Source organism: Novosphingobium sp., assembly GCF_965214355.1.
Lineage (GTDB): Bacteria > Pseudomonadota > Alphaproteobacteria > Sphingomonadales > Sphingomonadaceae > Novosphingobium.
On record NZ_CBDCBI010000002.1, the window covers coordinates 849,476 to 960,248 of the forward strand.

The 110,773-nt window shown below is 64.7% G+C and carries 117 protein-coding genes, 1 tRNA gene and 1 other RNA gene (2 of these 119 cut by a window edge); 63 read left to right on the forward strand and 56 right to left on the reverse strand.

Annotation, left to right across the window (positions count from 1 at the left end; translation table 11 throughout):
* Positions 1-488, forward strand: partial view of an integrase gene (locus ACOOE2_RS04550; protein ID WP_420381836.1) — the final stretch only. Its footprint begins 718 nt before the window's first position; 488 of the gene's 1,206 nt are visible here — the last part of the coding sequence; the start codon falls outside the window, past its left edge; the stop codon is at positions 486-488.
* 23 nt (positions 489-511) lie between these two features.
* On the opposite strand, the gene ACOOE2_RS04555 is transcribed toward ACOOE2_RS04550, so the two are convergent.
* Positions 512-586: transfer RNA gene (locus ACOOE2_RS04555), tRNA-Val, on the reverse strand.
* 106 nt (positions 587-692) lie between these two features.
* Between ACOOE2_RS04555 and ACOOE2_RS04560 the strand changes: the two genes are divergently transcribed.
* Positions 693-1,016, forward strand: a complete 324-nt coding sequence (locus ACOOE2_RS04560) for a DUF3297 family protein (RefSeq protein ID WP_420381837.1) — start codon at positions 693-695, stop codon at positions 1,014-1,016.
* Here ACOOE2_RS04560 and ACOOE2_RS04565 read toward each other — a convergent pair.
* Positions 1,013-1,927, reverse strand: coding sequence for a LysR family transcriptional regulator (locus ACOOE2_RS04565; protein ID WP_420381838.1), 915 nt, complete (start codon positions 1,925-1,927; stop codon positions 1,013-1,015). The two genes, ACOOE2_RS04560 and ACOOE2_RS04565, sit on opposite strands and share 4 nt — an antisense overlap.
* A gap of 75 nt (positions 1,928-2,002) precedes the next feature.
* Between ACOOE2_RS04565 and ACOOE2_RS04570 the strand changes: the two genes are divergently transcribed.
* From ACOOE2_RS04570 to ACOOE2_RS04600, 7 genes are all read left to right on the forward strand, one after another.
* Positions 2,003-3,502 carry a CoA-acylating methylmalonate-semialdehyde dehydrogenase gene (locus ACOOE2_RS04570; protein ID WP_420381839.1) on the forward strand — a complete coding sequence of 500 codons (1,500 nt, stop codon included), beginning with the start codon at positions 2,003-2,005 and terminating at the stop codon, positions 3,500-3,502.
* A 186-nt stretch (positions 3,503-3,688) separates the two neighbouring features.
* Positions 3,689-4,828 (forward strand): acyl-CoA dehydrogenase family protein, encoded by a 1,140-nt coding sequence (locus ACOOE2_RS04575; RefSeq protein WP_420381840.1) that lies wholly within the window; start codon positions 3,689-3,691, stop codon positions 4,826-4,828.
* On the forward strand, positions 4,825-5,883 hold the full coding sequence (locus ACOOE2_RS04580; protein ID WP_420381841.1) for an enoyl-CoA hydratase/isomerase family protein: 1,059 nt from the start codon (positions 4,825-4,827) through the stop codon (positions 5,881-5,883). The genes ACOOE2_RS04575 and ACOOE2_RS04580 overlap by 4 nt, the downstream gene beginning before the upstream one ends.
* Positions 5,880-6,662, forward strand: a complete 783-nt coding sequence (locus ACOOE2_RS04585) for an enoyl-CoA hydratase-related protein (protein ID WP_420381842.1) — start codon at positions 5,880-5,882, stop codon at positions 6,660-6,662. Before ACOOE2_RS04580 ends, ACOOE2_RS04585 begins: the two co-directional genes overlap by 4 nt.
* 59 nt (positions 6,663-6,721) lie before the next feature.
* Positions 6,722-7,603, forward strand: coding sequence for a 3-hydroxyisobutyrate dehydrogenase (mmsB, locus tag ACOOE2_RS04590; RefSeq protein WP_420381843.1), 882 nt, complete (start codon positions 6,722-6,724; stop codon positions 7,601-7,603).
* Positions 7,604-7,793: 190 nt separating this feature from the next.
* Positions 7,794-9,032: an MFS transporter gene (locus ACOOE2_RS04595; RefSeq protein ID WP_420381844.1), complete on the forward strand. Its 1,239-nt coding sequence runs from the start codon at positions 7,794-7,796 to the stop codon at positions 9,030-9,032.
* Positions 9,020-9,595, forward strand: coding sequence for a pseudouridine synthase (locus tag ACOOE2_RS04600; protein WP_420381845.1), 576 nt, complete (start codon positions 9,020-9,022; stop codon positions 9,593-9,595). Before ACOOE2_RS04595 ends, ACOOE2_RS04600 begins: the two co-directional genes overlap by 13 nt.
* On the opposite strand, the gene ACOOE2_RS04605 is transcribed toward ACOOE2_RS04600, so the two are convergent.
* Positions 9,596-10,519 carry a CHAP domain-containing protein gene (locus ACOOE2_RS04605; protein ID WP_420381846.1) on the reverse strand — a complete coding sequence of 308 codons (924 nt, stop codon included), beginning with the start codon at positions 10,517-10,519 and terminating at the stop codon, positions 9,596-9,598.
* Positions 10,520-10,750: 231 nt separating this feature from the next.
* On the opposite strand from ACOOE2_RS04605, the gene der reads away from it, so the two are divergent.
* Both der and ACOOE2_RS04615 read left to right on the forward strand, forming a co-directional pair.
* Positions 10,751-12,124: a ribosome biogenesis GTPase Der gene (gene der, locus ACOOE2_RS04610; RefSeq protein WP_420384556.1), complete on the forward strand. Its 1,374-nt coding sequence runs from the start codon at positions 10,751-10,753 to the stop codon at positions 12,122-12,124.
* Between the two features lie 8 nt (positions 12,125-12,132).
* The gene (locus tag ACOOE2_RS04615) at positions 12,133-12,546 is read left to right on the forward strand and encodes a DUF983 domain-containing protein (protein WP_420381847.1); all 414 of its coding nucleotides are present in this window, start codon (positions 12,133-12,135) and stop codon (positions 12,544-12,546) included.
* A gap of 303 nt (positions 12,547-12,849) precedes the next feature.
* Here the strand turns inward: ACOOE2_RS04615 and ACOOE2_RS04620 are convergent, their stop codons facing one another.
* The 5 genes from ACOOE2_RS04620 to ACOOE2_RS04640 are packed head-to-tail and all read right to left on the reverse strand — an operon-like array spanning position 12,850 to position 18,973.
* Positions 12,850-14,025 carry an acetyl-CoA C-acyltransferase gene (locus tag ACOOE2_RS04620; RefSeq protein WP_420381848.1) on the reverse strand — a complete coding sequence of 392 codons (1,176 nt, stop codon included), beginning with the start codon at positions 14,023-14,025 and terminating at the stop codon, positions 12,850-12,852.
* The gene (locus ACOOE2_RS04625; RefSeq protein WP_420381849.1) at positions 14,018-15,622 is read right to left on the reverse strand and encodes a class I adenylate-forming enzyme family protein; all 1,605 of its coding nucleotides are present in this window, start codon (positions 15,620-15,622) and stop codon (positions 14,018-14,020) included. The genes ACOOE2_RS04620 and ACOOE2_RS04625 overlap by 8 nt, the downstream gene beginning before the upstream one ends.
* On the reverse strand, positions 15,619-16,875 hold the full coding sequence (locus tag ACOOE2_RS04630) for a 3-hydroxyacyl-CoA dehydrogenase NAD-binding domain-containing protein (protein ID WP_420381850.1): 1,257 nt from the start codon (positions 16,873-16,875) through the stop codon (positions 15,619-15,621). The genes ACOOE2_RS04625 and ACOOE2_RS04630 overlap by 4 nt, the downstream gene beginning before the upstream one ends.
* A gap of 20 nt (positions 16,876-16,895) precedes the next feature.
* Positions 16,896-18,140, reverse strand: a complete 1,245-nt coding sequence (locus tag ACOOE2_RS04635) for a serine hydrolase domain-containing protein (protein WP_420384557.1) — start codon at positions 18,138-18,140, stop codon at positions 16,896-16,898.
* A gap of 2 nt (positions 18,141-18,142) precedes the next feature.
* Positions 18,143-18,973, reverse strand: coding sequence for a thioesterase family protein (locus ACOOE2_RS04640; RefSeq protein WP_420381851.1), 831 nt, complete (start codon positions 18,971-18,973; stop codon positions 18,143-18,145).
* Between the two features lie 187 nt (positions 18,974-19,160).
* Here ACOOE2_RS04640 and ACOOE2_RS04645 point away from each other — a divergent pair, with 187 nt between their 5' ends.
* Entirely contained in the window at positions 19,161-19,652 is a 492-nt protein-coding gene (locus tag ACOOE2_RS04645; protein WP_420381852.1) for a DUF4232 domain-containing protein, read from the forward strand.
* Between the two features lie 72 nt (positions 19,653-19,724).
* Here ACOOE2_RS04645 and ACOOE2_RS04650 read toward each other — a convergent pair whose 3' ends face one another.
* Positions 19,725-20,306 (reverse strand): TlpA family protein disulfide reductase, encoded by a 582-nt coding sequence (locus ACOOE2_RS04650; RefSeq protein ID WP_420381853.1) that lies wholly within the window; start codon positions 20,304-20,306, stop codon positions 19,725-19,727.
* 16 nt (positions 20,307-20,322) lie between these two features.
* Between ACOOE2_RS04650 and argH the strand changes: the two genes are divergently transcribed.
* The 4 genes from argH to ACOOE2_RS04670 are packed head-to-tail and all read left to right on the forward strand — an operon-like array spanning position 20,323 to position 24,037.
* Positions 20,323-21,699 (forward strand): argininosuccinate lyase, encoded by a 1,377-nt coding sequence (gene argH, locus ACOOE2_RS04655; RefSeq protein ID WP_420384558.1) that lies wholly within the window; start codon positions 20,323-20,325, stop codon positions 21,697-21,699.
* A gap of 2 nt (positions 21,700-21,701) precedes the next feature.
* Entirely contained in the window at positions 21,702-21,959 is a 258-nt protein-coding gene (locus ACOOE2_RS04660; protein WP_420381854.1) for a hypothetical protein, read from the forward strand.
* 18 nt (positions 21,960-21,977) lie between these two features.
* On the forward strand, positions 21,978-23,237 hold the full coding sequence (gene lysA / locus ACOOE2_RS04665; protein ID WP_420381855.1) for a diaminopimelate decarboxylase: 1,260 nt from the start codon (positions 21,978-21,980) through the stop codon (positions 23,235-23,237).
* Positions 23,238-23,266: 29 nt separating this feature from the next.
* Positions 23,267-24,037 (forward strand): siroheme synthase, encoded by a 771-nt coding sequence (locus ACOOE2_RS04670; protein WP_420381856.1) that lies wholly within the window; start codon positions 23,267-23,269, stop codon positions 24,035-24,037.
* 61 nt (positions 24,038-24,098) lie between these two features.
* On the opposite strand, the gene ACOOE2_RS04675 is transcribed toward ACOOE2_RS04670, so the two are convergent.
* The 9 genes from ACOOE2_RS04675 to pyrE are packed head-to-tail and all read right to left on the reverse strand — an operon-like array spanning position 24,099 to position 30,339.
* A complete protein-coding gene (locus ACOOE2_RS04675) occupies positions 24,099-24,500 on the reverse strand; it encodes a PaaI family thioesterase (RefSeq protein WP_420381857.1) in 402 nt (133 codons plus the stop codon).
* Complete coding sequence (locus ACOOE2_RS04680) at positions 24,497-24,988, reverse strand: PaaI family thioesterase (RefSeq protein WP_420381858.1); 492 nt, start codon at positions 24,986-24,988, stop codon at positions 24,497-24,499. The genes ACOOE2_RS04675 and ACOOE2_RS04680 overlap by 4 nt, the downstream gene beginning before the upstream one ends.
* A 39-nt stretch (positions 24,989-25,027) precedes the next feature.
* On the reverse strand, positions 25,028-25,495 hold the full coding sequence (gene ruvX, locus ACOOE2_RS04685) for a Holliday junction resolvase RuvX (protein WP_420384559.1): 468 nt from the start codon (positions 25,493-25,495) through the stop codon (positions 25,028-25,030).
* Positions 25,492-26,610: a DUF3089 domain-containing protein gene (locus tag ACOOE2_RS04690; RefSeq protein ID WP_420381859.1), complete on the reverse strand. Its 1,119-nt coding sequence runs from the start codon at positions 26,608-26,610 to the stop codon at positions 25,492-25,494. Before ACOOE2_RS04690 ends, ruvX begins: the two co-directional genes overlap by 4 nt.
* Entirely contained in the window at positions 26,607-27,731 is a 1,125-nt protein-coding gene (locus ACOOE2_RS04695; RefSeq protein ID WP_420381860.1) for an AI-2E family transporter, read from the reverse strand. Before ACOOE2_RS04695 ends, ACOOE2_RS04690 begins: the two co-directional genes overlap by 4 nt.
* Positions 27,728-28,618 (reverse strand): signal peptidase I, encoded by an 891-nt coding sequence (gene lepB, locus ACOOE2_RS04700; RefSeq protein ID WP_420381861.1) that lies wholly within the window; start codon positions 28,616-28,618, stop codon positions 27,728-27,730. The genes ACOOE2_RS04695 and lepB overlap by 4 nt, the downstream gene beginning before the upstream one ends.
* Entirely contained in the window at positions 28,611-29,024 is a 414-nt protein-coding gene (gene acpS / locus ACOOE2_RS04705) for a holo-ACP synthase (RefSeq protein WP_420381862.1), read from the reverse strand. Before acpS ends, lepB begins: the two co-directional genes overlap by 8 nt.
* A complete protein-coding gene (locus ACOOE2_RS04710) occupies positions 29,021-29,761 on the reverse strand; it encodes a pyridoxine 5'-phosphate synthase (RefSeq protein WP_420381863.1) in 741 nt (246 codons plus the stop codon). The genes acpS and ACOOE2_RS04710 overlap by 4 nt, the downstream gene beginning before the upstream one ends.
* Complete coding sequence (pyrE, locus tag ACOOE2_RS04715; RefSeq protein WP_420381864.1) at positions 29,758-30,339, reverse strand: orotate phosphoribosyltransferase; 582 nt, start codon at positions 30,337-30,339, stop codon at positions 29,758-29,760. The genes ACOOE2_RS04710 and pyrE overlap by 4 nt, the downstream gene beginning before the upstream one ends.
* 272 nt (positions 30,340-30,611) lie before the next feature.
* Between pyrE and coxB the strand changes: the two genes are divergently transcribed.
* The 3 genes from coxB to ACOOE2_RS04730 all read left to right on the forward strand — a co-directional run bounded on the left by coxB (position 30,612) and on the right by ACOOE2_RS04730 (position 34,459).
* Positions 30,612-31,613 (forward strand): cytochrome c oxidase subunit II, encoded by a 1,002-nt coding sequence (gene coxB / locus ACOOE2_RS04720; RefSeq protein ID WP_420381865.1) that lies wholly within the window; start codon positions 30,612-30,614, stop codon positions 31,611-31,613.
* 47 nt (positions 31,614-31,660) lie between these two features.
* Positions 31,661-33,343, forward strand: coding sequence for a cytochrome c oxidase subunit I (ctaD, locus tag ACOOE2_RS04725; protein ID WP_420381866.1), 1,683 nt, complete (start codon positions 31,661-31,663; stop codon positions 33,341-33,343).
* A gap of 120 nt (positions 33,344-33,463) precedes the next feature.
* Positions 33,464-34,459: an alpha/beta fold hydrolase gene (locus ACOOE2_RS04730; protein ID WP_420381867.1), complete on the forward strand. Its 996-nt coding sequence runs from the start codon at positions 33,464-33,466 to the stop codon at positions 34,457-34,459.
* A 111-nt stretch (positions 34,460-34,570) separates the two neighbouring features.
* On the opposite strand, the gene ACOOE2_RS04735 is transcribed toward ACOOE2_RS04730, so the two are convergent.
* Positions 34,571-35,080, reverse strand: coding sequence for a thioredoxin family protein (locus tag ACOOE2_RS04735; protein WP_420384560.1), 510 nt, complete (start codon positions 35,078-35,080; stop codon positions 34,571-34,573).
* 164 nt (positions 35,081-35,244) lie between these two features.
* Between ACOOE2_RS04735 and ACOOE2_RS04740 the strand changes: the two genes are divergently transcribed.
* The 13 genes from ACOOE2_RS04740 (at position 35,245) to ACOOE2_RS04800 (ending at position 44,577) form a co-directional block, all read left to right on the forward strand.
* Positions 35,245-36,213: a heme o synthase gene (locus ACOOE2_RS04740; protein ID WP_420381868.1), complete on the forward strand. Its 969-nt coding sequence runs from the start codon at positions 35,245-35,247 to the stop codon at positions 36,211-36,213.
* A complete protein-coding gene (locus ACOOE2_RS04745; RefSeq protein ID WP_420381869.1) occupies positions 36,189-36,422 on the forward strand; it encodes a hypothetical protein in 234 nt (77 codons plus the stop codon). Before ACOOE2_RS04740 ends, ACOOE2_RS04745 begins: the two co-directional genes overlap by 25 nt.
* Positions 36,422-36,982, forward strand: coding sequence for a cytochrome c oxidase assembly protein (locus ACOOE2_RS04750; RefSeq protein WP_420381870.1), 561 nt, complete (start codon positions 36,422-36,424; stop codon positions 36,980-36,982). Before ACOOE2_RS04745 ends, ACOOE2_RS04750 begins: the two co-directional genes overlap by 1 nt.
* 157 nt (positions 36,983-37,139) lie before the next feature.
* Positions 37,140-37,964 (forward strand): cytochrome c oxidase subunit 3, encoded by an 825-nt coding sequence (locus ACOOE2_RS04755; protein ID WP_420381871.1) that lies wholly within the window; start codon positions 37,140-37,142, stop codon positions 37,962-37,964.
* Between the two features lie 122 nt (positions 37,965-38,086).
* Complete coding sequence (locus ACOOE2_RS04760; protein ID WP_420381872.1) at positions 38,087-38,503, forward strand: DUF983 domain-containing protein; 417 nt, start codon at positions 38,087-38,089, stop codon at positions 38,501-38,503.
* A gap of 4 nt (positions 38,504-38,507) precedes the next feature.
* Entirely contained in the window at positions 38,508-39,113 is a 606-nt protein-coding gene (locus ACOOE2_RS04765; protein WP_420381873.1) for an SURF1 family protein, read from the forward strand.
* 57 nt (positions 39,114-39,170) lie between these two features.
* The gene (thrC, locus tag ACOOE2_RS04770) at positions 39,171-40,583 is read left to right on the forward strand and encodes a threonine synthase (protein WP_420381874.1); all 1,413 of its coding nucleotides are present in this window, start codon (positions 39,171-39,173) and stop codon (positions 40,581-40,583) included.
* Entirely contained in the window at positions 40,583-41,467 is an 885-nt protein-coding gene (locus ACOOE2_RS04775) for a class I SAM-dependent methyltransferase (protein ID WP_420381875.1), read from the forward strand. Before thrC ends, ACOOE2_RS04775 begins: the two co-directional genes overlap by 1 nt.
* 239 nt (positions 41,468-41,706) lie before the next feature.
* Entirely contained in the window at positions 41,707-42,093 is a 387-nt protein-coding gene (locus tag ACOOE2_RS04780; RefSeq protein ID WP_420381876.1) for a dihydroneopterin aldolase, read from the forward strand.
* Positions 42,090-42,857: an SDR family oxidoreductase gene (locus tag ACOOE2_RS04785; RefSeq protein ID WP_420381877.1), complete on the forward strand. Its 768-nt coding sequence runs from the start codon at positions 42,090-42,092 to the stop codon at positions 42,855-42,857. Before ACOOE2_RS04780 ends, ACOOE2_RS04785 begins: the two co-directional genes overlap by 4 nt.
* A gap of 13 nt (positions 42,858-42,870) precedes the next feature.
* Positions 42,871-43,893: a GTP 3',8-cyclase MoaA gene (gene moaA, locus ACOOE2_RS04790; protein ID WP_420381878.1), complete on the forward strand. Its 1,023-nt coding sequence runs from the start codon at positions 42,871-42,873 to the stop codon at positions 43,891-43,893.
* A complete protein-coding gene (locus tag ACOOE2_RS04795; RefSeq protein ID WP_420381879.1) occupies positions 43,893-44,129 on the forward strand; it encodes a MoaD/ThiS family protein in 237 nt (78 codons plus the stop codon). Before moaA ends, ACOOE2_RS04795 begins: the two co-directional genes overlap by 1 nt.
* Entirely contained in the window at positions 44,122-44,577 is a 456-nt protein-coding gene (locus tag ACOOE2_RS04800) for a molybdenum cofactor biosynthesis protein MoaE (RefSeq protein WP_420381880.1), read from the forward strand. The genes ACOOE2_RS04795 and ACOOE2_RS04800 overlap by 8 nt, the downstream gene beginning before the upstream one ends.
* A gap of 39 nt (positions 44,578-44,616) precedes the next feature.
* Here ACOOE2_RS04800 and ACOOE2_RS04805 read toward each other — a convergent pair whose 3' ends face one another.
* Entirely contained in the window at positions 44,617-45,153 is a 537-nt protein-coding gene (locus tag ACOOE2_RS04805; RefSeq protein WP_420381881.1) for a hypothetical protein, read from the reverse strand.
* 52 nt (positions 45,154-45,205) lie between these two features.
* On the opposite strand from ACOOE2_RS04805, the gene rplU reads away from it, so the two are divergent.
* The 4 genes from rplU (at position 45,206) to ACOOE2_RS04825 (ending at position 47,456) form a co-directional block, all read left to right on the forward strand.
* Positions 45,206-45,694 carry a 50S ribosomal protein L21 gene (rplU, locus tag ACOOE2_RS04810; RefSeq protein WP_420381882.1) on the forward strand — a complete coding sequence of 163 codons (489 nt, stop codon included), beginning with the start codon at positions 45,206-45,208 and terminating at the stop codon, positions 45,692-45,694.
* Between the two features lie 28 nt (positions 45,695-45,722).
* Positions 45,723-45,992 (forward strand): 50S ribosomal protein L27, encoded by a 270-nt coding sequence (gene rpmA, locus ACOOE2_RS04815; RefSeq protein ID WP_420381883.1) that lies wholly within the window; start codon positions 45,723-45,725, stop codon positions 45,990-45,992.
* A 364-nt stretch (positions 45,993-46,356) separates the two neighbouring features.
* Positions 46,357-46,839, forward strand: a complete 483-nt coding sequence (locus ACOOE2_RS04820) for a GNAT family N-acetyltransferase (RefSeq protein WP_420381884.1) — start codon at positions 46,357-46,359, stop codon at positions 46,837-46,839.
* 50 nt (positions 46,840-46,889) lie between these two features.
* Complete coding sequence (locus ACOOE2_RS04825) at positions 46,890-47,456, forward strand: TetR family transcriptional regulator (protein WP_420381885.1); 567 nt, start codon at positions 46,890-46,892, stop codon at positions 47,454-47,456.
* A 6-nt stretch (positions 47,457-47,462) separates the two neighbouring features.
* Here the strand turns inward: ACOOE2_RS04825 and ACOOE2_RS04830 are convergent, their stop codons facing one another.
* Positions 47,463-48,188: a YgfZ/GcvT domain-containing protein gene (locus ACOOE2_RS04830; RefSeq protein ID WP_420381886.1), complete on the reverse strand. Its 726-nt coding sequence runs from the start codon at positions 48,186-48,188 to the stop codon at positions 47,463-47,465.
* A 69-nt stretch (positions 48,189-48,257) separates the two neighbouring features.
* On the opposite strand from ACOOE2_RS04830, the gene pyrC reads away from it, so the two are divergent.
* The 3 genes from pyrC to ACOOE2_RS04845 all read left to right on the forward strand — a co-directional run bounded on the left by pyrC (position 48,258) and on the right by ACOOE2_RS04845 (position 50,062).
* Positions 48,258-49,295: a dihydroorotase gene (pyrC, locus tag ACOOE2_RS04835; protein ID WP_420381887.1), complete on the forward strand. Its 1,038-nt coding sequence runs from the start codon at positions 48,258-48,260 to the stop codon at positions 49,293-49,295.
* A gap of 144 nt (positions 49,296-49,439) precedes the next feature.
* Positions 49,440-49,772: a hypothetical protein gene (locus ACOOE2_RS04840; RefSeq protein WP_420381888.1), complete on the forward strand. Its 333-nt coding sequence runs from the start codon at positions 49,440-49,442 to the stop codon at positions 49,770-49,772.
* 89 nt (positions 49,773-49,861) lie between these two features.
* Positions 49,862-50,062, forward strand: coding sequence for a hypothetical protein (locus ACOOE2_RS04845; protein ID WP_420381889.1), 201 nt, complete (start codon positions 49,862-49,864; stop codon positions 50,060-50,062).
* A gap of 20 nt (positions 50,063-50,082) precedes the next feature.
* On the opposite strand, the gene ACOOE2_RS04850 is transcribed toward ACOOE2_RS04845, so the two are convergent.
* The gene (locus tag ACOOE2_RS04850) at positions 50,083-51,495 is read right to left on the reverse strand and encodes a succinylglutamate-semialdehyde dehydrogenase (protein WP_420381890.1); all 1,413 of its coding nucleotides are present in this window, start codon (positions 51,493-51,495) and stop codon (positions 50,083-50,085) included.
* Between the two features lie 75 nt (positions 51,496-51,570).
* On the reverse strand, positions 51,571-52,968 hold the full coding sequence (locus tag ACOOE2_RS04855; protein WP_420381891.1) for a protein adenylyltransferase SelO family protein: 1,398 nt from the start codon (positions 52,966-52,968) through the stop codon (positions 51,571-51,573).
* 84 nt (positions 52,969-53,052) lie between these two features.
* On the opposite strand from ACOOE2_RS04855, the gene ACOOE2_RS04860 reads away from it, so the two are divergent.
* The 4 genes from ACOOE2_RS04860 (at position 53,053) to ACOOE2_RS04875 (ending at position 57,314) form a co-directional block, all read left to right on the forward strand.
* Entirely contained in the window at positions 53,053-53,928 is an 876-nt protein-coding gene (locus ACOOE2_RS04860; protein ID WP_420381892.1) for an alpha/beta fold hydrolase, read from the forward strand.
* Positions 53,925-55,061, forward strand: coding sequence for a glycosyltransferase family 4 protein (locus ACOOE2_RS04865; protein ID WP_420381893.1), 1,137 nt, complete (start codon positions 53,925-53,927; stop codon positions 55,059-55,061). The genes ACOOE2_RS04860 and ACOOE2_RS04865 overlap by 4 nt, the downstream gene beginning before the upstream one ends.
* 108 nt (positions 55,062-55,169) lie before the next feature.
* Complete coding sequence (locus ACOOE2_RS04870; protein ID WP_420381894.1) at positions 55,170-55,925, forward strand: tetratricopeptide repeat protein; 756 nt, start codon at positions 55,170-55,172, stop codon at positions 55,923-55,925.
* Positions 55,926-55,946: 21 nt separating this feature from the next.
* On the forward strand, positions 55,947-57,314 hold the full coding sequence (locus tag ACOOE2_RS04875) for a PQQ-binding-like beta-propeller repeat protein (RefSeq protein WP_420381895.1): 1,368 nt from the start codon (positions 55,947-55,949) through the stop codon (positions 57,312-57,314).
* Here ACOOE2_RS04875 and ACOOE2_RS04880 read toward each other — a convergent pair.
* Complete coding sequence (locus ACOOE2_RS04880; protein ID WP_420381896.1) at positions 57,305-58,288, reverse strand: c-type cytochrome; 984 nt, start codon at positions 58,286-58,288, stop codon at positions 57,305-57,307. The genes ACOOE2_RS04875 and ACOOE2_RS04880 overlap by 10 nt on opposite strands.
* A gap of 144 nt (positions 58,289-58,432) precedes the next feature.
* Between ACOOE2_RS04880 and ACOOE2_RS04885 the strand changes: the two genes are divergently transcribed.
* Positions 58,433-59,770, forward strand: a complete 1,338-nt coding sequence (locus ACOOE2_RS04885; protein WP_420381897.1) for a methyltransferase family protein — start codon at positions 58,433-58,435, stop codon at positions 59,768-59,770.
* 142 nt (positions 59,771-59,912) lie between these two features.
* On the opposite strand, the gene ACOOE2_RS04890 is transcribed toward ACOOE2_RS04885, so the two are convergent.
* From ACOOE2_RS04890 to ACOOE2_RS04900, 3 genes are read right to left on the reverse strand one after another with little or no spacing between them, the layout of a single operon-like run.
* Entirely contained in the window at positions 59,913-60,212 is a 300-nt protein-coding gene (locus ACOOE2_RS04890; protein WP_420381898.1) for a putative quinol monooxygenase, read from the reverse strand.
* Positions 60,212-61,585, reverse strand: a complete 1,374-nt coding sequence (locus tag ACOOE2_RS04895; protein ID WP_420381899.1) for a glutamate--cysteine ligase — start codon at positions 61,583-61,585, stop codon at positions 60,212-60,214. The genes ACOOE2_RS04890 and ACOOE2_RS04895 overlap by 1 nt, the downstream gene beginning before the upstream one ends.
* 41 nt (positions 61,586-61,626) lie before the next feature.
* Positions 61,627-62,382 (reverse strand): 16S rRNA (uracil(1498)-N(3))-methyltransferase, encoded by a 756-nt coding sequence (locus ACOOE2_RS04900; RefSeq protein WP_420384561.1) that lies wholly within the window; start codon positions 62,380-62,382, stop codon positions 61,627-61,629.
* A 225-nt stretch (positions 62,383-62,607) separates the two neighbouring features.
* Between ACOOE2_RS04900 and ubiA the strand changes: the two genes are divergently transcribed.
* Positions 62,608-63,537: a 4-hydroxybenzoate octaprenyltransferase gene (gene ubiA / locus ACOOE2_RS04905; protein ID WP_420381900.1), complete on the forward strand. Its 930-nt coding sequence runs from the start codon at positions 62,608-62,610 to the stop codon at positions 63,535-63,537.
* On the opposite strand, the gene ACOOE2_RS04910 is transcribed toward ubiA, so the two are convergent.
* From ACOOE2_RS04910 to ACOOE2_RS04925, 4 genes are read right to left on the reverse strand one after another with little or no spacing between them, the layout of a single operon-like run.
* The gene (locus ACOOE2_RS04910; protein ID WP_420381901.1) at positions 63,538-66,960 is read right to left on the reverse strand and encodes a chromosome segregation SMC family protein; all 3,423 of its coding nucleotides are present in this window, start codon (positions 66,958-66,960) and stop codon (positions 63,538-63,540) included.
* Between the two features lie 24 nt (positions 66,961-66,984).
* On the reverse strand, positions 66,985-67,746 hold the full coding sequence (locus ACOOE2_RS04915; RefSeq protein WP_420381902.1) for a DsbA family protein: 762 nt from the start codon (positions 67,744-67,746) through the stop codon (positions 66,985-66,987).
* 30 nt (positions 67,747-67,776) lie between these two features.
* Positions 67,777-68,499 (reverse strand): thioredoxin domain-containing protein, encoded by a 723-nt coding sequence (locus tag ACOOE2_RS04920; protein WP_420381903.1) that lies wholly within the window; start codon positions 68,497-68,499, stop codon positions 67,777-67,779.
* An 8-nt stretch (positions 68,500-68,507) separates the two neighbouring features.
* Positions 68,508-69,071, reverse strand: coding sequence for a DUF721 domain-containing protein (locus tag ACOOE2_RS04925; protein ID WP_420381904.1), 564 nt, complete (start codon positions 69,069-69,071; stop codon positions 68,508-68,510).
* A 29-nt stretch (positions 69,072-69,100) separates the two neighbouring features.
* On the opposite strand from ACOOE2_RS04925, the gene ACOOE2_RS04930 reads away from it, so the two are divergent.
* The 3 genes from ACOOE2_RS04930 to nudC are packed head-to-tail and all read left to right on the forward strand — an operon-like array spanning position 69,101 to position 72,364.
* Positions 69,101-70,159 carry an A/G-specific adenine glycosylase gene (locus ACOOE2_RS04930; protein WP_420381905.1) on the forward strand — a complete coding sequence of 353 codons (1,059 nt, stop codon included), beginning with the start codon at positions 69,101-69,103 and terminating at the stop codon, positions 70,157-70,159.
* Positions 70,160-70,175: 16 nt separating this feature from the next.
* Positions 70,176-71,477: a serine hydrolase domain-containing protein gene (locus ACOOE2_RS04935; protein WP_420381906.1), complete on the forward strand. Its 1,302-nt coding sequence runs from the start codon at positions 70,176-70,178 to the stop codon at positions 71,475-71,477.
* The gene (gene nudC, locus ACOOE2_RS04940; protein WP_420381907.1) at positions 71,474-72,364 is read left to right on the forward strand and encodes an NAD(+) diphosphatase; all 891 of its coding nucleotides are present in this window, start codon (positions 71,474-71,476) and stop codon (positions 72,362-72,364) included. The genes ACOOE2_RS04935 and nudC overlap by 4 nt, the downstream gene beginning before the upstream one ends.
* Before the next feature lie 27 nt (positions 72,365-72,391).
* Here the strand turns inward: nudC and ACOOE2_RS04945 are convergent, their stop codons facing one another.
* Positions 72,392-72,784 carry a DUF1489 family protein gene (locus ACOOE2_RS04945; RefSeq protein ID WP_420381908.1) on the reverse strand — a complete coding sequence of 131 codons (393 nt, stop codon included), beginning with the start codon at positions 72,782-72,784 and terminating at the stop codon, positions 72,392-72,394.
* 101 nt (positions 72,785-72,885) lie between these two features.
* Here ACOOE2_RS04945 and ACOOE2_RS04950 point away from each other — a divergent pair, with 101 nt between their 5' ends.
* The 4 genes from ACOOE2_RS04950 (at position 72,886) to ACOOE2_RS04965 (ending at position 74,960) form a co-directional block, all read left to right on the forward strand.
* Positions 72,886-73,341 (forward strand): peptidylprolyl isomerase, encoded by a 456-nt coding sequence (locus ACOOE2_RS04950; protein ID WP_420381909.1) that lies wholly within the window; start codon positions 72,886-72,888, stop codon positions 73,339-73,341.
* A gap of 37 nt (positions 73,342-73,378) precedes the next feature.
* Positions 73,379-73,864, forward strand: coding sequence for a DUF1348 family protein (locus tag ACOOE2_RS04955; RefSeq protein ID WP_420381910.1), 486 nt, complete (start codon positions 73,379-73,381; stop codon positions 73,862-73,864).
* A gap of 2 nt (positions 73,865-73,866) precedes the next feature.
* The gene (locus tag ACOOE2_RS04960; RefSeq protein WP_420381911.1) at positions 73,867-74,526 is read left to right on the forward strand and encodes a pyridoxamine 5'-phosphate oxidase family protein; all 660 of its coding nucleotides are present in this window, start codon (positions 73,867-73,869) and stop codon (positions 74,524-74,526) included.
* A 65-nt stretch (positions 74,527-74,591) separates the two neighbouring features.
* Positions 74,592-74,960 carry a hypothetical protein gene (locus ACOOE2_RS04965; protein ID WP_420381912.1) on the forward strand — a complete coding sequence of 123 codons (369 nt, stop codon included), beginning with the start codon at positions 74,592-74,594 and terminating at the stop codon, positions 74,958-74,960.
* A gap of 3 nt (positions 74,961-74,963) precedes the next feature.
* Here ACOOE2_RS04965 and ACOOE2_RS04970 read toward each other — a convergent pair whose 3' ends face one another.
* From ACOOE2_RS04970 to ACOOE2_RS05020, 11 genes are all read right to left on the reverse strand, one after another.
* Complete coding sequence (locus tag ACOOE2_RS04970; RefSeq protein ID WP_420381913.1) at positions 74,964-75,845, reverse strand: LysR substrate-binding domain-containing protein; 882 nt, start codon at positions 75,843-75,845, stop codon at positions 74,964-74,966.
* 3 nt (positions 75,846-75,848) lie between these two features.
* A complete protein-coding gene (locus tag ACOOE2_RS04975; RefSeq protein WP_420381914.1) occupies positions 75,849-76,787 on the reverse strand; it encodes a hemolysin family protein in 939 nt (312 codons plus the stop codon).
* A 27-nt stretch (positions 76,788-76,814) separates the two neighbouring features.
* Positions 76,815-77,309, reverse strand: a complete 495-nt coding sequence (gene ybeY, locus ACOOE2_RS04980) for an rRNA maturation RNase YbeY (protein WP_420381915.1) — start codon at positions 77,307-77,309, stop codon at positions 76,815-76,817.
* Positions 77,306-78,406 carry a PhoH family protein gene (locus ACOOE2_RS04985; protein ID WP_420381916.1) on the reverse strand — a complete coding sequence of 367 codons (1,101 nt, stop codon included), beginning with the start codon at positions 78,404-78,406 and terminating at the stop codon, positions 77,306-77,308. Before ACOOE2_RS04985 ends, ybeY begins: the two co-directional genes overlap by 4 nt.
* A gap of 492 nt (positions 78,407-78,898) precedes the next feature.
* Entirely contained in the window at positions 78,899-80,233 is a 1,335-nt protein-coding gene (miaB, locus tag ACOOE2_RS04990) for a tRNA (N6-isopentenyl adenosine(37)-C2)-methylthiotransferase MiaB (protein ID WP_420381917.1), read from the reverse strand.
* 646 nt (positions 80,234-80,879) lie between these two features.
* Positions 80,880-81,758: a lysophospholipid acyltransferase family protein gene (locus ACOOE2_RS04995; protein ID WP_420381918.1), complete on the reverse strand. Its 879-nt coding sequence runs from the start codon at positions 81,756-81,758 to the stop codon at positions 80,880-80,882.
* Positions 81,730-82,152, reverse strand: coding sequence for a Fur family transcriptional regulator (locus ACOOE2_RS05000; protein WP_420381919.1), 423 nt, complete (start codon positions 82,150-82,152; stop codon positions 81,730-81,732). Before ACOOE2_RS05000 ends, ACOOE2_RS04995 begins: the two co-directional genes overlap by 29 nt.
* Positions 82,153-82,418: 266 nt before the next feature.
* The gene (locus ACOOE2_RS05005) at positions 82,419-82,862 is read right to left on the reverse strand and encodes a MucR family transcriptional regulator (RefSeq protein ID WP_420381920.1); all 444 of its coding nucleotides are present in this window, start codon (positions 82,860-82,862) and stop codon (positions 82,419-82,421) included.
* Between the two features lie 212 nt (positions 82,863-83,074).
* Positions 83,075-83,512 (reverse strand): GNAT family N-acetyltransferase, encoded by a 438-nt coding sequence (locus tag ACOOE2_RS05010; RefSeq protein ID WP_420384562.1) that lies wholly within the window; start codon positions 83,510-83,512, stop codon positions 83,075-83,077.
* Positions 83,513-83,584: 72 nt separating this feature from the next.
* A complete protein-coding gene (gene tsaB, locus ACOOE2_RS05015; protein ID WP_420381921.1) occupies positions 83,585-84,247 on the reverse strand; it encodes a tRNA (adenosine(37)-N6)-threonylcarbamoyltransferase complex dimerization subunit type 1 TsaB in 663 nt (220 codons plus the stop codon).
* Positions 84,248-84,251: 4 nt separating this feature from the next.
* Positions 84,252-84,827 carry a NifU family protein gene (locus ACOOE2_RS05020; protein WP_420381922.1) on the reverse strand — a complete coding sequence of 192 codons (576 nt, stop codon included), beginning with the start codon at positions 84,825-84,827 and terminating at the stop codon, positions 84,252-84,254.
* A gap of 155 nt (positions 84,828-84,982) precedes the next feature.
* Here ACOOE2_RS05020 and ACOOE2_RS05025 point away from each other — a divergent pair, with 155 nt between their 5' ends.
* The 4 genes from ACOOE2_RS05025 to ACOOE2_RS05040 all read left to right on the forward strand — a co-directional run bounded on the left by ACOOE2_RS05025 (position 84,983) and on the right by ACOOE2_RS05040 (position 90,975).
* A complete protein-coding gene (locus ACOOE2_RS05025; protein WP_420381923.1) occupies positions 84,983-85,570 on the forward strand; it encodes an FKBP-type peptidyl-prolyl cis-trans isomerase in 588 nt (195 codons plus the stop codon).
* Between the two features lie 89 nt (positions 85,571-85,659).
* The gene (locus tag ACOOE2_RS05030; RefSeq protein WP_420381924.1) at positions 85,660-88,557 is read left to right on the forward strand and encodes a M16 family metallopeptidase; all 2,898 of its coding nucleotides are present in this window, start codon (positions 85,660-85,662) and stop codon (positions 88,555-88,557) included.
* Positions 88,558-88,667: 110 nt separating this feature from the next.
* On the forward strand, positions 88,668-90,041 hold the full coding sequence (locus ACOOE2_RS05035; RefSeq protein WP_420381925.1) for a class II 3-deoxy-7-phosphoheptulonate synthase: 1,374 nt from the start codon (positions 88,668-88,670) through the stop codon (positions 90,039-90,041).
* A gap of 232 nt (positions 90,042-90,273) precedes the next feature.
* Positions 90,274-90,975: a PEPxxWA-CTERM sorting domain-containing protein gene (locus ACOOE2_RS05040; RefSeq protein WP_420381926.1), complete on the forward strand. Its 702-nt coding sequence runs from the start codon at positions 90,274-90,276 to the stop codon at positions 90,973-90,975.
* A gap of 263 nt (positions 90,976-91,238) precedes the next feature.
* On the opposite strand, the gene ACOOE2_RS05045 is transcribed toward ACOOE2_RS05040, so the two are convergent.
* Positions 91,239-92,390, reverse strand: a complete 1,152-nt coding sequence (locus ACOOE2_RS05045; protein ID WP_420381927.1) for an acyltransferase family protein — start codon at positions 92,388-92,390, stop codon at positions 91,239-91,241.
* A gap of 277 nt (positions 92,391-92,667) precedes the next feature.
* Between ACOOE2_RS05045 and ACOOE2_RS05050 the strand changes: the two genes are divergently transcribed.
* From ACOOE2_RS05050 to ACOOE2_RS05060, 3 genes are all read left to right on the forward strand, one after another.
* A complete protein-coding gene (locus ACOOE2_RS05050; RefSeq protein WP_420381928.1) occupies positions 92,668-94,668 on the forward strand; it encodes an alpha/beta hydrolase family protein in 2,001 nt (666 codons plus the stop codon).
* A 141-nt stretch (positions 94,669-94,809) separates the two neighbouring features.
* Positions 94,810-95,664, forward strand: a complete 855-nt coding sequence (locus ACOOE2_RS05055) for a hypothetical protein (RefSeq protein WP_420381929.1) — start codon at positions 94,810-94,812, stop codon at positions 95,662-95,664.
* Positions 95,652-96,923 carry an amidohydrolase family protein gene (locus tag ACOOE2_RS05060; protein ID WP_420381930.1) on the forward strand — a complete coding sequence of 424 codons (1,272 nt, stop codon included), beginning with the start codon at positions 95,652-95,654 and terminating at the stop codon, positions 96,921-96,923. Before ACOOE2_RS05055 ends, ACOOE2_RS05060 begins: the two co-directional genes overlap by 13 nt.
* A gap of 127 nt (positions 96,924-97,050) precedes the next feature.
* Here ACOOE2_RS05060 and ACOOE2_RS05065 read toward each other — a convergent pair whose 3' ends face one another.
* Positions 97,051-97,962 (reverse strand): dienelactone hydrolase family protein, encoded by a 912-nt coding sequence (locus tag ACOOE2_RS05065; RefSeq protein ID WP_420381931.1) that lies wholly within the window; start codon positions 97,960-97,962, stop codon positions 97,051-97,053.
* Between the two features lie 92 nt (positions 97,963-98,054).
* Positions 98,055-98,456: a VOC family protein gene (locus ACOOE2_RS05070; RefSeq protein ID WP_420381932.1), complete on the reverse strand. Its 402-nt coding sequence runs from the start codon at positions 98,454-98,456 to the stop codon at positions 98,055-98,057.
* Positions 98,457-98,605: 149 nt separating this feature from the next.
* On the opposite strand from ACOOE2_RS05070, the gene ACOOE2_RS05075 reads away from it, so the two are divergent.
* Positions 98,606-99,718, forward strand: a complete 1,113-nt coding sequence (locus ACOOE2_RS05075) for an S-(hydroxymethyl)glutathione dehydrogenase/class III alcohol dehydrogenase (RefSeq protein WP_420381933.1) — start codon at positions 98,606-98,608, stop codon at positions 99,716-99,718.
* Here ACOOE2_RS05075 and ACOOE2_RS05080 read toward each other — a convergent pair.
* The 6 genes from ACOOE2_RS05080 to ACOOE2_RS05105 all read right to left on the reverse strand — a co-directional run bounded on the left by ACOOE2_RS05080 (position 99,712) and on the right by ACOOE2_RS05105 (position 105,136).
* Positions 99,712-101,556, reverse strand: a complete 1,845-nt coding sequence (locus ACOOE2_RS05080) for a retroviral-like aspartic protease family protein (protein WP_420381934.1) — start codon at positions 101,554-101,556, stop codon at positions 99,712-99,714. The genes ACOOE2_RS05075 and ACOOE2_RS05080 overlap by 7 nt on opposite strands.
* Before the next feature lie 87 nt (positions 101,557-101,643).
* Complete coding sequence (locus ACOOE2_RS05085; RefSeq protein WP_420381935.1) at positions 101,644-102,426, reverse strand: SDR family oxidoreductase; 783 nt, start codon at positions 102,424-102,426, stop codon at positions 101,644-101,646.
* A gap of 31 nt (positions 102,427-102,457) precedes the next feature.
* Positions 102,458-103,000, reverse strand: a complete 543-nt coding sequence (locus tag ACOOE2_RS05090; RefSeq protein WP_420381936.1) for an NUDIX hydrolase — start codon at positions 102,998-103,000, stop codon at positions 102,458-102,460.
* Positions 102,997-103,695: a TPM domain-containing protein gene (locus tag ACOOE2_RS05095; RefSeq protein WP_420381937.1), complete on the reverse strand. Its 699-nt coding sequence runs from the start codon at positions 103,693-103,695 to the stop codon at positions 102,997-102,999. Before ACOOE2_RS05095 ends, ACOOE2_RS05090 begins: the two co-directional genes overlap by 4 nt.
* Before the next feature lie 5 nt (positions 103,696-103,700).
* The gene (locus ACOOE2_RS05100; protein WP_420381938.1) at positions 103,701-104,486 is read right to left on the reverse strand and encodes a TPM domain-containing protein; all 786 of its coding nucleotides are present in this window, start codon (positions 104,484-104,486) and stop codon (positions 103,701-103,703) included.
* Positions 104,487-104,512: 26 nt separating this feature from the next.
* On the reverse strand, positions 104,513-105,136 hold the full coding sequence (locus ACOOE2_RS05105) for a LemA family protein (protein WP_420381939.1): 624 nt from the start codon (positions 105,134-105,136) through the stop codon (positions 104,513-104,515).
* Positions 105,137-105,335: 199 nt separating this feature from the next.
* Here ACOOE2_RS05105 and mscL point away from each other — a divergent pair, with 199 nt between their 5' ends.
* From mscL to ACOOE2_RS05120, 3 genes are all read left to right on the forward strand, one after another.
* Positions 105,336-105,776, forward strand: coding sequence for a large conductance mechanosensitive channel protein MscL (gene mscL / locus ACOOE2_RS05110; protein ID WP_420381940.1), 441 nt, complete (start codon positions 105,336-105,338; stop codon positions 105,774-105,776).
* Positions 105,777-105,831: 55 nt separating this feature from the next.
* Positions 105,832-106,233: a transfer-messenger RNA gene (ssrA, locus tag ACOOE2_RS05115) on the forward strand.
* Positions 106,234-106,384: 151 nt separating this feature from the next.
* Positions 106,385-107,131, forward strand: a complete 747-nt coding sequence (locus ACOOE2_RS05120; protein WP_420381941.1) for a glycosyltransferase — start codon at positions 106,385-106,387, stop codon at positions 107,129-107,131.
* 18 nt (positions 107,132-107,149) lie between these two features.
* Here ACOOE2_RS05120 and ACOOE2_RS05125 read toward each other — a convergent pair whose 3' ends face one another.
* The 4 genes from ACOOE2_RS05125 to ACOOE2_RS05140 form a co-directional block, all read right to left on the reverse strand.
* On the reverse strand, positions 107,150-107,431 hold the full coding sequence (locus tag ACOOE2_RS05125) for a hypothetical protein (RefSeq protein ID WP_420381942.1): 282 nt from the start codon (positions 107,429-107,431) through the stop codon (positions 107,150-107,152).
* A 153-nt stretch (positions 107,432-107,584) separates the two neighbouring features.
* Positions 107,585-108,820: an N-succinylarginine dihydrolase gene (locus ACOOE2_RS05130; protein ID WP_420381943.1), complete on the reverse strand. Its 1,236-nt coding sequence runs from the start codon at positions 108,818-108,820 to the stop codon at positions 107,585-107,587.
* Position 108,821: 1 nt separating this feature from the next.
* On the reverse strand, positions 108,822-109,853 hold the full coding sequence (locus ACOOE2_RS05135) for an arginine N-succinyltransferase (RefSeq protein ID WP_420381944.1): 1,032 nt from the start codon (positions 109,851-109,853) through the stop codon (positions 108,822-108,824).
* Positions 109,853-110,773: the 3' portion of a hydrolase gene (locus ACOOE2_RS05140; protein WP_420381945.1), read on the reverse strand. It continues 285 nt past the right edge of the window; 921 of the gene's 1,206 nt are visible here — the last part of the coding sequence; the start codon falls outside the window, past its right edge; the stop codon is at positions 109,853-109,855. Before ACOOE2_RS05140 ends, ACOOE2_RS05135 begins: the two co-directional genes overlap by 1 nt.

A 110,773-nucleotide genomic window follows, 5' to 3' on the forward strand; every position in this document is an offset into this window, starting at 1 on the left:
ACCCGGCAATCCAATATGATCCGAAGACCGGGTTGATCGATCTGCACCCTCACGCATCTCCAGTGACCAAGAAGCGGAACGCCATCGTGCCTGCGATCCGACCCCTTCGGCCAGTGCTCCTTGCCTGGGCGAGGGAAGGAGCCACGCCCGTTTGCTCGCACAAAACGGCGTGGAGGGTCATGCGCCGCACGCTTGGTCTATCGTCTGACGTTCATCCCAAGACAATCCGGCACACTATCGCGACACTTCTATATTCCGACGAAACGGTGCTGGAGCGCGAGGTAAGTGAATTGCTGGGGCACGTTGGCAAGCTGGCGCCCTCGACGAAGGCGTACGCGAAGTACAGTCCTACCCGGTTGCGGGGCGCAGTGCGGTCGCTGACAGCTCTTTGGAAAGTGGTCAGCAAGGAGGCACGAGCCTACGGCGCTGACCATTCACTGACCACCGGGCAGCGAGGGGACGCTTTTCATGTGGTTAAGAGGCCATAAGCTTCTGATTTTGCACAGAATTATGGTGGGCGCGGCAGGGATTGAACCTGCGACCCCACCCGTGTGAAGGGTGTGCTCTACCACTGAGCTACGCGCCCGTTCCGGCTCGACAGGTCGCGTGGACGTGTCGTCTGGACAGGCGCAGGCCCCTATCGTTTTGGTCTGTGATTGACAAGTGGGGGCGGAAAGATAATTGGCCTTGGCATGACCGAGTCCGACATCACCCCCGCCGAAATCGAAACCCCCGCTGCGCCGCCTGCGGCCGCAGACGTGCCGCCCGATCGCCTGGCGATCCAGCCGCGCAGCCCGTATTTCGACGGCGACAAGCTGTCGCGCGGCATCGGCATCCGCTTCAAGGGCGTGGTGCGGCACAATGTCGAGGAATTCTGCGTTTCCGAAGGCTGGGTGCGGGTGCAGGCCGGGCGTTCGCTCGACCGCAAGGGCAACCCGCTGACGATCAAGCTGAGCGGCCCGGTCGAAGCCTGGTACGAAGACCTGGGCGAAGACGCACCGGTTCGTAAGCTCTAAAGCGGCAACAGCCTGGGATGCTCGCGCGCGATCAGCGCGGTCAGCCAGTCCTTGAATGCACGCACGCGGGCCAGGCTGTGCGTGTCCTTGTGCGTAACCAGCCAGAAGCTGCGCACGATACGCCGGTCCGGCAGCACCGGCACCAGCAGGCGGTCGGCATCGCCGATAAAGCAAGGCAGCACGCCGACGCCGACACCGGCCGCGATCATCCGCGCCTGCGCGGTGATCGAGGGCGAGCGGGCGTTGGCGCTGAGCCCCGGTTCGAAATCGGTCAGGTAGCGCAGTTCGGGATCGTGGAGCAGGTCGGGCACATAGCCGACCAGGCGATGGCCGCGCGACAGGTCGGCGGGCACGGTGGGCGTGCCGTTCAGCGCCAGATAGCCGCGCGTGGCATACAACCGCAGCGTATAGTCCGACAGCTTGCCCGCGATCACCGGCCCGGCGCGCGGGCGCGACAGCGTGACCGCCAGATCGGCCTCGCGCTTTGACGGGCTGAGCAGGCCCGATGATGCGATCAGGTCGACGGTCAGGCGCGGATGCGCCTCGATGAAGCTCTTGAGCGCCGGCGTGACGATGGCGCTGGCCAGGCCCTCGGTCAGGCTGATCCGCAGCAGCCCTTGCGCGCCTTCGCCACCCGCCTGTTCGGCAATGCGGCTGGCCGATTGCGCCATCGCGTCGACTTCGGCCAGCAGCGCCTCGCCCGCTTCGGTCAGCACCTGGCCTTCGCGCGTCTGTTCGAACAGCGTGGCGCCCAGCCGCGTTTCCAGCCGGCGCAGGCGCCGGCCGATCGTGGTCGCATCGACACCCATCGCCGCAGCGGCGCGCGCCAGTTGCCCGCCGCGCGCCACGGCGAGAAAGGCCTGGTAATCATTCCAGTCGGGTGCCTGCATAATTGCAGGTATGGATCGCATTTTCGTGTGTTGCGTGCAACAGTTCACGGGTGCAGGGCGCGTATGACGAATTTCGCCCATAAGGACGCCAACTCCATGCGCATCATCGACCATTTCATCGCCGGCGGCACTGCCGGGCTCGGCCAGACCCGCCGCAGCCCGGTCTATGACCCCAACACCGGTGCGGTGCAGGCCGAAGTGGTGCTGGGCGGGGCCGTGACGCTGGAACGCGCGATTGGCGCAGCGCAGGCTGCACAGCCCGCCTGGGCCGCGACCAATCCGCAGCGCCGCGCGCGCGTGCTGTTCCGGTTCAAGGAACTGGTCGAGACCCATATGGCCGAGCTCGCGCATCTGCTGTCGAGCGAGCACGGCAAAGTGATCGCGGATTCGCGCGGCGATATTCAACGCGGGCTCGAAGTCGTGGAATTCGCATGTGGCGCGCCGCATGTGCTTAAAGGCGAATACACCGAAGGCGCCGGGCCCGGCATCGATGTCTATTCGATGCGTCAGCCGATCGGCATCGGCGCCGGCATCACCCCGTTCAATTTTCCCGCGATGATCCCGCTGTGGATGGGCGCGGTCGCGGTATCGGTGGGCAATGCGTTCATCTGCAAGCCGTCCGAGCGCGATCCCTCGGTGCCGGTGCGGCTCGCTGAACTGTTCCTCGAGGCTGGCCTTCCCGCCGGGATTTTCCAGGTGGTGCACGGCGACAAGGAAATGGTCGATGCGATCCTCGATCATCCCGCGATCGCCGCGGTCAGCTTTGTCGGATCGTCCGACATCGCCAACTATGTCTACGAACGCGGCGCCGCCAACGGCAAGCGCGTGCAGGCGATGGGCGGGGCCAAGAACCACGGCGTCGTGATGCCCGACGCCGATCTCGACCAGGTGGTGAACGATCTGCTGGGCGCCGCGTTCGGCTCTGCAGGCGAGCGTTGCATGGCATTGCCGGTGGTGGTGCCTGTGGGGCATGACACGGCCGAGCGGCTGCGTGCCAAGCTGGTGGCCGCAATTCAGGCGTTGCGTATCGGCGTATCGACCGATACCGATGCGCATTATGGCCCGGTGGTGACGGCTGCGGCCAAGGCGAAGATCGAATCGTGGATCGGTCGCGCCGCCGACGAAGGCGCCGAGATCGTGATCGACGGACGCGGCTTTGCGTTGCAGGGCCACGAGGACGGGTTTTTCGTCGGGCCGACGCTGATCGACCATGTGACCGACACGATGGACAGCTATCACAACGAGATATTCGGCCCGGTGCTGCAGATCGTGCGCGCCAAGGACTTCGACGAAGCGGTCGCGCTGCCCAGCAAGCACCAGTACGGCAACGGCGTCGCGCTGTTTACACGCAATGGCCATGCCGCGCGCGAATTTGCCAAGCGGGTGCAGGTCGGCATGGTCGGCATCAACGTGCCGATCCCGGTGCCGGTCGCCTATCACAGCTTTGGCGGGTGGAAGCGGTCGGGGTTTGGCGATACCAACCAGCACGGCATGGAAGGCGTCAAGTTCTGGACCAAGGTCAAGACGATCACCCAGCGCTGGCCCGATGGATCGGCCGAAATGGGCAATTCGTTTGTTATTCCCACGATGGGGTAACGCTTCCCCTCCCCTTCAGGGGGAGGGGCGGGGGGGTAACGCTTCCCCCCTCCCCTTCAGGGGAGGGGCTGGGGGTGGGGCCTCTCCCCATTCCCCGCCGCTCATGGACCAATCCGAGCGTGGAATGTAGCCGAAAGGCCCCACCCCGCCCCCTCCACGGAAGGGGAGGGGCTTATGGAGAGCGCAATGACGCAGTTCAGCCTGACCGAGGACCAGTTGGCCATCCAGGAGATGGCACGCAGGTTTGCGGCCGATGCCATCGTGCCGCATGCGGCGGGCTGGGACGCCGCCCACGAATTCCCGCGCGAAACCATCCGCGCGGCGGCCGAACTGGGCTTCGCGTCGATCTATGTCAGCGAGCAATCGGGCGGGATCGGCCTGGGCCGGCTGGAGGCGGCGCTGATTTTCGAAGCACTGTCGTATGGTTGCCCCACGACATCGGCGTTTCTTTCCATCCACAACATGGCCTCGTGGATGATCGACAAGTTCGGCAGCGACGATGTGAAGGCGCGCTACCTGCCGCGCCTGGTCACGATGGAGCTGATGGCCAGCTATTGCCTGACCGAGCCGGGTTCCGGATCCGATGCAGCGGCATTGCGCACGACCGCGCGGCGGGAGGGCGATGCGTATATCGTGTCGGGGACGAAGCAGTTCATTTCGGGCGCGGGCGTCAACGACATCTATGTGACCATGGTCCGCACCGGCGAGCCGGGGCCAAAGGGTATTTCGTGCCTGGTGATCGAGCGCGACATGCCGGGCGTCGTGTTCGGCGCGCCCGAGCGCAAGCTGGGCTGGAACGCATCGCCCACCGCGCAAGTCATGTTCGACAACGTGCGTGTGCCGGTGGCGAACCGCGTGGGTGACGAGGGCGATGGCTTTCGCTTTGCGATGGCCGGGCTCGACGGCGGGCGGCTGAATATCGGCGCGTGTTCGCTGGGCGGGGCGCAGCGGTGCCTCGACGAAGCGATCGGCTATGTCAAAACGCGTGAGCAGTTCGGGCGCAAGATCGCCGACTTCCAGAACACGCAGTTTCAGCTCGCCGATATGGCCACCGATCTCGAGGCGGCGCGCGCGCTGCTGTATCTGGCCGCCGCCAAAGTCAGCGCCGATGCGCCCGACAAGACCCGGTTTTCGGCGATGGCCAAAAAGCTGGCGACCGACAGCGGCTCGGCGATCGTCGACCAGGCGTTGCAGATGTTCGGCGGCTATGGCTATTTGCAGGACTATCCGATCGAGCGGTTCTGGCGCGATTTGCGCGTGCATCGCATTCTGGAAGGCACCAACGAAGTCATGCGGATGATTGTCGGGCGAGACCTGCTGAAATGAGTTCGCCAACCGATGCGCCGGTGCTGGCGACGATTACGGGCAAAGCCGGGCATCTGTCGCTCAACCGGCCGCGTGCGCTGCATGCGCTGACGCTGCCGATGGTGCAGGCGATGATTGCCGCGCTGCTGGCGTGGCGTGATGATCCGGCGGTGGAGGCCGTCATCATCGACCATGCCGAAGGGCGCGGATTTTGCGCCGGCGGCGACATCGCGTTTTTGCGGGCGTCGGCGCTGGAGGACCAGGGCACGGCCGGGCGGCAGTTTTTCTATCAGGAATATCAGCTCAACCACCTGATCCTGACGTATCCCAAGCCGGTTATCGCGGTGATGGACGGGATCACGATGGGCGGCGGGGTTGGCCTGGCCGGCCCGGCGTCGGTCCGCATCGCGACCGAGGCGACGCGCCTCGCCATGCCCGAAACCGGGATTGGGCTGTTTCCCGATGTCGGCGGCGGCTGGTATCTGTCGCGACTGCCCGGGCGACTGGGGCAGTACCTGGCGCTGACTGGCGCGCGGCTCGATGGCGCAGAGTGCCTGTGGGCCGGGCTGGCGACGCATTACCTGCCTGCGGCCGCGCTGGCCGAGGTCAAGGCGGCGCTGATGGCCGATCCGGGCGATGTGGCGGCGATCCTGCACCGTGCGGCGGTTGCCCCGCCACCGGCCAGGATCGCCGGGACCAGCGCCGACATCGACCGGCTGTTTGCCTCCGACCGCTACGAGGATATTCTGGCCGCGCTGGCTGCCGATGGCGGCGAATGGGCTGATGCGACACTCGCTACGCTGCGCACCAAAAGCCCGCAGGCGTGCAAGGTCGCGCTGCGCCAATTGCGCGACAGCCTCGATTGCACCGACTTTGCCGTAAACATGGCGATGGAATACCGCATCGGCAGCCGCGTGCTGGTCCGCCCCGATTTTGCCGAAGGCGTGCGCGCGGTGATCGTCGACAAGGATCACGCGCCCAAATGGAAGCCGCCCACGGCCGAGGCTGTGACCGACGACCTGATCGATGCGATTTTTGCGCCGCTGGGCGCCGATGAAGAATGGAAACCGCTGTGAGTTACGAAACCGTTCTGGTGGAGGCGCGGGGCGCCGTCACGCTGATCACGATCAACCGGCCGCAAGCGCTCAATGCGCTGAGCAGCCAGGTCGCCGAAGACCTGATCGCCGCGTTTGCCGCGTTTGAGGCCGACCCGGCGCAGCGGTGCGCGGTGTTGACCGGATCAGGTGAGAAAGCCTTTGCCGCCGGCGCCGATATCAAGGAAATGGCCGAAAAGGCGACGGCCGATTTCTATGCGCAGGATTTCTTTGCGCGCTGGACCAGTCACCTGGTCAAGACCACGCGCAAGCCGTGGATTGCGGCGGTCAACGGCTTTGCGCTGGGCGGCGGGTGCGAACTGGCGATGATGGCCGATTTCATCATTGCAGCCGAAAACGCCAAATTCGGCCAGCCCGAAATCAAGCTGGGCGTGGCGCCGGGCATGGGTGGGTCGCAGCGCCTGACCCGCGCGATCGGCAAGGCCAAAGCGATGGAAATGTGCCTGACCGGGCGGATGATGGATGCGGCCGAGGCCGAACGCGCAGGGCTCGTCGCGCACGTCGTGCCGCTGGCCGGGCTGATCGACGATGCGCTGAAGACGGCAACGGCGATCGCCGCAATGCCGCCGCTGGCCGCAATGGCCAACAAGGAGATGGTCAATGCAGCATTCGAAACCACGCTCGACCAAGGCCTGGTGTTCGAGCGCCGGCTGTTTCAGGTCTTGACCGCGACCGCAGATAAGGCAGAGGGCATGGCCGCATTCGTCGAAAAGCGCCCCGGCGTATTCACCGGCCGCTAATCCGGCAGGGCCACATGATAACCGGACCCGTGACCACGGGCCGCACACAGGAGTTGATTATGGCCAAGCGCATCGCCTTTATCGGGCTGGGCAATATGGGCAGCGGAATGGCGGCCAACCTCGTCGCGCATGGTCATAAGGTCGAAGCGTTCGATCTCGATACCGCAGCGCTCGGCCGGGCAAAGCTGGCGGGATGCGGCGTGCACACCAGCATCAATGCCGCGCTCGACAGCGCCGATGTGGTGGTGACGATGCTGCCCGACGGCAAGATCGTGCGCAGCGTCTATCAGAACGACGTGCTGAAATGGGCGCCCAGGGATGCGCTGTTCATCGATTGCTCGACGATCGACGTGGCCAGCGCGCACGCCGTGATCGCCATGGCCGGCACGCATGGCCACCCGATGGTCGATGCGCCGGTTTCGGGCGGGATCACGGCCGCGAAAAACGGCACGCTGACGTTCATGGTCGGCGGCAGCGATGCGGCGTTTGCGGCGGCGCAGCCGATCCTGAGCGCGATGGGCGCCGCGGTCGTGCATGCCGGCGGCGATGGCGCGGGGCAGGCGGCGAAAATCTGCAACAACATGCTGCTCGGCGCAACGATGGTCGCCACCAGCGAGGCGTTTGCAATGGCCGAAAAACTGGGCCTCGACTTGCAGGCGTTTTACGACATCTCGTCGAAATCGTCGGGTCAGAGCTGGTCGATGACCAGCTATTGCCCGGTTCCGGGCGTCGGTCCCGTAACCCCTGCGGACAATGATTACGAGGGCGGGTTCACTTCGGCGCTGATGCTGAAGGACTTGCGCCTGGCGATGGCCGCTGCGGCGGAATCCGGCGCCAATGTGCCGATGGGCCACCGCGCGGCGGAATTGTACGAAGCGTTCGTTTCAGCAGGCAATGCCGGCAAGGATTTCTCGGCAATCATCAAGACCCTGCGCAAGTAACACACCAGGGAGGGGCGTCTCGGCTACAATCCCACCTGCGATGATCCCATCAGCGTTGGCGAGTGGGGCGAGGCCCCACCCCCAGCCCCTCCCCTGAAGGGGAGGGGAGCAGGTTGCGTCACTCTTTTCTCCTTGCCCCTTGACCGCAACCCTGTTCGCCGTGATCGTCGAGCGCAGACGGGGGCGCGGCATGGCAACGATCGAACCACACAAACCCGGCGTATCGACCTGGCTGGTGGTACTGCTCGCGCTGGCGATGTTCATCAATTATGCCGATCGCGGCAGCTTGGCGGTAGCAGCGCCCGTGCTCAGCCGCGAACTGGCGATAGGCCCCCGCAATCTGGGGATCCTGTTGTCGGCGTTTTTCTGGACATATGCGCTGATCCAGCCTCTGGCAGGCGCGGTGGTCCAACGCCTGCCGCTGCGCTGGGTCCTGCCGGCGGGGTTGCTGGTGTGGTCGGCGACGACGATCGGCTGCGGCCTGGTGACCGGTTTCGCCGGCCTGCTGGTATTGCGCATGGTGATGGGCCTGGGCGAAAGCGTGATCTTTCCCGCCAATGCGCGGATCCTGTGCGAAAATGCCGCCGATCATCAGCGCGGGCGCGCCAATGCGGCAATTTCGCTGGGGCTGGCGCTGGGCCCGGTGGCGGGCACGCTGATCGGCGGGCTGGTGCTGGCGCGCTATGGCTGGCGGCCGGTGTTCTGGGTGATCGGGTCGGCCTCGGTGCTGTGGCTGCCGCTGTGGTTTGCCACGCGCCTGCCAACCGAACGGCACGTTGGCGATGGGTCTGCCGTCGCCCGCCCGCCGACGCCGGGCTGGGGCGAAATCCTGTCGCAGCGCGGCCTGTGGGGCATGGGCCTGGGGCAGTTCTGTTATGCCTATCCCACGTATCTGTTGCTGACCTGGCTGCCGACGTTCCTGGTTTCGTCCGAGCACTATGCGTTGCCGCGCATGGCAGTGGTCGGCGCGGCGATCCCGCTGGGTCAGGGGCTTGGCGGGATGGTCAGCGGAACGTTGTCCGACCGGGCGATTGCCGCCGGCCACGATATCAGCGTGGTCACCAAGCGCTGGCTGCTGGGCGGGGTGTCGGGTGTCGGGTTGGCGTTCGTTGGCGCGACGCTTGCGTCGCATGACACCGTCGTATGGTGGCTGGCGGCGGCGGTCGTTGGCTGCGGGGTGATCAGCCCGATCAACTATGGCGCGGGGCAGACGTTGGCCGGGCCAGGTGCGGCCGGGCGGTGGATGGGCGTGCAGAACCTGCTCGGCAATCTGTCGGGCGTGACAGCGCCGCTGGTGACGGGGCTGGTCGTCGAAGCGACCGGATCGTACCAGCTTGCCTTCCTGATCCCGGCCGTGCTCGGCTTTGTCGCGCTGATCGCTTATGGCCCGCTGGTCGGCCCGATCCGGCAGATCCCATGGCGCGGCTGATCCTGCTCAACAAACCCTTTGGGGTGCTGTCGCAATTCACCGATGGCGGCGATCGTCCGACATTGGCGGGTTTCGTGCCGGTGCCCGGCGTTTATCCCGCTGGGCGCCTCGATCGCGACAGCGAAGGGCTGCTGCTGCTGACCGACGATGGCCGGTTGCAGGCGCGGATTGCCGAGCCCCGGTTCAAATTGCCCAAGACGTATTGGGTGCAGGTCGAAGGCGAGGCGAACGACGCGCAACTGGCCGCGTTGCGCAACGGTGTGACGCTGAAAGACGGGATGACGTTGCCCGCGCAATGCGAACGCATGGATGCGCCGGCGTTATGGCCACGCGATCCGCCGGTGCGCTTTCGCAAATCGGTGCCCGATGGCTGGATCCGCCTGACAATCTGCGAAGGCCGCAACCGCCAGGTACGGCGCATGACCGCTGCCGTGGGCTTGCCGACGCTGCGACTGGTCCGCTGGCGGATCGGGCAGTGGACGCTGGATGGCCTGGCCGTGGGGCAATGGCGCGAGATTCGCGTGCCTGATCAGATCCGGGATTCAGAGGAGATGATGCGGTAACTACCGCGCGCTGCGGGTCATCCGTGCTGCGATGATCCGGCCGATCGGATCGTCGCGCAGCGCAGGCGCGGCCGAGACGGGAACCGCATCCTCGTCGTCCGAATTCCGGGCCAGTACCACCGGCGTCGGCGCCGTGCGGGCCATCAGATACGTGCGCGCGGGTGCGACAGCGGCCATGCGGACCGGGGCGTGGGCCACAGCCTTGACAATGCGCGGGGCGATGGCGCCGGTTTCGGGCTGGATGCCATCGAGGAAATCGTTGTCGATCAGGCTGGTCGGGCGCGCGGCGGCAGCGGCGGGGCGCATCGCCACCAGCCGCGTCACGCGCGGGGCATCGGCCTGCGCCAGTGTCGTGCGGGCCGACAGCAACGGCGGGCGCGCCCCGTGCTTGTAGATGAACCCGTTGACCGGCCAGCGCGTCGTGCCCAGATCCCCGATCGGGGCGTACCACACGCGCACTTCGCTCCAGTCGTTGGCATCCGACACATCGACCGCGCGCACGTCAAGTTCGGCCTGGCCGCGCCGGCCGCCGATCGGCGACCAGTTGCTGTGGCGCAGCAGGACTGTACGGGTGTCGATCACGCGGCTGACCATGGCGACATGGCCCAGCCGCATCGCGCCGTGGGGGCGAAAGCTCATCACTGCGCCGGGGCTGGGCACATGGCCGCGGGTGTATTGCCCGTCGGCCTGGTCCCACCAGGTGTGCGCATCGCCGAACAGTTGAATTCCCGACGCCTGGCGGGCAAACGGCACGCATTCCACATAAGGCAGGGCATCGCCGTCATCACTGCCGGCTTCGGCGCTCGGCGCGAACGCAGCCGGTTTTGCCATGGCACCGTGCGGCGCGAATTGCACGACCAGCGCGAGCGCTGCGGCAAGCCGCCAACCGGCCCGTTTGTCGATTCGTGATGCGCTGTTCCTCATGGTCTTGATTTTGGGTCAGCCGCGTTAAAGCCGCCCATTCTGATAAGGTTAACCGCACATAAGCAATTTATCGGGGCTTAAAATGTTGGTTCTACGAGAAATTATTTTTATGGCGGAAATGCGTGTCCAAGCCGGCAAGCGAAGGCAAAGGTTTGCCGTCGCGCACGCCAAACGCTGCAATTGCTTGCCTTTTACCCGCCAAGCGATCACGGCATGACCATGTCCGCCCCCATTCTGCCCCATGTCGTGATCATCGGCCGACCCAATGTCGGCAAGTCCACTCTGTTCAACCGTTTGGTGGGCAAGAAACTCGCGCTCGTCGATGACCAGCCCGGCGTCACGCGCGACCGCCGCCTGGGCGATGCCGACCTGCTGGGCCTGGCCTTCACGATCGTGGACACTGCCGGGTGGGAAGACGACGACGCTGCCAGCCTGCCCGGACGGATGCGCGCGCAGACCGAGGCCGCGTTGACGGGTGCCAAAGTCGCGCTGTTCGTGATCGACGCGCGATCGGGGCTGACCCCGCTCGACGAGGAAATCGGCCGGCACCTGCACCAGTGCAATGTCCCGGTGATCCTGCTGGCAAACAAGGCCGAAGGCCGCGCGGGCGATCATGGATTGTTCGAATCCTATGCGCTCGGCTTTGGCGATCCGGTCGCGTTTTCCGCCGAACACGGACAGGGGCTGGGCGATCTGTTCGAAGCGCTGTTGCCCGTGCTTGGCGAAACCGAGGCGGTGCCGGACGAAGAAGAACACGAAGACTACACCTACGACCCCAAAAGCGTGCTGAAATTCGCAGTCGTCGGCCGCCCGAATGCCGGCAAATCCACGCTGATCAACCGCATCCTGGGCGAAGACCGCCTGCTGGTCGGGCCCGAAGCCGGAATCACGCGCGATTCGATTGCGGTCGATTTTACCTGGCACGACGATGCGGGCGAGGAGCGCGCGGTGCGCCTGATCGACACCGCCGGCATGCGCAAAAAAGCCAATGTCGTCGAGAAACTCGAAAAAATGTCGGTCGCCGATGCGCGCCACGCGATCGACTTTGCCGAAGTGGTCGTGTTGCTGCTCGATGCCACGCGCGGTCTCGAACATCAGGATCTGAAAATTGCCTCGATGGTGCTCGAGGAAGGTCGCGCGCTGATGATCGCGATCAACAAGTGGGACATTGCCGAAGACCCCAGTGCGCTGTTCAACGGTATCCGCGCCGCGCTCGAAGACGGGTTGGCGCAAGTGCGGGGCGTGCCGCTGATCGCGGTGTCGGCGATGACCGGCAAGGGCCTCGACCAGATGATCGCGACCGCGTTCACGTTGCGCGATGCGTGGAGCCAGCGCGTGCCGACCTCCGCGCTCAACCGCTGGTTCGACACCGCGCTGGAGGCCAATCCGCCGCCGGCGCCAGGTGGCCGCCGGATCAAGCTGCGCTATATCACGCAGGCCAAGACCCGGCCGCCGAGCTTTGTCATGTTCGGCACGCGGCTCGACCAGCTGCCCGAAAGCTATCGCCGCTACCTGGTCAATGGCATCCGCCGCGAGCTGGGTTTTGACGCGGTGCCCATCCGCCTGACCTTGCGCAGCGCCAAGAACCCGTTCGCGCCCAAATGACCGCATTCGTGCCCGATCTGCCCAAAACGCTGTCGGTGGCGATGAAGCGCGGGTTTTTGGGCAAATGCCCGCGTTGCGGCGGCACGCATCTGTTTGCCCGGTTTCTCAAACCCGTCGATCGCTGCGGCTTGTGCGGACAGGACTGGACGCTGCACGCGGCGGACGATTTCCCGCCCTATGTCGCGATCATCGTCACCGGGCACGTGATGGCGCCGTTCCTGATCATCCTGGGCGCGATGACCGCGATCTCGATGTGGCTCGAAATCGGCGGGGCCACGGTCATGGCGGTCGCGATGCTGATGGGTCTGCTGCAACCGGCCAAAGGCGCGATCATCGCGCTGCAATGGTGGATGGGTATGGCGGGCTTTGCCGGCCGATCGGGCAAAGTCGAAGTCGAGGCGGCGATCACGGCGGGCGGTTAAGGGCCGGGGCCATAGGCGCTAGCTTGGATTAAAAATAACAAATTCCGCTCATCCTGAGCCTGTCGAAGGATGCGCGCTGAGGTCTGCCCAACCCGCAAGGTATTTAAGCCAAGATCGAACGTCGCGCGCATCCTTCGACAGGCTCAGGATGAGCGGGGGTCTTTTTACAACACACCCAGCTTATCTCAGCGCGTATGGTTGCCAACCATTGCCCGCCGGAGGCTTTTCAGAACCAAACCAACGGAAAACGGCACCCCGGATCAGATCCGAGGTGCCGCAGCTGATGGAGCTCTCCAGGGGCCTTCAAAAAATCTCGAACAACCCCGCAGCGCCCATGCCGCCGCCGACGCACATCGTCACGACGGCGTATTTCGCAGCGCGCCGCTTGCCTTCCAGCAGTGCGTGGATCGCGCAGCGGGCGCCGGTCATGCCATACGGATGGCCGATCGAAATCGAGCCGCCGCTGACATTGAGCAGGTCGTCGGGAATGCCCAGCTTGTCGCGGCAATACAGCACCTGCACGGCAAACGCTTCGTTCAGTTCCCACAGGCCGATGTCATCGATGGTCAGGCCGAACCGCTTGAGCAGCTTGGGAATCGCAAACACCGGGCCAATTCCCATTTCATCGGGTTCGGTGCCGGCCACTGCCATGCCGACGATGCGGCCAAGCGGCGTCAGGCCCTTCTGGGCAGCAAGTGCGCCCTCCATCACGATCACCGCGGCCGAACCGTCCGACAATTGGCTGGCATTGCCTGCGGTAACGATGCCGCCAGGCAGCACGGGTTTCAACGAGGACAGCCCTTCGAGCGTGGTTTCGGGGCGGTTGCCTTCGTCCTTGTTCAGCGTCACGTCGCGCATGGTCACTTCACCGGTGACTTTGTCGGCGACGGCCATGACCGTGCTGGCGGTGATCACTTCATCGGCGAATACGCCGGCGGCCTGTGCCGCAGCGGTGCGCTGCTGCGATTGCAGGGCATAGGCATCGCAGGCTTCGCGGCCGATGCCATAGCGCGTGCCGACCACTTCGGCGGTCTGCAGCATCGGCATGTAGATCGCGTTGTGCATGGCATACAGCTCGGGATCGGGCTGGACGCGCATGTCCTTGGTCTGCACCAGGCTGATCGATTCCTGGCCGCCGGCGGCGACGACATCCATGCGGTCGATCACGACCTGTTTGGACGCGGTGGCGATCGCCATCAGGCCTGATGAGCACTGGCGATCGAGCGACTGGCCCGACACGGAAACCGGCAGCCCGGCGCGCAGCAGCACCTGGCGCGCGATATTGCCCGCCTGCGCACCCTGTTGCAGAGCGGCGCCCCACACCACGTCATCCACTTCGCCGCCTTCGATCCCCGCGCGCTCGACCGCCGCGCGCAGTGACAGCGCGCCCAGCGTGGCGCCGCCGGTGGCATTGAAGGCGCCCTTGTAGGCCCGCCCGATCGGCGTCCGCGCGCCGGCTACGATGACTGCATCACGCATTGTTGTGTTCCTCTGGTTGAAAGGCGTGGGTTATCGGGTTGCCGCCAAATCGATCGCGCAATTCGCGTTTCAGGACTTTGCCGATCGGGCTGCGTGGCAATTGATCGATCACCGCGATGCCGCTGATTCGCTGGGTCTTGCCCAATTGCGCGTTGGCGTGTTCCAGGATCCCTTGTGACGCACCCGCCGGATCAGCCAGCACCACCACCGCAAACGGCGTCTCGCCCCATTTTTCCGACGGAATGCCGATCACCGCGACTTCGCGCACGGCGGGGTTTTGGGCCAGCACCGCTTCGAGATCGGTGGGAAAGATATTGAACCCGCCCGAAATGATCAGGTCCTTCGACCGGTCCATCAGGATCAGAAAGCCGTCTTCGTCAAACCGGCCGATATCGCCGTGGCGGATAAAGCGGCGGCCATCGGCGTCATGCCATTCGGCCTCGCGCGTCTTGTCGTCCTGCCCGTGATAGCCGGTCATCATCGTCGGCGAACGGCCAACGATTTCGCCGGTCGCACCGCGCGGCAGTTCCTGCCCGTTCTCGTCGATGATCTTCATCTCATGCCCGGGCGCCACGCGGCCGACCGTGTGCAATTTGTCGGGAAACTCGTGCGCCAGCAGCAGCGCCGATGCGCCGCCTTCGGTCATACCATACGCTTCGAGCAGGCCACCGGGCCAGCGCGCGAGCACATCGGCCTTCAGCGCAGCGGGAAACGGCGCGGATGTCGAGGATTTGAGCCGGTATGACGACAGGTCATAGCTGCCGAAATCGGGCAGCTCCATGATCCGGCGGTATTGCACGGGCACGAGCATCGCGTGGGTCACGCGCTCGGCCTGCGACAACGCCAGGAATTGCTGTGCATCGAATCTGGCCATCAGCACGACTTTGCCGCCGCCGGCCAGCGCCGGAAAAAAGCTGACCAGCGTGGTGTTCGAATAGAGCGGGGTCGATACGATCACCGTCGTATCGTCGTTGTATCCGCCGCCGACCGTGCGCCTGGCATATTCATGGCGCATCTTGTGGCTTTGCACGATGCCCTTGGGCGTGCCGGTGGTGCCCGATGAATAAATGATGTTGAACGGATCGCCAGGCGCGATGGCGACCGGCGCCGCGATCGTTCCGACCGGCGGCAACCATTGCGACAGCGCAAGGCCCGCATGGCTGTCATCGATGGCAATCCGCGTAACGCCCAGCGGAAACGGCAGATGCGCCAGCGCGTCTGCCATCGCCGCATCGAGCAACAGCACCCGCGCGCCGCTGTCGCCAAGCATCGCCATGACCGTTTCGCCCGATGCCGACGATGTCAGCAGCGCTGCCGGCGAACCGGCGCGCAGGATCCCCAGGAACGCCAGCGCGGCCATCACCGAATTGGTCGCGGCCAGCGCGACCGGTTCGTGCAGGCCAACGCCCGCCGCCTGCAACCCGGCGGCGATCCGTTCGGCCATTGCGCCAAGCTCGGCCCAGCTGACCTGGCGCTGTTCGTCGGCCAACGCGATCGCGGGCCCACGCCGCGCGGCATGCGACGCCAGGATCGTGGGCAGCGGAATGAAGTCCGCCGCCACGATATCGGCCACGCTCAGATAGGCGGTCTCCATCATCCGAATGTCTCGCCTGCCTGGGCCTTGGCCGCCAGCAAGGGCGCGACCGGCTGGCCATGGCGGGTCAGGCCATCGACCACGGTCTGCAAGCCGATCGCATCGGCCCAGAACATCGGCCCGCCGGTCCACGCCGGCCAGCCATAGCCGTTGAGCCACACGGTATCGATATCGCCGGGGCTTTGCGAAATGCCTTCGTCCAGGATCAGCGCGCCTTCGCTGATCATCGGGTACAGCAGGCGCTCGCGGATCTCGTCCTTGCCGATGTCGCGCTGCAGCTTGCCTTCCTTTGCGGCGAATTCGGCGATGATCGCCTTCACTTCGTCAGACGGCGTGCGCTGGCGATTGTCGTCATAGTCGTAGAAGCCTTTTTTGGTCTTCTGTCCCCAGCGGCCGACCGCGCACAGCGCGTCCCGGATCGATTCGATGCGCGACGGATCGCGGTGCCAGCCGATATCGATGCCGGCGAGATCGGCCATCTGCCACGGGCCCATTGGAAAGCCGAATTCGAGCAGCGCCTCATCGACCTCCCAATATTTCGCACCTTCCATGATAAGCGCATGCGCCGCGGCCTGGCGCGGCGACAGCATGCGATTGCCGATAAAGCCGTGGCATACGCCCGACACCACGGGGATCTTGCCGATCTTGACCGACAGCGCCATCACCGTCGCCAGTTCCGACGCGCCGGTTTCGCGCCCGCGCACGACTTCGAGCAGTTTCATGACATTGGCGGGCGAGAAAAAATGCGTGCCGAGCACCGACGCGGGCCGGGAAGTCATCGCGGCGATCGCGTCGATATCGAGATAGCTCGTGTTGCTGGCGAGAATCGCGCCCGGCTTGACCGTTTTGTCCAGTCGGCCGAACACCTCTTTCTTGACGTCCATGCTTTCATAGACCGCCTCGATCACCAGGTCGCATGGCGCCAGTGCGCCGAAATCAAGCGTCGGCGTCAGCAGTGCGATCGCGGCCTCGGCCTGCGCTGCGTCCAGCTTGCCCTTCTTGACCGTCGTTTCGTAATTGCGACGGATCGTGGCGACGCCGCGGTCGAGCGCGTCCTGCGTCATTTCGACGATCGTCACCGGGATGCCGGCGGTCAGGAAATTCATCGTGATCCCGCCGCCCATCGTGCCAGCCCCGATCACGCCGACCTGCGTGATCGGGATCAGCGGCGTGTCGGCAGGGATATCGGCGATCGTGGCAGCGGCCTTGCGCGCGGCGTCGATGTGTTCGCGGGCGCCGGTGATGGGGTCGGACATGGCTTTTTCCTTCTCGTGGTTCAGGCGCGGCTGTCGGTCAGCGCGGCGTAGATCAGGGTCTTGAGCTGTTGCGAAATCGGAAACACGATCGACGGCATGACCTGTGTCAGGAATACCATCGACACGCCCTCGGCGGGATCGACAAAGAACTTGGTCGAATAGATCCCGCTCCAATGGAATTCGCCCGCGCTGCCCGGGGTCAGGTTGCGCACCGGGTCGGTCACGACGGCAAAGCCCAGGCCAAAGCCGATGCCGGCCTGTTCGGGATCGCTGAACAGCGCGCGGGCGACCTGCGGCAGATCGGCGGGTGCGCCATCGCGATCACGCAAATGGTTGGCGGTCATCAGCCGCAAGGTGGCCGGGCTGATCAGGCGCACGCCATCCGTGGCACCGCCGCCTGCGAGCATGCGGCAGAACCGGTGATAATCGGCCATTGTCGACAACAGGCCGCCGCCGCCGCTTTCGAATTTGGGCTCGCGCAGCGTAAACGATGTCGCGGCCTGGTCAAACGGTCTGGGTCTGCCGCCGGGGACATGCATCCACGCATCGGTCAGCCGGTCGATCTTGCCTGCGGGGCAGAAAAACGCGGTATCGATCATGCCCAGCGGTGCAAGGATTTCGTCGTGCAGGAATGCGCCGAGGCTTTTGCCGCTCAGCCGGCTGACGATCACGCCCAGCACATCGGTCGCGACCGAATACTGCCACGCCTCGCCGGGCTGGAATTCCAACGGTATCCGCGCAAGGCCCGCAATGAACGCATCGTTGCCATCCAGCGCAGGATGCCCGTCCAGCCGCCCCTTGCGATAGGCGGCGTCGATGGTGTTGCGGTTCTGGATGCCATAAGTCAGCCCCGACCGGTGCGTCAGCAGATCGACCATGCGCATCGGTGTGGCCAGCGGCCCGGGCAAAAACGGCGCCTCACCGCCGCCGCCCGCATAGATCCGCAGATCGGCAAATTCGGGCACGACTTTCGTCACCGGATCATCGAGCGCGACCAGCCCGCGTTCGACCAGCATCATGAACGCGATCGACACGATCGGCTTGGTCATCGACGCCATGCGGCAGATCGCATCGTCGCGCCACGCCGTGCCATCCGCGCGCATCGCGCCCAGCGTCGCACGCCACACCGGCACACCATCGCGCGCAACCATGATGTCCGCGCCGGGAAAACGCCCCGGGCCGACGTAATCGCGTTCCAGAAAAGCGCCGATCCGATCGAGCCGCGCTGCGTCGAACCCGTGGTCGGCGGGGTTTGCCAGGTCCATCGTCATGCTCGTGCGCGCCCGTCTTTTGAGCCGAAGATCGCAACGGATTGCAGTCCGCGCATCACTTCGACACCATCGGTGTTCCACATCCGCAAGGTCTCGCTGGAAAACCCGTCGGCCAGATGGTTGGATTCGGTTTCCAGCAGCCACCACCCATCGCGCGTGGCCATATCCTCGCCCAGTACGGTCAGTGACCAGTTGATCGAGCTGAGCGGGCCGGGCCGCTCGATCGCGCGAATCGATCCTGGCGGCAGCGTATCGCCGATCGCGATCATTTCGGCATAGGGATCGAGCCCCTCGCGGTCTTTCAACCGCACCCAGCGGCGTATCGCCATCCGGCCATCCCCCCCGCGCGGGCCCGCCTGGCGCAAATCCATCCGTTCGATGAAGGCCGGTGTCATCGGTGAATGGGCGACCGGCTCGCTCGTTTCGGGCGCGGCCATTCCGTCCAGGCGCGCTGCCGGATTATGGCCATTGCCCGGTCGCGCGCGCCCGAACAGCCAGGTCGCGCGAAACGCCAGTGCGCCTTCGCACCACAGCGCGGTTTCGACATGGCTGACGCTTTTTCCCGTGCGCAACATCGTCACGCGCGCCTCGATATCTTCGCCCACCGGGCCGATGAAGCCGATCTGCGCAGCGCGCAACGGCGGCAGATCAGGAAAAGCGCGCTGTGCCGCGACATAGGCGATAAACGACGACGCACCGCCATACATCGTGCGCCCCTGCATCCAACCCGCCGCGCCATGCAGCGTGAAACGGTCGCCATCACGGACCAGCGCCTGCGCCAGATGCGACAGCGGGACGGCGGTGTCCCCAAACTGGCCCTGATCCATCGCGACCCTCTTTTTCCGACTCTGCCTGCCGGCAAATTTAAGCGCTTGATTAGGGTAACTTTGGACCTGCGAAAAGGGGCTTTGGCGCAGGCTATCGGTTCCGCTACGGCGCGCTGCTTTCCCCGTGGGCGCTCATTGCCGGTTCAGGTCTGCTGGTCGATCACCCCCACCTTGATGGAGACCTGTTATGCCCGTTCTTGCCATGCTGTTGCTTGCGGCGCCCGCTGGCGCGCTGGCGCCGTGCCGCGCTGAACAGCTTGCTGTGTCGCTCGACGGGCGCGACGGCGAATTCAACGGCATGTCGCATTCGGGAACGGAGCTGTCGATCCGAAACACGGGCCCCGATTGCACGCTGGTCGCTCTGCCTGTGGTGCAGTTGCGCGATGCACGCAATCGCGTGCTGCCGGCGATCCGCCAGGCGCCGCGCGGCATGCATCCCGGCCCGGTCATGGTGCCCGTGCGGCTCGCCGCCGGTCACCGCGCGGCGACCGAAATCCGGTGGGTCGCTGGCCCCGTCTTTCCGCACAGCCGGCGCGTGCGCGCGACCAGGATCACCGTGAAGATCGGGAACGGCATGCTCGGCGCCCCGCTGACGGCCACGCTTTACGGAAATGCCGGACAACCCGTCACGTTCGAACAAACCCCGATGCATGCGATGGAGGGCATGGCTGCGGATTGACCGTGATTGCGGTCGCGGTCAAATAGCACTTGCCTATCGCCGGCGTGGATACGAGACCGCCAGTCCGGGTTTCTATTTCGACGCCGGCGCAATCAGAGCGTCGCTGTCCTTGCCCGCCCAGTCGTGCGCGCCGACCATGCGCCACACTTCGCGGCCTTGCGCATCGTAGAGGACACTCGTCGGAAGTTCGCCGCTGTTGTAGTAGAACCCGAGCGTGTTGTCGGGATCGAGCCACGCCGGCAGGTGGGCATAATGCAGTGCGGCCTTGACCTTTTCGGGCTGGGCCATGTCCTGCGCGATTGTCACCACCGCCAGATGGCCGGCCTGTCGTGCGGCCAGCGCGTCGAGCGTCGGCAGTTCCTTGACGCAAGGGGCACACCAGGTGGCCCACAGGTTGATCAGCACCGGCTTGCCGCGCAGGCTCTGAATATCGAGTTTGGCGCCGCTGCCATCGTGGACGGTTGCCTGCGGCAGCGCCGCGCCCTTGTGGCTGCGGTCGATTTTTCCGGCGAACGCTTCACCGGAGGCGCTGCCGGCGTCGGACGCGGTCGCGCTCTCTGGTTGCGCCGGGGCGCGCTGCTCTCTATCGCACGCGCACAGGCTTAAACCGGCCAGCGCGATGGCAAGGGGCAGACGTAGCGAGATGAGTGGCAATTCCGGTTCCAATCAGATGTGGGGCGGGCGTTTCGCCGCCGGGCCGTCGGCGATCATGCGCGAGATAAATGCCTCGATCCCGTTCGACAAGGCGCTGTGGGGGCAGGACATCGCCGCGTCAAAGGCGCATGTCGCGATGCTGAGCGCGCAAGGCATCGTCACAGCCGCCGATGCCGCTGCGATCACCGCCGGGCTCGACCAGATTGCAGCCGAATATGCGGCCAATGGCGTGCCCGAGGACTGGGATCTCGAAGACATCCACATGACGACGGAGAGCCGGCTGGCCGATCTGATCGGCCCGGTCGCCGGGCGGCTGCACACTGCGCGCAGCCGCAATGACCAGGTTGCGACCGATTTCCGGCTGTGGGTGCGCGATGCCTGCGACGAGCTCGAAACCGGGCTGATCGCCTTGCAGGTCGCGCTGGTGACACGCGCGCGCGAACATGCCGGCTCGATCATGCCGGGCTTTACCCATCTGCAGACCGCGCAGCCGGTCACCTTGGGGCACCACCTGCTCGCCTATTACGAAATGATCCGGCGCGACCGGTCGCGGCTGGCCGATGCGCGCGCGCGGATGAACGAATGCCCGCTGGGCGCAGCGGCGCTGGCCGGCACCGGCTTTCCGATCGATCGCGCAGCCACCGCCGCGGCGCTCGGCTTCGACCGGCCGACTGCCAACAGCCTCGATTCGGTGTCCGACCGCGATTTCGCGCTCGATTTCCTGATGACCGCGGCGCAGATCTCGCTGCATCTGTCGCGCCTGGCCGAAGAATTCATCATCTGGGCAAGCCAGCCGTTCGGCTTCGTCGCGCTGCCCGACAGCCTGTCGACCGGCAGCTCGATCATGCCGCAGAAGAAAAACCCCGACGCGGCAGAGCTCGTGCGCGGCCATTCCGGGCGCATCGTCGGCAGTCTGACCGCGCTGATGATCACGATGAAAGGCCTGCCATTGGCCTATTCGAAGGACATGCAGGACGACAAACCCCCGGTGTTCGAGGCGGCATCGCTGTTGACGCTGTCAGTCGCGGCGATGACCGGCATGGTCGCCGAGGCACGCTTTCGCACCGATCGCATGCGCGCGGCGGCGGAACTGGGTTATGCGACCGCAACCGACCTGGCCGACTGGCTGGTGCGCCAGGCGGACATTCCGTTTCGCGAGGCGCATCACATCACCGGCACGGCCGTGCGCCTGGCCGAAAGCCGGGGGATCGCGCTCGATCAGTTGTCGATCGACGATCTGCGCGGGATTGATGCGCGGATCGACGAAACGGTCTATGCTGCGCTCAGTGTCGAGGCATCGGTGGCCGCGCGCGCCAGCCATGGCGGCACTGCGCCGGCCCAAGTCAATCTGCGTGTGGCCGAGGCGGCCCTGTCGCTCGGTCTGGAGTTGTGATCATGCGTGCTTCGAGAACCGCCGTGCTGCTGTTCGCCGGGCTCAGCCTGCTGGCCTTGCCGGGCTGCGGCAATCGCCGCGTGCTCAAGCCGCTGGCGGGGCACACTTTGCCGCGCGAACCTTATGGCAGCAGCTATCGCCCCAATGCCGATCAATTGCTGAAACAACCGGTCGAGGCCAAACCCGAACGCACTGTCGACGCGCGCGTCCGGTCCGAAGAACGCGCGGACGATCCGTTCGACCTGCCGCCCGAACATTGAGCTGAGGCCGAGTTTTCCATGGACCATTTCGAGTACCAGAGCGGCGTGCTGCATGCCGAAGCCGTCAGCCTGCCTGCGATTGCCGATGCGGTCGGCACGCCGGTCTATGTCTATTCGCGCGCCACGCTGACGCGCCATGCGCGCGTGTTTCGCGATGCGCTGGCGATTTTGCCCTCGGTGCGGATCGCGTTCGCGGTCAAATCGAACCCCAATCTGGCGGTGCTCAAAGTCCTGGCGGCAGAAGGCTATGGCGCCGATGTCGTCTCGGGCGGAGAGATGGAGCGCGCACTTGCCGCCGGGATGGCGCCCGGCAGCGTGGTGTTTTCGGGCGTGGGCAAGACCACAGCCGAAATGGCGCGCGCGTTGCAGGCCGGCATCGGCCAGTTCAATCTGGAAAGCCTGGAAGAGGGCCTCGAACTGGCGGAGATCGCGCGCGGGCAGGGCGTGGTCGCGCCATGTGTGCTGCGCGTCAATCCCGATGTCGATGCCGGCACGCATGGCAAGATTTCGACAGGCAAGGCGGAAAACAAATTCGGCGTGCCGTTCGACCGAGCGGCGGCGATCTACGCGCGGCTGGCCGCAGAGCCGGGGCTGGCGATGCGCGGGCTGGCGCTGCATATCGGCAGCCAGCTGTCGCGGCTCGATCCGCTGGAGGCGGCGTTCACCAAAATCGGCGGCCTGATGCGCGCGGTCCGCGATGCCGGGCACACGATCACGCACATGGATCTGGGCGGCGGAATCGGTGTGCCGTACAAGGCGGGCGAGCTGTTTCCGAGCCCCGAGGATTACGCCGCGATGGTTGCGCGGGTCACGGACGGCTGGGGTGTGACGCTGATGTTCGAGCCGGGCCGCGTGATCACCGGCAACACCGGTGTGCTGTTGACGCGGGTAATCCGGGTCAAGGAAGGGGCTGGCCATCCGTGGGTGGTGGTCGATGCGGCGATGAACGACCTGGCGCGCCCGGCAATGTATGATGCCTGGCACGATTTCGGATCCGTCACGCCCGATGGCGCGCGGATGACTGCAAACATCGTCGGGCCGATCTGCGAATCGAGCGATACGTTTGCCATGGCGCGCGAGATCGATGTCGTGGCGCGCGGCGACCTGACCGTGTTCCGTACCGCCGGCGCCTATGGCGCATCGATGGCGAGCACGTACAATTCTCGCGACATGGTGCCCGAAGTCATGGTCGATGGCGATCGCTGGGCCGTCGTGGCCGATCGCATCGTGCCCGCCACGATCCTGGCGGCAGAGCGCGTGCCGGATTTCCTGCGCTGATGTTGCCTGCGCCAATGTTGCCAGCCCCGATGTTGCCTGCACTCCCGTTGTTCCATCGCGTGGCGGGTCAGCCGGTGATCGTGCTGGGCCATGGCGATGCCGCGGCGGCCAAGCGGCGGCTGGTCGAGCGCGCGGGCGGGGTGGTGGTCGACGACCTGGCGCAGGGCATCGACACCGGCGCGCGGCTGGCATTCATCGCGCATGACGATCAGACGGCGGTGGAGGCGGACACCGTGCGCGCGCGCTGCGCTGGTCTGCTGGTCAATGCCGTCGATCGGCCCGAGCTGTGCGATTTCACCACGCCGTCGCTGGTCGATCGCGCCCCGCTGCTGATCGCGGTCGGCACCGGCGGGGCCAGCGCCGGACTGGCCAAGGCCGTCCGGCTGCGGATCGACGCGATGCTGCCGCAAGGCCTCGGCGCACTGGCCGATGCGTTGAAGGCCGCGCGCGGTGCGTTGCGCGCGCGCTGGCCCGACGCTGCGACGCGCCGCCGCGCGCTCGATCGCGCGCTGGGTGAAGGCGGTGCGCTCGATCCGCTGCGCGATCATGGTGCAGACGCGGTTGCGCTATGGATCGGCGATGCGGTTCCGGCGCAAACCGGGCGCTACGTGGTGGAATTGACGAGCGGCGATCCCGATGACCTGACCTTGCGCCAGGCGCGATTGCTAGGGCAGGCAGACGCACTGGTGGTGGGGACAGGCGTTCCCGCCGCAATCACATCTCGCGCCCGCGCCGACGCGTTGCGGCTGGCGCCGGGCGACGCCGAGCCCGAGGGGTTGGTGATAGAACTACGGATATGACCCGATAGTCAGACCAAACCCGGCGCCCAGAACCCCATATGACGCGATATGGGGAAAGGCCCTAATCCATCACCGGCAAGAGCTGGATATTCATCCAGCAGCTTGCAACCGGGCGCGTGCGATCACCCTGCCACGCCTCGACCTGCACATTGGCCACGCGGCGCCCGGCACGCAGCACGTTGCCCACCGCAAAAATCGGTTCGGGCAGGCCCGAGCGCAGGTATTCGATGTTGATATTGATCGGCTTGATGTGCGCCTCGACCCCGCGGCGCGCCAGATCGGCCGCGAGGGCGGCAAAGCCTGCTGTTTCAAGCAGGCTCCCGATCGCGCCGCCGTGCAGAAACCCCGGCCGGCCCAGCACGCGCTCGGCGAAATCCATCGCGATTACCGGGATGTCATCGACAATTCCGGCAAATGTCATGCCCATGGTCAAGGCATAAGGTGGCAATTGATCGCGTTTCATGGCGTTTCCTCGCCCCATTGCCCGTCGATCAGCATGAAAATACCCACGACACTCGCCACCGGGTCGGCCGGATCGCCATCATGCGCAACCCCGCGCACAAACGCCATCGCACGCCGCACCCGATAGCATTCGGCGCGCGCGATGATCGTTTTTCCCGGGACGGCGTCGCGAATGGTATCGATTCGCAGGTCGAGCGTGACTTGCGGGCGGAACTGCCGGGTGCGGGTCCACACCGCAAGCGACGTCGTGTTGTCCAGCAGGCTGATGATCGCACCCGACGCGATCACACAGGTATCGGAATCGCCGACCAGATCGGCGCGCCAGTCCAGCGCCAGCTCGATCCAGGTATCGCCGTGATCGCGATAGCGCATGCCGAGGAAATTGCCGTGCCCGCCCATGTTCATGCGCTGGGCGAACAGTGCGGGATCAAACGGACCGATGCTGTTGAAGCGCCGCAGCGCGGCCTCGTCGGCGTTGTCTTCACTCATGGCGCCGTCCTGCATGGACAGATTGCGGTTGGCAACCGATTAGAACAGCGCCCCCGACAGCGCGTCGATCGCACCCTGCAGGATCAGCGCAGCCGCATGGGCATCGATGCGTTCGGCGCGGCGCGCGCGGCTCATGTCGAGATCGATCATCGCGCGTTCGGCGGCCTTGGTCGACCAGCGTTCGTCCCACATCAGCACCGGCAGTCCGAAATCGGCCAGGTTGCGCGCCATCGCGCGCGCGGACTGCGCGCGCGGGCTGTCGCTGCCATCCATGTTCAGCGGCAATCCGATGACCATGCCGACAACCTGGCGCGCGGCGATCACAGTGGCGATGTGCGCCTTGTCATCGCGGAACTTGCGTCGCACGATCGTCTTGTCGGGCGTGGCAAAGCGCCAGCCCGCGTCGCACAGCGCCAGGCCGATGGTCTTGGTGCCCGGGTCGAGCCCGATCAGCACGCCGCCTGCGGGCAGGGCATCGCGGAATTCCGGCGCGCGCGTGGTTATCACGCCTGACGGTGCGCGCGCGTCCACGTCGCCTCCCGCCGGGCGAGATCGCCGCGCAGATTGAGCCAGAACAGCGGAAAATCGTAAAACGAGAAATTGTTTCCGGGCATCACGTCGTCGCCCAGATGCGGCGGTTTGCTGACGATCAGCAGACCGTTGCGTGGGTCGCAGCGCGCCCCGACCGACTTTCGAACCAGCGCCGCGCCATGGCGTTCGTCGGCCATCACCAGGCTGCCCAGGTTGGCCGATGCGGGCGCATCAGGCGCCGCGCCTCCGTTCAGTGGATTGGTGCACACCGGCGGATTATTGCGCCGGCTACCGTCGAGCGCGGGGTAATTGGCGGCCATGGCGAAGGCCTCGCGCGGATCGGCGGGGCTGGCAAATGTCGTCCACGTCATGATGCAGCCGGCCTGATCGGCGTGGGTGCAGGCGGGCACGCCCAGCACCGGCAGGTCATGACGCGCAGAAACCGGCCAGTCGGTCAGATAGATCGCGATCACGCGCGCCGACAGCGGCGTGCCCGTGACCATGTCGCGGATCAGCCGCATCAGGATCAGCGCGCCCTGGCCACGTCCGGCAAAGACGATCGGCGCATCGGGGGGGACAGAGTTCAGGAATGCAGTCAGCGCCAGCCGCGCGTCGCTTTGCGCCAGAGCCAGCGCGCGCAGTTGTTCGGGGCGGTTCGCCAGAAACGTGCCCAATGCGGCCTGGCGATAACGCGGGGCGTAAACCCCGGCCTCATCGTTGAATGCGCTGGCCGTGGAGCGAACCACCGCGTCTGCGCGCCGGCGCGAACTGGCGTGATCGAGCGGCGCATTCCACGATCTGCGCCCTTCATACGTCGTCGCATGGAGGAAAAACACATAAGCGGCACCTTTGCGATCGTGCCGGACGCCGGGTGGCAGGAACTGGGCAGGGTCTGGTGTCAGGCCGGGCCGCGCGACCCACATCGCCGGCGCGGCATAGGCATTGCGCGGCAGCGCGGGCTGCTGGTGGAACGGTACGCGCGGGACCAGGCGCCACGCTTCGATACGGGGCCAGCCCCAGTTCAGGCCGAAGATCGCAAGCCCGGTCAGACCCGCCATCAGCAGGGCGAACCGGACCAGCATCGATGTCATGCAACACCGCCCCTTTTGGCTTCGGGCGTGCCCGCGCTGTCGGCATTGCTTTGCGCCTGCCGTTTGAGCGCGATTTTCAGCATGGCGACCATCGGATCGGCCAGCACCAGCCCGAGCAGGCCGAACAGCACGCCAAAGATCAGCTGCGCGCCCAGCACCAGCGCGGGCGCGAGGTCGGCGGTCTTTTTGGCGACCATCGGCACGACGATATTGCCATCGATGATCTGCACGATCGCATAGACCACGATGCAATAGATGCCGGTGTTGAACCCGGCGGAAAAGCCCACCAGGATCGTCAGGCCTCCCGAAATCGGCGCGCCGATATTGGGCAGGAATGCCAGCAACCCGGTCAGCAGCCCCAGCAGCGCGGCCATCGGCACGCCCCACACGGACAGCAGGATCCACATCGCAAAGCCTTCGGAAGCCATGCCGATCAACCGGCCGAACAACAGCCGGCGCAAGGTGTGGCCCATCTGCTGCGCGGTCTCGCGCCAGGAGTCGCGGTTGGCCGATGGCATCAGCCACGCAACGCCGCCTTGGTACAGATCGGGTTCGAGCACGAAATAGATGCCCAGGATCACGATCAGGAACGCGGTCGTCAGTCCGCCGAGCAATCCGCCCAGCGCATGGGTGACCGGGCCGACGCCGCCGGCAAGCTGCTCGGCGATCTTGCCGGACAAGGCGGGAATGTCGACGGTCTGCGAGATCAGGCCATGCGCGCGCGCCAGATCGCTCAGCCGCTGCGCCTCGGTCATGACCAGTTTGGGCAGCGCGGCGGCCTGGTCGGCGATCTGCGAGCCGGCGAACAGCACCAGCCACACCATGAACAGCACCGCCGCCAGCATCACGATCGCGATGCGGATGCTGCGCGACACGGGCAGCACACGGGCCAGCAGCCGCTGCCCGCCGTCGATCATCGCGGCAAACACGATTCCGGCAAAAATCACGATCAACGGCTGCGCCAGATAGACCGCCATCACGATCGCGCCGGCTATGCCCAGCCAGACGAATGCGCGCTTGGCCTCCTGACGCACGAGCCAGTCGCGGACGTCGGCGGGGCCGGCGGCATTTTCGTCGATTTCGGTCTTGCCGGACTCCCCTGCATCCGCATGATCTGTCATTGTTTTTCCCGGGTTGTTGTAATCATCGGTCGCAGCTTGGTCCATGAACGCCCTGGCCGCAAGGCATTCCACCAGCTCTGGGGCGACCAGCCCTGGCTGCCATCGAGCGAAAAGGTGATGAATTCGGCGCGGCCCCCCACGCTCGACAGTGGTACCGGCCCGCCCAGGCCATTGCCTTCGACAGGCGCGCGACTGTCGGCGGAATTGTCGCGGTTGTCGCCCATCACGAACACATGGCCAGGCGGCACGATCGTCTCGGGATAATGGTCGAGCGGCTGATCGGTGTGGTCGATGATGCGATAGCTTGCCCCATTGGGCAATGTTTCGCGGAATATCGGCAATTCGCAAAAACTGCGGCCATTGGCGCCGCGAAAGCGCAAGCCGGGAAAATCGGTCATGTCGCACGGCTGGTTGGGATCGACCGGCAGGATCAGCGGCGGCTCGGCAACCTGGGGCACGGGCCTGCCATTCAGAATGATCTGGCCGCCGACAACCGCGATCCGGTCGTTCGGCAACGCGACGACGCGCTTGATATAGTCTTCATCGCGATTGGGCGGCACGACGATGACGATATCGCCGTATTCGGGTGTGTGCGGAAACAGGCGCAGGGTCGATCGTGGCAGCACGTGAAACGAGGCCGAAACCCATGACCAGCCATAGGGGTATTTCGACACCACCAGCCGATCGCCGATCAGCAGGTTGGGCATCATCGATCCCGACGGGATGTAGAACGGTTTGGCGACAAGACTGTGAAACAGCACCACCGCGCCGAGCATCATCACCAGCCCGCGCAGTTCGATCAGCCAGACGGGCAGCGCGGACGATGCAGGTTCGGTGGCTTGGGTCGTGGGGGGAACGGATTCAGGCGGACGCTCGTCATCAACCATGCGCGATGACCGGCCGCGCCTCGATCACCACGAATGCCTGCGCCCACGGATGGTCATCGGTCATGGTCAGGTGAACCACCGCCTCGTGCCCCGGCGGGGTGATCGCGCGCAGCCGCGCTGCCGCGCCGCCGGTCAGCGCCAGCGTCGGCGCGCCCGATGGGGCATTCACCACACCGATGTCCTTCATGAACACGCCTGCGCGAAATCCGGTGCCGACGGCTTTGGCATAAGCCTCTTTTGCGGCGAACCGCTTGGCCAGCGTGCCCGCCTTGGTATACGGGCGCCGCGCGGCCTTGGCTTGCTCGACAGCGGTAAACACGCGCGTTTCAAAACGCGTGCCGAACCGGTCGAGCGACGCCTGGATCCGCTCGATGTTGCACAGATCGGAGCCGAGCCCGATGATCATCGGGCTTCATCCATCAGCGTGCGCATGCGCCGAACCGCGTCGGCAAGTCCGGTAAAGATCGCCTCGCCGATCAGGTAATGCCCGATGTTGAGCTCGGCCAGTTGAGGGATCGCGGCAATCGGCTGGACGTTGTCATACGTCAGGCCGTGCCCGGCATGCGGCTCGATGCCATTGACGGCGGCCAGCGCGGCCATGTCGGCGATCCGCTGCAATTCATAAGCGCGCGTGTCGTCGCCGGCATGCGCGTATTCGCCGGTGTGCAACTCCACGATTGGCGCGCGCAGGCGGATCGCCGCCTCGATCTGGCGCGGCTCGGGCGCGATGAACAGGCTGACCCTGATGCCCGCATCGGTCAGCCGCGCGATCACCGGGGCCAGCCGGTTGTGCTGGCCCGCCGCATCGAGCCCGCCCTCGGTCGTGCGCTCCTCGCGCCGTTCGGGCACGATGCAGGCCGCATGGGGGCGATGGCGCAGCGCGATCGCGACCATTTCGTCGGTCGCGGCCATTTCGAAATTCAGCGGCAGGCTGGTCGCCGCCTGGATCCGCGCGATGTCCTCGTCGCGGATATGGCGCCGGTCTTCGCGCAGATGCGCGGTGATGCCGTCGCCGCCGACTTGCGCCACGATCTGCGCCGCACGCACCGGATCGGGATGATCGCCGCCGCGCGCGTTGCGCACGGTGGCGACATGATCGATGTTCACGCCCAATCTGAGGCGAGGGGCATGCAGATCCGTCATGCCGCGCGGCTGCCCGGCTTGATCGCAGGCGTTTTTGCCAGGTCTGCCGGCACTTCGCCTGGCGCATACGTCGGGAAACTCAGCGAGATCAACGCATGGAACGGAACGCCAAGGTCCGCGCTGCCGCCAGAGCGATCGACCAGCGCGGCTGCGGCAATCACGACGCCGCCGGCGTCCTCGATCGCCTTAATCGCTTCGCGGCTCGACAAACCGGTGGTCACCACGTCCTCGACCATCAGCACCTGGTCACCCGGATTCAGCGAAAAGCCCCTGCGCAATTCGAACGTACCGGTCGGCCGCTCGACGAACATCGCCTCCACGCCCAGCGCGCGGCCCATTTCATGCCCGATGATCACGCCGCCCATCGCGGGCGAAATCACCTTGTTGATCTGTTGCCGCACATCGCGCGGCAAAGTCGCGGCCAGCGCCGAGGCCAGCTGGGTGGCGCGCATCGGATCCATCAGCACGCGCGCGCACTGAAGGTAATGCGCGCTGTGGCGGCCCGACGAAAGCAGGAAATGCCCTTCGAGCAAGGCACCGCAGGCGCGGAATTCGGAAAGGATTTCGCTGTCTTGCATGAATGGGTCCGCAATACCGTGTCAAAGGATGTGGATGGCAGATGGCGTGCCCGGGCGCCACGGGCAAGCCTTTTTGCGCCGGCAGGATCAATCTGATCCCTGCTGGCAAGGGCTGTTGCGGCAGCCGTGCCCATAAGGGTGAAAAAATGGCGCCACAGGTGCTTGAGCGCCCTACCATTCGCACGTATAGGACCCGGGATTTCATATTGATGGATGGATTGCGCGACACTGGCAAAGGCCTCCGCGCAAAAGAGGAAACGGACAGTTCGACGATGACCATTGCCGAAAAAGCCCAGGGCGTGACAAAGATAGTGAAGGGCCTGGCGCTTGCCGCCGCAATCGCGCTGTCCCCGGCGACCGTGATGGCACAAGCCAACGCGCCGGCGCAGGCCCCGGCCGCGTCGGTCGCAGTTCCGGCCGCACCTGTCGCGCCTGCGCCGGTTGCGGCGGCCCCTGCTGCGGCCGCGCCCGTGGTATCCGATGGCGTCGTCTACGTTCCCGCGCACCCCGTGGCGGGCAAGGGTCAGCCGATCGCCGGCGCATACGGGTTTCAGAACCAGTATTCGGCCACAGGCAAGGAAGCGCTGTGGATGCACGATGCGCTGCTGATGCCGATCATCACTGCAGTGATGCTGGTCGTGCTGGTGCTGCTGCTGATCGTTATCGCCAAATTCAACCGCCGCTCGCACCCGGTGGCGTCGCGCACCAGCCACAATACGCTGATCGAAGTCATCTGGACCCTGGTCCCGGTGCTGATCCTGGTGTTCATGGCGGTGCCTTCGATCCGCCTGATCGCGCACCAGTATCGCGCGCCGGCCAAGGACGCGGTCACGGTGAAAGTGACCGGCTATCAGTGGTACTGGGGCTACGGCTATCCCGACAACGGCGGGTTCGAAGTCATTTCGAACATCCTGACGCCCGACCAGGCGATCCAGCGCGGCGAACAACCGCAGCTTGGCGCGGACAAGCGCATGGTGGTGCCGGCCGGTGAAGACATCCGCATCCAGACGACCGGATCCGACGTGATCCATTCGTTCTCGGTGCCGTCGCTGTGGTTCAAGCTCGACGCGGTTCCGGGCCGGGTCAATGAACGCGTGATGCACATCGATGAACCGGGCGTCTATTACGGCCAGTGTTCGGAACTGTGCGGCGTGCGCCACGGCTATATGCCGATCGTCGTCGAAGCGGTAACGCGCCCGGTGTTCAACGCCTGGATCAGATCACAGGGCGGCACGGTCGCACCCGCCGCCAAAACCGCCGCCACCCCGTCGTAATTCAACAGGGGCGGTTTCAGGCCGTTCAATCCAAGGGTCCAATTTCAATGGCCAGCATACCAGCAGATCACGACCATCATGGCGCGCACCATGATCACGCGCATGAACACAAGCCGAGCTTTTTTGCGCGGTGGTTCATGTCCACCAACCACAAGGACATCGGCACGCTCTACCTGATCTTCGCGATTTTCGCGGGTGTCATCGGTGGTGCGGTGTCGGGAATCATGCGCGCCGAACTGATGCATCCCGGCATCCAGTACCTCGGGCATGTCGCGTCGTTCCTCGGCGAGAAAAATCCCACGTTCGACCAGCAACTCCATCTGTGGAACGTGCTGATCACCGCGCACGGCCTGATCATGGTGTTCTTCATGGTCATGCCCGCGCTGATCGGCGGGTTCGGCAACTGGTTCGTACCGATCATGATCGGTGCGCCGGACATGGCGTTTCCGCGCATGAACAACATCTCGTTCTGGCTGACGGCGGCGGGCTTCTGTTCGCTGATGATGTCGGCCTTCGTGCCCGGCGGCGTCGGTAACGGCGCGGGCACCGGCTGGACGGTCTATGCTCCGCTGTCGACATCGGGTTCGCAAGGTCCCGCGGTCGATTTCGCGATCTTCTCGCTGCATCTGGCCGGCGCCGGCTCGATTCTGGGCGCGGTCAACTTCATCACCACGATCTTCAACATGCGCGCACCGGGCATGACGCTGCACCGCATGCCGCTGTTCGTGTGGTCGGTGCTGGTCACCGCGTTCCTGCTGCTGCTCGCACTTCCGGTGCTCGCGGCCGCCATCACGATGCTGATCACCGATCGCAACTTCGGCACGACGTTCTTTGACGCGTCGGGCGGCGGCGATCCGATCCTGTACCAGCATCTGTTTTGGTTCTTCGGCCATCCCGAAGTCTACATCATGATTTTGCCCGGTTTCGGCATCGTCAGCCAGATCATCTCGACCTTTTCGAAAAAGCCCGTCTTCGGCTATCTCGGCATGGCCTATGCGATGGTTGCGATCGGCGTGGTCGGGTTCATCGTGTGGGCGCACCACATGTATACGACCGGCCTCGACGTCGACACCAAGATGTATTTCACCGCCGCAACGATGGTGATCGCGGTGCCGACCGGCATCAAGATCTTTTCGTGGATCGCCACGATGTGGGGCGGTTCGATCGAATTCAAATCGCCGATGGTCTGGGCGATCGGGTTCATCTTCCTGTTTTCGCTTGGCGGCGTGACCGGGGTCGTGCTGTCCAACGGCGGCATCGATGACAACCTGCAGGACACGTATTACGTCGTCGCGCATTTCCACTATGTGCTGTCGCTGGGTGCGGTCACGTCGCTGTTCGCCGGGTTCTTCTACTGGTTCCCCAAGATGAGCGGCCGCTGGCACAGCGAATTCCTGTCGCATGTCCAGTTCTGGATCTTCTTCGTCGGCGTGAACCTGATCTTCTTCCCGATGCACTTCCTCGGGATGCAGGGCATGCCGCGCCGTTATCCCGACTACGCCCCGGCGTTCGAGCATTGGAACACGATCGCCACGATCGGCTACATGGTCATGGCCGTCAGCATGGTCGTATTCTTCGTGAACATCGGCTACGCGCTGCTGTTCGGCCGCAAGGCGGAAGGCAACTATTGGGGTGAAGGCGCCACGACGCTGGAATGGACCCTGTCCTCGCCACCGCCGTTCCACCAGTTCGAAACGCTGCCGGTAATCGACGCCGCCGTCGGTCACTGATCGTTTCGAGATAGAGCGAATACAAGCACCCCGGACCGATGGTCCGGGGTGTTTTGGTTTGTGCGCTGCGCGAATTGTGCTTAAGCAAGCGATTAAATTGCGACGATTGGGAGAACCACAATGCCCGAAATGCGGCACATCTATTGCGGCGAAGTCACCTTGCGGGTGGCGCTGGAAGGCACCGGCCCCCTGGTCATCATGGTCCACGGCTTCCCCGAAAGCTGGTATTCCTGGCGCCACCAGATCGCCCCGATCGCCGCCGCCGGCTACCAGGTCGCCGCAATCGACGTGCGCGGCTATGGCGGTTCGGACAAACCCGAACCGGTCGAAGCCTACACCATGGAAAAGATCGTCGGCGATCTTGTCGGCCTGAAAGCGGCGCTGTCGCCCGGCGCCACCGCGATCCTGATCGGCCACGACTGGGGCGCACCGATCGTGTGGAATTCGGCCTTCACCCACCCCGATCTCTTCCACGCGGTCGCCGGCCTGTCGGTCCCGTTCACCGGCGCGCCCGCCCGTCCGTTCACCGAAATCTTCCGCGAAAAATTCACCGCCAAAAACCTGTTCTTCTACCAGGAATATTTTCAGGAACCGGGCAAGGCCGAGGCGGAACTCGAACCGCAATTGCGCCGCGCGCTGACTTTGTTTCTGTGCTCGATCGGCGGCGAGGCCCCCGACGGCGCCTGGCCGGTCAAATCCGCCGACGCGCTGTTGCTCGACGGCCTGAAACTGCCCGAAAAGCTGCCGCCATGGCTGACCGAGGCCGACCTCGATTTCTACACCGCCGAATTCACAGCGTCCGGTCTGCGCGGCCCGCTCAACCGCTACCGCAACCACGAGGCCGACTTTGCCTGGCTATCCCCGCTCCAGGGCCGCAAACTCGAACAGCCCGCGCTTTACATCGGCGGAACCCGTGACCCGGCGAGTACGCTGTTCGGTCAGATCACCGATCCCGTCGCGATGATGCGCCATTTTGCGCCCAACGTTGAAGGGCACATGCTCAAAGGCTGCGGCCACTGGACGCAGCAGGAGCGACCGGACGATGTCACGCGGCTGTTACTCGACTGGCTTGCGCGGCTGAACGCCAACCCCACCCTACCGTCATCCCGGACTTGATCCGGGATTGTGCTTCTTGTTACTTCCACCGTTGCGCAAAAAACAGCACAGTCCCGGATCAAGTCCGGGACGACGCGTGGTGCAAATGCGACGCTCAAGGCCGCGAAAGGCTCAAAGCCAGCTCGCCAGCCAGTCGGCCAGCGATTGCGGCGTCATGTTGCGCGCATCGGCCAGCGCGGACGTGTGGCCGGCGTCGAGCAGCTTGTTGCTATGCGGTTCGACCACCAGCAGCGCCGGCACGCCTTCCAGCCGCTTGGTAATGCCATAGCGCGCGGGCACTTGCAGGTTCTTGTCGAAACGGCCGATGTCGACTGTCACCACTTCATAATGCGCGTCGACAAACGCTTTGAGCTTTGGGTTTTCGATCGTGCCGGCAAGGATCCGGCAATCCAGGCACCAGTTTCCGCCCAGGTCGATAATCAGCAGCTTGTGCGTGGCGATCGCGCGCTGGCGCGCTTCGGTCACTGCGCGGTCGGCGTCTTCGGCCGGGTGATAGGGCAGCGGCAGCGGCTGGGCGAGTTGGTCGAACGTCGCGATATCGAGGTGCGGCGCGTGAACGGCGGCGAGGGCCGGGCTGGCAGCGAGCGCGGCAGCGGCCATCGCGCAGGCGGATACGACCATCTGGCGGATCGAACGGGTGCGGGACTGGCGGGCGGTCTGGCGCATGGCAATACTCCATCGAACGGGTAGAATTATCACGACCTAGATAAGCCCGATTTCGGACAAATCCACCCCTGCCGCTTTCGCTTTCCCTGTGCCCTCTCGCACCGTATAGCGCGGCCACAATGTCCATGTCCCCCTTCACGTCCGACTCTCCCGTTGCCGCCACATCGCTCGATGCCGACTGGCGCGATTTCTATGCGCTGACCAAGCCGCGCGTCATCACGCTGGTGATCTTTACCGGGCTGTGCGGTTTGCTCGCGGCACCCGGCCAGATCGATCCGGTGCTCGGGTTCACCGCGATCCTGTGCATCGCGGTGGGCGCGGGCGGCGCCGCTGCTCTGAACATGTGGTGGGAGGCCGATCTCGATGCGGCGATGAAGCGCACGCAGGCGCGGCCCTTGCCCGCCGGGCGGATGGAGCGGACATCGGCCCGCGATTTCGGGTTTGCGCTGGCGGGCGGGTCGGTCGTCGTCATGGGGCTGGCGATCGGCGTGCTCGATGCCGCGATCCTCGCGCTGTCGATCTTTTATTACGCGTGGGTCTATACCGTCTGGCTGAAACCGCGCACGCCGCAGAATATCGTGATCGGCGGCGGGGCAGGGGCGTTTCCACCGATGATCGGGTGGATCGCGGTCACCGGGCATATCACGCTGATGCCGGTGCTGCTGTTCCTGATCATCTTCATGTGGACCCCGCCGCACTTCTGGGCACTCGCGCTGTTCATGCAGACCGATTATGCCAAAGTCGGCATTCCGATGATGCCGGTGGTCGCGGGCGAACGTTCGACGCGGGTGCAGATCCTGGCTTACGCTGCAGTGTTGCTGCCGCTGACTCTGCTGCCATGGTGGCTGGACCTGGCGGGGCGGATTTACGGGGTGTCGGCGCTTGTGCTCGGCCTGGTGTTTTTCGCGCTTTCGGTCCGGGTTGGTTTGCGCCGTTCATCGGGCGCCGGCGACAGGATGGCGCCGGAAAAGCGCCTGTTTGCCTATTCGATCGTCTATCTGTTCGTTCTGTTTGCCATGCTGGTCGTCGATCATGTGTGGCCCGCATTCTGGAGTATTATCCCATGGCACCTGCTGACCGGCCACTGACGCCGACCGAACTGGCGGCGTTCCGCGCGCGGCAGAAATCACGGTCGCGCGCGCTGGCGCTGGTGCTGCTTGCGCTGGTCGTGCTGTTTTTTGCGATCACGATCGTGAAATTGCGCGAGGAATCGAAACGCGATGCCAAATCGCGCCAACAACTCGCCACGCCGATTGGCGTGCCGCACGGTGGTACGTCCACCGCCGGGCCCCAGTGATGGCAACCCAGCCTGCCCCGCGCACGTCGAATCGCAAGATCGGGCTGATCTTCGGCGGCATCGCGCTGGCGATGCTCGGGCTCGGCTACGCCTCGTCGCCGTTTTACCGCCTGTTCTGCCAGGCGACCGGGTTCAACGGCACCACCCAGCGCGCGACCGCGGCGCAGGCGGCGCAAGTGAAAGTGTCGGGCCAGCCGATCACCATCCGCTTTGACGCCAATGTTGCGCCTGGGATGAAATGGATTTTCCGGCCCGAACAGGTGACGCAGGATGGCCGCGTCGGCGAGCGCAAGATGGCGTATTTCTATGCCAAGAACACGACGGATCACGCAATCGTCGGCCGCGCGGTCTACAATGTCACGCCTGAACAGACCGGCGCATATTTCCACAAGATCCAGTGCTTCTGCTTCAACAACCAGCGGCTGGAGGCGGGGCAGGAAATGCGCATGCCGGTGATCTACTATGTCGATCCGGCCATGCTGAAAGATGCCAATGCCAAGGATACGCAGGAAATCACGCTGTCCTACACGTTCCTGATTGCCGCCAATTCCAAGGGCTGAAGCGGACGTGCTTCAGGAGCGCGTGTTGTTTGAGGGGAAGTGGTCAGGATCGCGCATTAGCCCACTTGTCCGGCACGAAACGAGACGCTAAGCCCAAATCGATTTTGGCAAGCGGCCCGCTCGCTTGCCGACAAGACAGATCTTTCGGGGAACGACCATGTCCGGCGCCAAGAACCACGATTACCACATCCTGCCGCCAGATATCTGGCCCTTCATCGGGGCGTTTTCGGCGCTGACGATGTTCACGGGGCTGGTGTTCTGGATGCACAAGATGCCCGGCGGCGTCGGTATCGGCCTGGCTGGCGTGTTCGGCGTGGGGCTCACGATGTTTTCGTGGTGGGGCAAAGTGATCAAGGAAGCGCACGAGGGGCATCACACGCCCGTGGTGCAGCTGCACCAGCGCTATGGCATGATCCTGTTCCTTGCCTCGGAAGTCATGTTCTTCGTCGGCTGGTTCTGGGCTTTCTTCGATTTCTCGCTGTTTCCGTCGAAGATCGCGGTCGATGTCATCGGCGGCACCTGGCCGCCCAAGGCGATCACTTCGGTGATCAACGCATTCGACCTGCCGCTGCTCAACACCCTGATCCTGCTGTGCTCCGGCACGACGCTCACCTGGGCGCACCACGCGCTGATCCATGGCAACCGCACCGATCTGAAGCGCGGGCTGATCGCGACGATCCTGCTCGGTCTGCTGTTCAGCTCGATCCAGGCGTATGAATACATGCATGCGCCGTTTGCCTTCGGCAAGAACACCTATGGCTCGTCGTTCTACATGGCGACCGGGTTCCACGGGTTTCACGTCATCGTCGGCACGATCTTCCTGCTCGTGTGCCTGATCCGCGCGCTCCGCATGGATTTCACCCCGCGCCAGCATTTCGGCTTCGAAGCCGCCGCCTGGTACTGGCATTTTGTCGACGTGGTGTGGCTGTTCCTGTTCGTCGCCATCTATGTCTGGGGCAACTGGGGTGCGGTGATCGAGTGATCCCGACAGACGTTCGCAAGATTTCGAAAGGGCGGCCCGGATTGGTTCGGGCTGCCCTTTTCGCATTGTGCCCGGTGTGCGGCGCGTCAGGAATATTTGGGGGCGTATTTGCCGCGCCGGCGATGTTCGTGCCGCGCTGCCGGGGGTGCGCGACCGAATTTGCCAGGCACGAGGCATCGGGGCGGGTGCTGTATCCGATCGTGCTGCCACTGGTGATCATGCTGGTGCTGGCGGCGCTGCGGCTCGACGATGCGCTGCGCCCGCCGTTGTGGGTTCACGCGCTGGTCTGGCCGCCGGTGGTGGCAGTGGTGATCATCGGCGCCCTGCGCCTCGTCAAGCTGGCGTGGGTCATGCGCGCGATAAATCCTCCCCGGGACGGGGAGGGGGACCATGCGCAGCATGGTGGAGGGGCGGCGCGGCTGGGCGAAGCGTCGCCAGGTCGCGCGGGATCGGGTGCCTCATCGCATGGGTTGCACAATGAGGCACCGCCCCTCCACCACCCTGCGGGCGGTCCCCCTCCCCGTGCCGGGGAGGATTGAAGTCATGCGTCGTCCTCCTTTGGCGGCAACGCTCGTCGTCTTGCTGGCCGTCGCGATCATGGTCGGGCTGGGGTTCTGGCAAGTCCATCGCCGCGCCTGGAAAGAGGCGATGCTGGCGCAATTTACCGTCGCCGAGCAGGTTACGACCCCGCTGGTGATCACGGGTGCGGATCTGCCGGACAATGCCGGTTACCGCCATGTGCGCTGGGATTGCCCGACGTCCGGCCCCGACCAGGTGGTGGGCGGCCGCAATGCCGACGGCCGTTATGGCTGGGCGCACGTGTTTGTCTGCATGCATGGCGCGAGCGTTCCGGTGCCGGTGGTGATCGGCTGGTCGCCGGGCGTAACGCCAGTACAATGGACAGGCCGTGCGATTGCGGGCGTCGCGGTGCCCGGGCCGAAAGCGGGGATCGTGCTGCACAACGCCGATGGTTCCGCGCGCGAAACCGCATGGCATATCGTCGCCGATCCGCCGCTCGCGGGGCTCATCGCCAACGCCCGCCCCGATCCGCGCGACATTCCCAACAACCATTGGTCCTATGCGATCCAATGGTTCGCGTTCGCTGTAATCGCGCTAGTCATTTATGGCATGGCGCTGCGCCGCCGCTGACGGTTGCCATTGGCCGGCGAGCGGTCTAGTCGCCCCGCGACCATATGGGGTTTCTCGATGAAATATGTCAGCACGCGGGGGACGGCCCCGGCACTCGATTTCGAAGGCGTGACATTGGCAGGGCTGGCCAGCGATGGCGGGCTGTATGTGCCCGAAACATGGCCGCAGTTTTCGCACGACGAGATCTCCGCAATGGCCGGGCTACCCTATGCAGGGCTGGCGCAGCGGATCATGCAGCCGTTCGTCGGTGATTGCCTGACGCCCGAGCGCCTCGGCGTATTGACCGCCAAGGCCTATGGCAAGTTTTCGCACGCAGCGGTCACGCCTTTGCGCCAGCTGGACGAGCGCCACACGCTGCTCGAGCTGTTTCACGGGCCGACCCTGGCGTTCAAGGATGTCGCGCTGCAATTGCTCGGGCTGCTGTTCGAGGAATTCCTCGCGCGCCGCCATGATCATCTGACGATCGTGGGCGCGACATCGGGCGACACCGGGTCGGCGGCGATCGACGCGGTCGCAGGCAGCGCCAAAGTCGATATCTTCATGCTGCACCCGCATGGCCGCGTCAGCGATGTGCAGCGCCGGCAGATGACCAGCGTGCTCGCGCCCAATGTCTACAACATCGCGATCGACGGCAGCTTCGACGATGCGCAGGCGACGGTGAAGCGTATGTTCAACGATGCCGCGGTCACCGGGCGGTTCGGCATCGCTGCGGTCAATTCGATCAACTGGGCGCGGTTGATGGCGCAAGTGGTGTACTATTTCGCCGCCGCGCTGCAATTGGGCGCGCCGGCGCGCAAGGTCGCGTTTGCCGTGCCGACGGGCAATTTCGGCGATGTGTTCGCCGGGTACGTTGCGGCGCAGATGGGCCTGCCGATCGAGCGCCTGATCGTGGCGACGAACATCAACGACATCCTGCACCGCGCGCTTTCGAGCGGCGATTATTCGGCCGCCACCGTCACGCCGACCGCCGCGCCGTCGATGGACATCCAGGTGTCGTCGAATTTCGAACGCCTGCTGTTCGATGCCGCAGGCGGCGATGGCGCGCAGATCACGCAGCAGATGGCAGAATTCGACGCGACCAGGGTCCTTCGCCTGACCAATACCCAGCGCGAGGCCATGGCGACGCTTTTCACCAGCGTGCGTGCCGAGCCGGCGGACATGATCGCGGCGCAACGCTGGGCTTACGAGGCCTGCGGCGAGGTGATCGACCCGCATACCGCTATCGGCCTTCATGCCGCGCGCGTGACAGCGGGCCTTGCACCCGATGTGCCGGTCGTCACGCTGGCAACCGCGCATCCGGCGAAATTCGGCGATGCGGTCGAATACGCGATCGGCGTGCGCCCGGCGTTGCCCGCACGGATCGCCGATCTGATCGAGCGCGAGGAACGCTATGACCGGCTGGCCGGCACCTACGAAGCTGTGCGCGACTACGTCACTGCACGCGCCACGCCCCGGCACCAGATCGCCTGATGGCGCGGCTGTCGCTATCGCCGCAATTGATGATCGGGCAGGGCTGGGGCGACTTTGCGCTGCTTGATTCAGGCCATGGCCGCAAATACGAAGCGTATGGGCCCCATCGCTTCATCCGGCCCGAGCCACAGGCGTTGTGGTCCCCGCGCCAGGCCCATTGGGCAGCGGACGCCGAATTCGTTCCCGGATCGGACGACGATGGCGGCGGGCGCTGGCATTTCGACAAGCGCGTTCCCGAAGGCTGGCCGCTGTCGCGCGGCGAGGTGAAATTCACCGCCAGCTGCACGCCGTTCCGCCATCTGGGGTTTTTCCCCGATATGGCGCCGGTGTGGGACTGGATGGGCGAAAGGCTGACGGGGCGTGAGGATGCGGCGACACTCAACCTGTTCGGCTATACCGGCGTCGGCACGCTGGCGCTGTCGCAATACGGGCCGGTGACGCATGTCGACGCGTCGAAGAAATCGGTGGCGCAGGCGCGCGCCAACGCTGCGCTGTCGGGCATGGCAGGCCGCCCTGTGCGCTGGATCGTCGATGACGCGCTGAAATTCACCGCGCGCGAAGTCCGGCGCGAGCGGCGCTACGACGGCATCATTCTCGATCCGCCCAAATTCGGGCGCGGGCCCGAGGGCGAAGTGTGGCGGCTCGAAGATGGCCTGCCCGGGCTTGTCACCGATTGCGCGCGGCTGCTCGACGCGCAAAGCCGGTTCCTGTTCCTGACGGTCTATGCGGTACGCATGTCGTCGCTGGCGCTGGCGGGGCTGCTGGACGAGGCGCTGCGGCATTTGCCCGGCACGATCGAACATGGCGACCTCGCGATTGCCGAGACCGGTGAAAATGGCCGCGTGCTGCCGACAGCGATCTTTGCACGCTGGACCAACGATTGATGTTATGCGCAAAACCGTAAGCCCCTCCCCTTCAGGGGCGGGGTTGGGGTGGGGCCTCTCCCCACCCGCCAACGCCGATGGATCCATGCGAACGGGGATTGTGGCCGAGAGGCCCCACCCCCGGCCCCTCCCCTTCTGGGGAGGGGAGAAGATTAAAGGAGGTAATGATGGCCGAAATCGCGGTATTGCGCGGGGTCAGATCTGGACAAGGCAAGCGCCCGGTGTCACAGGCACCGCGCTTGAACGACACCCTGATCCTTGAAGTCGCCAATATCGAGACCGACGTCCTGACCGGGGTTTACTCGGAAGAGACCGGCCGTCCGCAGCCCTTGCGCATTTCGATCAGCGTCGCGCTGGCGCCCGATGCGCATTTTGCGCCTGACACGCCGTTGTCGGCCAGCAAGAATTACATGGACCTGAAATTCGCCGCGACGCGCGGATTGCCGGTGGGCGTCCATTTCACGCTGATCGAATCGATCGGCGACCATATCGCCGAAACGCTGTTCCTGCAGGACGCGCGCGTGTTCACGGTAACGGTCAAGATCGTGAAACTGGCGATCAGCGAAGCGGGCGAAGAGATCGGCATGACTTTGACCCGGCATCGACAGGGTTCGGCCCGGGGATGATCGCGCGTCCCCTGGCTCTGGTCACCGGTGGCTGGCGCCGTGTCGGCGGCGCGATTGCCGAACGGCTCGCGCTGGCAGGATACGACCTGGCGCTCCACGCGCACAGTGCCAAAAGCTTTGACGATGGCGTGATCGCGCAACTGGGCGCACATGGCGCGGCGGTTCATCCGCTCGAGGCTGACCTTTGCGATCCGGCAGCGGTGGAAAAACTGCTGCCGGCGGCGATTGCGGCCGCGGGGCGCGTGCCGGTGCTGCTGGTCAATTGCGCCTCGGTGTTTCACGAAGACACTGCGCTGACCATCGACGGAGCCTCGCTCGATGCGCATTTTCACGTCAATTTTCATGCGCCGCTGATTCTCACCCGCGCCCTCGCGGTGGCGCTGGCGAATGCCGACGCGCAGGGCTCGGTGGTGCAGATCGTCGACCAGCGCATCAACAACCCGGTGCCCGACCAGATCAGTTATACCCTGTCGAAACAGGCGCTGCATGCCTCGGTCAGGACGATGGCACGATCGCTGGCCCCGCGCGTGCGGGTCAACGCGGTGGCGCCCGGGCTGACATTGCCGACCGAGCATTATGACGACGCGCAATGGCAGCGGCTGGCCGCGCTGATGCCGCTCGACCGGCTGTCGCGGCCTGAAGACATCGCCGATGCCGTGCTGCATCTGGCCGGCGCGCAGGCAACGACCGGGCAAACCGTGTTCGTGGATGCAGGCGCTCACCTTGAGGCGTACGCCCGCGACTTCCTTTATCTCGCACGATAACTATATAGGGCGAGTGAACGCACCAACCCCCACTTCCGCATCGGCGCCCCTGGTCGACCGCTTTGCGCGCTCGATCACGTATCTGCGCCTGTCGGTTACCGATCGATGCGATCTGCGCTGCAGCTATTGCATGCCCGAACGCATGCAATTCCTGCCGCGCGCCGAAATCCTGACGCTCGACGAAATGTACCTGGCCGCGCGCGCGTTCATGGCGCGCGGCGTGCGCAAGATCCGCCTGACCGGCGGCGAACCGCTGGTGCGGCGCGACATGATCGACCTGGTACGCGCGCTCGGGCGCCATGTCGGTACCGATCTCGACGAGCTGTGCCTGACGACCAATGGCACGCGGCTGGGCGAATTTGCGCAAGACCTGGCCGATGCCGGGGTGCGGCGGATCAACGTGTCGCTCGATACGGTCGATCGCGCAAGATTCGCGACCCTGGCGCGGCGCGACATGCTACCCGCTGTGCTGGCGGGGATCGCTGCGGCCAAAGCAGCCGGGCTTGCGGTCAAGATCAACACAGTCGCGCTGAAAGGCGTGAACGAGCACGAAATTCCCGATATGGTCGCCTGGGCGCATGGCGAGGGGCATTCGCTGACGCTGATCGAAGTCATGCCGCTCGGCGAAGTCGATGGCGATCGGCTCGACCATTACCTGCCGCTCGATGCGGTGCGCCGCGATCTCGAGGCGCGCTGGACGCTGGTGCCGCAGGCGGCGCGCAGCGGCGGCCCGGCGCGTTATGTCGATGTTGCCGAAACCGGCGGGCGTCTGGGGTTCATTACGCCGTTGACGGGCAATTTCTGCGAAGGCTGCAACCGCGTGCGACTGACCGCGACCGGGCAGCTGTTCATGTGCCTGGGCGGCGAAGGCCAGGTCGATCTGCGCGCGGCGCTTCGCAGCGACGATCGCGAGACGATGTTGAACGCGGCCTTTGCACGGGCGATGGGCGAAAAGCAGGAGCGCCACGATTTCGCGATCGACCGGCGCGGGGCAACGCCGTCGGTGGCGCGGCATATGTCGGTGACAGGCGGCTGATGGCACGTCTGGTGTTCCTCGGCCGGTTGGCAGACAGCGCCGGCATGACCGAGATGGCTGTGGCTCCAGGCCCGCTGGAGGATATTCTCGCCGGGCTGAACCGGGACCTGGCGATCGTGCTGCTCGACGAACGCGTGCGGCTGGCGCTCAATGGCCGGCTGTTGCCGCAAACGGGCGCGATCGTGCTGGTTGCGGGCGACGAACTGGCCTTTCTGCCACCGGTCAGCGGTGGCTGAGCCCGTCTGCGATGTCCGGCTGCTGACCGGATCATTCGATCCGTCGGCCGAACTGGGCGCGTTTACCGCGCGCGTTCCGGGCGCCGGCGGCGTGGTCAGCTTCCTGGGCAAAGTGCGCGGCGATGACGGAGTGCAGGCGCTCGAAATCCGCCATTACGAGCCGATGACTTTGCCCGGGTTCGTCACGCTGGCGCAGACCGCGGCGCAGCGCTGGCGACTCGATGGCGTGTTGCTGTTGCACCGGGTCGGCGAAATCGGGCCCGATGCGCCGATCGTGCTGGTGGCGGCCGCGTCGCGCCATCGCCGCGATGCGTTTGCCGCAACCGATTTCGTGATGGACCACCTCAAGGGCGAATCGTGGCTATGGAAGCGCGAACGCACCGCTGCGGGGTGGCGCTGGATCGAGCCGCGCGACGAGGATCATGCCGACCGGGCGCGCTGGCGCTAACCTGCTCTCCTCCCCTTCAGGGTAGAGGCCTGGAAAAATTCAATCCCCGCTCATCGCGTGCAGCGCCGCGATGCGGGCGTTCTGCGCGTCCATCATCGCGCCGACGGCGGCGTCGGCTTTGGCAACCAGGGCGAATGTCGCCTTGTCGTCGGGGTTGCCGGTGTCGCCGGCAGTCACCGCCAATTTTGCCTGCAGCGCGTCCAGTTCGCCCAGCGACTGCGCGGTGTCGCTACGCGCCGAATCAAGTGCAGCCATGGCCACCGTCGCTGCGGACCAGGCCTCGCTGCCAAGCGGCGATCCATGCGCGGCACGGGCAAGGTGTTCGGCTTCCTGCGCGCGCTGTGCGAATATCCCGGATGATTTGGCCGCATCGCTGCGCAAGGCCTCGACCTGGCGCACGATGGCGGTTTCGGGCGTGCCGTGGGCCACGGGCGCGACCGGCGCGGGCACGCGCGTGGCATAGCCGAGTTCGACCGGGCGCTGCGCCAGCGAAGGATAGTTTCCGCCGCCGGCACAACCGGCCAGGGCGAACGCAACAGCAAGGGCGGGCAGGCGCAGGGGTGTCATTTCAGGCATGGCTGTGCCATAGCATGGTGGTCGGCGAGTTCCAGTGGTGGTGGCGCAAAGATTGCGTGCCGCATTTCGTGAATCGTTGACAGCTGTGGCGCATTCGATTATCGGCGCCCCTCTTTATCGGAGCTTCGCAATGTCGCGGGGTTCTTGGCATTTGCCCGCTGTCCATGATTCGGTGCTGCCCTGCGGGCGGCAGAAGATCGGGGCCGACGGCGGGCCAAGGCAATTGAAACGGATAGCAGGAACCATGTTCGCAATCGTGCGCACGGGCGGCAAACAATATCGGGTCGCCGCCGGAGACAAGATCGCCGTCGAAAAGCTGGCAGGTGAAGCCGGCGAAACGATTACTCTGGGTGACGTGTTGCTCGCAGGCGTCGATGGCGCGTTGAGCGACCACGCCGGGATCACGGTTTCGGCCGAGATCATCGCGCAGGCGAAATCGGAAAAGGTCGTCATTTTCAAAAAGCGTCGCCGTCACAACTATCGCCGCAAGAACGGGCATCGCCAGTACCTGACGCTGCTGCGCATCGTTTCCGTCGCCTGATTCGGCCAGATCTGAGGAGTTTCCAGCAATGGCACACAAGAAAGCAGGCGGCTCGTCGCGCAACGGTCGCGATTCGCATTCCAAACGCCTCGGCGTGAAAAAGTTCGGTGGCCAGGACGTGGTCGGCGGCAACATCATCATCCGCCAGCGTGGCACGCGCGTCTATCCGGGCGTGAACGTCGGCCTGGGCAAGGATCACACGCTGTTCGCGACGGCGCATGGCCGCGTGCGCTTCCATGGCGGCAAGCTCGGCCGCAAATACGTGTCGGTGGACGTGGAAACGGCCGCCGCCGAATAACCTTGCGGTTATCAGGCCATCTCCTGACGGGATGGCCCTGCCGGCTTCGCCTTGCGATCCGGCTGAATCAAGGGAGAAGGCCACGGCCTTTCTCCCTTTTTTCGTGTCGTCTTCGTTGACCCGTGTTCGAAAATTTCCGGCGATTGTCGTATTTTGCATCCGCCGTCTGCCGCCTGCAACTTTCTGCGGCGTCGGGAGTTTGTCGATAGGATCAAGCATACCATGACTGTCTTGCCGCGCGACTTGCCGCAAAACGGATGCATCGAGTGCTTGTCGCAACAGCCCTGTCACCTCAGGCGATTATGCGCGGCCAACCGCGTGATCGCCGGCTTGGTCAAGACGGTGCGGACGAAGGAGAGATGTCGTGTTCATTCGTAGCGAACGGCTGTTCTTGCGGCCGGTCTGGGCAGAAGACCGGGACGAACTGGTCGCGCTGACCCGTGACGAACTGACCGCACAGGCGTGGATCGGTCATGCCCATCCGCCGCGCTATCCGCGCTGCCTGATCACGTTGCCCGACCAGGCCGACGGCGGGGCACACGTCATCGGCACGATCGGTATCGGACAGTGTGACAGGCTGGGTGACGGCGCGGCCGCGCTGCACGTGTGGGTCGCGCCCGAACGCCGCCGTCAGGGTTTCGGCAAGGAGGCGGTCCTGGCCGTGCTGGCGCTGCTGCGCTCGCTGGGGCACGACCAGATCGTGGCGCGGCACATCGCAGCCAGTGGGCCCGCCAGGCAGCTGCTGACCAAACTCGGGTTCGTGCCCACCGGGCCGATGCAGCTTGCGCTGCGGCTCGCCCCGGCGGCGGGAAATCCGTTCGACGCCGGATTCAGCCACGCGGCCTGATCCGCGCGGTTTCTTGCCTTGGCGGGATCGGCGGCCTAGGGCTGATCCCCATGGCCAGCAAACGTCGCCTCAGTCCTGTCGAAAGCCGCGAAGCTGCACTTGAAGCGGCGCGCCTGTTGCTGATCGAGGCCGGGCCGCAGGCGGTGACGCTGAAGGCCGTGGCCGCGATGATCGGCCGCACGCATGCCAATCTGCTGCACCATTTCGGATCGGCCGCCGGGTTGCAGGGCGACCTCGCGCGATATCTCACGACCATGATCTGCGCCAAGATCCGCGATGCGGTCCTGGCTAGCCGGTCCGGGGTCGGGTCGCCGCGCGATGTCGTCGACCTGACTTTCGATGCCTTCGATCGCGAAGGCGCAGGCGCGCTGGCGTCGTGGATGCTGGTGACGGGGAACAACGATGCGCTCGATCCGATTGTCGAAACGATCCACGACCTGGTCATCGATCTCGACGTGCTGGGCGGGGAGAAACGCCGCGACATGACCTTGGCGCTGACGCTGATGGCACTGGGCGATGCGTTGCTCGGTCTGCCGCTGAGCCTGGCGCTGGAATTGCCGCGCACCGCCGCGCGCGACCACGCCGAGGCGATGCTGCGCGAGGCAACGCAGGCCTGATGCGTTTCAATCGTCGCGCAACGACATCCACGCTGGCGCATCGGTGATATCGTCCACGCGCAGATGATCGACCGCTAGGCCAAGCGCCGGATAGGCCACCCGCTGCCGATCGGCGCGTGACTGTGCGATCGGCACGACGACCAGCCGCCGATTGACCTTTTGCCGCCAGTTCATCCGCGCAGTGTTTTCCTGCCCCACGTAACAGCCTTTGGTAAAGCTTACCCCGGCCAGATCGGCGGCATTGGTTTCCAGCCACAAAGTCGCGTCGCTGCCTAGCTCTGCCTGCCCCTCGGTCACCCCGAGCGTGAGCCGGTGCACACGCCACGCCTCGTCGGCGGCCACATCGCTCTGCGCCACAGGCGCAATCCAGCGCCAGCCGAGCGCGGGCAGGCGCGGATCGGGCACGCCGCCCGGTGCTGCCGTCGCCTGCCAAAACACGCCCAGCGTATCGTCGCGCGCAATCGCGATGCGCCGGCGCAGACGGTACAGCGTCAGGCGTTTGGCCAGGGCATCGGCCACCGCGGCCTCGCAATCGATCAGCAGCGCATCGCCCCCCGTTTCAGAACTGGCGCGCCACACCAGGAAATCGAACAGCGCCTTGCCCTGCGCGGTCAACAGCCCGGCCCAGACCGGCAGGGGTCCCGCAACATCGTTGGTGACCAGCCCTTGCAGAAACCCGGCGACATCCTCTCCGGGTTCGGCAGGTGAAATGCGCAATATGGCGCGCGACATAAGGCGGGGGGCATGATCGGTGTGCGGCATAGGTGACAGATAGGGGCTTGATTGCCTATGGGGAAGCCCATGACCGATACGATCACCATTCGCCGCCCCGATGACTGGCACGTCCATCTGCGCGATGGCGCCGTGTTGCGCGGCGTGGCGCCGCACACCGCGCGCCAGTTTGCGCGCGCGATCGTGATGCCCAATCTCAGCCCGCCGATGACGGATATCGCTGGTGTTTCGGCCTATCGCGATCGGATCATGGCCGCGCTGGGGGCCGACCCGGCATTTACCCCGCTGATGACGCTGTACCTGACCGACGGCACCGATACCGACGAAGTCGCGCGCGGGTTTGCCGCCGGGATGTTTGTCGCAGCCAAGCTGTATCCGGCACACGCGACGACAGGATCGGCGCATGGCGTGACCGACGTGGCGCGAATCATGCCGGTGCTCGAACGCATGGCGCAGATCGGCATGCCGTTGCTGATCCATGGCGAAGTCACCGATGCGCATGTCGATATCTTCGACCGCGAGGCGGTGTTCATCGAGCGCACGCTGACCCGGCTGATCGCCGACCTGCCTGAATTGCGCGTGGTGTTTGAACATATCACGACGTCCGAGGCAGCGGATTTCGTGGAAGGCGCCGGCGCCAACGTGGCCGCGACGATCACGCCGCAGCATCTGCATCTCAACCGCAATGCGATGCTGGTCGGTGGCATTCGCCCGCATGCCTATTGCCTGCCCGTGGCCAAGCGCGAACATCACCGGCTGGCCTTGCGCAAGCTGGCGACGTCTGGATTTGCGCGCGTGTTCCTGGGCACCGACACCGCGCCGCATGCGCAGCATCTAAAAGAGGCGGCGTGCGGATGCGCGGGAATTTTCAACGCGCCGTTTGCGCTGGAAAGCTATGCCACGGTGTTCGATCAGGAAGGCGCGCTCGATCGGTTCGAGGCGTTTGCGTCGCTGAACGGGCCGGCATTTTATCGCATGCCGGTGAACACCGGCACGGTAACCCTGGTGCGCGAGCCGGTGAAGGTGCCCGATGTGATCGATTGCAACGGCATGGCGGTGGTGCCGTTCCATGCCGGGGAAACGCTGGGCTGGCGGCTGGTCGATTAGCGCTCGTCCAGGTGGGCGTCATCGCGCTTCCGAAACGCAATTCTGTCTCATCCATTCGGTTTCCGTTCAGGTTTCATGCTCTAAACATGAACCATCGAACGACCCCAAGGGTGGAGCCGCTCGAACGAGACAGGAGACAGTGTCATGACACAAACATCGAAATCGTTCGTCGCCCGCATCGTATTCGGCGCCGTGGCGCTGGCCGCTGTGGCTGCTGCGGTTCCCGCTTCGGCGCAATCGTATGACGGCCGCGACTGGCATGACGATCACGGTTGGGCGGAACGCGGCTTTGCCGATGGCTATCGCCATGATGAAGGCCCGCGGTACCGCGACGGATATCGTCATGACTGGCGACCGATGGAATTCGCAGGGCCCGGGTATTATGAGGGCGAACGCCCCGAGTGGCGCCCGGTGCACGACTTCCATCGCCATCACGGCCATGTCGTCTATGTGCACGAGTACGATCGTCACTGGTAAGGACTTGCACTGGTAATATTCAGAGCTGGGCGCGGGGGCATGCCGTCCTTGCACACGTGGTGTTAACGCGCCGGTGTGACAAGGGCGGCATGATTGCGTTCAGACTATCCCTGATTCTGCCCTTGGCTTTGGCCGGATGCGGCGCGGCCGAGGCACCAGTGCCTGATATTGCGCACGATCCGGTGATGAATGCCGCACTCGAATCGCAGCTGCTGGTCGATCCCGACCTGTCGCAGCAAAACGCGCGCAATCTGGCGATAGTCCCGCCCGGGCCCGTCGCGGCGCACTGACTTTACCGACAACACGGTCGTTATGCGTCCTTCAACCCGATGCCCAACCCCGCGCGCGGCTGGTCGAGCTCTGCAGACGCCACCGGGTATGCGCATGTGTCGGCGGTGTAATACGCGGCCGGGCGGTGGTTGCCCGACAGGCCGATGCCACCCAGCGGCGCGCCGGCCGCGTGCGCGTGGGTCGGGCGGTTCCAGTTGATCACGCCGGCGCGCACTTGCGCCCAGAACCGGTTGTAGTCCTGCGGATTGCCCCCGACGAGCGAGGCGCACAGGCCGAACCGGGTGGCATTGGCCTCGGCAATCGCGGTTTCGAAATCATCGACTTTCACGACCTGCAGCAAAGGCCCGAACAGCTCGACATCGGGGCGATCGGCCATCCGGGTGACATCGATGATCGCAGGGGACAGGAACGGATGCGCATCGTCGAGTCGGACGAGATGCTTGATCGCACGGCCACCGTTGGACAGCAGATAGACAAAGCTTTCGGTCAGGCCGTCGGCCGTGCTGTTGTCGATCACCGGGCCCATGAACGGCATGGGGTCGTCGAACGGCCCGCCGACGATCAGGCGTTCGGTCAACCGGCGCACTTCATCGATCAGCGCGTCATACATCGTCGCCTTGATGATCAGCCGCCGCGCCGCGGTGCACCGCTGCCCCGCGCCGGCAAACGCCGATTGTACGACCAGCACTGCCGCGTCGGTGATCTTGGGCGTGTCCCACACCACGATCGGATTGTTGCCGCCCATCTCCAGCGCGACCACTTTGCCGGGGTTGCCCGCCAGACGCCGGTTGATGGCGATGCCAACATGCGCGGACCCTGTGAACAACACCCCGTCGACGCCGGCGTGCGCAACCAGGTCCTGGCCCTGGTCGGCTCCGCCGATCAGCAATTGCAGCACGGTGGCCGAAATGCCGGCGCGATACCAGCACTGCACCAGCAGTTCGGCGGTGGCGGGCACGCGCTCGGACGGTTTGAACACCACGGTATTGCCCGCGATCAACGCCGGCGCGATCTGTGCAACAGGGACAATGGCCGGGCTGCTGGCGGGCGTGATCACCGCCATCACGCCATGCGGCTTGTGGCGCAGCGCGCTGCTGCCCTGCAGTGCGCTGTCGAGCCGTCGCTGCGCGGTGCGTTCGGCATAACTGCGGATCGAAATTTCGATCCGCGCAATCACCTCGTCGATTTCGCTGCGCGTGTCCCACAGCGGCCGACCGGTTTCGCGCGCGATCAGATGGCTCAGGTTGTCGTATTCGCGGCGCACTTCATTGGCAAACCGGCGCATCAGCTCGATGCGGTTGGTCAGGGGCTGCGCGGCCCAGGCGGGCCACGCGCGGCGCGCGCGCGCAACCGTGTCGCCGACATCACCGACGGGGCCACGCCACACTTGCTCGCCCGTCGCCGGTTCACTGGAAATGATGTCCGTCGACACGCTCGCCTTATCCATCCTGTCGCATTCTGCCCGTGATCGCAGGCAGGTCAAGTCTACCGGGGGGCAAGTGCGGCGCTACCGTCCCATTTGCGACTCTTTGGACGCACCTGATGCATATGCGTCACCCATGCGGCGGATCGCAGCTATTTTCGCGTCCAATGCGGACCAGTCGTCGGCCTGCGCGATCGGCGCCCAGATCGCCTCGACCTCTTCGATCACCATCGAGACCGGCGCCGGGTCGGCCCAATAAGGGTGATCATCGATCACAGGCTGGTACCCGGCAAGCGCTTCGGCCAGCACGCCTGTCACATTGCGCGCACCGCGATGGACGAAGAAAAACGCATCGGGGCCCATCGCTGTTTCGACCATCGCGCGTTCGCTTGCCGCGATCAGCGCGCTGTCGGGCTCGACCCCGCGCGGCGCCACGCCCAGCCGCCAGCACCAGCGCCGCGCCATGGCTGCGCGGTACAGGTCGGGAAAGCGTTCGAGCGCGGCGATCAGCGGCGGCGCATCTTCGACCAGGCGCAACGCTACCGCCAGTTGTCCGCAATTCCAGTGCAGCGCCTGCGGCTGACGGCCATAGGCATACAACCGCTGGTGATCGAAATAGGCGGCGGTAAACTGCGGGTCCCAGTGCGGCAGCCAGCGCCACGGCCCGTAGTCGAAACTTTCGCCCGAAATGTTCATGTTGTCGGTGTTGAGCACGCCGTGGACAAAGCCCGCAACCATCCATTGCGCGGCCAGATCAGCCAGCCGCTCAACCACCTGGTTCAGCAATTGTGCGGCCGGGCTGAGCTCGGCGGTCATGGGACCGGGGTATTGCACCAGGCAATAGTCGATCAGTTCGCGCATCTCCTCCGGCTTTTGCAGCGCAAGCAACCGCTGGAACGTGCCGATCCGGATATGGCCGTGGCTCAGCCGGACCATGACGGCAGACCGCGTGGGCGAGGGCTCGTCACCGCGCTGCAGGGCCTCGCCGGTTTCGATCACGCTGAACGTGCGGCTGGTGTTCACGCCCAGCGCTTCGAGCATTTCGGTCGCGAGGATTTCGCGCATGGCGCCTTTCAGCGTCAGGCGGCCATCGCCCGCACGGCTCCACGGCGTCGTGCCCGATCCCTTGGTCCCCAGATCCATCAGGTGGCCGGCATCGTCGCGCATCTGCGCAAACAGGAACCCGCGCCCGTCCCCCAGATCGGGATTGTACACCTGGAACTGATGGCCGTGATAGCGCAGCGCCAGCGGCTGTGGCAGGTTGCCCGGCAGTGGCGCAAACCGGCCGAAATGGGCGATCCATTGCGCATCGTCCAGACCGGCAAGGCCGACCTGCGCGGCGGCGCGATCGTTGCGGAACCGCAGGATCGTTTCGGGAAAATCGGCCGCCGCCACGCGATCGCCGAGCCAGGATGAAAGGCTCAGGATTTGCGGATCGGGCTGATAGGTGGTGGGCAACGGTGCGATGGCGGGGGCTTCCATGGCTGGCCTTGTAGGGCGGGGCCCGGCAATCGCCAAGCACTTCACGACTTGCAAATCGGGCGCTTTAGCCGCAACCGATGGGGTATGGCAGCTTTCGAAACGCACACCTGGCAATCGCGCGACGGCCTTGCGCTGTCGGCGCAGGACTATCGCGGCGATCCGGCGCGCAGCACGGTCGTGTGCCTGCCCGGGCTGACCCGCAATGCGCGCGATTTCGAGGATCTGGCCGCCGCGATCGCAGAGGTCGGGGGAAAGTTCGGGGGGCGCCGCGTGATCTGCCCCGATCTGCGCGGGCGGGGGCTTAGCGCATACAGCCCGGTTTCGGCGACGTACAATCCCGCGCAATACCTGGACGATACGCTGCTGATGCTCACAGACATGGGCGTCGAACCCTTTGTGGCGATCGGCACGTCGCTTGGCGGATTGCTGACGCTGTTGCTGGCAAGTGTTGCGCCATCGCGGATCGCCGGCGCGGTGCTCAACGACATCGGGCCGGATATCGATCCGGCCGGCCTGGCACGCATCCGTGGCTATGTCGGGGTGGCACAATCGTATCCGGATTGGGATGCGGCGGCGCGTGCTCTGGCCAGGGCGCAGGCCGATATCTACCCCGATGCCGCGCCTGCCGACTGGCTGCGGCTGGCAAGGCGGATGATGCGCGAGAAGGCCGGCGCCGTCGTGTTCGATTATGACATGGCGATTGCCGAACCGTTTGCTGCTGCCGATGGCACGACCCCGGCACCCGATCTGTGGCCGCTGTTCGATACGCTGGCGGGGCGGCCGCTGCTGGTGGTGCGCGGCGGGGTTTCGGACATCCTGTCGCGTGAAACCGCCGATGCGATGGTCGCGCGTCATCAAGGGGCGCAATTGCTGACGCTGCCTGGCATCGGCCATGCACCCACTCTCGACGAGCCGGTGGCGCGCGATGCGATTGCGCGGCTGCTCGGGCAAGTGGCGTGAACCGCCAGCCGCATATCCTTCATCTGCATTCGACGTTTTCCGCCGGGGGCAAGGAGCGCCGCGCCGTCGCGCTGATCAACCGGTTTGGCGCAGGCATCAGCCACTCGATCGTATCGGCCATGCCGGAGGCGATGGGCGCGCGCGACCTGATCGCGCCGGGGATATCGGTGCATTATCCGTTCGGGTTTCCGGCGCTGGCCGGGCGGTTCGGGGTGCGGCGGTTGCAGGTGCTGGCCCGCGCGATGCGCGGGTTCGATCTGATCCTGACGTACAACTGGGGCGCGATGGATGCGGTCATGGCGCATGCGCTGTTTGGCCCGGGGGCAGGCCTTGCGCCGTTGATCCACCATGAGGACGGGTTCAACGCCGATGAAGCCGGCGGCCTGAAATGGCAGCGCAACTGGTATCGCCGCGTCGGGCTGGCACGCGCGCGCGCGCTGGTCGTGCCTTCGCACCAGCTCGAGGCGATTGCGCTGGGCCCCTGGGTACAACCGCCGGGGCGCGTGCACCGCATCGAAAACGGCATCGATACCGCGCGCTATGTCGGCGCGCGCGCGGGCAAGCTGCCGGGCATGACCAAGCGCCCCGGGACCAGATGGCTGGGTACGCTGGCGGGCCTTCGCGGGGTGAAAAACCTGCCCCGCCTCGTCCGCGCCTTCGCCGCGATGAGCCCCGAATGGCATCTGGTCATTCTGGGCGAAGGGCCGGAGCGTGCCGCGATCATGGATCAGGCGATTGCGTCCGGCTGCGAGGCGCGCGTCCATCTGCCCGGCCATGTCGCCGATCCGGCGGCAGCGATCGGGCTGTTCGATCTGTTTGCGCTGTCGTCCGACAGCGAACAGGCACCATTGTCGGTGATCGAGGCGATGGCCGCAGGGTTGGCCGTGGCCAGCCCCGCGGTCGGCGATGTCGCGCAGATGGTGGCGCCCGAAAACGCCGCGCTGATCACGCCGGCAGGCGATGAGGCGGCGCTGGCCGCCACGCTGGTCACGCTGGCGGGCGACGCCGACCTGCGCGCGCGGATCGGCGCGGCCAACCGCGCGCGCGCCGCCGGGCAATTCGACGAAGCGGTGATGGCGGCGCGTTATGCCGCGCTTTATGGTCACGCGCTGGGCATGGCGGAATTCCCGTGACGCGCCAGCCTGATTCAAGTTGTGGTTGAATTGGCGCGGGGCTTCGCTAAACCGCGCGATCACCGGTTTTATCCGTAAAAAATCGTACCCGATCCGAAAGCGTCAGCCTTGGCCCTGATCCCGAAGAATTCCGTAACCTCCACCGACCGCAATGCGGAGCGCCGCGCCGCGCAGGAAAACGTCTTCTTGCGCGAAGTCGATGATGCGTTGCGCAGCGATGATACGCTGCACCTGCTGCGCCGTTATGGCCTGATCGCGGGCGGCGTGATCGTGCTTGCGCTGGCGGCGCTGGCGGGCTGGATGCTGTGGACCAACCACGTTGCGCATGTTGCCGGGGTCAAGGGCGAAAACTTTGCGATCGCGCTCGATCAGGTCGAATCCGGGCGGTACGATCCGGCCAAGGCCAGCCTGAACCAGCTCGTCGCCGATGGCGGGGCAGGCTACGCCGGGTCGGCACGGCTGGTCGAAGGCGGGATCGCGCTCGATCAGAAAAAGCCGCAGGATGCGGTGAAAATCTTTGCCGCCATCGCCGCCGATACCAGCGCGCCGCAGCCGTATCGCGATCTGGCCACGATCCGCGAGATGGCGATACGGTTCGACCAGGTGCCGCCGCAGACCGTCATCGACCGCCTGAAACCGCTGGCCGTGCCGGGCAATCCCTGGTTCGGCAGCGCGGGCGAACTCGTCGGGGTCGCCGAGATCAGGGCGGGCAAGAAGGCCGAGGCCGGGGCGCTGTTTGCGCAGATGGCCAAGGACCTGACCGTACCCGAATCGCTGCGCCGCCGATCCAGCCAGCTTGCCGTCGAACTCGGGGTCGATCCGGGCGATGCGGCCTCTGCCGCTTCACCCGCGCTCGCCGAATAAGCCATGATTTCAGGAACCTGTATGCCGCATGACATGGTAAAAAAGCCCGCAACGCACAGGCGCGTCCTGGTCCTCGCGGCGATGTCGGCGATGGCGCTGACACTGCCCCTCACCTTGGGCGGATGCGGCGTCGGCAAGCACAAGGTCAAATCCACACCGACCATGGGCACGCGCGTGCCGATCCTGTCGCGGATCGAGGCCGGAACCAAAGTCGATGAAAACCTGGCGAGCGTCGCGGTCGTATTGCCGCCCGCCGAGGTGAATACCGAATGGGCGCAGGGCGGCGGCTCGGGTTCGAAATCCTATGGCCAGCTTGCGCTGGGCGAACACCCGCGCAAGTTGTGGACGACGCAGATTTCAGGCTCGTCGCAATTGCGCCGGCTGGCGGCAGCGCCGGTGATCGGCGGCGGCAAGCTGTTCGTGATGGACACGCTGGGCGTCGTGCGCGCGTTCAATGCCGATACCGGCAAGGAGGCGTGGGCGCAGACGTTTGTCGTGGCCGCCGATACTGCGGCGGTGTTCGGCGGCGGTGCGTCGTTCGACGATGGCACGGTGTATGTCACCACCGGGCTTGGCGAAGTGGCCGCGATCGATGCCGGCAGCGGCAAGATCAAATGGCGGGTCAAGCCGCTGGGGCCGCTGCGTGGCTCCCCCACGGTCGGGTATGGCTCGGTGTTCGTGATGACGCAGGACAACCAGATCGCCGCACTGAACGCCGAGACCGGCGCTACGCAGTGGAACGAATCCGGGTCGCTGGCGCAGACCGGCGTGTTTGGCGTCGCGGCGCCGGCAGTGGGCCAGGGCACGATTGTCGCGGGCTATTCGTCGGGTGAACTGATCGCCTATCGCTATGAAAACGGTCGGCAATTGTGGAGCGATGCGCTGGCGCGCACCTCGATTGCGACCTCGGTTTCGACGATCACCGATATCGATGCCGATCCGATCATCGACAACGGCCGCGTTTATGCATTGGGCCAGGGCGGGCGCATGGCCGCGTATGAACTGGTCACGGGCCAGCGCGTCTGGGAACTGAACATGGCGGGGATTTCCACGCCATCGGTCGCAGGCGAATGGATCTTCACGCTGACCGACGAAGACAAGCTGTTCTGCATCGCCAAGACCACGGGCAAAGTCCGCTGGATGGCGCAATTGCCGCATTACCTTGTCGAGAAGAAGAAAAAGGGCCCGATCTTCTGGACCGGCCCGGTGCTGGCGGGCAATCGCCTGTGGCTGAACAGTTCCGAAGGCAACGTGGCCGCGGTCTCACCCGAAGACGGCAAGATCACCAAGGTGTTTCATCACGACGTCGGCTTTACGCTGGCGCCGGTGGTAGCCAACAACACGCTGTATGTGCTCGACAACAGCGGGCGCATCACCGCCTATCGCTGATCGGCGCCGGTTCGCGGCAGGCCGGCGCGCGGCACCGGACGCGAGGCCATGAAGGCGGCCAGCGCGATGACATCGTGATCGGTCAGATGCGCGGCGACCGCGTGCATCGCGACAGCCTCGTCCGCATGCCTTGCGCCACTGCGATAATTGATCAACTGGCGTGCCAGATACGTGGGTGAACGGCCGGCAAGCGGCGGCGCGATGGCTGTCCCGTTGTAGTCCCCCCCATGGCACGCGGTGCACGCCGGAGGCCCGGCTGCCGCCATTCCGGACGCAAGGGTGGCACCCTGCGCGATCGCGCCGGGCGGCACGTAAGCGGTATAGCCAAGATGCGAATCGCGCGCCTCGAACCTGCCGAAATCGTCGGGCATTTCGATCAGCCGATCGCCGAGCGCCTCGCGTTTCCCCGATGGATCGGGCCGATAGACCATGGCATCGCCGATCGGCACAGGGATCGCAGCGCTTTCGACAACCCGGCCAAATGCGTGGCGCGGCAAGCGGGAAAAGTATTGCGCGGCGGCATCGATGGTGGCGTCATCGGCGGCCAGCGCGGTCAGGCGCATCAGCTTGAACGCCAAGAACGTCGGTTCGCTGCTTTCGCGCGTGCCGCTGACATAGGCATGGACGGCCCGCCGGATATAGGCGGCATCGAGGCCGGCCAGGCTGGCGTTTTCAGGGCGTCCGGCGCCGTTGGGCATGTGGCAATAGCCGCACGCGTTTGCCTTTCCCGTTGGCCCCATCACAGCGGCGGGCGCAGCAGGATGGTCGCCAGGATACCAGTCGACCACGGCGGTCATGGTTTCGAGTTCGTCATCGGTCGGATGCAGTGTCGATCCCGCCAAAGCGTGGGGAACAGGGGGCCGCGGTACGGTGCTGGATCTTGGCGGGTACAGCCACGCCGGCGGCGGCTGCGTCGCGCCGGCCAGCAACAGCGCAGCCGAAATGGTTATCGCCCGTATCCATGTCGCCCGCACCACAAACCCCCGTCTGTTGCCACTTGCCCCGTTGGCACGATACCACACGCACGCACCCTCGTGCAAAACCTTACCCCGGGTGGAAACGTTTGTGCGCGCTGCTTCACCAATTGTTGGGGGACTGGCGATTATAGGACGCAGATCATGATCCCGAGCCCTAATGCAATCGGCGAATCGCCCAAACGTCCAGTCAGTGATGTGTCCGGCTGGGTCGGTCTGTCCGGGCTGGCGGGCCTGATTGCCTGGCTGATGATCTGCCGCAACTGGGGCGTGATCGGCGATGCGCTGGCCGTGCCCGGGCCGCATGCGCCCCTGGCCGGGCCCTATGCCGCGCTGCTGGCATTGCTGGCATCGGGCATACCGATGGTGCTGGTCTCGATCCTGGTCGACAAAGTGCATCTGCGCGCCTCGACCGGGATCGACTGGAGCAATCCGCGCCCGTTGCGCGATGTGATCGACGGCGCGATCACGAAAATCGCCGGGCTGTGGGCGACCTGGGCTCTGATCGCGTTCATCTATTGCATCGGGCGCTGGTACTGGCGCGGCAATTACCTGTTTGCCATGGACATGATGCGCGATGCGGCGCCGCTGCTGTTTGTGGGCGCGGTACCTTATGTGCTGTGGCTCGACCGGGTGCTGGTCAATCCGCGCGATGGCGCGTGGCATTTCGGCGCGATGCTGATCGGGCGCGAGGCCTGGGATCGCACCATGGTGCTGGATCATCTGCGCGCCTGGGCGGTCAAAGGCTTTTTCACCGCGTTCATGCTGTCGATCGTGACCCTGGGCTTCATGGACGAGGTCCGTGCCGATTTCGTGCATATCGCAGCCAATCCCGTTTCGATCGGCACTATCAGCACCGAATTCATGTTCATGCTCGACGTGCAGATCGCGATGGTCGGTTATCTGCTGACGATGAAGCCGCTCGACGCGCAGATCCGCACGGCCAACCCGTTGCTCGCGGCGTGGGTCGCGGCGCTGATCTGCTATCCGCCGTTTATCGAGATGGGCAGTGGCTCGGTGCTCGATTACCACCAGAACACCGCCGAATGGTCGTTCTGGTTACAGGGTTATCCGGCGCTGTTGTGGGCTTGGGCAGTGGTGCTGGTCGTGCTGACGGCGATCTATGCCTGGGCGACGGTCGCATTCGGGCTGCGCTTTTCAAACCTGACGTATCGCGGCGTGCTGACCAACGGGCCTTATGCATGGACGCGGCACCCGGCGTATCTGTCGAAGAACGCCTACTGGTGGCTGCTGACGATGCCGTTTCTGGCGACCACGCATTCGGCGGTCGATGCGTTGCGCAACACGGTGACGCTCGGCCTGGTCAGCGCGGTGTATTACTGGCGCGCGCGCACCGAAGAGGCGCATTTGCTGGGCGCGGATGCAAAGTACCGCGACTATCATGCCTGGATGACGGCATACGGGCCGATTACGGCGCCACTGGCACGCATGGGGCAGTGGCTGGCGGGACGGCGCCGCTGACCTTCTCCCCTCCCCTTCAGGGGAGGGGCCGGGGGTGGGGGCTCTCGGCTACAACCTTGGGTTGCGATTATCCAAAAGCGCTGGCGAGTGGGGATAGCCCCCACCCCAACCCCTCCCCTGAAGGGGAGGGGCTAGAAGTTCTTCAGATCGCTTCGCCGTCGTCGGTTTCATACATGCGGATGGCGCGCTCCGTCAGGTTCAGCACCGCGCGTTCGGTGACCCAGGCCTGCATGTGCGCGGATTTGCCGTGCGCCGCCAGCGCCTCCCGGTCGCGCCAGGATTCCGACACGTGGATCAAACCCGGGTCGAGCAGATCCTGCGCATAGGCATATGTGATACAGCCGTCTTCGGCGCGGGTCGCCTCGATCACGCGCCGGGCCATGCCCAGTGCGATCGTAACGTTTTCGGGCGGCATGCGGAAGGTACCGGCAACCAGAATCATCAGAAGCTCGATTCGTTGTAAATCTGGGTCAGATCGCCGGCCCACTTGCCGTTATACAGATCGAGCAGCCGCTCTGCCGAAGTCTTGCCGCGCGACACGACTTCATCGAGCGTGCTCAGATAGCCGGTTTCATTGTCGCCCGCTTCGTTCAGGCGGCCGCGCGCGGCCAGGCCGTTGCGCGCGATATCGAGCACGGTTCCGGCAATATCGCGCAATGTCCCGCCGCCGGGCAAAGGCGCATCGAGACCCAGCCGCGGCACTTCGGCGCGCAGGCGTTCGCGCCCTTCGATATCCCAGTCCTTGACCAGCGCCCAGGCCGCATCGAGCGCGCCCTGGTCATACAGCAGCCCGACCCAGAACGCGGGCAAGGCACAAATCCGGTTCCACGGGCCGCCATCGGCACCGCGCATTTCCAGGAACGATTTCAGGCGCACTTCGGGAAACGCGGTCGACATGTGATCGACCCAGTCCGACTGGCGCGGCTTTTCGCCAGGCAGCGCGGGCAATCTGCCATCGAGGAAATCGCGGAACGATTGCCCCGCCGCATCGATGTACTTGCCGTCGCGATAGACGAAGTACATCGGCACATCGAGCATGTAGTCGACATAGCGTTCGTAGCCAAAGCCGTCTTCGAACACGAACGGCAGCATCCCGGTGCGCGCCGGATCGGTGTCGGACCAGATATGGCTGCGGTACGACAAAAACCCGTTGGGCTTGCCCTCGAGGAAAGGCGAATTGGCAAACAGCGCGGTCGCCAGCGGCTGCAACGCCAGGCTGACGCGGAATTTCTGCACCATGTCGGCCTCGCTCGCATAGTCGAGATTGACCTGGATCGTGCACGTGCGCAGCATCATGTCGAGGCCCATGCTGCCCACGCGCGGCATATGCTGCAGCATGATCGCATAGCGGCCCTTGGGCATGATCGGAAGCTCTGCGCGGGTCTTGTCGGGCCAAAGCCCGAGCCCGAGATAGCCGAGCCCCAGTTTGTCGCCCACCGCCTTGGCCTGCACCAGATGACGGCCGGTTTCGGCGCACGTCTGGTGGAGGTTTTCGAGCGGCGCGCCCGACAGTTCGAGCTGTCCGGCCGGCTCGAGGCTGACCGCGCCATCTTCGCCGCTGAGCGCGATGACCTTGCCGCCCTCGATAATGGGTTTCCAGCCGAATTCGGTCAATCCGTCGAGCAGATCGCGAATGCCGCCGGGCTCGTCGTACGACGGCGCGCGGTGGTCCGCCTTGCGATAGACGAATTTTTCGTGCTCGGTGCCGATCCGCCAGCGCGATGCGGGTTTCTCACCCTTTTGCATCGGGGCGATCAAGGCCTCGCGGCTCTCGATCATCGGTTCGTTCGTGTCGGATTCCTGCCGCGTGCTCATGCGCGCATCCGTTAAAGATGGAATGCGTTTCGCGCTACAACTTATTCTCGGGGGCCGGCCCAGTCGCCCGCAATACCCATCCATAATGCGCATGCCGCTATGGCGGCGGTTTCGCCGCGCAGCACGCGCGGGCCGAGCGTGATCGGCACCGCGGCGCGATGCGCGCGGATCGCATCGCGTTCGGCCGGGTCGAAGCCGCCCTCGGGGCCGATCAGCAATCCGGCAGGGCCCGATCGCGCGAAACTTTGCGCAGCGGGTGCGCCGCCGGTTTCGTCGGCGAAGTACAGCGTGCGGCCTTCGGGCCATTGCGCCAGCAGCGCGGCCAGTGTGACCGGCGCGGCGCATGTCGGCAAAGCGGTGCGGGCGCATTGCTCCGCCGCCTCGACCAGCGTTGCGCGCACGCGATCGGGGTTGATCCGATCGGCGACGCAGCGGCGGGTCAGCACCGGTCGGATTTGCGCCACGCCGAGTTCGCACGCTTTTTCGAGCACGAGGTCGAAGCGGTCTTTTTTCAGCAGGGCAGGGCATAGCCAGAAATCGGGCACCGCCTCGCGCGTGCGCAGCTGCGTTACACAGCGCAGAGACAGGCCGCGTTTGCCCACGTCAACGGCCTCGGCCGCCCATTCGCCGGTCTCGTCGTCGCACAGGATCACGCAATCACCGGACGCGGTGCGCATCACGCGCGTCAGGTAATGCGCCTGCGGGCCGTCGATTGCGACCGTGATGTCGATGGCTAACGGACCGGACACGAACAGGCGCGGCGCGGATTTCGGCGGCCAGGCGGGCGTGGCGGGCAGGGGTGTCATGCGATGGGCGTAGAGCGCTGCGTGCGACAGAGCAATCGGCCTTGCAGTCGCGCGGGCGCTCCGGCATTCACCGCGACGAAAGCCCCTCCCCTTCAGGGGAGGGGTTGGGGTGGGGCCTCACCCCACTCGCTGACGCTCATGCAAAGGTGGGTTGTAGCCGAGAGGCCCCACCCCCGGCCCCTCCCCTGAAGGGGAGGGGGGAAGAAAAAAGGCACCATGACCGACACGATGACCATCGTCCCCGACAGCCAGCATGTTCCCGATAGCGAGCTTCGCGGCCTGATCGCGCTGTTGCCGCCGTCGTGGCGGCCTTTTGCGATGCTGGCGCGGTTCGATCGGCCGATCGGGTGGTGGCTGTTGTTCTGGCCGTGCGTGTGGGGGTTGTTTCTCGCGGGCGCACGCATGCCGTGGGCGATGGTGCTGTGGATGCTGGCGGGCTCGATCGCCATGCGCGGAGCCGGCTGCGTCTACAACGATATCGTCGACGTCGATATCGATCGGCGGGTTGCGCGCACCGCGACTCGGCCGATCGCGAGCGGGGCGGTAACGCGGCGCGCGGCCTGGGTGTGGATTGCAGCGCTGTTGGCAGTCGGCCTGGTGGTGCTGCTGCAATTGCGCTGGCAGGCGCAGCTGGTGGCGCTGGCCAGCCTGCTGCTGGTCGCGGCCTATCCGTTCATGAAGCGCATCACCGGCTGGCCGCAGGCATGGCTGGGGCTGGTGTTTACCTGGGGCGCGCCGGTGGGCTGGGTTCAGGCGAGCGCGTTCGACCGGCTGGCCCCGTTGGGGTTGCTCTATCTGGGCTGCTGGGCGTGGTGCATGGGCTATGACACGATCTATGCGTGCCAGGATCGCGAAGACGACATGGCGATCGGTATCGGGTCGTCGGCGCTGTCGTTCGGGCGGCATGTGCGCGGCGGGGTTATTGCGCTCTATGCGCTGGCGGTCGGCGCTTGGGGCGGCGCGGTGTGGCTGGTGCGGCCCGATCCGCTGGCACTGCTGGCGCTGGCGCCGGTCGCGACGCATCTGGCGTGGCAGGCGCTGACCTTGCGGCCCGATGATGGCGATGGCGCGCTGGCGCGGTTCCGGTCGAACCGCTTTGCCGGGCTGCTGATGGCGGCGGCATGTTACGTGGTGGGCATGTCCTGATCAGGCCAGCGTCAACAGCCGTTCGGCGCCGCCCAGATCGACACTCACCAGCCGCGACACGCCCGGCTCGACCATCGTCACGCCGAACAGGCGGTGCATCCGGCTCATCGTCACGGCATTGTGCGTGACGATTAGATAGCGCGTGCGGGTTTCCCCGACCATCGCGTCGAGCATGTCGCAGAACCGTTCGACATTGGCATCGTCGAGCGGCGCATCGACTTCGTCGAGCACGCAGATCGGCGCGGGGTTGGTCAAAAACAGCGCAAAAATCAGCGCAACCGCCGTCAGCGCCTGTTCGCCGCCCGACAGCAGCGTCAGCGATTGCAGGCGCTTGCCCGGCGGCTGGGCAAAGATTTCGAGGCCCGCTTCGAGCGGATCGTCGCTGTCGACAAAGGCCAGATGCGCCTCTCCCCCATCGAACAGCCTCGCGAACAGGCGGCGGAAATGCGCGTCGACCGCCTCGAACGCAGCGCGCAGGCGGTCGCGCCCTTCGCGGTTGAGCGCGCCGATCGATCCGCGCAACCGGCCCACCGCCTCGATCAGTTCGGCGCGGTCGTGGATCGTGGCGCCATGCTCGCCTTCGGCGCTGGCCAGGTCATCGGCGGCGACCAGATTGACCGGGCCCAGCCGTTCGCGCTCGGCCAGCAGCCGGTCATGATCGGCGCTGACGGCGCTTGCCGCGCCCACGGCATCGGCGGCAAACCCGATTCGCGTCGGCAGCAGCGGCGGCGGGCATTGAAAGCGTTCGCCCGAGATCGCCGCCATCTCGATACGGCGCTGGTCTTCGTTCTGCGCGCGCGCGGCGTGCCCGGCGCGGGTTTCACGCGCATTGGCCAGCGTTTCGGTGGCCTGTGCCAGGGCGGCATCGGCGGTGCGGCTGGCGGTCTCGGCTTCGGCCTGCGCAACTTCGGCATCGAGCAAATCGCCCGCCAGCCGGTCGCGCAAGGCCTCGCCATCGGCGATTTCGGTGGCGAACCGATCGGGCCCGACCGCATGGACAGCCCGCTCGGACGCCAGTTCGTCGGCGCGCGCGGCCATTTCGGTCAGGCGCCGCGTCGCATCGCTGGCACGCGATTGCCAGTTGCGAAGGTCGTTCTTGATCGCCGCCACCCGTTCGCGCCCGACCGCGATCGCCTGATCTGCGCCCGCGAGCGCAGCGCTGGTGGTCTGCAGCAGCACGCGCAAGCTCTGGTGCAGCGCCTGCGCCGCATCGAGCGCCATGCGGCCGGCGGCAGGATCGGGCAGCGCGGCGCGGCGGCTTTCGGCGGCGGTCGCATCGGCCTGCGCGGCGGCGCGCTGGTCTGCGCAATCGGCGCGGGCGCGGGCAAGTTCGCCGGCGCGGCTGGCGCGCAGCGCTTGCGCGGATTGCGCTGCATCGAGCGCGCGCAAGGCGGCGCGTTCGGCATCGGCATGCGCCGCCAGCGTGCGCTCGGTCGCGGCGAGGTCGGTCTGCACTTGCGCCAGATGCGCCCGTGCGGCGGTGTCGGCGGCCTGCGCCGTATCCAGCGCGGCGCGGCGCGGCGCCAGCAGCGCATGCAATTCGGTCAGGCGGTTGTCGGCTTCGAGCACCGCGGCCTGCGCCGCGCCTTCGCCTGAAGCGACGAACCCGTCCCACCGGCGCAGGCGGCCGTCGCGCGTGACCAGCCATTCGCCAGGCGCGAGTGGCTGTCCGCTGTCGCCATCGGCGACGCGCACCAGGGCCAGCCGTGCGGCCAGTTCCGGCGGCGCGGCGCTGACATGGTGCGACAGCGCATCGCCCAGCGGCGTGGGGGCGACAGCGCCGGTCCACACGCGGCCTTCGAACAGCGCAGGCGCCGGGCCCACGGCGGCGAGCGCATCACGGCCCAATGCGGCGGCGAGCGCGCGTTCATAGCCCGGCGCTATGCGCGTGGAGGACAGCGCGGTTGCCCCCTTTTGCGCGGCCATCCGGTCGCGCGTCGCCTTGTCGCGGCTCAGCGCTTCGGCTTCGCGCTCCAGGCCGATCAGGTCGGCGCGCGCGGCAGCCAGGGCCTGCGCTGCGCTGTCGCGCTGCTCGGTCATGGCTTCGCGGCGCGCGCTCAGTTCGTTGCGGCGTGTGCGCGCCTCGGCCAGCGCGGTGGCGGCATGGTCGCGCGCGGTTTCGGCATCGGCGACACGCCGGGCGGGATCGGGTTCGCGCGCCAAGGCCTGGCTTTGCGCGGTGATGCGCGCGGCATCGGCGTCGCTGCGCGTCAGGCGCTGGCGCGCAGCGACCAGCGACGCCTCGGCCACGCGCCATTCCGCCTCGATCCCGGCATGCGCGGCGGTTGCGGCGGCCAGCGCAAGTTCCGCAGCGCGGCTGTCGATCTCGGCGCGGTCGCGCGCCGATCGTGCCGCGGGGCGCGCGTCTTCCTCGTTGTTCAGTGCGGTCTGCGCCTCGGCCAGGCCGGCGGTCAGCCGGGCCTGCGCCTGCGCTGCGTCGTGCGACACGCGATCGGCCAATTCGCGGTCGCCCGCGATCCGCGCGATCTGGCGGTTGATATCGCTCAGCCGGTCGCGCGCAGACTGCAATTGCAGCGCCAGCCCGGTCATGCGCTGGGTATGTGCGGCCAGGTCCTGACGCCGGTCGAACACGGTTTCGCGCGCTTTTGCCAGGATGGCGGCGGTGGCGTGCTGCGCGCCTTGCGCGGTCCGGGCCCCTTCGCGCGCGGCGGTTTCGGCGCCTTCGGCTTGCGCCAGCGCCATCTTTGCGGCGGTCGCGGCGGCGGCGGCATCGCGCCAGCGGGCAAACACCAGCGATCCTTCGGCAATGCGGATGCGTTCGGACAGCGACGTATACCGTTCGGCAGCGCGGGCCTGGCGGCGCAGCGCGCCGATCCGCACTTCCAGCCCGGCGACCAGATCGTCGAGCCGGCCGAGATTGGTTTCGGTCGCGCGCAGCCGGGTTTCGGCTTCGCGGCGGCGCACGTGCAGGCCGGCAATACCCGCCGCATCCTCCAGCATCGCGCGACGTTCGGCAGGCTTGGCGGCGATCACCGCGGCGATACGCCCCTGGCTGACCAGCGCGGGACTGTGCGCACCTGTCGCGGCATCGGCGAACACCAAGGCAATATCGCGCGCACGCACATCGCGGCCGTTCAGGCGATAGACGCTGCCTGCGCCGCGCTCGATGCGCCGGGTGACGTCCGTTTCCGCCGCATCGGCGCCTTCGACCACGCTTAGCGTCACTTCGGCGAATTCGCGCGCCGGGCGGCGCGCGGTGCCGGCAAAGATGACGTCATCCATTCCGCCGCCGCGCATCGCCCGGGCCGAATTTTCACCCATGACCCAGCGGATCGCTTCGAGCAGGTTCGATTTGCCGCAGCCATTGGGGCCGACCACCCCGGTCAGCCCTGGCTCTATGCGCAGCTCAGCCGGCTCGACAAAGCTCTTGAAGCCCGACAGTCGCAACCGTTTGAATTGCATGGGCCCCCACCCGCACGCCCGATCTTATCGGGCGCCGGCCTTTTGCAGGAGAGGTTCGAGCAGGTCCCACGACGAGACGTTGAGATTGCGGCCATTGAGGATGAATGCGGGCGTACCCTGGACGTCGAAATCCTTGGACGCCTTGTCGGTTTCATTGGTCAGTGCGGTGGCCTTGGCCACGTTGCCAAGGCATGCCGTACCCTGATCGGTGGCGATGCCGTGCTGGGCAAAAAAGTCGGTCATCCCGGTCACCCGGGCGATCGCCGGGATGCGCTGGGCCGGGGGCAGGGCCTGGATCTGGCCCATGGCGCCCTGGCCCGCCGCCTTGAGGTTATCGAACATTTTGGGCTGCCATGCCCAGAACTGTTCGGACATCGGGATAACCGTTTCGGGCGTGTTGCCGCAAGTCGCCAGCAGGACCGCCGGCACGTCGAGCGGATTGAGCATGAAATAGCGCAATTCGTAGCTCACCCGCCCTGAATTGATGTAGTCGTCGCGCAAATGCGGGAAGCCTTCTTCGGCAAAGGCGGCGCAGTGCGAACACGACAGCGCGCCGTATTCGATCAGTTTCAGCGGCGCATCGGGGTTGCCCATCAGGTATCCGTCATCGGCCGTCTTGGTCATCACATCCGACCACTGCTTCCCCGCGGGGGGGCCGGCTTTGGGCAGCGCGGTGTCGGACACGGCAGCGGCATCGGTCTTCTTGCCGCAGGCCGACAACCCGAAGGCGAGCGGAAGCGTGGCGAGCAGAAGCGTGGCAGCAAGCGAAGTGCGGATCGGTTTCATCAGGGGCGTTCCGGTTTGCAAAAGGGGTGGTTATTTCAGGCGCGCGTCAAGCTGCGGCTTCAGCGCATCCCAGGTGTAGGTTCCGGCCAGGGCCACGCCGTCGATCAGGAACGTCGGGGTGCCCTGGACAAAGTCCTTTTCGACCGCGGCCTTGGTTTGCGCGGCAAGCCGATCGGCCAGTGCCTTGTTGGTCAGGCAGCGGTCGAGGTCGGCGCGGCCGTATCCGCGCCGGTCCATGATCGCATAAAGCCCGAGGTCAGACGCGATTGCGCGCATTTGGGTGCCGAAATCCTTGCTTTCCCAACGCGCCTTTTGCGCATCGCTCAGCGATCCGATCGGCGCCATCCACTGCGTCTGCGTTGCCAGCAGCAATTGCGTGTTGCCAAAAAACTTCGACGGCGGCCCGCATTCGGCGAGCAACGCCGCCACGACATCGATTTCGTTGCGCAGGAATGGCCGGACTTCATAACTGCCCTTGTTCGGGCCGATCATGCCGATGGCAAGCGGTGCCATCGCCTGGCCTTCGAATTCGGCGCAATGCGGGCAGGTATAGCTGATATAGGCGGCAAGTTTCAGCGGCGCATTCGGATTGCCCAGGATATAGCTGTCGTTTGCGGTACGCGTGACGGTGGTGTTCCAGTTTGTCACATGCGGTGCATGGGCCGCAGGCGGCGCGGCGAGCGCCGGGCTGGCCGCCATTGCGAAACATGGGGCCAGAACGCCCGCAACCAGATGCTTGAACACCATTGTCATTCCCCCATTCATCCCTGCCTTGCGCTCATCCGGTCAAGGCTGCGCGCAAGCGATTCCAGCACGGTGCGCAATTCGGGATCACCGATATCGCGCAGGCCGATATCCGCCGAATGCGTGCCCAGTTCGATCATGCCGGGCTTCAGCGATGGCGGCGCCGGCTTTTTCTCTTTCGTGCCGGCAACCTGAACCGCACCTTGCCGCATGCGCACACTGGCGACCGCGCGATAGCCGAAGAACCGGTTCACCCGGTCGATGATTTCGGGAATGACATGCTGGATGATCGGCGCGTGGCCCGGGCTGACCACCAGGTGCAGCGTGCCTTCGGATTTTTCGCCGACCGGAAACCGGATCGATTCGGGCAAGCAGTTGCGCGCGTGCGCGGCGCCGATGATTTCGGGCCAGCGAGTCACGACGCTCGATTGCACAAAGCCGAAGCGGCGAAACGCGGTGCGGCCGATCGCGGGCATCAGGTCGCCAATCATCCGCGCCTCGCCGCCGCGCGCACGCTCATGCGGTTTTTGAACCGGCTTGGTTGCCTTTGGTGTTTTCACACCCTTTGGATCACGTTCCATCACACGACGTCCCATGCCATAGCCGCGTGATGCAGGCCAGCGCTCAGACCGACCAATCGACTGCCTTTGATCTGCTGGCGTGGTATGATCGCCATGCGCGGCGCTTGCCCTGGCGCAGCCCGCCCGGCACGCCGCCGCCTGCGGCCTATCGCGTCTGGCTGTCCGAAGTCATGCTGCAACAGACGACGGTTGCCGCGGTGCAGCCTTACTTTGCGCGGTTTGTGGCGCGCTGGCCCGATGTGGCTGCGCTGGCGCAGGCGGACGAGGCCGATGTCATGGCGGCATGGGCGGGGCTCGGCTATTACAGCCGCGCGCGCAATCTGATTGCGTGCGCGCGCGCGGTTGCGACGTTGGGCGGCTTTCCCGATACCGAGGCAGGCCTTCGCGCGCTGCCGGGGCTGGGCGCCTATACCGCAGCGGCGGTGGCCGCAATCGCGTTTGGCGCCCGCGCAGTGGTGGTCGATGCCAATGTCGAGCGCGTGGTCGCGCGGTTGTTTGCGATCACCGCGCCTTTGCCCGGATCGCGCCCGGCGATCCGGGCATGCGCCGATACGATCACGCCTGATGCGCGCGCCGGCGATTTTGCGCAGGCGATGATGGACCTGGGCGCAACGGTATGTACCGCGCGCAATCCGCGCTGCATTATCTGCCCGTTGCGCGGGCGTTGCCGGGCGTATGCCGACGGGATTGCCGCGAGCCTGCCGGTCAAGGCCGCCAAAAAGGCCAAGCCCCACCGCATCGGCCATGCCTGGTGGATAGAGCGTGACGGCAAGGTCTGGCTGGTGCGACGCGCGGGCAAGGGCATGCTGGGCGGGATGCGCGCCCTGCCCGATGACGGGTGGAATGCGCGCAGCGATGGCGATGGCGTGCCGCCGTTTGCGGGCGCGTGGCGGGTGGCGGGCGTGGTGCGCCATGGCTTCACGCATTTCGATCTGGATCTGCAATTGATGCTTTGCGACCACGCCGAAATGGGGCAGTCACTGCCCGGAGAGGGTGCTGGTGAATTCTGGCCGATCGACGCAATCGAACTGGCCGGATTGCCGACCGTTTTCGCCAAGGCAGCGCGGATAGCCGTTGCAGGTTTATAACACGATGGGGAGAGATATGGTCGCCACTGTAACGCAAGCTGCTGTTTCGCGTCGCGGATTTCTCGGGTGCGCCCTGGTCGCGGGCGGCGCCGGGCTGATGCCACGCATGGCGTTCGCAGCGCCCGATGCGGCGACGATGTACCCGCATGTCGCCGCGCTCGCGAGCAGCTATGTCGATTCCGGCAAGCTGCCGGGCGTCGTTGCCGTGATGAACATGGCCGGCACGCAAAGCGCGATCATGCGCGGCGTCCAGACGCTGGGCGATCCGCGCCCCGCCGATATCGACAGCCTGTACCGGGCCTATTCGATGACCAAGCCGATCACCGGCATGATCACGATGATGCTGATCGACGAGGGCAAGCTGAAGCTCGACCAGCCGCTGTCGGATATCCTGCCCAAATTCGCAAAGATGCAGGTGCAGGTAACGCCCGACGGGTCGATCACCGACGTGCGGCCGGCGACGACGCCGATCACCATCCGCCATCTTTTGACGCACACCTCGGGGCTGGGCTATTCGATCATCCAGAAGGGCCCGCTCAAGGATGCCTACGAAGCGGCCGGGCTGGTGCCCGCCGAAGTCTCGCATATGGCTATCCCGGGTTTGACCGTGGCGCACAATCTGCCCAGCCTGGCCGCGTTTGCCGATGCGCTGTCCACGATGCCGCTGGTCTATGAGCCGGGCACGGCCTGGTCGTATTCAGTGTCGCTCGATCTGCTGGGCCGGGTGATCGAGGTCGTGACGGGCAAACCGTTCGACCAGGTCATGGCCGAGCGCATTTTCGTGCCCTGCGGCATGACCAATTCAGGCTTCATGGTAAAGCCGGGGCAGGGCGCGCGGTTGACCACCAATTACGGGATCCGCGAAGGCAAATTGACCCCGATCGATCCGGCCGCAACGTCGGTCTATCTCGATCCGCCGGCCTATCCGTTCGGCGGGGCCGGGCTGGTGACATCCCCGCGCGATTACGACCGGTTCCTGCAGATGCTGCTGGGGTATGGCATGATCAGCGGTACGCGCGTGATGAGCGACCATGCGGTGCGGCTGGGCACCGGCGACCTGCTGCCACCGGCGCTGGTCGGGACCAGCGTATTTGGCCGGGCATCGGGCTTTGGCGCAGGCGGGCGCGTCGGCATCGGCAGCGATGCGGGCACGTTCGGCTGGTCGGGCGCGGCGGGCACAGTCGGGTTCGTCAGTTATCGCGCAGGGCTCAGCGCCAGCTTGTGGGTGCAATACATGCCGTCGAACGCGCTGGCGATCGGCGAGGAATTTCCGATCGCGATCGTCGCCGATGTGCGGCACGAAAAGATGGCGGCATGACCGATTTCGGCATTGCCTTTGCCGGGTCGGTGATCGATCGCGCCGATGCGGTGCGCTCCGATCCGGACAAGCTGGCCGCGCTCGCCAACTGGCGCGCGCGGCTGTTGCGGCTCGATGGTCTGGCGCCGGTGATCGCGCCAGATGGCGGGCTTGAATGGGGCACGCTGGCCGATGCCGATCCGGGCGCGGAACTGGTGTTCCTGGGGCTCGATCCCGCCGGCCGCGCGGCTTTCGTAGCGGTCGATACGAAACTAATGGGTGTGGGCAGCACCGCGCCGCCCGATCCGCGCCTGTGGCAGGTGATGGGCATGCTCAGCCCGCCCGACCTGGCGGTGTATGGCGCGGCAAAGGCGCTGGTCGACTGGCACGCACGGCACCGCTTCTGCGCGCGATGCGGACATGGCACCATGCTGACCAAGGGCGGGTGGCAGCGCAATTGCAGCAATGCCGCGTGCAAGGCCGAACATTTTCCGCGCACCGACCCGGTCACGATCATGACCGTGGAATGCGAGGGGCGCCTGCTGCTCGGGCGCCAGCCGCGTTTTCCGCCGCGCCGCTATTCCGCGCTGGCGGGGTTTGTCGAGCCGGGCGAGACGGTCGAGGAGGCCGTGGCGCGCGAGATTTCCGAAGAGGCGGGGCTGGTCGTGCGCGATGTGCGCTATGTCGCCAGCCAGCCGTGGCCGTTTCCATCCTCACTGATGATCGCGTGCCACGGGGTTGCCGACAACGATGCGATCACGATCGACACGACCGAGCTCGACGATGCGCGCTGGTTCACCCGTAACGAGGTGATTGCGGCAATGCGCGGCGATGAAGACGCAGCATTCATCGCGCCGCCGCCGTTTGCGATTGCGTACCATCTGGTGCGGTGGTGGCTGGGCCAGTAAAAAATCATCCCCGGAACGGGGAGAATTTTATACCAGGCCCAGTTTCGCCAGTTCGCCTGCCAGATTGGCGGGCATGACATCGGCGGTTTCGCCGGCGGCGAGGTCCACAGGCGAATCGGCTTCGTCGAGGTAGCGCCAGCCTTGGTGCGCGCGACGCGGGCGAGGGTGGACATTGATCAGTTCGCTGGAGATCACGATCTCGGTGCGGCCGTCGTCCGCCTTGGCAAACGACAGGATCACCGAGCGCGCGACCAGCTGGTGTTTCAGGATCCAGTACAGCGAACCGCCGATCATTTCGGCGTGGCGGCGCGGCAGGTTGCGCGTGGTCAGGCGCGATTCGGCGCCGCGCGCGGCAAACCAGCCGTGGACTTCATCGAGCGATTGCGCGCCATAGGCGACTTTGGTCATGTTGAGCGGCATCGGACAGATTTAGGGAGCAAGGTGCCGAAAGTGAAGGTGACCAAAGGTCGACATCGCGAACAAACGTCCTATATCGGCCCCGGCATGGAAAAGGACTTATAATGGCTGAAGACAAATTGGTGCTTTCGCTCGATTCGGGTGATGTCGTGATCAAGCTGCGGGCCGACAAGGCACCCGGGCATGTCGAACGGATCAAGGAACTGGCCGGCGAAGGGTTTTACGACGGGGTGAAGTTTCACCGCGTCATCCCGGGCTTCATGGCGCAGGGCGGTTGCCCCGACGGCACCGGCATGGGCGGTTCGAAAAAGCCTGACCTGAAGGCGGAATTCAACGATGTGCCGCATGTGCGCGGCGTATGCTCGATGGCGCGGACCCAGGCGCCGAATTCGGCCAACAGCCAGTTCTTCATCTGTTTCGACGATGCGCGCTTTCTCGACAAGCAATACACCGTCTGGGGCGAAGTCGAATCGGGCATGGAGCATGTCGACGCGCTGCCCAAGGGCGAACCGCCGGCAAAGCCCGGCGTGATCAACAAGGCCACCATCGTCTCGGCTTGATGGTCGATCTGCGCCGCCCGCTGTGCGGGCGGCGCAGATGAGGAGATGTGTCATCGAAGCCGAACGTCCGCCGTTGCCGCCGTTTACGCGCGACGATGCCTTTCGCAAGGTGCGCCTGGCCGAGGATGCGTGGAACGTGCGCGATCCGGCGCGGGTGGCGCTGGCCTATACGCCGGACAGTCAGTGGCGCAATCGCGCGGAGTTTTTGACTGGGCGCGAAGATATCGCCGCGTTCCTGACGCGCAAATGGACGCGTGAGCTGGAATACCGGCTGATCAAGGAATTGTGGAGCTTTGACGGCAACCGGATCGCGGTGCGCTTTGCCTATGAATGGCATGATGCCGCCGGCGACTGGTTCCGCTCGTATGGCAACGAAAACTGGGAATTCGATGCGCGTGGGCTGATGGCGCGGCGCATTGCGAGCATCAACGATGCGCCGATTGCACCGGGCGACCGGCTGTTTCATTGGCCACAAGGTCGTCGGCCCGATGACCATCCCGGGCTGAGCGACCTGGGATTGTAGCCATGACCGAGTTTCCCGTTAGCGAGCGCAGCCGCATCCGGCGGATGCACGAACGGGGCAGTCACGCGCATAGCGCGGCGCATGCCGTGCTCGATGCGGCGCCGATGTGCCATGTCGGCTATGTGATCGACGGCGAGCCCTATGTGACGCCGACGATTCATTGGCGTGACGGCAACCGCGTCTATTGGCACGGATCGTCGGCCAGCCGGTTCCTGCGCAAAGTGAACGGGCAGCGGGCGTGCCTGACGGTCAGCCTGATGGACGGCTATGTCCTGGCGCGATCGGCGTTCAACCATTCGGCCAATTACCGTTCGGCGATGGTGTTTGGCCGGGCGCACGCGCTGACCGATCCCGCCGAGATCGCCGCCGCGTTGCGGCACATGGTCGACGACCTGTTCCCGGGCCGGTGGGAAACCTTGCGCCCGATGAGCGCGCAGGAATTGAAGGCATCGACAGTGATCTGGATGGATATCGAAGAGGCCAGCGTCAAGGAACGCGCGGCCCCGCCGGGCGATGCCGATGAAGCCGATTTTCCGGTCTGGGCAGGTGTCTTGCCGCTGGTGACGACGCTGGCGGCCGCCGAACCGGCGCCCGGGCCGCATGCGGGGATTGCCTTGCCCGAAGCACTTGAACGCCTGATCGCGTCGGGCCAATTGCGCTGAGCGGGGTTTGGATTGCCGATTGCGGCGGTTCTGGTATCATTGCGGCATCTGATGGGGAGATCACGATGAGCGCGCAGACACAGTTTCTGGCGGTATTCCTTGGCAATGCCGAAAGCCCGGCGATGGCGCAATGGCTTGCGCTGAGCGAAGCCGAACGCGGTGCCAGGGCGCAGGCCGGGATTGCCGCCTGGGGCCAATGGATGACAGACAATGCCGCATCGATTGTCTTTCCGGGTGGCCCGCTGGGCAAGACCAAACGGGTTTCCCGCGATGGCACGACCGATAGTCACAATGCGATGGGCGGCGCGCTGGTCGTTCAGGCGGACAGCCACGAAGCCGCTGCCGCGCTGTTTGTCGATCATCCGCAGTTCACGATTTTTCCGGGCGAAGCGGTTGAAATCATGCAGATCATGCCGATGCCCGGTCAGCATTGAGGCTTACAAGCCGGCCTTGATCATCCAGTCGTGGAACAGCCGGACCGGGCGCGATTGCAGCGCGCGCGGGCGGCAGACGAACCAGTAGCTGTAGGGGCTGTCGACTTCGACATCGTAGACCCGGGCAAGTCGCGTATCGTGGCTGCGCGTAAAGTGATCGTCGTGCATGATCGCGATGCCCAGGCCCTGCGCAGCGGCCTCAAGGATCAGCTGACCCGAATCGAAATGATCGACCGCCGCCGGCTCGAGATTTTCCAGATGAAGCGTGCGTTTCCACGCCTCGAAGCTCATCGGCAGGTCATTGTGGATCATGAACGTCTGTTTCGACAGCGTGGCCAGATCGGGGCGGGGGCCCAGTTGCGCGGCCAGTTCCTTGCTGGCGATCGCATAGACGCGGTTGTGATCGAGCCGGACCGAATGGAGCGAGGCGTCGGGCCCTTCGGACAACACGATCGCCGCGTCGATCGTATCGCCCAGCTTCGTCTCGGCGGAATGGCCGCTGTCGATGTCGATGTGCAGTTGCGGATGCAGCCGGCGCAGTTCCCCCAGGCGAGGGAACAGCCGCTGGCTGCCGAACAGCGGCAGCACGCCCAGGCGCAACCGCATGATCTTGCCGGTGTCGATCAGGCGGTCGATGCGGTCGGCCATCTCGTCGATCAGCGGCGCGACCGCATCGTACAGCGTCTGGCCTTCCTCGGTCAGTTTCAGCGCCTGGTGCTTGCGTTCGAACAGCGGCTTGGCAACAAACTCCTCGAGCGCGCCGAGCCGGCGCGACAGCGCCGACGGGCTGAGCGCGAGTTCGGCCGCCGCGGTCTTGGCCGAGCCGGCGCGCACCACGCGGATGAACGCCTCGAGCGAGCGCAGCGGTGGCAGCCTGCGAATCATCGCCTATTCCTCTTCCGCCCCGGGGATCTGCGGCGCGTGCAACCGTAACCGGGTCAACCGGCGATCGTCCCCATCCGTCACTTCGATCCGCCAGCCGCTGTCATGATCGATGATCCGGCCGACCGGCGGAACCTCGCCAGCCAGCACGACAGCCAGTCCGCCGAGCGTATCCACATCCTCGTCAACGATGGCAAGCCGGGGGTCCACCCTTTTACCGACATCGTCGAGTTCGGCGCGCGCGTCCGCTTCCCAGGTGTGTTCGTCGACCTGGCGGATCAGGTCGACCGGCGCGTCGTCATGTTCGTCCTCGATCTCGCCGACGATCTCCTCGACCAGGTCCTCGATCGTGATGATCCCGTCGGTGCCTGAATATTCGTCGATGACGATGGCCAGATGCATCCGGCTCGACCGCATGTCGCCCAACACATCGAGCGCGCCGCGCGCCTGCGGCACGAACAGCGGCTGGCGCATCAGGTTTGCCCAGCTCGCCGGCGCGGGCACGCCGGCCAGCGCCATCTGCGCGACGATCGGAAACACGTCCTTGATGTGGACCATGCCGATCACTTCATCGAGCGATTCGTGATAGATCGGCAGGCGGCTGTGGCCATGATCGGCAAATGCGGCGACCAGGTCGGCAAAGCTGGCGTCGTCGGGCACCGCCACGATCTCGCCGCGCGGGATCGCGACGTCATCGGCATCGTGTTCGCTGAAATGCAGCAGGTTGCGCATCATCTGCCGCTCGAGCGGCAGCAGGTCGCCGCTGGCCTCGTCCGCATCGCGGTCTTCACCCTCGTGCTCCTCGATCGCTTCCTCGATCTGCGCGCGCAGCGACTGATCGTGATCGCTGCCGCGAAACAGCGATCGGACCTTGCGCCACAGCGCGGGGGTACTGTCGCCTTCGCCCGACCGGCTTTCGCCGCCGGACCCGTTGCCCTCGGGCACTGTGTTATTCTCCGTCTTGTCGCCAGATCATGCGTATGGGTCGGCAAGGCCCAGGAGCGCAAGCGCCTTCCGCTCCAGCGCCTCCATTTCTTCGGCTTCGGCATCGCCAAGCTCATGGTCGTAGCCGGCGAGATGGAGCAGCCCGTGGACGATCAGATGGCTGGCGTGCGCCGTCATCGGGATGCCTTTTTCGTCGGCTTCACGCATGCACACGCCGTGCGCCAGGATCATGTCGCCCAGCATCGCCGGCGCAGCGGGCGCGGCGGCAGCGCGCAGCACTTCTTCGCGCGACAGCATCGGAAACGACAGCACGTTCGTCGCCTTGTCACGCGCGCGCCACTGTTTGTTCAGCGCATGGACTTCGTCATCGTCGGCCAGGACCAGGCTGACCAGCATCGTGTCGTGCGCCAATTCGGGCGCCACCGCTGCAGTGGCCTGAGCCGCCGCAGCGGCGAGCGCTTCCCAGTCGATGCTTTCAGTCCAGGTCGGATCAATATCGATATCGATGACAGGCGCCGTCACGGCAGCGCGTCCTCGCCTTCATAAGCCTCGACCACGCGGCCGACGATCGGGTGACGCACGACATCGGCAACGGTAAAGCGCACCGTACCGATACCCTCGACGCCCTCTAGGCGGCGCACCGCATCGGCCAACCCGCTGCCGGCGGTGCCGCCGGGCAGATCGACCTGGCGCGGATCGCCGCAGATGACCATGCGGCTGTTCTGGCCAAAACGGGTGAGGAACATCTTCATCTGCGCCGGTGTGGTGTTCTGCGCTTCGTCGAGGATGACGAACGCATCGGCCAGTGTCCGCCCGCGCATGAACGCGATCGGTGCAACCTCGATTTCGCCCGAGGCCATGCGCCGCTCGACCTGTTCCGGCGGCATGCAATCGTACAGCGCATCGTAAAGCGGGCGCAGGTACGGATCGACCTTTTCCTTCATGTCGCCGGGCAGGAAGCCCAGCCGTTCGCCCGCCTCGACCGCAGGGCGCGACAGGATCAGGCGTTGCACCGATCCGCTCATCAGTTGCGCAACCGCTTGCGCGACGGCGAGATACGTCTTGCCCGTCCCTGCCGGCCCCAGCGCAAAGATCATGTCGTGGCTGACCAGCGCGCGCATGTAGTCGATCTGGGTTTTTGACCGCGGCGCAATCGTCTTGCGCCGGGTGCGGATCAGGATCTGCGGATTGTCCATCGGTTCGCCGGTGATGATCCCTTCGAGCGTCGGTTCGCTCGACATCGCGATCAAGGCGTCGACCGCGCCCGCATCCAGCTCCTGCCCCGAAAGCACGCGCTGGTGCATTGCACGCAACACATCGCGCGCGCGCGCCACCGCATCGTCGGGCCCCTCGATCAGCGCGCGATTGCCGCGCGCGGAGATGAACACGCCAAGCCGGTTTTCGATCTGGACGAGATTGGTGTCGAATTGCCCGAACAGCGCGCCGAGCACGGTCTGTTCGTCGAATTCGACTTCGACCCGGGCGCGGCGATGCGAATCGCTGCGATGCGCTCCGTCGTGCGCTGCGCCATAATGGCCGGCAGGTTCGCTGAAACCGCCTGAACCGTTTTGCGACTGGCGATGCGCCTCTGTGCTGGCGCGGTTGAATTTACGGGCCATATTCCCCTGCGGGGCATCTCCCTTGTTCTGATCTGTCGCCGGACCTGCGACACTCCCCAAGATTATGCGCAGATGCGACACGCGCAAGACAGGCAGACACGAATTTTAGGCAATCCGGCGTGATTTGCACAGCCTGTTTGAAAAAGCGCGGGAATCGGCGTTTTCCACCCCGACATTTCTGTCACAGGTGCGCGACAAAGTTTCACGGGTTGTGACCCAAAGTGATCGTGGACATTGGTTCGGGACATGCCATTGTCCCGCACGTTGCGCCGGACCGGTGCAGCATCACCATCGCAAGGATCGTTCTGATGCGTTCGACGCTTTTGAAAGCTGCCGCAGTCGTTGCCATCACCCTGGCCCTGGCCCCCGCAATCGCGAGTGCACGGCCCTGGCATCACCATCACCATCATATGCGCCACTGGCATCATCACTGATCCATAGGCCCATACGCCTCTGGAATTGATGGTACCGTCGATCGCCGGGTGGCGCGGGTCAGACCCGCCGCCCGGTCAGGGACTTTGGCCCGGCATCGATCAGGTCCATCTCGACCAGGCTGCCCAGGGCCAGATCATCGGTGCAATGCACCGATTGCAACCAGGGTGATTTGCCCAGCCATTGACCCGGCTGGCGCCCGCGCCGCTCGATCAGCACCGTGCAACGCCGACCGACCGATGCCTGGTTGAACGCCAGTTGATCGCGGTCGAGATGCGCCTGCAACCGCTTGAGCCGGTCATCCATCACTTCGGGAGGCACTTGCCCGTCCATCGTGGCCGCGGGCGTGCCGGGTCGCGGCGAATACTTGAAACTGTAGGCCTGGGCATAGCCGACCGCATCGATCAGCGACAAGGTGTCAGCAAATTCGGCCTCGGTCTCGCCCGGAAAACCAACGATGAAATCGCCAGACACCGCAAGATCGGGACGCGCAGACCGGGCGCGCTCGATGATTTTCAGATAGCTGTCGGCGCTGTGGCTGCGGTTCATCGCGCGCAGCACGCGGTCGTTGCCCGATTGCACCGGCAAATGCAGGAACGGCATCAGCTTGGGATTTTCGCCATGCGCCGCGATCAACGCATCGTCCATGTCCGCCGGATGGCTGGTGGTATAGCGGATCCGCGCCAGATCGGGGATTTTCGCCAATTCCGCCGCCAGACCCGCCAGCCCGATCGCCCCGCCCGCCGGGTCTTCACCCGCCCAGGCGTTGACGTTCTGCCCCAGCAGCGTGATCTCGCGCGCGCCGCCATCGACCAGCGCCAGCGCCTCATCCACCAGATCGGCATAAGGCCGCGCGATTTCCGCGCCGCGCGTATAGGGTACCACGCAATAGGTGCAGAATTTGTCGCACCCTTCCTGGATGGTCAGGAACGCCGCCGGCGTCGACACGCGCCGTTTGGGCAGGGCGGCGAACTTGGCCTCCGCCGGCATGTCGGTCTCGGTCTCGCGTCCGCCCAGTGCCGCCGACGCCACCATCGCCGGCAGGCGATGGTACGCCTGCGGACCGACCACCACGCGCACTTGCGGCGCACGCGCCATGATCTCGGCGCCTTCGGCCTGCGCGACACAGCCGGCGACCGCGATCAGCGGGTTCGTGCCATCATCGCGGCGCAACCGGCCGATATCGGAATAGACCTTCTCGGTCGCCTTTTCGCGAATATGGCACGTGTTGAGCACGACCAGATCGGCCGCCTCGCGCTCGCCAACCGCGGTCATTCCCTCCGCGCTTAGCAGTTCGGCCATGCGCTCGCCGTCATAGACATTCATCTGACAACCAAAGCTTGTGACATGAAAGGTTTTGGGCTGGGGAATCGTGCGGGGCTGGCGGGCGGTCATGGCGCCGCCCTTACGCGCAATTGCGGGGTTGCGCAAAGGTTGCCTCGGGTGGGGGCATGGTTCGTCCGCTCGTGCCCATTCAACAGTTACGTCATCCCGGACTTGATCCGGGTTGTGCTATTTTTCTTTTTTTGAGGGCCTCCGGCGGCCAAGGGCCATTGCCCATAGGCGCTGACTTTGTTTGTTTTCGTCTTCCCGGGCTTGACCCGGGATCCCGCTTTTCTTTGGCGGTATCTTCAAATTGGGACGTTTCCGCGCCGAAGAAGCGGGACCCCGGGTCAAGCCCGGGGCGACGGTATTGTTATGTTTAGCGCCTATGGGCCATTGCCCTTGGATCCTGAAACTTTTTGGCTTTGTGCGTCTTTGCGATGGTCCGCCTGCCGCGTAGCGGCTCTAATAAAGGTGGCTGCGCGGCGGGGCGCAAAGGCGAAAACGGCATGCAGTTCAGGACATTGACGGGATCCAAGGGCATCGGCCCTTGGCCGCCGGAGGCCCTCAAGAAAAGAAAAAGCACAATCCCGGATCAAGTCCGGGATGACGATGAGGATGGTGTGATGAGGGTCGTGCGATGAGGTGGATATGGTGCGCGTCGAAGCCAGATAACGGGATGCAAGGGTGTTAACCCTTGCCCGCCGGAGGCCCTTTGTCAGGCAACCTTGTCCGGAGGACTATAGCGAATGGCGCCGACCATTTGCGCAAACGGCCGCACCGGTTGCCCAAGGCGTACCTCCAGGGCGGGCAGAATACGCGAGCGTGCTTCGGCGGCGATTGCTTTGCGGCCCGGGTAGTCGCGCGGGTCGAAGGGGTCGAGGTAGAACACTTCGAGGGGGAACGAGCCGCGGCGCGACAGGATGCGCTTGGCGTTGCTGACGCCGGATTCGGTGCCGATCCAGCCGATCCATTCGCCGATATCCTGGCCGTAGTCGAGCACGACGGGCTGGACCATGACGCCGGCGGGCGGTGGTTCGAGCACGCGCAGCATCGAGGTTTTGAACGGGAGCAGCGATTTGCCGTCGGTGGTGGTGCCTTCGGGAAATACGGTGATCGACCAGTTGTCGGCAAGAGCCTCGCGCAGGCGGTTGATCTGGTCGGCGACGCCCATGCGGTCTTCACGGCTGACGAAAACGGTGCGGTTTATCCGGGCGAGCCAGCCTACCACAGGCGCGGAGGCGAGCTCGGATTTGGCGACGAAGGCGGTACCGCTGGCGCCGCCCAGGGCTGGAATATCCAGCCAGGACAAATGGTTGGCGATGAAGAAGACATCGCGTTTCAAGGGCACGCCGTGGACGCGCAGGCGCGCGCCGCACAGGCGGCAGGCAAGGCGCAGGAACAGTTTGGGAAACGGCGATCCGTAATGGATGGTGCGGTAGGCGTAGTGCAGCGGGACGCACAACGACAAGCCGATGACCAGGCCGATCGCGCGCAGCACCAGGCGTATCCAGCCCGTGAACGGGATGGGTGTATCGCGCTCGGGTCCGACCGGGCGGGTATTGCGGTTAGGCGTCACGGCCGAGTTTGACGCCATAAAGTTCCATGCGGTGATCGACCAGGCGATAGCCCAGCCGCTCGGCGATCTGGCGCTGGAGGGCTTCGAGTTCCGGATCGACGAATTCTATCACGCGGCCGCTTTCGACATCGATCAGGTGGTCGTGGTGCGCTTCGGGCGTGGCCTCGTAGCGAGAGCGGCCATCGCCGAAATCGTGGCGATCGAGAATTCCGGCCTCTTCGAACAGGCGCACGGTGCGATAGACGGTGGCGATCGAAATGCGCGGATCGCGCGCGACCGAGCGTTCGTGCAGCTTTTCCACATCGGGATGATCATCGCTTTCCGACAGGACCTGGGCAATGACCCGGCGCTGATCGGTGATGCGCAGACCGCGTTCTGCACAAAGGGCTTCTATGTCGATGGGCTGGTGCACGTGTCATCCGTAATATGCGAAATCGGGTGTGGCGCCAGGGGTCGGCAGGAGCTTGCGCCATAATAGGGGCTCGGGCCAAGACTGCAATGGGGCGCGAGCAGGTGTCCCGTGGTCAATTTGCAGTGGCGCGCGGGTATGGTTCGCCGACGTCGAAGCCAATGCGCGATGATTTATCAAAAAGAAACCCGCCCGACCAGGATTTACGCGCGGGCGTAGCCTGGTGGGACGGGCAACTTGTATGCGTTGCGGGTGCAGCGCGTAAGGATTCAGACGGGCGCCTTTGCCGCGCGGCCGCGCTTGGGCGCGGGCTTGCGGCCGAGGCCGATTTTCTTGGCCAGCTCGCGGCGCTTTTCAGCATAGGCGGGGGCGACCATCGGATAGTCGGCGGGCAGGTTCCAGCGTGCGCGATACTGATCAGGAGTCAGGTTGTAGCGTGTCGCCAGGTGACGCTTGAGCATTTTCAGCTTCTTGCCGTCTTCGAGACAGATGATGTGATCGTTCTTGACCGACGAGCGGATCGAAACGGCGGGCTCCGGCAGCGGCTCTGCCTGCGGTTCGGCAGGTTTCAGCCCGGCGAGCGCCGTATAGACGTTCGTGATCAGCGTTGCCAGATCACCAACGGCGACGCTGTTGTTGCTGACATGGGCAGCAACGATATCCGAGGTGAGCGTGATCAGCGTTTCCCGCAGATCGATTTCAGTTTCAGTCATTGCGAAACGGCCTTCTTTCTAAAAATACGTAGTCTTCCACCATAGCCTTATCAGTGTCATGCCGCTGATAAGGCTGGCTTATATGTCGATCAGCAGATCGACTGTCACATTGGAAAAAATCATATAAACCGATTGTGCAATAAAACAATCAGTTATCGCACGTAAAGAGGGTAAATTACGAAATTATAACCTGAAATGGACCCAATGCACGATCATTCGATAACCAGTTCCTGCGTAATGGCGTCAATGCGATCTCCGTTCAGCGTACGGTAATATCGTGGGCGCAGTCCTATCGGGCGAAAGCCATGGGCCGCATAAAGAACGCCGGCCGGATTGTTGTGGCGCATTTCCAGAAACAGTCGCTTTTTACCACTTTGTCTTGTCCGGGTGATGAATTGCATCAATAGTGCATGGCCTAACCCGCGTCGGCGCCACTCTGGCGCGATTGCGAACAGCAGCAATTCTTCCTCGTCCAGGACGGAGCGCGACAGATAAAATCCTGCTGCGCAGTCAATCCGGTCTGGCGCAATAGTACCGTCGGGGGCAATCAGGGCATAGTGGACCGTATCAAGTAACAGCGAATCGATGATCTGGCGGCGGTTCCATGCTTCGCCGAATTCGGGCGGAAAAGCGCAGGCCATGATGGCCATGATGCGATCGACGTCATCGAGCGGCGGCGGGGCGAAATCAGGCACGGGTGACCGGGCGGTGCATCAGGCTGATCATGATGCAGCCGGAACTTCGGTTGCGCCATTTGATCCGGGCAATCTGGCATCCGGCGCGCGGCCATAGACCGGGCCGGTATCTGCGCGCCACAAGTCCGTATCGAGCAGGCCGAAGGCGCGTGCGTCCGGGCGTATCACCAATGCTGCGGCGCCGTTGTGCGCAGCAACCGCAGCGGCCTGCGTACCCGCCACGCGCGAGGCGGCGGTGCGTGCCAGCACGGCATCGGGGGGTAGCGACACACATGGCGCGATTGCGGTGCCGTCGGCGGCAAACGGTTGAAAAAACCATTCGCCATGTCCGCCGGACATGACCACGTCGATTGCACCCCCACCCTGGATCGCGCGCGCCTGCGCCGCGACCAGATCGAGGCAGCCATAGCCCCCGACCGGAACGCCCCAGGCCAGGCCAAGCGCGCGAGCGGCGGCAAGCCCCACGCGGATGCCGGTAAAGCTGCCGGGCCCAAGATTGGTCATGATGCGGGTGGCACGGCCGCGATCGGGCAGCGCGGCGATCATCGGCACCAGCCGTTCGGCATGGCCGCGACCCGGTTCGGTGTAGTCACCGGCAATCATCGTGCTGCATGTCGGATCATCGCCATCGAACAGCGCGACCGAACAGGCCTCCGTCGCGCAGTCGATGATCAGGGTTCGTCCGCCCATCCAGTCAGGCGGCGCGCACTTCGTTCACTTCGGGAACGTAATGCTTCAGCAGCGATTCGATCCCGTGTTTCAAAGTGGCACTCGACGATGGGCAACCCGAACAGGCGCCCTGCATCTGCAGAAAAACGACGCCATCGCGAAAGCCGCGATAGACGATATCCCCGCCGTCATTGGCCACTGCCGGGCGGACGCGTGTTTCGATCAGATCCTTGATCTGGTCGATCACGTCGGCATCGGCAGGATCGTCGCCGATCGTGGCGTCGTCTTCGGCCGGGACGGCAAAACCGGCGCTGGCCGAAACAAACAGCGGCGTGCCCGAAACGAAATGATCGAGCAGCACCGCGAGCACCTGCGGCTTGGCATCGCTCCAAGCTGCGCCCGGCGCGATCGTTACAGAAACGAAATCGCGGCCGAAGAACACGCCGGTAACATCGCCCAGACTGAACAAGGCCTGCGCCAGCGGTGATGCATCGGCGTCTTCGTCATTGGTGAATTCGCGCGTTCCCGATGCCATGACGATTTCCCCCGGCAGGAATTTCAGCGTGGCAGGATTGGGCGTCGTTTCGGTTTCTATGAACATGTCCGTACATTTAGAACCGGGGGGCGCCGGGTCAAGGGGCACGAAGGGCGAATATGACAGAACGACTACGAATGCGCCCAATATGTGCGTGTTGTGCGCGAATACAGTGTTTCCGCGCTGGCAGAGTTGCCGCTGGCGCATTAAGCGCGACAATCATGAACCAGTCCTTTTCGCGAATCGCGCCCGCCCTTTCCACATCCATTCTGGCCGCACTGATGGTGTGTGCCCCTGTTGCTGCGATCGCGGCGCCGGTTGCTGCCGCGCCTGTGGCGCCGGCAAATCCTGCGATCATCAAGCTGCCGTTGCAGCCGATGGTCCCGGCCGACAAGCGCGTGTGCGCGCTCAAGACCGCATCGGGGCTGGGCTATACCGCGCTGCGCGAGGGCACCGGGCCGAAGCCGGGCAAGACCGATTTCGTGCTGATCGGGTATATCGGGTATCTGGCCACCACCGGCCAGGTGTTCGACCAGAACCAGCAAACTCCGCTAAGCCTGGCCAATGTCATTCCCGGATTTACCGAAGGCCTGCAACTGATGGCGCGCGGCAGCGTGTGGCGCCTGTGCGTGCCGGCAGCGCTCGGGTATGGCGCGGCGGGCGCGGGCGATGCGATCCCGGCCAATTCGGACCTGGTGTTCCAGATCGAGCTGGTCGATTCCAAGTCCGCGGCCGAAGTCGAGGCGATGCGCGGCGCGCAGCAGGGCAGCGCAGCGACGCCGGCGCCTGCTGCTCCGGCGAGCCACTAGATCTTGCCAAGCCCCTCTCCTGAAGGGGAGGGAGACGTGACGTTCTATTCACTGGCCCTTCATTTTTCTGCGCCCTATAGACTTGGGATATGATCTCCCAACATCGGCGCAGCGCGCGTTTCGGCCTTGTCTTTTCGCTTCTTGCCGGTGTCGTGCTGCCCACTGTGGCCCAGGCTACGCCAGCAGCGCCCACGCTGGCGGCGCCAGCATCCGTACCCTGGCTCTATGTCGGGTCCGACGTGCCGCACGATGCGCAATGGACGTTCGGCATATTGCCCAACGGCTTGCGCTATGCGGTGCGGCACAACGGCGTTCCGCCGGGCCAGATTTCGGTGCGCGTGGTCGCCGATGTCGGGTCTTTGTATGAAACCGATGCGCAGCGCGGGTTTGCGCATCTGATCGAGCATCTGACGTTTCGCGATTCCAGGTATCTCAAATCGGGTGAGGCGATCCCGACCTGGCAGAAGCTGGGCGCGACATTCGGTAGCGACACCAATGCCGAAACCAGCCCGACCGAGACGGTCTACAAGCTCGATGTGCCCAATGCCTCGCCCGAAGTGATCGACACGACGTTCAAGCTGCTGTCGGGCATGATCGCCGCGCCGATCTTTACGCCGCAGGGCGTGAAGACCGAAGTGCCGATCGTGCTGGCCGAAATGCGCGAGCGGCAGGGGCCGGAATCACGCGTGATCGATGCGACTCGCTCGGCGTTTTTCAAGGGCCAGCCGCTCGCGGATCGCTCGCCGATCGGCAAAGTCGAAACGCTCAACGCTGCCACTGCCGACAGCATCAAGGCGTTCCACGACAAATGGTATCGCCCCGACAACACCGTGATCGTGGTGGCGGGCGATAGCGATCCGGCCACGATGGTGGCGGAAATCACCAAATGGTTCGGCGATTGGCAGGGCGTGGGCAAGAAACCGGCGCAGCCCGATTTCGGCGAACCGACCGCGCCGCCTGGAACCGCGACGAAAGATCCGGCGAAAGTGCCGGTCGACGAAACCGCCGTCATCGTCGAACCCGACCTGCCGCGCGTGTTCAACGTCGCGATTCTGCGCCCGTGGCACAAGATCAACGACACGATCGTCTATAACGAAGGCAATATCATCGACCGGCTGGCGCTGGCGCTGATCAACCGCCGGCTGGAATCGCGCGCGCGCAGCAACGGCAGCTTTCTGGCGGCGTCTGTCGATCAGAACCGCATCAGCCGTTCGGCGGATACCACCTTGATCACGGTCACGCCGCTGGGCGACGACTGGAAAGCAGCGGTGCACGATGTGCGCGCGGTGCTGGCCGATGCCATGACCACCCCGCCGAGCAAGGAAGAAATCGCGCGCGAAGTGGCTGAATTCGATGTCAGTTACAAAGTGCCGGTGGAAACGCAGGAGACCCAGGCCGGGTCGAAACTGGCCGACGAAATCGCGCAAGCCGTGGATATTCGCGAAACCGTCGCCAACCCCGACACGGTCTATGGCATTTTCAAGAAAACGATCCCGTTGTTTACCCCGGCAGCGGTGCTGCAACACACGCGTGCGCTGTTTGCCGGCACGGTCGAGCGCGCGATCCTGATCACGCCAAAGGCAAGCGATGGCACTGCGCAGGATGTGCGCCTGGCGATCACCGCGCCGGTCGGTGCTGCCGCGGGTAGCCGGCTTTCTGCCTCGGCGCTGACCTTTGCCGATCTGCCGGCGATCGGCACCCCGGGCAAAGTCGTCGACGATGTACCGACCGGCCTGCTCGGGATCGAGCGGATCACGTTGTCGAACGGCGTCAAAGTGCTGTTGTGGCCCAATGATGCAGAGCCAGGGCGGATCATCGTGCGCGTGCGCTTCGGCGCCGGTTATGCCGCGATCCGGCCGCAGGACGCGGTCTATGCGCCGCTGGGCGAAGCGGCGCTGATGGACAGCGGGTTTGCGAAATACGGCCGCGAAGATCTTGACCGGCTGGCGACGGGGCGCAAGCTGAGCCTCAATTTCGACATTTCCGATACCGCATTCGGATTTTATGCCGATACCCGGCCCGACGATATGGCGGACCAGTTGTACCTGTTTGCGGCCAAGCTGGCGATGCCGCGCTGGGACGAGCATCCGGTGATCCGCGCGCTGGCCGCGTCGCGGATCAGTTATGAAAGCACCAACGGGTCGCCGATGAAGGTCCTGCAGCGCGATCTGCCCTGGCTGATCCGCGATGGCGATCCGCGTTTTGCGCAGCCCAATCCGGCGGAACTGGCCAAGGCCACGCCCGAAGGATTCCGCCGCGTGTGGGAGCCGCTGTTGCAGACAGGGCCGATCGAAGTCGACATGTTTGGCGATTTTACGCACGAGGCCGGGATTGCCGCGCTGCTGCGCAGCTTTGGCGCACTGCCGGTGCGGACATCGGTCGCGCCGCCGCCGCTGACGCCGCATCTGCCCGCGCCAAACGTCACGCCGCTGGTGCTGACGCATCGCGGCGATCCCGATGCGGCGGCGGCCCTGGTCGCGTGGCCGACCGGGGGCGGGCGCGGGCTTTTGCGCGAATCGCGTCAGCTGGAATTGCTGGCGCAGATCTATTCGAACCGGCTGTTCGACGTGATGCGCGAAAAGATCGGCGCGAGCTATTCGCCGCAGGTCAATTCGTCGTGGCCACTGGACCTGTCATCGGGCGGGTATTTTGCTGCGACCACACAATTGCGTCCGCGCGATCTGCCGGCGTTTTTTGCCGCGACCGACCAGATCGCCGCCGACCTGGCCGCCGCACCGCCCAGCGCAGAGGAAATCGCGCGTGTGACCGAGCCGACCAAGCAGTGGATCACGCGGCTTTCGACCGGCAACGGGTTTTATCTCGACCAGTTGCAGGGCGGCGCGATCGAACAGCGCAAGATCGCCGATCTGCGTTCGATCCTGGTCGATTCGTCCAGCACCACGCCGGCCGAAATGCAGGACCTGGCGCGGCGTTATCTGAAGCCCGGCGCGACGTGGAAACTGGAAGTCGTGCCCGAAAAGAAGTGAGCGGGTCCGCGCCGATCACAGTGAGCGATACGCTTTCTTTGCATTTGGTCGTCTGCGCGCCTATTTGCCATCCCCGGTCGATCATGACCGCGATCCAAGGATGAGGACACGTGGCAAGCAACTGGAATGCAAATAGCTGGCGCGGGGCGGAGGCGCGGCATCTGCCGGTCTATCCCGATATGGACAAGCTGCGCGCGGTCGAAACGACGCTGACGAGCTTTCCGCCGCTGGTGTTTGCCGGCGAAGCGCGCTCGTTGAAGGCCGATCTGGCCGAAGTGGCGGCCGGTCGCGGGTTTCTGCTCCAGGGCGGCGATTGCGCCGAAAGCTTTGCCGAGTTTCATCCCAACAACATCCGCGACACGTTCCGCGTGCTGTTGCAGATGGCGGTAATCCTGACCTTTGCCAGCAAGCAGCCGGTGATCAAGGTCGGGCGGATGGCGGGGCAATTTGCCAAGCCGCGCTCCACGCCGACCGAGCGCCAGGGCGATATCGAGCTACCGAGCTATCTTGGCGACAACATCAACGGTATCGATTTCACCCCCGAACAGCGCATTCCCGATCCCGACCGGATGCTGCGCGCCTATAGCCAGGCGGCGTCGACGCTGAACCTGCTGCGCGCGTTTTCGACCGGCGGCTATGCCAATCTGCGCCAGGTCCACCAGTGGACGCTCGATCATATCGGCAAGAGCCCGTGGGCGGCGAAATTTGCCGAAATGGCCGACAAGATCGGCGAAGCGCTCGACTTCATGGAGGCCTGCGGCGTCAATCCCGCGACAGTACCGCAATTGCAGGGCACGAATTTCTTCACCAGCCACGAAGCGCTGCTGCTGCCCTATGAAGAGGCGATGACGCGGCAGGATTCGCTGACCGGCAAATGGTACGACACCAGCGCGCATATGCTGTGGATCGGCGATCGCACGCGGTTTGCGGGATCGGCGCATGTCGAGTTCCTGCGCGGGGTGGACAATCCGATCGGGGTGAAGTGTGGCCCGAGCCTGGCGCCCGATGTGTTGCTTGGCCTGCTCGACACGCTCAATCCGTCGCGCGAGCCCGGGCGGATCACGCTGATCGCGCGGTTCGGCTCCGATAAAGTGGAGGCCGGCCTGCCGCCGCTGGTGCGCGCTGTCACGCGCAATGGCCATCCGGTGGTGTGGTCGTGCGATCCGATGCACGGCAATGTGATCAAGGCCGACAACGGCTACAAGACCCGGCCGTTCGAACGCATTTTGAGCGAAGTGAAGAGCTTCTTTGCCGTGCACCGCGCCGAAGGCACGCATGCCGGCGGGATCCACATCGAAATGACCGGGCAGGACGTGACCGAATGCACCGGCGGCGCGGTGGCAATCAGCGAGGCCAACCTGGCCGACCGCTATCACACGCACTGCGACCCGCGCCTGAACGCGGCGCAGTCGCTGGAACTGGCGTTCCTGCTGGCCGAGGCGATCAACCTGGAACGCGCAGGGCTGAAGGCCGAAGCGGCCTGAATTTCGAAACATAGACTTTGAGGGGGGGTGCACAGGTTACGCCCCCCTTTTTTGTGATTGTGCGTTTTCAAGTGTGTATCGGTTAATGGCGGAAGGTGGTGGTGAGCCGTCCGTCAGCTTTTACCGATCTGCTCATTTGCCCGATGTCATCGAGGGGTCATTAACTGCTGGTTAAACCTCCGGGCATGAGAGGCCGACAAAAATGCTCGGCCACGGACAGCCGGAGACATTTATGACCCTACCAACCTTCATAACTCGTATTCTCGTGGGCGCCTCTATCGTAACCACTGCGCCGGCATCGGCTACCATCATTACGACAACCCTGACGGGCAATAGCGAAAACATTCATGATAATGCGAATGTTTTCGGCTTTGGCACCGGAGAGAACCTGTTAAATAAAGACTTCGTAGAAACGTTTTACACCGATACTTCGGCTGTAAACTTTTTTGGGCCTCAAACGAATACAGGTGTTTCGTCAAATAGTATATTCGGCGGTAGCCCACCTTACGCCGTCGCTGCAACATTGACGATAAACGGTCATACTTTCTCAACTATCGGTAGTAACTTCAGCTCACTTTATACACAGGGAGACTATCAGGTTTTGTCAAATGATAAAGTAAACCGCTCAGTTGACAACTCCTTCTACGTAGATATCACTGGAAACGGATTGCCGACAACAGTCAGCCAATCCTTTAGCAGTGCATTGTCTTTAAATCAGATCGCCAATGTTTCGTTTATCGACAACAACTCGGGCGGTAACGTATCGGACGCCATTGGAAATCTTTACCCAAACCACCTTTCGGTGTCGACCTCCGCCGCTGGCGCCGTCCCTGAGCCAGCGACGTGGGCAATGATGATCCTTGGAATGGGTGCGATCGGTTTCACGATGCGTCGTCGTCGGAGCATAACGACAACAGTGTCCTACGCTGTTTAATACAGACAGACGGCCGCCAGCTGGAAGCTGGCGGCTTTGCTGTTTCTTGTTTTGAGCGGTGTATCCAACGGCCCTTGAACGACCGATTTTGGGGCGTTTACGGAATGTCGGGTCCTGGCGCAGATCAAGCTGAAGTCGCCGGTCAGCAGTCAGGGAACGACCGCACGCGTTGCTGTGTCGAAAAGTGGGTGGTTAGCGGACCTTGCTTGATCGTCTTTAGAGGTCCGACCCGGAATAGATATATTGCGTCACCCACCGTGGTTTCACCAGGCGATTAACGCGCCGCCAATTAAACCTGAGATCACTAAGATATATGCTGTTGCGCCACACAGGATACCTCGACGAGGTTTAAACCAGAACTGGCGGCGCGCTAGAACCTGACGGTCAATCAAAAAGTATGCGATCGCGCCAATAATAAGCGAAAAGGGGTAAGCTATAGCTACATATAGTGCATTCGATGCAGGATTCCCTTCTGAGGCGTGCACCAAGTGTCGCGTAACTCCGTGAGCTACAAAAGCACCAACCCAGTGATTAAGGTATACTGGGTACGAAATTCCCCCCAAAAATACTGGAATTGTGTTGCGCTTACCCGGCACCGCCAAGGTCAACACCAGGCCAATTGCAAATAAAGCCCTCAGTCCTGAGTCATCATGCATAAACAATATACCAAATATTGCCAACGTTACTGCAGCGACTGCCATCCGCGTTCGTGGTTTTATCTGCCAATCACCGAAACTACGTTTCAGGATGGCCGCAATTACGCCAAATGCGATTGGTGTTCCTAAAACCCCGCCGACAAGTAGAAGCACAGCGATTGCAACCCAGGGCAATATTTTGCGCCCAAATGGCAGCAGTATCACAATGGGAGCTACAAGATAGAATTGCTCCTCAACCGAGATACTCCAAAATTGATTGCCTGAACCGGCAAGCGGCATTTCGTGGCCCGCGCGCGGGAAGTGTGTGAAAATTTGGTGCGTGAAGGTCGTATCGAAAAACAGATACTTCACCCAGAACATGTCTACGCCTTCGTAGACAGCTGCAAATCCGTAAAGCAACGCAACAGCAGCAGCGTAAGGAATCCAAATCCGGGTTGCCCTATTGAAAAAGAACCGAGGCAGTTCGGCACGGTCTGTTTCAAGAAGAATTCCGCCAATTAGCCAGCCGCTAAGAGCAAAGAACACTTCCACAGCGAGCTGCCCATCGATCGGACCCGGAAACGTCACCCCTTCGTGGCCAAGCACGACCACGGAAGCGAGTACGATGCGAAGCCAGTCAAACGCAGGAAAGGAAGCGAGCTTTGCACTTTCGGGGTTCGCGCCAATGACCAACGTGTCAGGCCGGGAAGAAGAGTTGCAGAGAGGCACTTCTTCTATCAAGCGCGGAATGTCGCTACTTTTTGCGGTCTGAGGTTCCATGGAGTACACCATGTTATGAATGGCTAATGTCCGCAAGGGGTGGGACACGGAGAATGTCCGGAACTGGGGCGAAAGCAGTCGAGTACCAAGCATTACCCGTAAACGAACAAATTGCGATTGATTGCTCGGTACACCGCTTGCCGTCCAACCCAGCCTGCCAGTCTGGAGCGAATTACGGCGTAGTTTCAGCTTGCCATGGACCGGCGCCAAGGCTCACAATCTTGCTGACGAAAGCCGCGCATTCCGGCTTTCGCCTGGGGGGGGGGAATCCATACGCATGATCGGGTATCGGGGGTGGCTGCGCGTTGCGGTCGGTGTTTGTCTGGGGCTGACGTTGGGGCGTCCGGTGCTTGCCGCCGCCGATCCCATGGCACCGGTCGTGGCCGCTGCATCGGCCGTGGACACGAAAGCCAGGCCGCCGCGTATTTCGACGGCCGACTTTTCGGTGCGGCCGTTGTTTTCCCGGCCGGTGCTGTCGCCCGATGGCCAGCATCTGGCGGGGCGGTATATGGTCAACGGGGCGGAAACCCTGGTGATCACCGGTCTGTTTGAAAAGGGGTCGTCCAAAGTCCTCGGTTTGCCGAAGAAAACCGATCTGGTCCGGTATTTCTGGGCCGGGTCAAAGACGCTGATCTTCTGCATCGGCGAGACGATACCCTGGTACAACGACGATGCTTTCGCCACGCGGCTGATGGCCTATGACCTTGATACCAAGACCATGCACAGGCTCGACAACCATATTGCGGGGCCAAAAGGTGATGATGTCTTGTGGGTGGATCCCGAGGGCAAGACGCTGCTGATGGCGTTTCAGGAGACGGTTTACGATACGCCTTCGGTGTGGAGCATGGATATCGCCAAAAACCATTCGATCCATGTGTTGAATTCGATGCCCGACATCTGGGACTGGTATGCCGATGGCAGCGGAGTAACGCGCTATGGCTTTGGGTATACCGATGCGCACAACTGGCAAATGGTCTATCGCAGCAACGCCACGGACCGGTTCAAGGTCGTGTTCAAGGGCAATGACGACAAGGAGGATGGCAATGCCGTCGATGGCGTCCTGCGCCTGACCCAAGGCAGCGACAAGGGGTTCATGCTCGCGCGCGCATCCGAAAATCCCTATTGGGCGGTCTATGAATACGATTTTGCCAAGCATGTGCGCGGCAAGCTGGTGTATGCAGCGCCCGGCAGCGATGTCGACGAAGCGACGGTCAACGACAACGGCCAGAGCCTGGTTTCCGCCCAGTTTACCGACGATCGCACCCGCGTGCACTGGTTCGACGACAAGCTCGCCAAAGTCCAGAGCGATCTCGACGCCGCGGTCGGCGCCGACCATCAGGCCTGGGTCATTTCGCACAGCAAGGACTACAGCTCGCTGATGGTGAGCATGGGCAGCTCGTTCGATCCGGGCGCCTATTACCTGTATCAGCAGGACCAGGGCGTCATGCACCGCATCGCCACGGTCAACGAGCACCTGTCGCCCGGCAATCTCGCGCATTCGAAATATGTGCAGTACAAGGCGCGCGATGGACGGCCGTTGTCCGGTTATCTGACATTGCCGCCGGGCCGCGCGGCCAAGGGGCTGCCTCTGATCATCCACCCCCATGGCGGGCCGTTCGGGGTGCGCGATGAAGGGGATTTCGACGAAGAGGTGCAGTTTTTCGCCAACCGCGGCTACGCGGTGCTGCAGCCCGAATTTCGCGGATCGGGCAGTTTTGGCAAGGAATTCGAAGATTCCGCCAAAGGCCAGTGGGGCCGGGGGATGCAGGATGATCTGGATGACGGCATGGACTGGCTGGCCGCGCAAGGGACCGTCGATGCCAAGCGCGTGTGCGTGGTCGGCAGTTCGTATGGCGGATATGCCGCGCTGTGGGCGGCGACGCGCAATCCCGAGCGGTATCGCTGCGCCGCCAGCTTTGCCGGGATCAGCGATGTACCCAAATGGCTGAAGTATTCGGGCCGGTTCGAGGGGACGCGCCATCGCGAAAACTGGCGCGCGCAGTTGCAGGGGGACAAGACGTTCGATCTTAAAACCGTGTCTCCGCTCTATGCGATCGACCGGCTGAAAGTTCCGGTGCTGATCGCGCATGGCGACGCCGATACGCGCGTGCCGTTCAAGCAGAGCAAGCTGTATGCCGACGCGCTGACGGCGGCGGGCAAGCCCCATGAATTCTATGCGATCGCCGATGAGGGCCACGGTTTTACCAAGGCCGCCAACGAACAGTTGTGGCTCGACAAGCTCGACGCATTTCTGGCGAAATACAACCCGGCGGAGTGATGTCGCCGATAGGCGCAGGAATGTCTCGACCGCGCGGGCCGCATTGGGCAATGGTCGCCATGCACAGCCACCAACTTTGCCCCCGGAATGAGGGTGTGGTTAGGGTGGCGCGTAAGATTGGCGTTTGCGGGCGAGGTTCGAGTGAGCGGCAAGGACAAGAAAACGGACCGGAAAGCGGACAAGGTGGTCCGGGCCGCGGCGTTGCGCGAATTTCTCGTGGCGATGCCGGCGGTGTTCGAGCGGGTTGCGGCTTCGTTTGGTTGGCTGGTGGTGCTGGGTGCGTTGGCGCTGGTTGCGCTGGTGCTGCATCTGGCGTTCGGCGGCAGGCACATGCCGCCGGTTCATCCGGCCGAAAATCCGGTGGCGGCGCTGTATGTCCGCGATCTTGGCCGGGTGGCCGATGGGCGGCACACGTTTGATCTGGTGTACGATGTCGCGCTGCCCGGCGCCGGCGGGCCACAAGATCGACCCGATTTCAGCCGACCCGATTTCAGCCGACCCGATTTTAGTATCGCCCGTCTGGCGCTGGGCGATGCCACGCCGATCGGCGATGTGGCCGAAATGAGCCATGCGCCGGGGCTGTTCGATGATCCGGCGGCGCGGCATGGCACAGGCGGCATCGGCTGGCGCGTGGTGGCGCAAAGCGCGGTCGTGGCCTGCGGGCCGGGCACGTCACCGGCGCAGGCGCAACAGGCGGCGCGGCATCTGGTGCCCGCCGGCGCTGTCAATTGTGCGGGCGGGCTGGTGGGCGCCGCGCGCAACACCCAGGCGCATTACCGGATCGTCGTGCGGGTGGATCAATTTGCCGATGTGGCGATCGGGTTCGGGCACTCGCCGCCGCCGCGTGGCTGGTTTGGCGGGCATCGCGATGATGACCTTGTCGGCCATGCCGGTGTGGTCCACGAAGAAGTGCAGCTTGGCGCGGTGCTGCGCGCGCATTGTGCGCTGGGCGTCAAAGTACGCAATGGAGAGGTGCGATCACTATGCGCAAACTGATCATCGCGGCGCTGATGGTGTCGGGCGCTGGCATCGCGCAGGCCGAAACGGTCTATGTCCGCGCCGGGCATCTGGTCGATCCGGAAAACGGCACGGTCGAAGTCGCACGGCTGCTGCGTATCGAGGACGGGCGCGTGGCGGCGATCATGCCCGACGGGCCGGTGCCGGCGGGCGCGCATGTGGTCGACTGGTCCGCGTTTACCGTGCTGCCCGGGTTGATCGACATGCATGTGCATCTGGCGGATACGCCCGAGACCAGCAATCCGGCCGAGCCGTTGCTGCATTCGGCGTTCGAAGTGGCGTATATGGGCGCGGCCAATGCGCGCACCACGCTGATGGCCGGGTTTACCTCGGTGCACGATGTCGGCTGTTACCGTGCGTTTGCCGATGTCGAATTGCGCAACGCGATCAATCGCGGCGATGTGATCGGGCCGCGCATGGCGGCGGTCGGCGCCTATATCACGACGCCCGGCGGCGGCGGCGAAGTCACCGGGTTTGCGCCCGATGTGCAGGTGCCGGCCGAGATGCGCATGGGCGTCGTCACCAGCCCCGCCGACGTGACGCTGAAAGTCAATTACCTGTTCCAGCACGGCGCGGATTCGATCAAGCTGATCGCCACGGGCGCGGTGTTTGCGATCGGCACCGACGCGGGCCAGCAGGAATTGTCCGAGGATGAAATGCGCGCCGCGGTCGAGGTGGCACGCGCGCGCGGATCCTGGGTCACGGCGCATGCGCATGGCGCGGCGGGCATCAAGGCCGCGATCCGCGCCGGGGTGCGCGGGATCGAACACGCCAGCCTGATCGATGATGAGGGCATTGCCATGGCCAAGGCACGCGGCGTGTATCTCGACATGGATGTCTACAACGGCGACTGGACCGACGAAATCGGGCGGCGCGACCATTATCCTGACGATTACATGCGCAAGAACACCCAGACGACGCTGGCGCAGCGGCAGGGGTTCCAAAAGGCGGTGCATGCCGGGGTCAAGCTGTCGTTCGGCACCGACGCGGGGGTCTATCCCCACGGGCTGAACGCGCGGCAGTTCAAATACATGGTGCAATGGGGGATGACGCCGATGGGCGCCATCCGGGCAGCGACTGTGGTTTCGGCGCAGATGCTGGGGTGGGAAAAAGACGTCGGCGCGCTGTCGCCGGGGCATTATGGCGACATGATCGCGGTTGCGGGCGACCCGACGCGCGATGTGACCGTGCTGGAGCATGTCGCGCATGTGATGAAGGGCGGCGACGTGGTGAAGTGAGCAAGCCCCTCCCCTTCAGGGGAGGGGTTGGGGTGGGGCCTCTCACCATTCGCCGACGCTTATGCGAATGAGGGTTGTAGCCGAGAGGCCCCACCCCCGGCCCCTCCCCTGAAGGGGAGGGGGGAAGTTACAGGTTGGTTTTGAACAGCGCCAGCATGCGGCTCCAGGCTTTTTCGGCTTGCGCTTCGTCGTAGACGGGGGCGTCGATCGTGCACCAGCCGTGCTGGGCGGGGTAGACTTCGACTTCGGCCGGACGCCCCGCGGCAGTGGCGGCGGCTTTCAGCATGGTTTTGGCTTCGGGCATGGTGGCATCGTCGTTCTGCGCGATGGCGAACAGGAACGCGGCCTTCGTTTTTGCGATCAGCAGGTGCGGGCTGTCCGCGCCCGCCTTGGGATCGACCAGCCCGGCGCCGTGGAACGAGGCGGCTGCGCCGATCCGGCCGGGCATGGCCGCCGCGGTGCGCACGGTATAAGGTCCGCCCATGCAATAGCCCGAGGTGGCGATCTTGCGCGCGGTATCGACTTGGGGCTGGCTGTCGAGCCAGGGCACATAGGCGGCAGCGTCGCTGGCGATGCCGGCGGGCGTGATCGTCGCAATCAGGGGTTTCAGCTTTTCCTGACCCTCGGGTGTGCGCCATGCGGAGAGCGATTCGAGCACGGGCGCCTTGGCGCCGCGATAATACTGGTTGACCACCAGCACGGCATAGCCCGCGCCGGCGAGCCGCGCGGCCATCGTCTTGTAGGCATCGCGCAGGCCTGCGATATCGGGCCACATGATGACCGCCGGGTGCTTGCCGGTGGTCGGGGTGACGAACCACGCATCGGTCACGCCGTCGGGCGTGGTGATCGCGACGGCATGCCCGCTGACCGGCATGGCCGGGGCCTGATCGGCGATCCTGGCGATGCAGCCCGGTACGCTGGCCATCGTGACGGCGCCCGCACCGAGCACGGCAAAGCGCCGGCGGTCGATCGGGCGGTTGGCCTGGGCCAGGCGGGCCAGGAATGTCGTGTTGTCGGCTTCGGTCAGATCATCGCACATGACGGGGCTCCATCTCTACACGCCGGGGGAGGCGTCGGGGCACACGATAGGCGCGGCGCAACCGAAGGCAAGGCGCCTGCCCGAAGATGACATCAGTCGCCGAAGAAATTGAGCTCCAGCAGCACGTTGTTCGGGTCGGTCGTGAACACCTGGGTCAGCCCGATCGCGGCGATCGCATTCGTCTGGACCGTCAGGCCCATTGCGGCGATCAGCTCCATCACTTCGGCGCGGCCGCTGCACGTCAGCGCGATATGGTGGATCGCGCCGGTCATGGCGCCAGGCTCGACCGGGCGGTCGAATGTGCGCGGGCAATCGGTGGCATTGATGTGCAGGATCGCCTGGCCTTTGGCATCATGCATCCATTGCGCGTTTTGCGGCGTCAGCGGGGGTGGAGCGTCGCGGCGTTCCAGCCCGAGCAGCGTCGCATAGAACTGTGCCGTATCGTCCAGCCGATCGGTGATGATGTTGACATGATCCAGCCGGTCGACCTGCACACGCGTTCTCCTGCAATTCCGGGGCAAGCATAGCCGCATGCAAAAAAGGCGGCCATCAGAATTTGTTGGGCTGGGCGCTGGCGATTGCCTCGGGCCTGTGGCGGTTATATGGAGCCGCGATCATGTTCCTGTCTTTGGGAGACCATCCGATGAAAACCCGCGCCGCTGTCGCGTTCGAAGCCAAAAAGCCGCTGGAAATCGTCGAGGTCGATCTCGAAGGGCCGCGCGCGGGCGAAGTGCTTGTGGAAATCATGGCCACAGGGGTTTGCCACACCGATGCGTACACGCTCGACGGACTGGACAGCGAAGGCATTTTTCCCTCGATCCTGGGCCATGAAGGCGCGGGCATCGTGCGCGAAGTGGGCGCGGGCGTGACCAGCCTGGTGCCGGGCGATCATGTCATTCCGCTCTACACGCCCGAATGCCGCCAGTGCAAAAGCTGCCTGTCGGGCAAGACCAACTTGTGCACCGCGATCCGCGCGACCCAAGGCAAGGGCCTGATGCCGGATGGCACCACGCGCTTTTCCTACAAGGGTCAGCCGATCTTTCACTACATGGGCTGCTCGACGTTTTCGAACTTCACCGTGCTGCCCGAAATCGCGCTGGCAAAGATCCGCAAGGACGCGCCGTTCCAGTCGAGCTGCTACATCGGTTGCGGCGTGACCACCGGCGTTGGCGCCGTGATCAACACGGCAAAGGTGCAGGTGGGTGACAATGTCGTGGTGTTCGGTCTGGGCGGGATCGGCCTGAACGTGATCCAGGGCGCGCGCCTGGCAGGGGCCGGCAAGATCATCGGCGTCGATCTCAATCCCGATCGCGAGGAATGGGGCCGCAAGTTCGGCATGACCGACTTCCTCAATTCCAAGGGGCTGAGCCGCGAGGAAACCATCGCGAAAATCGTCGAAATGACTGACGGTGGCGCCGATTACACGTTCGATGCGACGGGCAATACCGAAGTGATGCGCACCGCGCTCGAAGCCTGCCATCGCGGCTGGGGCACCAGCATCATCATCGGCGTGGCCGAGGCGGGCCGCGAAATCGCGACGCGCCCGTTCCAGCTGGTCACGGGGCGCAACTGGCGCGGCACGGCGTTCGGCGGCGCCAAGGGCCGTACCGACGTGCCCAAGATCGTCGACATGTACATGACCGGCAAGATCGAAATCGACCCGATGATCACCCACGTGATGGGGCTGGAAGACATCAACACCGCGTTCGAACTGATGCACGCGGGCAAATCGATCCGCAGCGTTATCGTCTACTGATCGGCTTCGTCATCCCCGTCCGGCTTTTGCGGCTGGGCGGGGATGGTTTTTGGAGCGCCCGGCGCGGTCAGGCCATAATCGGCAAACAGGCTGTCGATCTGGGGCCGGATCGCGCGCGACGCGGCCACGTCTGCCGCTCCGCCGGATTGATCGCCTGTTGCAAGGCGCGCCAGCCCCCGGAAAAACAGCGTTGTTGGCATCTTGGGCCTTTTGTCCAGCGCGGTGGTCGCGTCGGCGATGGCGGCGGCAAACGCCTTGCGCCGCAGCTGAACCAGGGCGCGCGTGTCGAGCAGTGAAGGGTCGGGCCCCGCGCGGCGGATCGCATTGTCGCAGTCTTTCAGCGCGAGGTCGAGATCGACATTGGCGAGCGCGCGGTTCCACGCCCGGGTGTTCAGCAATTCGACCAGGCGCGAATCATCGCGGTGCAGCGCGATAACCGGGTCGATCAGGGCCAGGCCACGTTCGGGCTTGCCCAGTTGTTGATACAGGCGGACAACGGGAAGCGTAGCCAGCGACCCCTTGGCCGTTGCCGCCGCTGCCAGGTCGGTGTCCTGCAGGGCCCCCGCGCGGTCGCCCTGCGACAGCTTCATCGAGGCGCGCCGGGTCAGCAGGCGACCATCGGCAGGCGCGATGACCAGCGCAGCGTCGATGTCCCTGGCGGCAAGATCGGTTTTTCCGGCGCGGGCATAGGCCGCGGCCCGGCCGGCCAGAAGGTCCGTGCGCGTCGGCGCAAGCCGGATCGCCGCGGAATAATCCGCGATCGCACCGGCGAAATCTTCGCGGGTCAATCTGCCCGATGCGCGGCCGGCGAAGGTGTCGGCGGTGATGGGCTCGGTTGCGGTTTGCGCAGCGCCCATATTTTCCGCACGGGTTTCCATATGCCCGATCTCGCCATCGGTCGTCACCGAGAAGATGGCTCCGCCGTTGTAGGTCAGGAACATCCTGCGCTGCACTTGCGAGACCAGCACGTGGTGCGACATCAGAAAGTCGACCCCGAGCAGCATGTCTTCGGCACTGAAGCCGCCATCGTCGATGATCCGGATCGGACTGTTGCGGATTTCCTCCCCCCCGATCGAAATCAACTGGGTGCGCGCGATCCAGCTTTGCCGGGATTTTGAGCCAAGGCCGCTCATGCGCATCGACGCCACCACCTTTGGTGACGCAAGATCGATGTCCGCACGCTGCGCCGCATGGCGATAGACGATCGAATGCGGCGCGCCGGTGTCGAGTACGGCGCGCAACGCATGACCGTTGATCAGCACTTCCACGTAGATATGGTGGTCGTACTGGTTATCGGGTGGCAGCAGGCGCGCCTCGCCGACGCTCATGCCTTTGGCCCAGAAGGCCAGGCTGTAGTGGCCGCAGCCGTTTTCCTTGAACATGTTGACCCCGCCGTTGGCCAGGTCGAATTCGGTGTCATAGACGCCAAGGAAGTTCGCGCCGAGAAAACCGTTGCCCGCATCGCTGCCGCCAACGATGAACTGGGTGTTGTGCAATACTATACCGAGAATGCCGAAATCGCGAACCGTTGCCAATTTCGGGGTAAACGAGCCCCCGATGCCGGAGACAAAAAAACCGGGTGGCAAAAGTTCGGTGGGCAGGCCCAGTTCGGCGGCTTTCGCCCCGGACATGAAGCTGAAGAATGCGCCGCTATCCAGCCACAGCCGGGTGTCCTTGCCATTGATCTTGACCGGGACCGTCGCGCGCGGCCCCTCCATCGTCACGGGGAAGCGTGCGATCTGCGTGATCTTGCACTTGTCATCCGCCCACGCCGGGCGAACCCATGCGGTGCAGAGCAGGAAGGCGACCATGGCGCGGCGGGCGAAAGGCGATGTCATCATGGCAATCTGCCGGGGAACCCGGCGTCCGGCAAGGGACTTGGTGCGATCGCCCCGCATCGGTGGCGATTGACACGCCGGCGGCGATCACATCGCCGAAATGCCGCCGTCCAGCTTGAGTTCGGCGCCGGTCATGAAACTGGATTCGTCGCTGGCGAGGAACAGCACGCCGTTGGCAATTTCCTGCGGCACGCCGACACGGTTCAGCGGGATCTGGCGCGCCAGCTTGGTCATGATCACCTCTTTGCTGTGCGCGGAATTGGCGCTCATGCCGTCGAGGATCGGGGTGTCGACAAATGTCGGGTGGATCGAATTGCTGCGGATGTTCCAGCCGCGCTTGGCGCAATACAGCGCAACCGATTTCGACAGCATCCACACCGCCGCCTTGCTGGCGTTATAGCCGGGCATCGTGTCCGACGCGATCAGGCCGGCGATCGAACTGATGTTGATGATCGATCCGGGCTGATGCTCCTTCATCAAGGGCAGCGCTTTCTGGCAGCCGAGGAATACGCTGTCGACATTGATGGCAAAGCCGCGATGCCATTCCTCCAGCGTGCAGGTTTCGATATTGCCGCGTACGCCGACGCCGGCGTTGTTGACCAGCACCGACAGGCCGCCCAGATGCTGCGCCGCGTGTTCGATCGCGCGGTCCCAGTCGTCGGGGCTGGTCACGTCGTGCGCCAGCGCAAACGCGGTTCCGGCGCCGAATTCGGCATTGATCCCGGCGGCTTGTTCGGCGACTTTGTCGGCGTTGATATCGGTCAGCAGCACGCGCGCGCCTTCGCGCGCCAGGGTGTGGGCATGCGCTGCACCCAGGCCTTGTGCTGCGCCTGTGACGAGGGCTTTCTTGCCCGCAACCCTGCCTGCCATCATCCCGCTCCGTTTTTATTTAACCGTTGGATTAAACGGTTATGAGGCGCGGGCCGAGGAACAGCAAGAGTCTTGTGTCGATGCCGAAACCTTGCGCGCGTCTGGCCGCGATAAAAGGCTCGATTGCGGCGATGGCAACGCGGTGAACGGTGATCGCTTCGTCGCCCACGCCGCCGCCTTCACCGATTTTTTCAAGCTCGGTCGCATGGAACAGCGTAAAGGCCTCTGTCACCATGCCGGGCGAGGAGTAGAATTCGCCGACGGCTTCGATGGTCCCCGCGCGGTAGCCGGTTTCTTCCTCCAGCTCGCGCGCGGCGGCGGTGATCGCCTCTTCGTCGGCATCATCGTCGTGATCGCCGACCAGGCCGGCGGGCAATTCGATCGTGCGGCGGCCGAGCGCAACGCGGAACTGTTCGACCAGGATGACATGGCCGTCGTCGATCGCCAGGATGACGGCGGCGCGGATATTGCGCGTGCGGCTGACGTATTCCCAGCGTCCGCGCGTTTTCATCGCCAGAAACTTGCCCTGCCAGTGGACCTGTTCGGGTTGCGCGTATTCGTCTTCAAGGCTCATAGTTCGATGGGTCCGTCGGGCAGTTCGTTGCCAAGCTCTTTGGCGTTGCGCATGTCGCGCGGGAAATGTTCGGCCAGGATCGCGCCGACTTGCGCGACGCCTGCGACCATGCCGTCGGCGACGCGGGTTTCGCGGAAATGGGCGAGCATGGTGTGCATCGCATCGCCCCACACTTCGGGTGCGACTTTGGCCGCGATTGCGGCATCGGCGACGATTTCGGCGCGGCGTTCGGCGAGCGACAGATAGATGACGACGCCTGTCGCGCCCGCCGTGCGGTTTTGCGCGGCGAGGCGGAAGGCGATATTGGCGCGCGCGCGGGTGCGCGCCGATTTGATGCGACCGGGGGTCAGCAGCAGGCGCAACGGGCGCCAGTGCAGGATCAACCATGTGACTGCAAATTTGATCGTGGCGGCCAGCAGGGCGAGTTTCAGGATCTCGTGCGGGTTCCAGTGATGGGCCCACAGGCCGAGCAGGCTATCGACGAACGCAAGGGCGAAACCCGTCCAAAGCGCAAGCGCGACCAGCGCCAGCGCGGCGATCAGGGCGGACCACACCAGCGCGACATCGGCATAGCTGTCAGACTGGCGGGTCACGACGGTGACGATTTCGGCATTGGCATGCGCCTCTGCCGCGCTGACCGCCGCCGCGATCTTTTGCGAGTCGGAGGTTGACAGGATCGGGGTGGTTTGTGTCATGCCGCTTACCATCCGCCCGATGCGCCGCCGCCGTCGGACGTTCCGCCGCCGCCGGAAAATCCGCCGCCACTGTCCGATCCGCCGCCACCGCCGCCAAAGCCCCCGCCGAAACCGCCAAGGAACATCGGGAAAACCGACACGCCGCCGCCGTAGCGCCGACCGCCGCCCATCATCGAGCGGATGAATGGCAGCACGAAAAACAGCGCAAAGATGATCAGGAACACGACAGTGCCGCCGTCGAAATGCGGTTGCGCCTCGCGCCGGACCTGATCGCCGGCTTTGGCAGCGACAGCGCGGGCCTGATCATCGGGCAGCTTCAACTGCGCGATCAGTTCGTCGGTGGCGGCGTTGATGCCGCCGGCATAATCGCCGGCCTTGAAATGCGGGGCCAGATCGTGGCGGATGATGACGCTCGACAAGGCGTCGGTCATGATCCCCTGCAGGCCGTTGCCGACTTCGATCCGCACTTTGTGTTCGGTCGGCGCAATCAGCAGCAACAGGCCGTCATTGCGTTGCTTGTCCCCCACGCCCCAGGTGCGGAACAGGCCGTTGGCGTATTCCTCGATCTCGCTTCCGCCAAGGCTTGGCACGGTGGCCACGACGATCTGCCGCTGCGACTGGGTTTCGAAATTCGCCAGCTTTGCGGTTAGTGCGGCAACTTCGGCGGGTTGCAGGATATGCGCATCGTCGACCACCCGGCCGGTCAGCGCAGGATACGCCGGCGTTGCCGCCATGGCGGGCACCGCGATGGCGATGACCATCGCGGCGATCACCGCCACAAACCGTTGCATGGCGCGGGGCCATGCGCCGCGTTTGGTCACTTCTTGGCTGCCGGCGTGTCAAAGCTGACTGCGGGTGCGGTTTCGGCGCCCGGCGTCGTCGCGGTGAACGGCACCATCGGCTTCGAACCGTAGATGACGTTGGCGGCGAGCACCGCGGGGAACGTGCGGATCGTCACGTTGTACTGACGCACTGCCTCGTTGTAATCCGTCCGCGCGATGTTGATGCGGTTTTCGGTGCCTTCCAGCTGGCTTTGCAGCGCCAGGAAGCTCTCGTTGGCTTTCAGCTGGGGATAGGCTTCGGTCGTGGCGAGCAGGCGGCCGAGGCCCTGCGACAGTTCGCCCTGGGCCTTTTCGAACTTGGCCATCTTGTCCGGATCGGACACATCGTCGGCTGTGACCTGGACCGAGGTCGCCTTGGCGCGCGCTTCGGTCACTTTGGTCAGCGTGTCTTCCTCGTGCGTGGCATAGCCTTTGACCGTGGCGACCAGATTGGGGATCAGGTCCGACCGGCGCTGGTACTGGCTTTGCACGTCGGCCCATTTGGCCTTGGCGTTTTCCTGTGCGGTAGGGATGGAATTGACCCCGCATCCGGCAAGCGAGGTCGCAGCGGCGGCAACGAGCGCAAAACGGGCGATACGGCTGAACAGACGAGCGGCCATGAGTTGAGACTTTCTTCCCCGGTGAAGCGCCTGATGCAGCACTCCGTGGCACTGTAGATAGCGCAGTACGGTCCGTGTTCAAGCGCGCTCGGTCGATAGCGGAATGCCGTTGGTCGGCGCGCATGGCCTTGCAGAGCCGGCGTGCCGGTGGCAGGACCAGCCCATTAACCAGGGCGTTAATCAGGATAAGGGGTGGGATATGTCGCTAGTTGGTGAATTCAAGGCGTTTATTTTGCGCGGCAACGTGATGGATCTGGCGGTCGGTGTGATCATCGGTGCGGCATTCGGCAAGATCGTGACATCGCTGACCGAAGACCTGATCATGCCGATTGTCAGCCTGACCACGGGCGGGGTCAATTTCTCCGACAAGTTCGTCGTGCTCGGCACGATTCCGGCGACGTACAAAGGGTCGCTGACCGATTATGCGGCGCTGAAGGCAGCGGGTGTGGCGCTGTTCGGCTATGGCAACTTTGTGACGAATGTGATCAATTTCGTGCTGATGGCGTTCGTGATCTTCATCCTGGTGAAGCTGGTTTCGAAGGCGATGCCAAAGCCTGAAGCGGCGCCGGCCGCGCCGGCCGGGCCGACCCAGATCGAACTGCTGGCCGAAATCCGCGACTCGCTGCGCGCTCGCGCCTGATGTCATCAGGCTCTAAGGCAGATGGATCCTGATGGGGGCGGGGCGAAAGTCCTGCCCCCTTTCCTTTTCCGCACGGCGCCCTATATGCATCGTTGCCGGTCTCGACCGGCTATGGTGATAAATTGTGACGCATAATAGATGCAGCGGACCCGGGGGCGGTACCCGGCGGCTCCACCACCTTTTCCGCCAGGTCACCTTCGGGTGGTGATGACGGAACAGATGACGGGGCCGAACTAGGATCGACGTGTATTGAAAAGCGTTATTTTTGCCCGGGCTGAGTAACCCGTTCAAGGCTCAAAACCAACAAGTGCTAACGATAACTCAGCACTCGCTCTCGCGGCGTAATCTGACGGCCTAACGGCCTGATCTTACAAGGCGTATTGCGCGGTCGGGCCCACCGGGCAACAGAAGGGATTCCAGGGGTTGGGGGCGTACCCGGCAACAGAAACGCCCCACCTTTCATGGTGGATTTGTGTATCAGGCATGGACCAGGAACGGTATGTTACCGATTATTCATCCGCGCCAAATGGCCGGCCGCCCGGTTATCCATCCAAATCCTGCAAATCTGTTCTGGTGAAAAAAGGCAGAGTGTTGCACGAGCCGCAGCCATGACCACCACGCCCGGCAGTTTACCGCCGACCATCCGGACCATCAGTGTAATCATCCCCGCCTACAACGAGGAGGCGTACCTGCCTGCGTGCCTCGACGCGGTGATGCTCCATGTTGCCGGCCTGGCGCTGGAAGTGATCGTGGTGGACAACAACAGCACCGACGGCACGCGCGCTGTGGTCGAGCGCTATCCGGGTGTCAAATATGTGGCCGAGCCGGTCAAGGGCATCACCCGCGCAAGGCAGCGCGGGTTTCTGACCGCGACCGGGGACATCCTGGCCTATGTCGATGCCGATACGCGCCCACCTGCGGGATGGATCGAGCAGATCGTGGCACAATTCGGTGCGCGGCCCGGGCTGGCGTGCCTGTCGGGGCCGTACAGTTTCTACGACCTGAGCGGATTTCGCAACGCGATGTCGAGCGGGTGGTTTGTCGCCGCGCGGCCGTTGTACCTGTTGACCGGGTACATGATGGTCGGCGGCAATTTTGCGATCCGGCGCGATGTGCTTGAAAAAATGGGCGGGTTCGACAGCTCGATCGAGTTTTATGGCGAGGATGTCGATATCGGCAAGCGCGCCAGAAAGCATGGCAAAGTTCTGTTTTCAAACACGTTTGTCATGCCGACATCAGGCCGGCGAATGACCAAGCAGGGTTTTGCGCGGATCGCGGGGATCTATTTCGTCAATTACCTGTCGATCATGTTTCGCGGCAAGCCGTCGCATACCGATTATCTGGACGTGCGGTAGCGCGCGTCCAAACCCATCTCAGCAAACCGCGTCATCGCGGATGACGGGGGATTTACGCAGGTTCTGGCGCTCCACCGCAAGCTGGGCCTTGCGCTCATATGTCAGCGCATCCATGATCTTTGCGCCGCCCATGAACACGGCCAGCAGCGCCGCAAGAAACAGCATGTGGCCGCCAAAACCGGGATACTGGTCAAGGTAATGCTTGCCGCGTTCGGCAGCGCCAAGCGCCAGCCCATAGATGATTGCACAGGCCTCGAACCGGTTTTTGATCAGGAACAGACGACCCAGCTTTCGCATCATATTTCCGTATCCATGGGCACAGGCGTTAACCCCTTGCCGCGACCCCGATAACGTCCACGCAAGCGCCGTGCCAATCGCGGTTTTAGTGGAGTCGCAAGCGTTTACCATTTGTTAACTGTAAGCTGCCCCGACAATCGCCGCGTGTAAAGTTCGTTATATAACCCCTTGCAATTCCATGGCTTCCAACAGCGCCGCGCGCGCGTTGCGCACGGTCGTTGCAAGGCTCTCCCTACCAATGTCTGCCGGGTCGATCTGTTCCGGCCAGGTTTTCGCGACCACATCGGCAATCAGCGCGATCCGTGCCGGATCGAGCAGAAAGCGGGGATCGACCGTCGCCGGATCGGCCACGACGCGCAGCCGCAGGCAGGCCGGGCCGCCGCCATTGGCCATCGACTGGCGCACATCGACCGGCAGCACGCGGCGGATCGGGCCGTTCGAGGCGATCATCCCATCAAGGTACGCGCGCACCGCCGGCATGGACCAGGCCTCGCCGGGGATGACAAGCGCCATTTCGCCGGTCGGCAACGTCAGCAGTTGCGCGTTGAACAGATAGGATTTTATCGCATCCGTCAGGCTGATGGCGCTGGCGGGCACGACGACGATCTCTGCCTCGGGCAGCGCGGCGCGGATTGCGGCGTATGTCCCTTCGGGATCGGCGAAGGCCTGTTCGTGGGTGAACAGCACGCGTTCGTTGGCAACGGTGACGACATCGTTGTGGAACGCGCCGGCGGCGATTGCGTCCGGCGATTGTTCGATGAACAACGCACGCGTCAGGCCGTGCAGGCGCGCGACCGCGCGGCTGGCCTGTTCGTGCTGGCGCGCGGGATAGGGGCCGCCGGGTTTGCCATAGACGAACAGCTCGATACCCGGCGCGCCGTGGTGCGCGGCCATGCGCATGTGGTTGGCCGCGCCCTCATCGCCGAAGCACGCTGGCACGGCATCGTGCACGGCAAAATGCGCGGTGTCGGCAAAGGCAACGCGCAACTGCCGCACGGTGTCGGTCCATTCGATCGAGCGGTGCGGCATCGTCACCAGATTGGCCGCGGTCAGGTGGCAGCGGCCATCGGCGGTATCGGGCGCGGGCGAGACGGTCGCGGCGTTGGCGGTCCACATCGCACTGGCCGACCAGGCGGCGGCGCGCAGATTGGTTTGCGGATCGCCGAGCGCGGCCAGAAACGCCTGATCGGGGCGGGGCAGCGGGGCGAAGAAGCCCTGCGCCAGGCCGAGCGCCAGGTTGTGGCGCATCTTGTCGAGACCCTGCAGCGCGGCGGCGCGCGGGTATGACGGATCGCCGCCGTGGCTGGCCGAGGCGAGGTTGCCAAGGCTCAGGCCGGCGTAATTGTGGCTGGGGCCGACCAGGCCGTCGAAATTGATTTCTACCAGCGGCATGTCAGCGCGCCACATGCCAGACGGTGTCGCCGACGCGGACATCGAGGGCCTGCGCGGCAATCGGGTCCAGCACCAGGCCGTCGGCGCCTTCGGGGGCGATTTCGCCGTAGGCGCAGCGGAAATCGGCGAGTTGACCGGTCGCGATCAACGCGCGGGTGTGGGCGGCATGGCCTTCGGGCGCGTGGATCCGGGTGATCGTCGCGGCGCGCGATCCCGCGATCGAGCGGACGCGATCGGTGCGCGCGGTCATCGTCGGGCCGCCGTCGAAGATGTCGATGTAGCCTTCGGCGTGAAAGCCTTCTTCCTCCAGCATGCGCATCGCTGCGCGGCCGGTGGGGTGGGGCAGGCCGATGACCTGGCGTGCGACTTCGGGCAGCATCGCGATATAGACCGGGTGCTTGGGCATCAGGTCGGCGATGAACTGGTGGCCGTGGATCGCGTTGAAATAGTCCGCTTCCTGAAAGCTCATGCCGAAAAACCGCCCGGCGACGCCGTCCCAGAACGGCGAACCGGCCCGCTCGTCGATGATGCCGCGCAGTTCGGCGAGGATGCGATCGGCAAAGCGCGCGCGGTGCATCGCGATGAACAGATAGCGGCTGCGCGCGAGCAACATGCCAAGGCCGCCGGCGCGTTCGCCGGGGTGCAGGAACAGCCCGCCGACTTCGCTCGATCCTTCCAGATCGGTGACGAGATTGAGCAACTCGGCGCGGAACGTCCGGCCCAGTTCCTTTGAATGCTGGGTCAGCGTGGCGATACGATAGCTGTAGAACGGCATCTGCTGTCCGACGCAGGTAAAGATCTGCGCGGTCCCGCGCACGTCGCCCGTCGCCACATCCTCGAGCACGAGGACGAACAGCTCATCCTTGACCGTGCCGGTCGTGGTCTCGGCGTAGCTGGCGGCGGCACGATCCAGCTTTGCCGACAGCGCCTTGCGATCGGGGGGCAGATTGGTGAAGCCGCCCCCGGTCAGCTTGGCCATGTCGTAGAGGTGTTGCAGGTCGTCTGGCCTGGCCGCGCGTATGCGAAACGTCATTATTCCCCCCCGGAAAAGCGGTGCAGCACCAGCGCCGCGAGCCGCGCGCGTTCGCCCAGCGACGGCACGATCAGGAACTCGTCGGCCGAATGGATCTTGCCGCCGCGCACGCCCATCGTGTCGACCACGGGCACGCCGCACGCCGCGATATTGTTGCCATCGCACACCCCGCCGGTCGATTGCCAGCCGATCGTCTGGCCAAGCGACGCGCCGCAGTCGCGTACCAGTTCGAACAGGCGCTCGGCTGGTTCCGTCATCGGCTTTGGCGGGCGCGAAATTCCGCCGTGGATATGCGCGTGGACATCGTATTTCTGCGCCATCTGCGCAACCGCATCGGGCAGGGCACGGGCAAATTGCGCCGCCGCCGGCTCTCCGCGCGGGCGGATGTTGAACCGCACGATCGCCAGGTCGGGGACAACGTTGTTGGCCGAACCTCCCTCGATCTTTGCAGGGTTGATGGTGATCTCGGGTCCGGCGAGCTCCGTCAGGCGCAGGACGAGCCAGGCCGCCGCAACGATGGCATTGCGTCCGTCGTGCGGATTGCGCCCGGCGTGTGCCGAGCGGCCATGGATGACGACGCTGTAATTGCCGCTGCCTGCGCGGGCGCCGGCCAGGGTGCCATCGGGCAGTGCGCTGGGTTCGAAGGTCAATGCGGCGGCTTTGCCCGCGGCAAGCTGCGCGATCAGGGGGGCCGACGACAGGCTGCCGGTTTCCTCGTCGGAATTGATCAGCACGTCGTAACCGACGCCCGATGCCGCGGGGCTGCGTTCGAAGGCGGTCAGCGCGCACAGCATGACCGCGATACCGCCTTTCATGTCGGCGACGCCCGGGCCGTTCAGCGTTTCGTCATCAAGCCAGTGGGTGGTCTGGAAGGCATGGTCAGGTGCGAACACCGTGTCCATGTGCCCGGTCAGGATGAG

Bases quoted from the DNA above. Each gene is read 5' to 3' on its own strand.
- mmsB (WP_420381843.1), top strand. From the start codon at position 6,722: ATGGCCAAGCGCATCGCCTTTATCGGGCTGGGCAATATGGGCAGCGGA.
- ACOOE2_RS04885 (WP_420381897.1), top strand. From the start codon at position 58,433: ATGATCCCGAGCCCTAATGCAATCGGCGAATCGCCCAAACGTCCAGTC.
- ACOOE2_RS04895 (WP_420381899.1), bottom strand. From the start codon at position 61,585: ATGAGCACGCGGCAGGAATCCGACACGAACGAACCGATGATCGAGAGC.
- ACOOE2_RS04955 (WP_420381910.1), top strand. From the start codon at position 73,379: ATGAGGAGATGTGTCATCGAAGCCGAACGTCCGCCGTTGCCGCCGTTT.
- ACOOE2_RS05120 (WP_420381941.1), top strand. From the start codon at position 106,385: ATGACCACCACGCCCGGCAGTTTACCGCCGACCATCCGGACCATCAGT.
- ACOOE2_RS05050 (WP_420381928.1), top strand. From the start codon at position 92,668: ATGATCGGGTATCGGGGGTGGCTGCGCGTTGCGGTCGGTGTTTGTCTG.
- ACOOE2_RS05130 (WP_420381943.1), bottom strand. From the start codon at position 108,820: ATGCCGCTGGTAGAAATCAATTTCGACGGCCTGGTCGGCCCCAGCCAC.
- ACOOE2_RS04890 (WP_420381898.1), bottom strand. From the start codon at position 60,212: ATGATTCTGGTTGCCGGTACCTTCCGCATGCCGCCCGAAAACGTTACG.
- ACOOE2_RS04645 (WP_420381852.1), top strand. From the start codon at position 19,161: ATGCCCGTTCTTGCCATGCTGTTGCTTGCGGCGCCCGCTGGCGCGCTG.
- ACOOE2_RS04950 (WP_420381909.1), top strand. From the start codon at position 72,886: ATGGCTGAAGACAAATTGGTGCTTTCGCTCGATTCGGGTGATGTCGTG.
- ACOOE2_RS04680 (WP_420381858.1), bottom strand. From the start codon at position 24,988: ATGAGTGAAGACAACGCCGACGAGGCCGCGCTGCGGCGCTTCAACAGC.
- ACOOE2_RS04565 (WP_420381838.1), bottom strand. From the start codon at position 1,927: ATGCGATCCATACCTGCAATTATGCAGGCACCCGACTGGAATGATTAC.
- acpS (WP_420381862.1), bottom strand. From the start codon at position 29,024: ATGATCATCGGGCTCGGCTCCGATCTGTGCAACATCGAGCGGATCCAG.
- nudC (WP_420381907.1), top strand. From the start codon at position 71,474: ATGACCGATTTCGGCATTGCCTTTGCCGGGTCGGTGATCGATCGCGCC.
- lysA (WP_420381855.1), top strand. From the start codon at position 21,978: ATGGACCATTTCGAGTACCAGAGCGGCGTGCTGCATGCCGAAGCCGTC.
- ACOOE2_RS05090 (WP_420381936.1), bottom strand. From the start codon at position 103,000: ATGAGCCTTGAAGACGAATACGCGCAACCCGAACAGGTCCACTGGCAG.
- thrC (WP_420381874.1), top strand. From the start codon at position 39,171: ATGAAATATGTCAGCACGCGGGGGACGGCCCCGGCACTCGATTTCGAA.
- ACOOE2_RS05010 (WP_420384562.1), bottom strand. From the start codon at position 83,512: ATGGCCATCATGGCCTGCGCTTTTCCGCCCGAATTCGGCGAAGCATGG.
- coxB (WP_420381865.1), top strand. From the start codon at position 30,612: ATGACCATTGCCGAAAAAGCCCAGGGCGTGACAAAGATAGTGAAGGGC.
- ACOOE2_RS04745 (WP_420381869.1), top strand. From the start codon at position 36,189: ATGGCACCTGCTGACCGGCCACTGACGCCGACCGAACTGGCGGCGTTC.
- ACOOE2_RS04710 (WP_420381863.1), bottom strand. From the start codon at position 29,761: ATGACGGATCTGCATGCCCCTCGCCTCAGATTGGGCGTGAACATCGAT.
- ACOOE2_RS04805 (WP_420381881.1), bottom strand. From the start codon at position 45,153: ATGCCTGAAATGACACCCCTGCGCCTGCCCGCCCTTGCTGTTGCGTTC.
- ACOOE2_RS04795 (WP_420381879.1), top strand. From the start codon at position 43,893: ATGGCACGTCTGGTGTTCCTCGGCCGGTTGGCAGACAGCGCCGGCATG.
- ACOOE2_RS04730 (WP_420381867.1), top strand. From the start codon at position 33,464: ATGCCCGAAATGCGGCACATCTATTGCGGCGAAGTCACCTTGCGGGTG.
- ACOOE2_RS04560 (WP_420381837.1), top strand. From the start codon at position 693: ATGACCGAGTCCGACATCACCCCCGCCGAAATCGAAACCCCCGCTGCG.
- argH (WP_420384558.1), top strand. From the start codon at position 20,323: ATGTGGGGCGGGCGTTTCGCCGCCGGGCCGTCGGCGATCATGCGCGAG.
- ACOOE2_RS05105 (WP_420381939.1), bottom strand. From the start codon at position 105,136: ATGGCCGCTCGTCTGTTCAGCCGTATCGCCCGTTTTGCGCTCGTTGCC.
- mscL (WP_420381940.1), top strand. From the start codon at position 105,336: ATGTCGCTAGTTGGTGAATTCAAGGCGTTTATTTTGCGCGGCAACGTG.
- miaB (WP_420381917.1), bottom strand. From the start codon at position 80,233: ATGACCGCCCGCCAGCCCCGCACGATTCCCCAGCCCAAAACCTTTCAT.
- ACOOE2_RS05060 (WP_420381930.1), top strand. From the start codon at position 95,652: ATGCGCAAACTGATCATCGCGGCGCTGATGGTGTCGGGCGCTGGCATC.
- ACOOE2_RS04830 (WP_420381886.1), bottom strand. From the start codon at position 48,188: ATGTCGCGCGCCATATTGCGCATTTCACCTGCCGAACCCGGAGAGGAT.
- ACOOE2_RS04985 (WP_420381916.1), bottom strand. From the start codon at position 78,406: ATGGCCCGTAAATTCAACCGCGCCAGCACAGAGGCGCATCGCCAGTCG.
- ACOOE2_RS05095 (WP_420381937.1), bottom strand. From the start codon at position 103,695: ATGACACAAACCACCCCGATCCTGTCAACCTCCGACTCGCAAAAGATC.
- ACOOE2_RS05080 (WP_420381934.1), bottom strand. From the start codon at position 101,556: ATGACATCGCCTTTCGCCCGCCGCGCCATGGTCGCCTTCCTGCTCTGC.
- ACOOE2_RS04925 (WP_420381904.1), bottom strand. From the start codon at position 69,071: ATGGAACGTGATCCAAAGGGTGTGAAAACACCAAAGGCAACCAAGCCG.
- ACOOE2_RS04620 (WP_420381848.1), bottom strand. From the start codon at position 14,025: ATGCGTGATGCAGTCATCGTAGCCGGCGCGCGGACGCCGATCGGGCGG.
- ACOOE2_RS04675 (WP_420381857.1), bottom strand. From the start codon at position 24,500: ATGAAACGCGATCAATTGCCACCTTATGCCTTGACCATGGGCATGACA.
- ACOOE2_RS05040 (WP_420381926.1), top strand. From the start codon at position 90,274: ATGACCCTACCAACCTTCATAACTCGTATTCTCGTGGGCGCCTCTATC.
- ACOOE2_RS04840 (WP_420381888.1), top strand. From the start codon at position 49,440: ATGACACAAACATCGAAATCGTTCGTCGCCCGCATCGTATTCGGCGCC.
- ACOOE2_RS04660 (WP_420381854.1), top strand. From the start codon at position 21,702: ATGCGTGCTTCGAGAACCGCCGTGCTGCTGTTCGCCGGGCTCAGCCTG.
- ACOOE2_RS04845 (WP_420381889.1), top strand. From the start codon at position 49,862: ATGATTGCGTTCAGACTATCCCTGATTCTGCCCTTGGCTTTGGCCGGA.
- ACOOE2_RS04875 (WP_420381895.1), top strand. From the start codon at position 55,947: ATGCCGCATGACATGGTAAAAAAGCCCGCAACGCACAGGCGCGTCCTG.
- ACOOE2_RS04825 (WP_420381885.1), top strand. From the start codon at position 46,890: ATGGCCAGCAAACGTCGCCTCAGTCCTGTCGAAAGCCGCGAAGCTGCA.
- ACOOE2_RS04760 (WP_420381872.1), top strand. From the start codon at position 38,087: ATGTTCGTGCCGCGCTGCCGGGGGTGCGCGACCGAATTTGCCAGGCAC.
- ACOOE2_RS04750 (WP_420381870.1), top strand. From the start codon at position 36,422: ATGGCAACCCAGCCTGCCCCGCGCACGTCGAATCGCAAGATCGGGCTG.
- ctaD (WP_420381866.1), top strand. From the start codon at position 31,661: ATGGCCAGCATACCAGCAGATCACGACCATCATGGCGCGCACCATGAT.
- ACOOE2_RS04930 (WP_420381905.1), top strand. From the start codon at position 69,101: ATGCAGGCCAGCGCTCAGACCGACCAATCGACTGCCTTTGATCTGCTG.
- ubiA (WP_420381900.1), top strand. From the start codon at position 62,608: ATGACCGACACGATGACCATCGTCCCCGACAGCCAGCATGTTCCCGAT.
- ACOOE2_RS04965 (WP_420381912.1), top strand. From the start codon at position 74,592: ATGAGCGCGCAGACACAGTTTCTGGCGGTATTCCTTGGCAATGCCGAA.
- ACOOE2_RS05045 (WP_420381927.1), bottom strand. From the start codon at position 92,390: ATGGAACCTCAGACCGCAAAAAGTAGCGACATTCCGCGCTTGATAGAA.
- ACOOE2_RS05030 (WP_420381924.1), top strand. From the start codon at position 85,660: ATGATCTCCCAACATCGGCGCAGCGCGCGTTTCGGCCTTGTCTTTTCG.
- ACOOE2_RS05025 (WP_420381923.1), top strand. From the start codon at position 84,983: ATGAACCAGTCCTTTTCGCGAATCGCGCCCGCCCTTTCCACATCCATT.
- ACOOE2_RS04640 (WP_420381851.1), bottom strand. From the start codon at position 18,973: ATGGATCAGGGCCAGTTTGGGGACACCGCCGTCCCGCTGTCGCATCTG.
- ACOOE2_RS04855 (WP_420381891.1), bottom strand. From the start codon at position 52,968: ATGGAAGCCCCCGCCATCGCACCGTTGCCCACCACCTATCAGCCCGAT.
- ACOOE2_RS04765 (WP_420381873.1), top strand. From the start codon at position 38,508: ATGCGTCGTCCTCCTTTGGCGGCAACGCTCGTCGTCTTGCTGGCCGTC.
- ACOOE2_RS04690 (WP_420381859.1), bottom strand. From the start codon at position 26,610: ATGACATCGATGCTGGTCCGGTTCGCCCTGCTGATGGCGGGTCTGACC.
- pyrE (WP_420381864.1), bottom strand. From the start codon at position 30,339: ATGCAAGACAGCGAAATCCTTTCCGAATTCCGCGCCTGCGGTGCCTTG.
- ACOOE2_RS04945 (WP_420381908.1), bottom strand. From the start codon at position 72,784: ATGCCGCTCAACATGACCAAAGTCGCCTATGGCGCGCAATCGCTCGAT.
- ACOOE2_RS04605 (WP_420381846.1), bottom strand. From the start codon at position 10,519: ATGAGGAACAGCGCATCACGAATCGACAAACGGGCCGGTTGGCGGCTT.
- ACOOE2_RS05075 (WP_420381933.1), top strand. From the start codon at position 98,606: ATGAAAACCCGCGCCGCTGTCGCGTTCGAAGCCAAAAAGCCGCTGGAA.
- ACOOE2_RS04970 (WP_420381913.1), bottom strand. From the start codon at position 75,845: ATGATTCGCAGGCTGCCACCGCTGCGCTCGCTCGAGGCGTTCATCCGC.
- ACOOE2_RS05085 (WP_420381935.1), bottom strand. From the start codon at position 102,426: ATGGCAGGCAGGGTTGCGGGCAAGAAAGCCCTCGTCACAGGCGCAGCA.
- ACOOE2_RS04580 (WP_420381841.1), top strand. From the start codon at position 4,825: ATGAGTTCGCCAACCGATGCGCCGGTGCTGGCGACGATTACGGGCAAA.
- ACOOE2_RS04740 (WP_420381868.1), top strand. From the start codon at position 35,245: ATGTCCATGTCCCCCTTCACGTCCGACTCTCCCGTTGCCGCCACATCG.
- ACOOE2_RS04920 (WP_420381903.1), bottom strand. From the start codon at position 68,499: ATGACAATGGTGTTCAAGCATCTGGTTGCGGGCGTTCTGGCCCCATGT.
- ACOOE2_RS05100 (WP_420381938.1), bottom strand. From the start codon at position 104,486: ATGCAACGGTTTGTGGCGGTGATCGCCGCGATGGTCATCGCCATCGCG.
- ACOOE2_RS04935 (WP_420381906.1), top strand. From the start codon at position 70,176: ATGGTCGCCACTGTAACGCAAGCTGCTGTTTCGCGTCGCGGATTTCTC.
- ACOOE2_RS04910 (WP_420381901.1), bottom strand. From the start codon at position 66,960: ATGCAATTCAAACGGTTGCGACTGTCGGGCTTCAAGAGCTTTGTCGAG.
- ACOOE2_RS04635 (WP_420384557.1), bottom strand. From the start codon at position 18,140: ATGGACCTGGCAAACCCCGCCGACCACGGGTTCGACGCAGCGCGGCTC.
- ACOOE2_RS04570 (WP_420381839.1), top strand. From the start codon at position 2,003: ATGCGCATCATCGACCATTTCATCGCCGGCGGCACTGCCGGGCTCGGC.
- ACOOE2_RS04995 (WP_420381918.1), bottom strand. From the start codon at position 81,758: ATGGCGTCAAACTCGGCCGTGACGCCTAACCGCAATACCCGCCCGGTC.
- ACOOE2_RS04625 (WP_420381849.1), bottom strand. From the start codon at position 15,622: ATGATGGAGACCGCCTATCTGAGCGTGGCCGATATCGTGGCGGCGGAC.
- ACOOE2_RS04755 (WP_420381871.1), top strand. From the start codon at position 37,140: ATGTCCGGCGCCAAGAACCACGATTACCACATCCTGCCGCCAGATATC.
- ACOOE2_RS04735 (WP_420384560.1), bottom strand. From the start codon at position 35,080: ATGGTCGTATCCGCCTGCGCGATGGCCGCTGCCGCGCTCGCTGCCAGC.
- ACOOE2_RS04670 (WP_420381856.1), top strand. From the start codon at position 23,267: ATGTTGCCTGCACTCCCGTTGTTCCATCGCGTGGCGGGTCAGCCGGTG.
- pyrC (WP_420381887.1), top strand. From the start codon at position 48,258: ATGACCGATACGATCACCATTCGCCGCCCCGATGACTGGCACGTCCAT.
- ACOOE2_RS04575 (WP_420381840.1), top strand. From the start codon at position 3,689: ATGACGCAGTTCAGCCTGACCGAGGACCAGTTGGCCATCCAGGAGATG.
- ACOOE2_RS05125 (WP_420381942.1), bottom strand. From the start codon at position 107,431: ATGATGCGAAAGCTGGGTCGTCTGTTCCTGATCAAAAACCGGTTCGAG.
- ACOOE2_RS04775 (WP_420381875.1), top strand. From the start codon at position 40,583: ATGGCGCGGCTGTCGCTATCGCCGCAATTGATGATCGGGCAGGGCTGG.
- ACOOE2_RS04630 (WP_420381850.1), bottom strand. From the start codon at position 16,875: ATGTCCGACCCCATCACCGGCGCCCGCGAACACATCGACGCCGCGCGC.
- ACOOE2_RS05005 (WP_420381920.1), bottom strand. From the start codon at position 82,862: ATGACTGAAACTGAAATCGATCTGCGGGAAACGCTGATCACGCTCACC.
- lepB (WP_420381861.1), bottom strand. From the start codon at position 28,618: ATGGTTGATGACGAGCGTCCGCCTGAATCCGTTCCCCCCACGACCCAA.
- ACOOE2_RS04960 (WP_420381911.1), top strand. From the start codon at position 73,867: ATGACCGAGTTTCCCGTTAGCGAGCGCAGCCGCATCCGGCGGATGCAC.
- rpmA (WP_420381883.1), top strand. From the start codon at position 45,723: ATGGCACACAAGAAAGCAGGCGGCTCGTCGCGCAACGGTCGCGATTCG.
- ACOOE2_RS04600 (WP_420381845.1), top strand. From the start codon at position 9,020: ATGGCGCGGCTGATCCTGCTCAACAAACCCTTTGGGGTGCTGTCGCAA.
- tsaB (WP_420381921.1), bottom strand. From the start codon at position 84,247: ATGGGCGGACGAACCCTGATCATCGACTGCGCGACGGAGGCCTGTTCG.
- ACOOE2_RS04785 (WP_420381877.1), top strand. From the start codon at position 42,090: ATGATCGCGCGTCCCCTGGCTCTGGTCACCGGTGGCTGGCGCCGTGTC.
- ACOOE2_RS04860 (WP_420381892.1), top strand. From the start codon at position 53,053: ATGGCAGCTTTCGAAACGCACACCTGGCAATCGCGCGACGGCCTTGCG.
- ACOOE2_RS05065 (WP_420381931.1), bottom strand. From the start codon at position 97,962: ATGTGCGATGATCTGACCGAAGCCGACAACACGACATTCCTGGCCCGC.
- ACOOE2_RS04595 (WP_420381844.1), top strand. From the start codon at position 7,794: ATGGCAACGATCGAACCACACAAACCCGGCGTATCGACCTGGCTGGTG.
- ACOOE2_RS05135 (WP_420381944.1), bottom strand. From the start codon at position 109,853: ATGACGTTTCGCATACGCGCGGCCAGGCCAGACGACCTGCAACACCTC.
- ACOOE2_RS04915 (WP_420381902.1), bottom strand. From the start codon at position 67,746: ATGAAACCGATCCGCACTTCGCTTGCTGCCACGCTTCTGCTCGCCACG.
- ACOOE2_RS05020 (WP_420381922.1), bottom strand. From the start codon at position 84,827: ATGTTCATAGAAACCGAAACGACGCCCAATCCTGCCACGCTGAAATTC.
- ACOOE2_RS04695 (WP_420381860.1), bottom strand. From the start codon at position 27,731: ATGACAGATCATGCGGATGCAGGGGAGTCCGGCAAGACCGAAATCGAC.